This is a genomic window from Clostridium sp. CTA-5, from assembly GCF_054768135.1.
Window position 1 is genome coordinate 115,343 of sequence record NZ_BAAAAT010000003.1, and the last position, 115,343, is coordinate 230,685.

Consider the following 115,343-nt stretch of genomic DNA (forward strand, 5'->3'; position numbering starts at 1 on the left):
AATCAGCAGGAATAGCTGTTACATTATCTTATTTATCAATATATATAGGAATAATATTTTTAATAACATCAGCGGCTGTTTTAGCTCTTCAACAATTATCTGAATGTGATAATAATATAGAAAGATATAAACTTCTTACTAAAATAGGCGTAGATGAGAATATGATAAATAAATCTTTATTAGTTCAAATAGGAATATATTTCATGGTGCCTTTATCACTTGCAATTATTCATTCGATTGTAGGTATAAAATTGGCATCTCAAATGGTAACAATATTGGTGGGTGTAGGCATTGTTAATAATGTAATATTTACAGCTATATTATTAGTAGTTATATATGGTGGATATTTTATGTCTACATATTTAGGAACCAAGAAAATGATAAAACAATATATTTAATTAGAACATATATATAAATATCTCTAAATAATTTAAAGTGTTATTTAGAGATATTTTTTTATTCTTTAGAAAATTATATATTTTAAAATCTGTAGATAACTTCTAGAATATCTTGTTTTAGAGGTATTATAAGTATCATCTAAAACCGCACCATTATTCCTGCACTACGTTTGGAACGGGTACATGGCTAAAAAAAATCGACGTTCCACAGTCGCTTAGCGATTTTTTTATTTAATTTATTAAAATAAGTAAATAATATATTAATACTGTATTAGGAATTTTACATATAAACAAAAAAACAGTATTTATCACTAAAATTTAATAAAATAATAATTTTTAATAGCAATATCATACGTTTTTTATAAAAACACAATTTATCATACGATTATTTTAATTAAAATGTAATTTGTTAAAAAAAGACACATATGTATAGGGAGAGGAGTGAATAAAATAAGATAGGGGGAATCAAAAAATGAAAGTCATAAGACTAAAAAAACTTTTAGCTGGATTAGTTGTAACTACAATGTCATTATCCTTTTTAGGAGTACCAGCACATGCAAAAACAATTACAAATAAAGATCAAAAAAAAGTGGTAAGACAAAGTAGTAAGAAAGATTTAAAGAGAAAGATAATAGGATATTTTCCGGAGTGGGCTTATAAAAGTGAAGTTCAGGGATATTTTAATGCAACTAATTTACAATGGGATTCATTAACCCATATTCAATACTCATTTGGATTAGTAGATCCATATACTAATAAAATAAAGTTAGGTGATAAACATGCAGCATTAGAAGAAGATTTTGCTGATTATGATTTATCTTATAAAGGGAAAAAAATAGAGCTTGATCCTACACTACCATATAAAGGTCATTTTAATGTATTACAAACTATGAAAAAAAATTATCCTAATGTTAAATTGTTAATGTCTGTAGGTGGATGGGCAGGATCACGTGGCTTTTATACTATGCTAGATACAGATGAAGGAATAGATACTTTTGCAGATTCATGTGTTGATTTTATAAGAAAATATAATTTTGATGGAATAGATATTGACTTCGAATATCCATCATCTACAAGTCAATCAGGAAATCCAGCAGATTTTGACTTATCAGAACCTAGAAGAGCTAAATTAAATGAAAGATATAATATATTAATGAAAATATTAAGAGAAAAAATAGATGAAGCATCTGAAAAATATAATAAAGATTATATTTTATCAGCAGCTGTTACTGCATCTCCTTGGGTTCTTGGAGGAGTTAATGATAACACATATGCTCAATATTTAGATTTTCTAAGTGTAATGTCTTATGATTATCATGGAGGATGGAATGAATATGTTGAAAACTTAGCAGGTATTTATCCAGATTCAGCAGATAGAGAGACAGCATCACAAATAATGCCTACACTTTGCATGGATTGGGCATATAGATTCTATAGAGGAGTATTACCATCTGAAAAAATAATAATGGGTATTCCATATTATACAAGAGGATGGGAAAACGTTCAAGGTGGAGAAAATGGACTTCATGGTTCAAGTAGAACACCGGCATCAGGAAAATATAATATTTGGGGTGATGATTTAGACAATGATGGAGAATTAGAACCAGCAGGTGCTAATCCATTATGGCATGTGTTAAATCTTATGGAAAAGGATCCTAATTTAAAACTATATTGGGATGATGTTGAAAAGGTACCACATGTTTGGCAAAGTAAAGAAAGAGTTTTTTTATCTTTTGAAAATGAAAAATCTATTGATGAAAGAGTTAAGTATATAAAAAATAAAAATCTTGGTGGAGCTTTAATTTGGGTAATGAATGGTGATTATGGATTAAATCCTAATTATGTAGAAGGATCTGATAAGATAAATGAAGGTAAATATACATTTGGAGATACATTAACTAAAAAGTTAAGCAATGGATTAAAAAATATTGGAAGTTGTAAAGAGACAAATGATGATAGCACTAGTTCATTAGAACCAGTAAATGTTGAGGTAAGTTTAGGTGGAAAATATGATCATCCTAATTATACTTATGATATAAAAATAAAAAATTGTACTGATAAAAAAATAGATGGCGGATGGAATGTATCATTTGATTTACCTAAATCAGCGTTATATAAATCTTCATGGGGAGGAACATATTCTTTAAAGGATAATGGAGATTTTAAAACAGTTACAATAAAATCAGGTAATTGGCAAAGTATTGAACCAGGTGCAACTGTTACAATTCAAGGAATGATTGGATTATGCTTCTCAGGAGTTAGAAATATAACATTTAATGGTATGAATCCAATAGGACCTAGCATTGATAAAGTTAAAGAAATAGAAATTGATGAATTAAGAGATATAATTGAAGAAGTACCAAATGAAACAATAGAAGAAGGCTCAAAAGAAATAACTGAAGAATTACCAAAAGAAATAACATCAAATGAACCAACAATAAAAGAAGAAATAAAAGAAATGGAGGATGATAAGTTAAAAGAAAAAACAATAGATAATACAGAAGAATTGCAAAAAGAAACAAAAGTGGATGAAGAAGTAATAGAAGATAATTTAAAAGATGAATCTATAGATAATTCTGAAAAAGAAATAAAAAATAATTCAAGAGAAGTAATAGAAAATAATTAAATTTAGAATTAAGATTGTGCCAACATTTTGCTAATAATAGCCCGAAATGTTGGCATTTTTATAATTGCCTATGTTTTAAGTGAATGTTGATATTGTAGTATAAACAAAGTTCTTAGTCTCAGTGAAACTTGCTTTTAACTGAGAGTTAGAAATTGTTATCCAGGAGCGTGTAGCTGTTATGAAGTTACATATACTAGCTATCGGATAAAGCTCATGAATAGAATTGAAATAGGAAACTTGACGATTTAGAAAACTAATTTCAACATATATAAATAAAAACATTACAAGTATAAAGATCGACGACTAGTGACAATAGTTATCGGAAATTTTTGTTTAATTTATCATTTTAATAAATGAAATAATACATAGTAAGTTGTAATCATGATATTGAAAATAAAAAAAGACATTATCAAAATGAGAAAAAAGGTTATCAAAATGATAATGATTAGAGTTTTAATGATATATAAAATGAGTTTAATTATTAGAAAGTTGAAAAAAGTTAGCAAAAACAAGGTTTTTAATTGGCACAAGTATTGCGTAATAATATTTATGAGAATTATTGTAAACGTATAACTATGATTCTGGTATAAGGGGGAGGTTTTTATGGAGTTAAATGAGAAGTCTTTGCTTTTTCAATTTGAAGGTAGACCAGAGTTGAAAGAAATAGTCCCATTAGGATTACAACATGTTGTAGCTATGATTATTGGATGTGTTACTCCAGCTATAATAGTGGCAGGTATATCTGGATTAAATCCAGAAGATAAAATTTTACTTGTTCAATCATCATTATTTTTTGCTGGTATAGCAACTTTAATTCAACTTTTTCCTATATTTAGAGTAATAGGATCAAGATTGCCTATAATTATAGGGACAAGTTTTGCATATGTACCAACGTTAATAGCTATAGCTGATGAATTTAATATTGCAACAATTTTTGGAGCGCAAGTAATTGGAGGAGTAGTAGCTATTATTTTTGGAATATTTGTTAAAAAGTTAATTAAGTTTTTTCCATTAATAGTAACAGGAACTGTTATATTCTCAATAGGTTTATCATTATATTCAGTTGCTATTAGGTATATAGCTGGTGGAGCTGGAAGTCCAACTTTTGGTTCACCTAAAAATTGGGGAGTAGCACTTATAACTTTATGTGTAGTAATCTTTCTAAATTATTTTACTAAAGGCTCATTAAAACTTGCATCTGTATTAGTAGGAATTGTTGTAGGATATATTGTTGCTTTATGTTTAGGAATGGTTTCTTTTACAGATCTTCAATCAGCAGGGTGGGTACAAATACCTAAATTCATGCATTTTGGTATGAGTTTTAATGCTACAGCAATTATATCCATGGTTATAATGCATATTGTAAATTCAGTTCAAGCAATAGGAGATTTTTCTGCTACTACTGGAGGCGGAATGAATAGAGTTCCTACAGATCAAGAACTTTCAGGAGGAATAATTGGTAATGGTATTAGTAGTATTGTGGGAGCATTTTTTGGAGGTATGCCTACTGCAACATTTAGTCAAAATGTTGGAATAGTAACTATGAATAAAGTTATAAATAGAAGTGTATTTGTATTTGCTTCAATAGTTATTATAATATCAGGGATAGTACCTAAATTTGCATCAATATTAACAAGTATTCCACAATGTGTACTTGGAGGAGCTACATTATCAGTTTTTGCAACTATTACAATGACTGGAGTTAAGATGATTTCATCAATTAAACTTACAGCTAGGAATACTGCTATTGTAGGCTTATCAATTGCTTTAGGTGTTGGTATAGTTCAAGTTCCAGATGCTTTAGCTTTATTCCCAGGTTGGTTTATATCAATCTTTGGAAAATCTTCAATAGTTGTAACTACATTAGTAGCAATAGCTTTAAATTTAATTTTACCTAAAGATGAGATAAATGAAAAAAGTGTTAATGAATAATAGAATATAAATAATAAAGATAGCGGGAAAGAGCTAATAGATTTGAAATATAATTTTTAAAATCTATTAGCTCTTTTTTTATGCGTAGGAACGTATAGAATTTTTGAAGCCTGAAAGGCTGATAAAATCTAAGATAAATGATATATTTTGCAGAAATCCTGTGGCTTTCAACCACAATTGTTCATTTAAATATAGCGTAGCCACTTTATTATTGTACATAAAATTATAATTAACAAAGTAAGACTAAAGTTATTCTTATATTATTTTAGTATAAATAATGAATACTATATATAAGTTTAAATAAAGTTTGTTCATTAATATAAATCTTAGAATATTTATAAATGGTATGATTAACTAGTTTAGTAAGGAACTTATATAGAAAAATTTATGATATATATGCTTCTAACTAGATATTATTAATTAAAGATATAATTTTCTATAAAAGTTGTATAAAGATTACAAATGTAATAACTTAATTAGAACATATATATTAAAGATAAAAAACAGATTGATATGCTTAGAGTTATCATGGTACTATATGGTATAATAGTAAAGTATTTAAAAATAAAAACGATAAGAAAAACAACAAATTAAAAACAAATATTAGAATATAATAGGTGGGTTCAGAAATGAAGATAAATTTAATAGATATAAAAGAAATAATAAATAAATATTCTGTATTACTATCAAATCTATTAACAATAGATGTTGAGATAGTTGATGATAAATTAATAAGAGTTGCTGCAACAGGAATATATGAAAATAGAATCGGAGAAAACATAAGAGATCAAGGATATGTATATAGTAAAGCTTTGGATACTGGTAAAACGCTAGTGATAGAAAATCCAGGTAAAGATAAATTATGTGATGAATGTAAGAAAAAGGGCAATTGCAATGAATTTATGGAAATATGTGTACCTATTAAATATGAAGAAAGTACATTTGGAGTAATCGGTTTAGTATGTTCTAATCAAGATCAAAAAGAAAAATTAAAAAGTAATTTAACTATTATGATTAAATTCTTAGAGCAGATAGCTGAGTTCATTTCAATTAAAGTAATAGAACAAAATCAAATACTAGAAAATGAAAACAGTATCAAATTTTTAAAGGAAATAATAAATTCTGTAGATGATGGAATTATAACTGTAGATATAAAAGATGAAATAATAATAGCAAATAATAATGCATTAAAGATATTAAAAGTTAAGCCAAATATAATAGGCAAAAAAATAACAATAGAAGAAACTGATGAATACACTCCTAAAGGAGGTATTTATAATTTTAATATTGAAAATGAAAAATTTAAAATTATAGGGAAAGTAGTAAACAACTATATAAATAATAAAGATTGTAATAAAATAATTGTTTTTAAAGAATTAATTACTATTGAAGAAGAAATAAAAAAGAATAGTATAAATTGTGATTCAATAGTTGGACAAGCAAACAATATAATAGAACTTAAAAAGAAAATAAAAAAAGTGTCATATACTGATGCTACAATATTAATCACAGGAGAAAGTGGTACAGGAAAAGAATTGGTAGCTAGGGCAGTACATTCAGAGGGGAATAGAAAAAACATGCCATTTATAGCAATAAATTGTGGTGCTATTCCAGAAAATTTATTAGAAAGTGAACTTTTTGGATATGTTAAGGGTGCATTTTCAGGAGCAAGTTCTTCTGGTAGAATAGGTAAGTTTGAGCTTGCTAATAATGGAACAATTTTCTTAGATGAAATAGGTGATATGCCATTATATCTACAAGTAAAAATTTTAAGAGTATTACAAGAAAAAACAATTGTAAAAATAGGTTCTAATAAGTTAATAAAATTAAATATAAGAGTAATAGCAGCTACAAATAAAAATTTAAAAAAATTAGTTGATGAAGGTAAATTTAGAGCAGATTTGTATTATAGGTTAAATATAATTCCTATTGAAGTACCAAGTTTAAGGGATAGAGAAGATGATGTTTTATTAATAACAAAAATGTTAGTTGAAAAATATAATGTAAGATGCAACAAGTATATACATACTATAGATAAAGAAATAATAAAAATCTTTAAGGATTATAGTTGGCCAGGGAATATAAGAGAATTAGAAAATATAGTAGAGTTTATGGTAAGCTTATCAGGAGAAAATGGCATACTTGAAAAGTCTATGTTACCAACATCATTTGTACAAAGTTATAATGAAGAACTTAAAAATAGAAATGATGAAATATGTATGGATGATGACATAATGAAATTAAAAGACATTGAAAGAATATACATTAAAAAAGCTTTGGATAAGTATGGAAATTCGACTAAAAGTAAAATGAAAGTAGCAAAAAAATTAGGTATAGGAATAGCCACTTTATATAGAAAAATAGAGGAATAAAATATAATTTATCATTATGATAAAATATATTTTATTATGTTAAATTTAGTAGAATAAAGTAAGTTTTAAACTAGGAATATAAGAGAAATTAACAGACTAAGTATATAGGTGTAATGGTCTGTTATTTTTTTATTTGTCTTATTATTTTGATAAAAATAATTATCAAAATGATAATTATTTACTTTAAAATCAAAATAAGTGATTAAAATAATGTGATTAAGTAAGGTATAAGGGGGATTTTCTATAAAAATTAAAGAAAATATTTCAGAATTTTGGCAAGGTAATTGCTACAGTAATAGTTAGTGGTGATACATAAATAAAATCACTACAAAAACAGTGACATAAAATAATATTTTTTATAAAAGGCGGGGGAATAAATATGGATTTTGAAAACATTAAGTTAAAAGCAAAAGCTTACGAAGCAGATATGACAAAATTTTTAAGGGATTTAATTTCTATCCCAGGAGAAAGTGCTAATGAAGAGTTAGTGATAAAGAGAATATCACAAGAAATGGAAAAGCTTGGCTTTGATAAAGTTGAAATCGATAATATGGGAAATGTTTTAGGATATATGGGAACTGGTAAAACCCTAATTGCTTATGATGCGCATATAGATACTGTTGGAATAGGTGAAATAAGTAATTGGAAGTTTGATCCTTACAAAGGATATGAAAATGAAGAAGAAATAGGTGGTCGTGGAGCTTCAGATCAATTAGGTGGAATAGTTTCTGCAACTTATGGAGCAAAAATAATGAAAGATTTAAATCTTTTATCTGATAAGTATACAGTATTAGTAACTGGTACAGTACAAGAAGAAGATTGTGATGGATTATGTTGGCAATATATTCATAATGAAGATAAAGTAAAACCAGAATTTGTTGTAATAACTGAACCAACTAATGGAAATATTTATAGAGGTCAACGTGGCCGTATGGAAATAAGAGTTGAAGTTAAGGGTATATCTTGTCATGGATCTGCTCCAGAACGTGGAGATAATGCAATTTATAAAATGGCTGATATATTACAAGAAGTTAGAGTATTAAATGATAACTTACATTATGATGAATTCTTAGGAAAAGGAACTGTAACAGTTTCAGAAATATTCTTTAATTCACCATCACGTTGTGCAGTAGCAGATATGTGTGCAGTTTCTTTAGATCGTAGATTAACTGATGGAGAGACTTTTGAATCAGCATTAGAAGAAGTAAGAAATCTTCCATTTGTTAAAAAATATAATGCAGAAGTAACTATGTATAAATATGAAAGACCAAGTTGGACAAACCTTGTATATCCAACAGACTGTTATTTCCCAACTTGGGTAATACCTGAAGATGCACCAGCAACTAAAGCTATGGTTGAAGCTTATGAAGGAATGTATGGAAAACCATTAGTAGATAAATGGACATTCTCAACTAACGGAGTATCAATAATGGGTAGATATGGAATCCCATGTATAGGATTTGGACCAGGAAAAGAAGAAGAAGCACATGCTCCAAATGAAAAGACTTGGAAAGCTGATTTAGTAAGATGTGCTGCTGTATATGCTGCAGTACCAACAATTTATTGTAGCAATAAATAAAGATAAATAAGACTATGTTTTAAGAGTAACATTATTAAAAATATAATCATTAATAAAAAATAAATAAAGAAGAAATATTGGAGGAATTACGATGAGTATAATAGATAAATATATTGAAAAATTAAATACATTAGATTTTAAGGACATGTATAATAATGATTTTATGTTAACTTGGGATAAAACTGATGATGAGCTTCAAGCTGTTTTTACAATAGCAGAAACTTTAAGAAAGTTAAGAGAAAATAATGTATCTCCAAAGATATTTGATAGTGGACTTGGAATTTCACTATTTAGAGATAATTCAACAAGAACAAGATTTAGTTTTGCATCTGCATGTAATCTTTTAGGTCTTGAAGTACAAGATTTAGATGAAGGTAAATCACAAGTAGCTCATGGAGAAACAGTAAAAGAAACTGCTAATATGATTTCATTCATGGCTGATGTTATTGGTATTCGTGATGATATGTTTATTGGAAAAGGACATACTTACATGAAAAATGTTTCAGAATATGTTCAAGAAGGTAATGAAAATGGAACATTAGAACAAAGACCAACTCTTGTTAATTTACAATGTGATATAGATCATCCAACACAAGTAATGGCAGATACACTTCATTTAATAAATGAACTTGGTGGTGTTGAAAATCTAAAAGGTAAAAAGGTTGCTATGACTTGGGCTTATTCACCATCATATGGTAAACCACTTTCAGTTCCACAAGGTGTTATCGGACTATTAACTAGATTTGGAATGGAGGTTGTGTTAGCTCATCCAGAAGGCTATGAAGTTATGGGTGAAGTTGAAGAAGTTGCAAAGAAAAATGCAGAAAAATCAGGTGGATCATTTACAAAAACAAATTCTATGGAAGAAGCATTTAAGGATGCTGATATAGTATATCCAAAGAGCTGGGCTCCTTATATTGCAATGGAAAAAAGAACAGATTTATATGCAAAAGGAGATCAAGCTGGTATTGATGAATTAGAAAAAGAATTACTAAAACAAAATGAAGAGCACATTGATTGGCAATGTACTGAAGAATTAATGAAGCTTACTAAAGATGGTAAGGCTATCTACATGCATTGCTTACCAGCTGATATCACAGGAGTAAGCTGTGAAACAGGAGAAGTTGATGCTAGTGTATTTGATAGATATAGAAAATCTTTATATAAAGAAGCAAGCTTTAAACCATACATTATAGCAGCTATGATTTTCTTAAGTAAGGTTAAAAATCCTCAAGAGACTTTAAAGAAATTAGTTGAAAAAAATAAACCACGTCACTTTGAATAAGCTCACAATTTTATATTTGTTTAAGTAAAATTATTTATGAAAACGTATTTGATTAGGAGTTTCTTTTTAGAAATAAATTAATTTATTATTTGTTTCAGAATTAATAAGGCTCTTTTGGAAAATCCATAAGAGCCTGTATTTAACCCTAATATTAGGATTTTAAAACATAAATAGTGAGGTGGGAAATATGAAAAAAAAGATTGTAATTGCATTAGGTGGAAATGCATTAGGCAATACATTAGAAGAACAGATGAATGCTGTAAGAACTACTGCTAAAGCAATAGTTGATTTGATTGAAGATGGAAATGAAGTTGTTATTTCTCATGGAAATGGCCCTCAAGTTGGAATGATAAATGTAGCTATGAGTGAGCTTCATAAATTAGATCATAAATATTCTATTTGTCCTATGTCAGTCTGTGTAGCTATGAGTCAAGGATATATAGGATATGACTTACAAAATCAAATTAGAGAAGAGTTATTAAATAGAAATATAAATAAGGATGTTTCAACTATTATTACACAAGTTGAAGTAAATCCAGAAGATGAGGCTTTTAAAAATCCAACTAAGCCAATTGGTAGTTTCATGACAAAGGAAGAAGCTGAAATTGCCATTAAAAAGGGAGACAAAGTAATTGAAGATGCTGGTAGGGGATATAGAAGAGTTGTTGCATCACCAAAACCAGTAGGTATTGTAGAGATAGGAACAATTAAAAATTTAATTAAAGATGGTCAAGTTGTAATTGCTTGTGGTGGGGGTGGAATCCCTGTTATAAAGGAAGGAAATCATTTAAAAGGCGTAGGAGCTGTAATTGATAAAGATTTTGCTAGTTGTACACTTGCAAAAGAACTTGATGCAGATTGTTTAATTATTTTAACTGCTGTTGAAAAAGCTGCTATAAATTTTGGCAAAGAAAATGAACAATGGTTAGCTGATGTCAATGTAACTGATATGAAAAAGTATGTAGAAGAAGGTCATTTTGCACCAGGTTCAATGAAACCAAAGGTAGAAGCGGGAATAGATTTTGCTTCTTCAAAAGAAGGTAGATATTCATTAATTACTCTTCTTGAGAAAGCAAAGGATGGAATAAATGGTAAGACTGGTACTAGAATAAAGGGTTAGAAAGTTTTAACTATAACGCTAATTGGAGGCGAGATTATGGAAAATATATTATGGAAAAAAAATACACTACCTAAAATTAATAATGAGAACTTATTAGATTTTTTAAGCAAAGAGGAAATAACTAAAGCTAGAGAGTTTCATAAAAGTTTCCCTCAATATGAAGAAACACCATTAGTTAATTTAGAAAATTTAAGTAAGGACATAGGATTAGGTGGAATTTATATAAAAGATGAGTCATATAGATTTGGATTAAATGCATTTAAGGTATTAGGTGGATCTTTTGCTATGGCAAAGTATATGGCACAAAAATTAAATAAAGATATATCTGAATTACCTTATGAAAAATTAATTTCACCAGAGTTAAGAGAAGAACTTGGAGAAATTACATTTGTAACTGCTACAGATGGTAATCATGGAAGAGGCGTTGCTTGGACTGCAAATAAATTAAAGCAAAAATCAGTAGTTTATATGCCAAAAGGATCATCAAAAACAAGATTAGAGAATATCAGAAAAGAAGGTGCAGAGGCTTCTATAACTGACATGAACTATGATGATGCAGTAAGACTTGCAGCAAAATATGCAAGTGAAAATAATGGTATAGTTATACAAGATACTGCATGGGAAGGTTATGAAGAAATTCCAGCATGGATAATGCAAGGTTATGGAACTATGGGACTTGAAGCATTAAACCAATTAGTTGAATATGGAGTTGAAAGACCAACTCATATATTTATACAAGCTGGTGTAGGTTCTTTAGCAGGTGCAATTCAAGGATTCTTTGCTTCTGTATTTAATGGAAATTGTCCAAAGACAGTAATAGTAGAATCAAATTTAGCAGATTGTTTATATAAATCAGCAATGGCTAATGATGGATCTTTAAAAGCAGTAGGCGGAGATATGCAAACAATAATGGCTGGTTTAGCTTGTGGAGAAGCAAATACAATTGGTTGGAAAGTTTTAAAGGAATATTCTGATACATTTGTTTCATCTCCAGATTATGTTGCAGCAAATGGTATGAGAATACTTGGTAACCCATTAAGAGGAGATAAAAAAGTTACTTCAGGTGAATCAGGTGCTGTTACTTTAGGATTACTTTATGAGATAATGAAGAATGATAAATATAAAGATTTAAAAGAGTCATTAGAATTAGATGAAAATTCAAAAGTATTATTATTTAGTACAGAGGGAGATACAGATCCAAATAAATATAAAGATATAGTTTGGAAAGGTGAACATAATAAATAAAAATTATAGTTAAAGAGGGTGGCATGATGCTATTAGTTGGAAATGGAAGGGTAATAACTCAAGATTATAAAAAGCCCTATTTAGAAGATGGTTGTATTGCAATAGAAGATAATATTATTCTAGAAGTTGGCAATACAAATGAGCTTAAAAGAAAGTATAAAGATTATGAGTTTATAGATGCAGAAGGAAAAGTTATAATGCCTGGATTAATAAATACTCATCATCATATATATAGCGCATTTGCAAGGGGATTAATATTAAATAATCCTCCATCAAAAAATCTAATTGATATTCTTGAAAATGTTTGGTGGAAAATAGATAAGAAATTAACTTTAGAAGATGTTAAATACAGTGCTTATACAACTTTAATTGATTGTGTAAAAAATGGAGTTACTACAGTATTTGATCATCATGCTAGCCCTATGTCAGCAAGTAGAAGTTTGTTTACTATAGCAGATGCAGCTACTCATTTAGGTATTAGAGGGGTTTATGCTTATGAAGTTTCCGATAGAGATGGCGAAGAAATTTTAAATAATGGTATAGAAGAAAACGTTAACTTTATTAAAGCTTCAAGTAAAAGAGCTGATGATATGGTAAAAGGTATGTTTGGAATGCATGCATCATTTACCCTTAGTGATGAAAGTTTAAGAAAATGTGTGGATAGCATGAAAGGTCTTGATGCAGGATATCATATTCATGCAGCAGAAGGAATTGAAGATTTAAATGATTCCTTGAAAAATAATAGTAAGAGAGTAATTGAAAGATTAAATGATTTTGGAATTTTAGGAGAAAAAACAATAGCAGCACATTGTATTCACATTAATAAAAGAGAGATTGATATTTTAAAAGAAACAAATACTAATGTAGTTAATAGTCCAGAGTCTAATATGGGAAATGCTGTTGGCTGTGCACCAGTAATAGAAATGATTAAAAATGCAGTAGTAGTTGGTCTTGGAACTGATGGATATACATCAGATATGCTTGAATCAATGAAGGTTGAAAATATAATCCATAAACATAATTTATGTGACTCCAATGTAGGATTTGTAGAAAGTAGCAAAATGTTATTTGAAAATAATAGAGATATAGCATCTAAATATTTTAATAAACCACTTGGAATATTAAGAGAGGGTGCATATGCGGATTTAATAATTGTTGATTATAATCCATTAACACCAATGAGTGAACAAAATTTAAATGGACATATATTATTTGGAATGAGTGGAAGATGTGTAGATACAACAATTATTAATGGTAAAGTTATAATGCAAAATAGAAGAATTATGACATTAAATGAAAATAAAATATTTGAGCAGTCAAGAGAAATTTCTGGAAAATTATGGAGGTCTATTAATTAAAAGGAGATTTTGATGAAAACAAAAATTGGATTGAAACAATGGTTAGTAAAAATGTCAGTAGATATACTAGGATTATTTTTGTGTGCAGCAGGAATTGTATTAGCAATACAAAGTAATCTTGGACCAAGTCCGTGGGATGTTTTACAGGTAGGATTGTCAATTCAGTTACCAATTTCAATAGGACAAGCATCTCAACTTGTCTCAATAACGATATTAGCTTTTACATGGTATAAAGGTATAATACCAGGAGTTGGTACTTTGGCTGAAGCCTTTTTTATAGGATTCTTTATTGACTTAATTTATAAGTATATTCCAATTAATACACCAGAAGAAATTCTATTTAGAATACTAATGCTAATAATTGGAGTAGCAATGCTTGCTTTTGGAATAGTTACAGCGCTAAAAGCAGGATTGGGAGTAGGTTCGAGGGATCAATTAATGGAGTATTTAATAGGGAAAACTGGTAAAAGCGTTGAAAAAGTGAGACCAGTTATGGAATTAACAGCCTTAGTAATAGGAGCGGTTTTGAAAGGACCTATTGGAATTGGATCAATTTTTGTAGCAACATTTATTGGATATTTAATACGTTTTTCAGCAAAAATATTACATTATAATTTTGATGCATATAGTCATTATACTTTGTTGGATATGTGGGATAATAGTAATTTTAGTAAAAATAAAAATATTGTAAATAAAAATGTATAGCGATTATAAATAAAATAATATTTATTAAATTAATATAAGAAAAGTACAAGATTTAAAAAGCACAATAGACAAGATTAATTTTATATAAGGTTTTATAGGGGGAACAGTATTATGGCAAAGTTAAAAGTTAATATACTTGGAATGGAATTTAATAACCCAATATTTACAGCAGCAGGACCTGGTGCAAAAGATGGGGAACTATGTGTTTCAGCGGTTAAAGGAGGTGCTGGTGGATTAGTTACAAAAACAATATCTGAAAAGCCAGCAGCAGTTCCAAGACCTTGTATGGCAAAAACAAATGCAGGTTTTTTAAATACAGAACTTTGGTCAGAGCTTCCAAAGGAACAATGGGTAGAAAAAGAATATAAAAGAGCAAAGGAAGCAGGAGTACCAATGATAGTAAGCATGGGATACACTGCAGATCAAATAAAAAAAGTTGCACCTTTAGTAAGACCATATGCAGATGCAGTTGAATTATCAACTCATTATGTTGGAACTGATATTGCTCCAATAGTTGAAGCAATGAAGGCAGCTAAAGCAGCACTTGATTGTCCTGTATTTATGAAAATGAGTCCTCATACAGATATTCAAAAAATAGCTAAAGCATTAGAAGAAGCAGGAGCAGATGGACTTGTAATGATAAATTCAGTAGGACCATGTATGGCTATTGATATAGAAACAGGATATCCAATCATGGGAAGTGAAAAGGGATATGGATGGTTATCAGGATCAGCAGTAAAGCCGGTAGCTATTAGAAATATTTATGATGCTTCTAAGGTAATAAAGATACCAATAATAGGTGTTGGAGGAATTACTTCTGGTAAGGATGCAGCAGAAATGTTAATGGCAGGTGCACAATCTGTTCAAGTTTGTACAGAAGCTATTTTAAAAGGACCAAGCGTTTATGGAAAAATTGCTAAGGAATTAAATGATTTCTTAGATAGTCATGGATACAAGGACGTAAATGAAATAATAGGACTTGCTCATAAAAAATCTGAAGAGAGAAAGTTTAGAGCAGAATCAATACCACCTACTGTAAAACAAGATCTTTGTATAAAATGTGGAACTTGTAAAACAAGCTGTGTATATGAAGCAATAGAAGTTGGAGAAGAATTAATCATCGATAGTAATAAATGTTTTGGATGTGGATTATGTGTAACTAGATGTCCAAAGAATGCATTATCAATGCAATATAATTAAAATGAAAATTAACATATCTGGCTATGTTTTAAAACTGTGTTGACATTGTAATATAAAGCTCATGGACAGAATTGGAACAGGAAACTTGACTCATATACATTCGTCCAGTAAGTTCGAGAAACAAAATATAAAATTTTGACTCTCACTTAAGAACACTAAAATAAAGCTTAGTCCAATTAATGCATGTTCCCAATCAAAGATTGTTGACAAGCAATTAATTGTACAAATCTTCATTAAAAGTTCTAAAAAGCAAATTCCAATGCCAGTTCGCTCTTATATTAACAATATCAACATTCATTTAAAAGCCGTTAAAATAAACAAATCCTAAGAATGCAGAAGAGTAATTTGAAAGTGGAGTTATTATGCCATGTGCCTAACATCCACTAAAAATACATTTTATAAAATTATAAAAAACCGGAAAGTAAAAGGAAAAGGAGAATTTATTATGAAGAAAATAATTAATACACCAAATGCACCAGAAGCAATAGGACCATATTCACAAGGAGTAATTATAGATAAGTTAGTATATACATCTGGACAATTACCTATAAATCCAAATACAAAGGTTATGGCAACAGAGATAAAAGAAGCAACTAAGCAAAGTATAGAAAATTGTAAGGCTATTTTAGAAAATGCAGGTACAACTCTTGAAAATGTAATTAAAACTACAGTTTTTGTAAAAGATTTAAATGATTTTTCAGCAGTAAATGAAGTATATGCACAATATTTCACACAAAATTTTCCTGCAAGAAGTTGTGTACAAGTAGCTAAATTACCAATGGATGCGCCGGTAGAGGTAGAGGTTATTGCTACATTAATATAATTAATATGATTAATATGATGAGGTAGAAATCTACCTCATCATATTAATTATATTCTGTTTTTTTATTATTTAGAAATTTATATTTTTAAATAATATGTGGATAATTCAGCTTATATTTTGTTTAATGTTTAAGAAATAAACCTAAAGAATAAAAACTAATCATAAAAGGGAATTTATTTATGTATAAAAATATATTTATTACAGGTAAAATACAATGTGGAAAAAGTACATTAATTAATAAAATGCTAGATGAATTAAAAATTGCTTATTCAGGCTATAGAACATTACCTTATTATATAAAAGAAGAAAAAAGTGGTTACTATATAGAAGGTATTAATTTAAAGCGTAAATTAAAAGATAAAATTTCAATAAATACATCATCACAAAAATGTACTGCTCTTGTTAAAGGGTTTAATATTACTGGTGTAGAGATTTTAAGGAATAGTATGGAAGATAAAGTTTCTAAAATAATTTTATTAGATGAGGTTGGGATTTTAGAAAAATGTTCTCCACAATTCATAGAAGAAATTAATAACTGTTTAAATAATGAAAAGTTAGTAATTGGAGTTTTAAAGAAGAAAGACGATGAGTTCTTAAATGGAATAAGTGAGAGAAATGACACTTTAATAATAGATATAGAAGAAATTACAAATAAAGAAAGAGAAATTATTAAAAAACAAATTATTGAATATATAAAAAATATATTTAAATAAAGTAAAATTTTATGACAACTGAGTTAATTGGAAGTTAAAAATAATTTTTTAAAACATTTTATAAAACGAGGTGGTAATAATGTCTTTATTAATAAAAAATGGGACTGTAGTAACTGCCAGTAATACTTATAATGGAAATATTTATATTGAAGATGGCCTTATAAAAGAGATTGGAATCAATCTTATAAAAAAGGCAGATGAGATAATAGATGCTAAAGGTAAATATGTTATTCCAGGTGGAGTAGATATTCATACTCATTTAAATTTAGATAAATCAATTTCTGTTGCAAATGATGATTTTTATACAGGAACAGTGGCAGCAGCTTGTGGAGGAACAACTACTGTTGTAGATCATATGGGATTTGGGCCAAAAGGTTGTAATTTAAAACATCAAGTAGATGCTTATCATAAATATGCTGATGATAAATGTGTAATAGACTATAGCTTTCATGGGGTTATTCAACATGTAGATAACAGTATAATTTGTGAGATGAAAAAAATCGTTGAAGAAGAAGGAATATCTAGCTTTAAGCTTTATTTAACTTATAATTACATGATTGATGATGAAGGTGTACTTAGAGTATTAAATAAGTTAAAACAATTAAAAGGTATCATGGCTGTACATTGTGAAAATGATGGAAGCATAAGATTTCTAAAAGAAAGTTATATGGTAAAAGGATTGACTAGTCCATTATATCATTATTTAAGTAGGCCAGTTGAAAGCGAAGCAGAAGCGGTTAATAGAATGATAAATATGGCATCGATAGTAAAAGATGCACCACTTTATATAGTTCATCTTTCATCATCATTAGGATTAGATTATATAAAAATGGCTAAAGAAAGAGGACAAAAAGTATATGTAGAAACATGTCCACAATATTTAGTATTAGATGAAAGTAAATATAAACTTCCAAATGATGAAGCATTAAAATATATAATTAGTCCTCCATTAAGATCTAAAAGAGATATAGAAAAGTTATGGAAAGGAATTAATGATGGATATATACAAACTATAGGATCAGATCATTGTCCATTCTCTTTTAGTGAAGATAAGCAAAAGTGGAAAGATGACTTTACTAAATGCCCAAATGGGAATCCTGGAATTGAGGAAAGAATTCCAATTATATTTTCAGAAGGTGTTAATAAAGGTAGGATTAGCTTAAATAAATTCGTAGATTTATGCTGTACAAAGCCAGCTAAAATATTTGGACTATACCCTAAAAAAGGAACTATACAAGTTGGTTCAGATGGAGATATAGTAATAATTGATCCAGAAAAGGAAGTTACTATAAAAAACTCTAATCTGCATTCAAATGCAGACTATTCGCCATATGAGGGGATAAAGGTAAAAGGATACCCAATAATAACTATTTCACGTGGTAAAGTAATAGTTAAAGATAATAAATTTATAGGTCAAAAGGGATATGGTAAGTTTATTAAAAGATCCAAGGTAGATTTGAAGAGTATATAAGTTCCAATAAAGTTTGTTCATTAATATAAATATTAAGATATTTATAAATGATATTACTGGTAATTATAGTAAGGAACTTATATAGAAAATTTATTATATATATAATTATTTTTAAAAATTTACACTTATGAAATAATAAAGAGACTAAAAAATATTAGGCACATGAAAGATAATAAGTCAAAGATAATATTAAAATGACTTATTTTATCTTTTATGTGCCTTAATTATTGGATAAAGCTTATGAATAAAAGAATTTATTTTTATAGTTTTTTTACATAAATTTTTTTATAAAACTGAAATTATCAAAATGATAAATAAATTTATCTTTTTGATAATTCTAATAGATAGCTTATAGAATAATATGTAATTTAATGATTTTAAATTACCAAAATGATAAAAAATATATATGTTTAAAATTAAAATTAAAATTAAAAATGTAAACAATTACTTGGTTTTTTGAAATTTTTTAATATATAAGAAAAATATATTTAGATTAATTAATAAATAATAGAAAATTAGGACAAAAATGCGAAAAAACTCAGATTTTATTTTGGCATGAAATATGCTACTTACTAGTAATAAAATAAAATATTATTTGCTACATAATAAAACATTTTCACGGAAGAAAAAATAGCTTATGAGATACTAACTAAATATAAAAAATTTAGTAATGGATTATAGGAGAGAATTAGCGAAGGGATTTGAGGATTATGAGACAAAAAGATGGGGATAATTTAATACCTGCAGTTGATGAAAAAATACCTTTCTCAAAAGCAGGGATATTTTCACTTCAACATGTTATGTCAATGTGTGCGGGTGCAGTAGCTGTTCCACTTATGATTGGTGGTGCAGCTGGTCTAGATCATTTGGAAATAGTTTTTCTTATAAGTGCAGGATTATTTATGGCTGGAATAGGTACTTTAATTCAAGGGTGTGGGGTGAAAAATTTTGTAGGAGCTAAAATTCCAGTAATAGAAGGTACAAGCTTTGCAGCAGTATCTGGAATTCTTTCAATTATTGCAGGAGCTCATGGTGATAAGCATTTGGCAATGACAACTGTTTTTGGAGCGGTAATTATATCAGGATTATTCTGCTTTATTATATCACCTGTATTTGGAAAACTAATAAAGTTCTTCCCAAAGGTGGTTACAGGAACCATTGTGTTAGTAATAGGTATTTCTATAATGCCAGTAGGAATAAAGTGGATAACTGGAGGGGTAGCAAAACCAGCGAGCATACAAGAAGTAGAATTATCACTGGCAGTTTTAGTAATAACATTACTATTATTCAAGTATATAAAGGGCATTTGGAACAGTGCAGCAATCCTTTTTTCTATAATAATAGGAACTGTATTATCTATGGCTTTAGGTATTGCTGATTTCAGTCAAGTTAAAGATGTAGGATGGTTTAGCTTAAATGTACCGTTAAAATTTGGGATGCCTACATTTAATGTTTCAGCCATAATTTCTATGATTTTAATAATGCTTGTTTTAATGACTGAATCAGTTGGAAACATGATAGCAATACATGAAATAACAGATAAAGAGGTTACTGAAGAAAATATAAGAAGAGGTTTAGCTGGAGATGGTATTTCAACATTTCTAGCAGGTATATTTAACACTTTTCCAATTACACCATTTGCTCAAAATACAGGACTTGTTGGATTAACAAATATAAAATCAAGATTTGTAGGTATTTATGCAGGAATAATTCTTTTAATTTTAAGCTTTACACCAAAGTTTGCAGCAGTAATGGGTGCTATACCAAAGTCAGTACTTGGTGGTGTTGGATTTGCAATGTTTGGGATGGTGTTAGTTGGAGGAATTAAAACATTATCAAAAGTTAATTTTGATGGAACTAAAAACTCAGTAATAGTTGCTGTAAGTGTAGGGCTTTCAATGATACCATTGGCTAATGTAACATTTTATGAAAACTTTCCAACATGGGTGCAAACAATTTTTCATAGTGGAATAACTATAGGAAGTATATCCGCAGTTTTATTAAATATATTTTTTAATGTTTTAGGAAATAAGAATATGGAGAAAAAAGTATTAATTAATGAAAGTAAAGAAATATATGTAAGTGATGAGATTTTAGAAGTAAATAATTAAAAATCAATATAGTATTTAAATGAAAATTAAATATCAAAGAAAATATTTTTATAATGCAAGCAAGTTATAAATTTATGTAATTATTTAGATGAAAAGTAAAAAGGGAAATATTTAAAAAGAGAAAATTGGGATTATGAGGAGTGATAGGATTTGTTTAAATTCATTCTTAATGGACAAGAAAAAAATGTTAGTGAAAATAAAAAGCTTTTAAAATATTTGAGAGATGATTGTAATATAACATCTGTAAAAAATGGGTGTTCAGAAGGTGCATGTGGAACATGTATGGTTATAGTTGATGGAAAAGCTATAAAGGCTTGTATTCTTACTACTGAGAAGGTAAATGGTAAGGAAATAACAACAATAGAGGGATTCACTGAGAGAGAAAGAGAGGTATTTGCCTATGCTTTTACTGAAGCAGGTGCGGTTCAATGTGGATTTTGTATACCAGGAATGGTTATTAGTGCAAAGGCTTTATTTAATAGAACTTTAGAGCCAACAATCGAAGAGGTTAAGAAGGCTTTAATTGGTAATATATGCAGATGTACAGGATATGTAAAAATAGAAAAAGCTATTATGATGGCTGCTGAAATATTTAGAGAAAATAAAGAAGTTCCAAAGGTTACGTGTAAAGGTTTAATAGGGGAGCCTATGGCAAGAGTTGACGCTAAAGATAAAGCTTTAGGAGTAGGAGAATATACTGATGATATAAGAATTGATGGAATGATTTATGGTGCAGCCTTAAGAAGTAAATATCCTAGGGCATTAGTAAAAAGTATAGATGTATCAGAAGCAGAAAATATTGAAGGGGTAATTAAAATTGTAACAGCAGAAGATATTCCAGGGAAAAGATATTTAGGTCATCTTAAAAAGGACACTCCAGCTTTAATAAAGGTGGGAGAAGAAACAAGATATCTTGGAGATGCAGTAGCTTTAGTTGCAGCAGAAACTGAGGAAATTGCAAAAGAAGCCTTAAAATATATAAAAGTAGATTTTGAGGAGTTAAAACCTATATCATCTCCAAGGGAGGCTTTAAAAGATGATGCTCCAAAGATACATGAAAGTGGAAATATTCTAGTTCATGAACATTTAGTAAGAGGAAATGCTGATGAGGCTATAAAGAATTCTAAATATGTTGTTACTAATAAATATAAGGTTCCATTTACTGAACATGCCTTTTTAGAACCAGAAGCAGCAGTTGCAGTTCCAGATGGAGAAGATGGATTAATAGTTTATACAGGAACTCAAAGTATATATGATGATTTTAGGGAAATAGGCTCATTATTAAATTTAGGAGAAGATAAGTTAAGGATTATTTCAAAATATGTAGGTGGAGGATTTGGCGGTAAGGAAGATATGAGCTGTCAACATCATACTGCACTACTTGCATATCTTACTAAAAAACCAGTAAAAATGTGTCTTACAAGACAAGAAAGTATTATAGTTGATACTAAAAGACATGCTATGGAAATGGAATTTACAACAGCATGTGATAAAAATGGAAAATTAACTGCAATGAAAGCAGAAATAATAGCAGATACAGGAGCATATGCTTCTCTTGGAGGACCAGTTCTTCAAAGAGCATGTACTCATGCAGCAGGTCCATATAATTATCAAAATATGGTTGTAGATGGAATAGCAGTTTATACAAATAATACTCCAGGAGGAGCATTTAGAGGTTTTGGAGTAACACAATCAGCATTTGCAACTGAATGTAACTTAAATCAGTTAGCAGAAATGGTAGGTATAGATCCTTTTGAAATTAGAATGTTAAATGCAATAAAACCTGGTGAAGTATTAGCAAATGGTCAAATTGCAGATGAAGGTACTGCTTTAATAGAAACACTAGAGGCTGTTAAAGATTTTTATTACAGCAATAAATATGCTGGAATAGCATGTGCATTTAAAAATGCTGGTGTTGGTGTAGGAATACCTGATACAGGAAGATGTAAGGTCAAGGTAATAGACGGGAAAGTTCATATAAGAACATCTGCAGCTTGTATTGGACAAGGAATAGGAACAGTAGTTGTTCAAATTGTCGGTGAAGTTTTAAGAATACCTGCTTCACAAATAGTTTATGAAACTCCTGATACTCAAATAACTCCAGATTCAGGAACAACAACAGCATCAAGACAAACTGTATTCACAGGAGAAGCCACAAGAATTGCATCATTAAAGTTAAAAGAAGCCTTAAAGAATAAATCATTTGAGGAATTAGAAGGAGTAGAATTCTTTGGAGAGTATTTAGGAGTTACAGATAAAATGGGTAGCCCTAAAGAAAATCCAGTAAGTCATGTTGCTTATGGATTTGCAACTCAAGTTGTTGTTATTGATGAACAAGGAAAACTTAAAAAAGTAGTTGCAGCTCATGACGTAGGAAAGGCAATAAATCCTAAGAATGTAGAAGGACAAATTGAAGGCGGAGTTGTAATGGGATTGGGCTATGGATTAACAGAGGATTATACAATAGAAAATTCAGTTCCTAAGGTTAAATTTGGAACATTAGGACTTTTAAGAGCAACTCAAGTGCCAGAAATTACTCCTATTATAATAGAAAAAAATACACAAGAGTTATCTTTTGGAGCAAAGGGGGTTGGGGAAATTACTTGTATTCCAACAGCGCCAGCAGCACAAGGAGCTTATTATAAATTAGATGGAATATTTAGAACAGAACTACCACTAAAAAATACATTTTATAAGAAAGCAAAAAAGTAATATAAATGTATCATTAAACTAATATAGGGGTGGATAAATATGAATAGATTTCAAAGTAATAATGGTGAAATAGTTAACTTGACATCTATCGGAATAGCAGAAATAGGGAAATATAAAACAGTTTATACTAATGATACAAGGCCAATAAATATAGAAGAGAGGGATTGGTCGGCTTGGAATATAATGACACTTTGGATAGGTATTATGGTTTCAATACCAGTTTATATGCTAGCTAGTGGACTTATTGCTTCTGGAATGAATTGGTGGCAAGCTCTTTTTACAATAGTATTAGGACATACTATTGTTATAGTACCAGCAACACTATTAGGACATGCAGGTACTAAGTATGGTATAAGCTATCCATTACTTTCTAAATTAGTTTTTGGACCTAATGGTAATGTATTTCCAACTATGGTTAGAGCATTACTAGGATGTTTTTGGTTTGGAATACAATGTTGGATAGGTGGTACCGCAATAAATTCCCTAATTGGAGCAATTATACCATCATGGAATAATTGGGCCCCACATTTATTTATATGTTACTTCATTTTTTTAATATTGAATCTTTATATAGGTGCTACAGGTTCAAAAGCAGTTAAATTTATGGAAGATTATTCAGCACCTATTTTAGTATTAATGGGTATTGCAGTTATAGTATGGGCATATAAGATATCTGGAGGATTTAATCTATTACTAACCCATAATGTAGCACAAGGAAATGGAGGCAGTTTTTTAAAATCATTTTTCCCAGCATTAACAGCTATGATTGCATTTGATGGAACTATAGCTTTAAATATCTCAGATTTTACTAGACATGCAAAATCACAAAAAGCACAAATAACAGGTCAATTTATTGGAGCACCAATAATGACAGCTTTTATAGTTTTTGTTGGTATATGTGGAACTGTTGCATCTGCTATTGCATTTGGTGAACCAATTTGGAACCCAGCAGATTTAGTTTCAAAGTTTAATAATCCGATTGTTGTAGTAATGTTTTCTATTTTTATTATGTTAGCTACATTAACAACAAATGTGGCAGCAAATTTAGTAGCACCAGGGATAATATTTTCTAATTTATTTTCTAAAAAGATAACTTATAAAAAAGCAATAATGCTTATAGGTGTAATAGCTGTTCTTGTTCAACCATGGAGGATATTAAATGATCCTAATAATTATATATTTGAAGTAAATGGTATATTAGCAACATTTTTAGGACCGATGGCTGGAATTTATTTAGCATCTTACTGGTTAGAACATAAGGCTAAGATAGAATTAGTAGATTTATATAGAACAGATGGAGGAGAATATTACTATAATAAAGGTTGGAATTACAAAGCTATAATAATTTTATTTACAATTACTGTTTTCCTATTATTAGGAAGATTCATTGCACCGCTTAAAGTTTTTTATGATAACTCATATGTTTTAGGTATGATAATAAGCATTGTAATTTACACTGTATATTTAATGAGAGCAAAGAAATATAATTGATATAGAGAGAAAAATTAAGTGAGGTGATTAATATGTCTTTATTAATAAAAAATGGAACTATAGCAACTGCTAGTGATATTTATAACGGGGATATTTATATTGAAGATGGCGTTATAAAAGAAATTGGCATTGATATAAAAAAAGAAGCAGATAAAATAATAGATGCTAAAGGGAAGTATGTTATTCCAGGTGGAGTAGATGTTCATACCCATTTAGATTTAGATGTTGGAATAGCTATTGCAAATGATGATTTTTATACTGGAACAGTAGCAGCAGCTTGTGGTGGAACAACAACTATCGTAGATCATATGGGTTTTGGGCCTAAAGGGTGCAATTTAAAACATCAAGTTGATGTTTATCATGGATATGCTGATGATAAAAGTGTAATAGATTATAGTTTTCATGGAGTTGTTCAACATGTAGATGATAATATAATTGATGAAATGAAAGAAATAGTTGAAGAGGAAGGAATACCTAGTTTTAAACTTTATTTAACTTATGATTATATGATTGATGATGAAGGTGTACTTAGAGTATTAAATAGATTAAAAGAATTGCAAGGTATTGCAACTATTCATTGTGAAAATCATGGAAGTATAAAACTTTTAAGAGAGAAGTACGTTAGTAATGGACTTAAGAGTGTTAAGTATCACCCTTTAACTAGACCAGCTGAAAGTGAAGCAGAAGCTATTAATAGAATGATAAATATGGCATCAATAGTAGAAGATGCACCACTTTATATAGTTCATTTATCATCAGGATTAGGATTAGATTATATAAAAATGGCAAGAGAAAGAGGAGAAAAAGTATATGCAGAAACATGTCCTCAATACTTACTATTAGATGAAAGCAAATATGAACTTCCAAACGAGGAAGCATTAAAATATACAATTAGTCCTCCATTAAGATCTAAAGATGATATAGAAAAATTATGGAAAGGAATTAATGATGGATATATACAAACAATAGCAACAGATCATTGTCCATTTTCTCTTAGTAAAGATAAACAAAAAGGAAAAGATGATTTTACGAAGTGTCCTAATGGGGCTCCGGGAATAGAAGAAAGAATTCCACTTATGTTTTCAGAAGGAGTTATGAAAGGGAGAATTAGCTTAAATAAATTTGTAGAGTTATGCTGTACAAATCCAGCTAAAATGTTTGGATTATATCCTAAAAAAGGAACTATACAGGCCGGTTCAGATGGGGATATAGTAATAATTGATCCAGAAAAGGAAGTTACCTTAACAAATTCTAAATTACATTCTAATGTAGATTACTCTGTATATGAGGGCATAAAGGTAAAAGGATATCCAATAATAACTATTTCACGTGGTAAAATAATAGTTAAAGATAATAAATTTATAGGGAAAAAAGGATATGGTAAGTTTATTAAAAGATCAAAAGTAGATTTAAATAATATTGGATTGATTTAAATTTATAGAGAAAAATGAGGATATACAAAAAAATTGTATATCCTCATTTTATGATTTAATGTTGATATTGAGTTTAATGGCAAAGTAGCATTATCAACTTTATATATAAATTTTTAAGGAGATCTTAATAACGTGTTTTATTTTGACTGTTTGTCCATATTTCAAATGCAGTCATGCAATTTGTTTTATCTATTTGTTCTAAATCTAAGACTTTTTTATCAGTACAGTCACCTTTTAAGAAATTTAATATATGTTCATCTCTAAATCCTATATCTGCTGCATCTTTAACAGTACAACCATAGTAAACTTTTGATATATTAGACCATATTATTGCTGACATACACATTGGACAAGGCTCAGATGTTGTATATAATTCACATCCACTCAAATCAAATGTAGAAAGTTTTTTACAAGCTTGTCTTATTGCATTCATTTCACCATGAGCTGTAGGATCATTATCTTTAATTACTGTATTATTAGCAAGAGCTACAATTTCTCCATCTTTTACAATAGCAGCACCAAAAGGCCCACCTTCTAAATTTGACATACCTTCTTTACATTGTTTAACACATAAATCCATTATATCTTTTTGTTGCATTTTAACATCCTCCATAATATCATCGAGTCTTTATATAAACTCTTTTATTGATTTAGATTTTTATTAATACTCATTTTTTATATAAAATAATTAATAAATTTTTGAGATTTTTTCTTGAGTTTAAAAGTTAAATACTATTATAAAAAATTGATTTTGTGAAAAGGATATGTGATTTTTGGAGTATATAAGTTCCAATAAAGTTTGTTTATTAATATAAATTTTAGAATATTTATAAATGATATGACTTACCAGTACAGTGAGGAACTTATATAGAAAATTTATGATATATATGCTTCTAACTAGAGATTATTAATTAAAGATATAACTTTCTATAAAAATTTTATAAAAGATTATAAATGTAATGACTTAAGTTTAGAACATATATATTAATAGTAATTATAATAGCAATTATTATGCCATAAATGTGTAAATTTGGTAAATAAAATTTTGATCTAATTTGTGCTTATGTTACTTAGAACTTATATATTTCGTTATTTTAAAAATTAAAAATGAATATAAAGTTTATATTTGTTACTTAAAATAACTTTGCAAAAGCTAGATTATCAAAATGATAAAAAAATTATCACTTTGATAATACCAATAAACAGCTTATAGCTAATAATATGTAATTTAATAATATTTAATTACCAAAATGATAAAAAAATTAGAGATTAAAAGTTATAAAATATAATTAGTATGTAAATGATTACTTAAATTATTGAAAATTTATTATTATAACAGTTAAATTAATTAATAAAGAATATGAAAATAGTAAAAAAATGAATAAAAGTATTATAAATTTAATTTTGGCATAAAATATGCTGAATATTAGTATTAATATGGAATATTACAAAAAAGATATTATGGTATTGAAATATATATAAAATAAGTACAACTTTTTTGTATTCATGCTAAAATATAACAATAAAATATAATTTTGTAAACTTAGAACTGTTAGAAAATCATAAATTTATTTTTGTAAGGGCAAATTTTGGGATTTTTAAAACTTCGCTATGTTTTAAAAGGTTGTTGATATTATTGTATAAGGGCGAACTGGCATTGGAATTTGCTTTTTAGAATTCTTAATGAAGATTTGTACAATTAATTGCTTGTCAACAATCTATGATTGGGAACATGCATTAATTGGACTAAGCTTTATTTTAGAGTTCTTAAAGTAAATTCCCCTGTCCATTAGCTTTATACTATAATATGAACATTTACTTAAAATTTAAAGTTATGTGATTTTGAATGTTCAATTGTTTATAAAATATGTGGTATATCCAGATATATGCTATTTTATGTGAATTTTATGGAGGTGTAATATGACAAAGAATATAGTGGGAAGTAGCGTAGTTAGATTTGATGCTACGTCTAAAGTTACTGGTAAAGCAAAATATGTAGATGATTTTTTTGTAAACGATATGTTAGTGGGTAAAGTTTTAAGAAGCCCTTATGCTCATGCTATAATAAAAAATATAGATACTAGTAAGGCAAAGGCATTAGAAGGTGTAGAAGCAGTTATTACGCATAAAGATCTACCTAATATTAAATTTGGGACTGCTGGGCATCCATGGTCATTAGATCCAGCACATAGAGATATAGAGGATAGATTAATTCTTACTAATAAAGCTAGATTTGTTGGAGATGCTATTGCTGCTGTTGTAGCAGTAGATGAAATAGTTGCATCAAAAGCTTTAGAACTTATAGATGTTGAATATGAAGTTTTAGAACCTATAGTAAAGAGTGAAGATGCGTTAAAAAAGGATGCACCAATAATCCATGAAGAAAGACCAAATAATATTTTAAGTTCCTTTGGATCAGAAATTGGAAATGTAGAAGAAGATTTTAAAAATGCTGATAGAATATTTGAAGATAGTTTTGAAACAAGTATAGTTCAGCATTGTCATATGGAAAATCATAGTACTTATGCTTATGTAGATGGTGAAGATCGTATTGTTATAGTTTCTTCAACTCAAATTCCGCACATTGTAAGAAGAGTTGTAGGACAAGCACTTGGAATAGCCTGGGGAAAAATAAAAGTTATTAAACCTTATGTTGGTGGTGGTTTTGGAAACAAACAAGACGTAGTTATTGAACCATTAACTGCTGCTATGTCACTTGCAGTTGATGGAAGACCAGTAAAATATACATTAGATAGAGAAGAGTGTTTTATTGACACTAGAACTAGGCATTCTATGAAAATTAAATTTAGAACAGCAGTATCAAAGGATGGAAAATTATTATCATTAGATATAAAAAATCTTGTGAATAATGGGGCTTATGCTTCTCATGGTCATTCTGTTGCTATGAGTGCTGGAGGAAAATTTAGAGGAGTATATGATTTTAATTCAATAAAATATAGTCCTACAACAGTGTACACAAATTTACCAGCAGCAGGTGCAATGAGAGGATATGGAGCTCCACAAATGTGCTATGCTTTGGAAAGTCACATAGAGGATATTTGTAGAGCACTTAATATGGACTCTATAGAATTTAGAGTTAAAAATTTTGTTACTGAAGGTTATGTTGAACCGCTTAGCAAAAATGTAGTTCGTGCATTTGCATTGCCAGAATGTATTGAAAAAGGAAAAGAATTAATTAAGTGGGATGAAAAAAAGAGATCATATAAGGAATATAACGCTAAAAATAAAGATAAAAAAAGAGGCGTAGGGATGGCTTGTTTTAGCTATTTTACTGGAACTCATCCTGTAGCATTAGAACCAGCTGGAGCAAGAATAGTAATGAATCAAGATGGTTCAGTACAATTACAAATTGGAGCAACTGAAATAGGACAAGGTAGTGATACTGTTTTTGGACAAATGGTAGCTGAAATTCTTGGATTAAAAATAGATATGGTTCATGTGATTTCTATGCAAGATACAGATGTAACTCCTTTTGATACGGGTTCTTATGCATCAAGACAAACATTTGTAAGTGGTGCTGCGGTTAAGAAATGTGCTTTAGAGGTTAGAGACAAAGTGCTAGCATTTGCAAGTAGTAAATGTGGATTAAATTCTAGTGAGTTAGATATTGTTGATTGTCAGGTTGTAGAAAAAAGATTAGGTAGAGTAATATGTCCACTTGAGGAAATTGCTATGGAATCATATTATGACAGAATTAAATGTTGTCCTATAACTAGTGATACATCCGTTAATGTTAGGATCAACGCAATAGCTTATGGTGCTACATTTGCAGCAGTAGAAGTTGATATTAAAACAGGTAAAATAGAAGTTTTAGAGATATATAATATTCATGATTCAGGCATGATTATGAATCCTATGTTAGCAGAAGGACAAGTACATGGTGGAGTAAGTATGGGACTTGGATATGCTTTATCAGAGCAAATGTTATTTGATGAAAAAACTGGTAAGCCACTGAATAATAATCTTTTAGATTATAAATTACAAACAATAATGGATACTCCAACTATTGGGTCAGCTTTTGTGGAGAAATATGATCCAGCAGGTGGATTTGGTCAAAAATCTATGGGAGAAAACACAACAGTTTCACCAGCACCAGCAGTTCGTAATGCTGTTTTAGATGCAACAGGAGTATCATTTAATAAGATACCTATGAATCCACAATCTGTTTTTGAAAAATTTAAGGAAGTTGGATTAGTGTAATTTAAGGAGGGCTTAGAATGTTTGATATTAAAGATATATTAGAACCAGAAACTTTAGAGGAAGCATTGGAATTATTGAATCAAAATTCTCAACTTAAAATAATAGCAGGAGGTACTGATGTTTTAATAAGATTACATCATAGGAATATTAAGGATATTGAATTATTAAGTATTAGAAAAATAAAAGGGCTTGATGAAATTAAAATGTTAGAAGATGGATCAATAGAAATAGGAGCAATGGCAACATTTGCACAAATATTTAGAAGTGATATTGTTGAAAAAAATATAAAAGTTTTAGGGGAAGGTGCAGTCTCTATGGGGGGACCACAGGTTAGGAATATGGCGACAATAGGTGGGAACGTTTGTAATGGAGCTGTATCAGCGGATAGTGCACCAGCATTATTTTCTCTTAATGCTAAATTAAAATTAAGAAGTAAAGATAATGAAAGAATTGTACCAATACAGGAATTTTATTTAGGACCAGGAAGAGTAGACATAAAAAGCAATGAAGTATTGCTTAGTTTAATAATTGAAAAGCAAAGTTATGAGAATACAAGAGGTCATTATATAAAATTTAGTAATAGAAAAGCTATGGATATAGCAATGGTTAGTGTAGCTGTTGTATCTTCAATTGAAAATAATAAATTTAAGGATTTAAGAATTGCATTAGGAGTATCAGCTCCAACTCCAATAAGATGTAGTGAAGCTGAAACTTATGCTAAAGGTATTGAAATAACTGATGAAAATATAAATAAAATTGCTGAACTTGCAGTAGGGTCATCCAAGTCAAGAAATTCATGGCGTGCATCTAAGGATTTTAGAGAGCATTTAATTAAAGAATTAACTAAAAGAGGAATAAAAAAGACTATAAAAATAGAAGGTGGAGAAGACTATGAGTAATACAAAAATGAAAAAAATATCAATGATAGTAAATGATAAACCTTATACATTAGAAGTTGATATAAGAGAATCTTTACTTGATGTTTTAAGAAATAAATTACATCTTACAGGGGTAAAGTGTGGATGTCATGTTGGAGAATGTGGAGCGTGTACTGTATTAATTGACGGAACACCTACTGATTCATGTATATATATGGCTGCTTGGGCAGATGGTAAAACTATTTTAACTATTGAAGGTGTTAAGAAAAATGGTAAATTATCGAAAGTCCAACAAGCATTTATTGATGAAGGTGCTGTTCAATGTGGTTTTTGTACTCCAGGATTAGTATTAACATCTACAGCTCTTGTTAATAGTGGAAAGAAATATACTGATGAAGAAATAAGAAGAGAAATTTCAGGGCATTTATGTCGTTGTACAGGCTATCAAAAAATATTTAATGCAACTAAAAAGGCATTAGAAAAATAATGATTTTAATGAAATGCTATTAATGAAAAACTACTAGAAATATATAGCTATAAAGAAATAATGAAAAGTTTAAGTTTATAGATAAGATTATATTTTGAGGTTTAAAAAATAGGGGATTTCTAATTTGAAAAATAGGTTATGTTTTAATTAACTGCTTATACTAAAACATCAATATTAGTTTAAAACATAACCTCAAAATAGATATGTTGGAGATAAAAAAGGGGTAAGTGCAATAATAATAACTTTTGGTGAAAGATGAATATAATCTTTGGGAGATTGATACTAAGGATGATTATTAGAAGTTACTTAGGTTACTCGTAAATAGCGAAGAGTGAGTTTATATTCTAAAACTATAGTAATTAAATATATGAAATAAATTTATAGGAGGTATTTTTAATGTCATCAAAAAATAACACCAAAACAGTTGACAAAGTAAATGAAATGTTACCTATTGGACAATTAGCAACCTTTGGTCTCCAACATGTTTTAGCTATGTATGCAGGAGCAGTTGCAGTTCCATTAATAATTGGAGCTGCTGTAGGTCTGACTCATGAACAATTATCTCTTTTAGTAGCTGCTGATCTTTTTACTTGTGGTATAGCAACTTTGCTCCAAGCTTTAGGTATTGGTAATTTTGCAGGTATTAAGTTACCAGTAATATTAGGTTGTACATTTGCTGCTGTAGGTCCATTAATTATTATTGGTAAAAGTCTTGGTATGGATTATGCGTATGGTTCAATAATAGCTGGAGCTATAGTTGTAATACTTATAGCTCCTCTATATGGTAAATTGCTTAAGTTCTTTCCTACTGTAGTAACTGGCTCTGTTGTAACAATTATTGGTTTGTCTTTAATTAATGTAGGAGTTACTAGTTGTGGTGGAGGTGCTGGTGCAGAAGATTTTGGTAATGTACGTAATATACTTCTTGCAATCTTTGTAATGTTGGTTATTTTAATATCTAATAAATATTTAAAAGGTTTCTTTCAAGCTATTGCTGTATTAAACGGTATTGTTCTTGGAACTATTGCAGGAGCATTTATGGGAATGGTAGATTTTTCAGTTGTTGCAGAAGCTAAATGGGTAAGTTTTGTTAAACCATTTACCTTTGGTATTCCTAAATTTGATATTGGTGCAATACTTATGATGACTTTAGTTATGATAACCGTTATGGTGGAATCAACAGGTACATTTTTAGGAGTTTCTAAACTTTGTGATAAGAAATTAACTGAAAAGGATATAGTTAAAGGCTTAAGAGCTGAGGGGCTTGCAACTATTTTAGGGGGGATATTTAATTCATTTCCGTATACAACATTTAATCAAAATTTAGGTTTACTATCATTAAGTAAAGTATTTAGTAGATTTGTAGTTGTTGCATCAGGTGTTATTCTTATTACTTTAGGACTTATACCTAAATTTGCAGCTTTAGCAACAATAATTCCTCAACCAGTAATTGGAGGGGCTACTACAATAATGTTTGGTACTGTTGCTGTTGCTGGTATTAAAATGTTACTTGATATAGATTTAGAAAAAACATCTAATGTTTTAATAATAGCTTGTTCTCTTGCAGTTGGCTTAGGAATAACTGCTGTACCAACTATATTATCTAAAACACCTCAGTTTATACAATCAATCTTTGGAAGTGGAATAGTTTCAGGTTCAATAGTTGCAATAGTTTTAAATGCATGGTTAAACCATGGTGAAACAGATTCTTCTAATAACTATTCTAATGATGATAATGACAGTGAGTTAATGAATAAAAAAGCTGATTACTGCGAAATAATTGAGAAATCAGAAATTTCCAGTTAAGTTCAATTATTATATACAATATTCAATTTTAAGTTATAAAAATTAAAAATTTTATATCAAACCTAGTAATTTATTTATACTAGGTTTGATTTTAACTAAAATATAAGAAAAATAAAAATATATTTAAAACATATATGGAAAATATATACTGGGAAATAAACAATTAATATGCAATAATGTAATTAAAATACATAATAAGAAAGGGGTACCATATGAGAAAAATAAAAAGAATTTGGTCCATTATATTAACATTTGTATTAATAACAACTTTTTTTGTTGGGTGTGGAAAAAGTAAAGAAGTAGTTAGTAATAATGTGGACAAAACTATTACTGTTGAAGATCAATTAGGAAGAAAAGTAGAAATAAAAGGGGAAGTAAATAAAATAGTTTCAAGTTATCCTATTACAACTTCACTTTTAGTAGCTTTAGGGCTTAAGGATAAACTTGCAGGTGTTGAAATGAAACCTAAAGATAGAGAACTTTATAAAAGGGTTGCACCAGAATTTTTTGATCTTCCACAAATAGGTTCAGCAAAAAGCATAAATGTGGAAGAGTGTGCAAAGATAAAACCAGATTTAGTTATAATTCCAACTAGAATTAAAGAAGTAATTCCACAATTTGAACAACTTAACATTCCAGTTATAGCTGTAGAACCAGAATCATTAGATTCATTTTTAGATTGTGTAAAACTTGTAGGAAAGTCTACTAATACAGAAAAAAGAGCTAATGAAATAGTAAAATACTATGAAGATAATCTAGAAAAAGTAAAGAAAATAAATGAAAACAATAATAATAAACCTAAGGTTTATTTATCAGGAAGTGCAAATGTTTTAAGAACATGTACATCAAAGATGTATCAAGATTACATGATAAAAGCTTCTGGTGGAAATAATGTGACTTCAGCTCTTGAAGATGGTTATTGGGTAGATATATCAGCTGAACAATTATTAGCTTATAATCCAGATATTATTTATATTGTGCAATATGCTAAATATAGTGTAGAAGATGTGTTTAATGATGAAAGATTAAAAGATGTAAATGCAGTAAAAAATAAGAAAGTTTTTGTTATACCATCTGTGATAGAACCTTGGGATTATCCAACACCATCATCAATTTTAGGTATTCTTTGGATGACAAATAATATTAATCCAGATAAATATTCAAAAGATGAATTTGAAAAGACAGCAAAAGATTTTTATAAGAAATTCTTTAATTTAGAAGTAGAAAATAAGGACATTGGAATATGAGATTAAGATATTCTAAAGTGATAAGTAGCATTATTTTATTGATATTAATAATTACATCTCTATTAATAGGAAGATATAATATTAAACCAATAGATATAATAAAAACTATGTTTTATGGACAATCTGATTCGTTAGAATTTAATCTGATTTGGAACATAAGATTTTCAAGAGTAGTATTAGTTTCAATAAGTGGGGCTGCATTATCACTATCAGGAATAGTTTTTCAAAGTATATTTCAAAATCCGATAGTATCTGCTGATGTACTTGGCGTAAGCTCAGGAGCTTCGCTAGGTGCAGCAATTGCTATAGTTTTTTTACCTTTTTCTCCAATAATAATTCAAGTAATGGCATTTGTCTTTGGAATAGGAGCTGTAATTTTTTCATTACTTTTATCTAGACAAATGAGAAGCAATAGAATATTAGCTCTTATTATATCTGGTATTGTAACTGGTGCAATATCATCATCTTTTTTAATGATTATAAAGTACTTGGCAGATCCATACAAAGAATTACCATCAATAGATTTTTGGTTAATGGGTGGATTTTATAATAGTACATGGAATAGTGTATTGTATGTATTTATATTAACAACTATATCAGCAGTAATATTATTTTTATTTAGATGGAGATTAAAAGTGCTTACGATGGGTGATGAACAGGCAAAACTTTTAGGAGTTAATGTTAAATTTATTAGAATAATCGCCATATTTTCATCAACTCTTTTAGTATCAGCAGTAGTTTCTGTGGCTGGAATTATAAGCTGGATAGGTTTATTAGCACCTCATATAGTAAAGTTTTATGCTAAAGATGATATATCAGAAGTTATGGGATTAACTATGATTGTTGGAGCAATAATTCTTATAATGGCAGACACCATTGCAAGAAGTTTAACTGCAACAGAAATTCCAGTTAGTATATTAACTTCATTAGTAGGTGCACCGTTTTTAGTTTATATTCTTAATCGAAAGGAAAATTTTATTAGATGAAAAGCGATTTAGAAATAAATAATTTAAGTGTCAGATATTCAAATAAAGCAGTACTAAAAAACATTAATCTAACACTTAAAAGAGGAGAAGTTACAATACTTTTAGGATTAAATGGAGCTGGAAAAACAACTTTATTAAAATCCATAACTGGACTTATGAAAAGTATTACTGGTGAAGTAATTTATGATAATAAGGATATATTAAAGCTTTCTAATAAAGAGAGAAGTAAATTAATATCTTATATCCCACAAAATTTACATACAAGTCAAAACTATAGTGTGCAAGATGTAATTCTTATGGGGATCACACCATACCTTGGAGTATTTGATATGCCAACTAAAGAGCATCATGAACTAGTCAAAGATATTTTAAAAAAATTAAATATAGAGTATTTAAAAGACAAGTATATAAGTGAAATTAGTGGTGGAGAAAGAAGGCTGGTTTATTTAGCAAGAATATTTATTCAAAATTCTAATATCATACTTTTAGATGAACCAAATACTTTTTTAGATTATGTAAAACAGCATGAGTTTTTTAAATTTATCAGTGATTTAATTAAAGAAAATAATCTAATTAATTTAATTACAGTACATGATATTAATTTAGCATTAAGATATGCAGACAAAATAGTGATCTTAAATGCAAATGAAATAGTTGATATTATTGATTGTAAAATAGAAGGTTATGAAAAAAAATTTATAAGTTTAATGGAAGAAATCTACAATAAAAAACTTGAAGTTTCTTATACAAAGTTTGGTCCTGTTATAGTTTGTTAATATAAAAGTTATTTTATTTTGAACTTAAATGTTCAATATAACAATATTTGATTTATTGAACAAGCCTTATTACAACATATATATAATTTAAAATTAAAAAGTTAATAAAGGAGATAAGTTAACATAATATGAAAATCTTTAAATGTGAGAATATGAGAGTGAGCAAAACAAAGTCATTAATACAAGCTCTAAATATAGATATTACTAAAAAATTAATAATCTCATTTGTAGGTGGTGGTGGTAAGACAAGCTTGATATATCAACTAGGTGATGAATTAAGCAAATTGGGTAAAAAAGTTATTATAACAACAACTACTCATATGCTTATGCCTGAAAGTAATGTAGTAGTTACAGGTAAAAAAGATGATATTACAAAATTTTTATATAACGAAAACATGGTTACAGTTGGGTTATTATGTGATGAAAAAAAATCTAATGCTAGAGATATTGAGTTGAAAAAAATAAAAGGTTTATCAAAAGAAACAGCTGAAAGTCTTATAGAACTAGCTGATTTTGTATTAGTTGAAGCTGATGGAGCAAAGAGATTACCATTAAAAATGCCTGCTGAACATGAACCAGTAATATTAGAGGGAAGCAATTTAGTTGTAGGGGTATGTGGTATTGATTCAGTAGGAAAAAGTATTAACGAAATATGTCATAGACCTAATTTGGTATCAAAATTTTTAAATACAGATGAACAGCATATTATTAATGAATGTGATATTGCTCAAATAGTACTAAGTGAAAAAGGACAAAAAAAGGATGTAAAGTGTGATTATAAAGTAGTTATAAATAAAGTGGATGATAGAAAAAAACTTGAAATAGCTAAAAATATTTTACATGAATTTTTAAAATTAGGAGCAAATGAATTAATATTAACAACGTTTAGAGAAAATATAGATTAACATTCACTTGAAATATAGAAATGTTGTAATATAAAAACATATTTTATATGCTTCTTAAGCAAGGGACGTGAAACTTATGATATTAATGAAGGGTGCAGGAGATTTAGCAACAGGAGTTGCTAATAGATTAAAAAAATGTGGATTTGATATAGTCATGACAGAAATTTCAAAACCAACTACAGTCAGAAGGACCGTAGCATTTTCACAAGCTGTGTATGATAAAGAGGTAGAAGTTGAAGGAGTAAAGGGTGTTTTAGCTTCTACAAAAGAAGATATTAATAAAATAATTTCAGATGGAAACATTGCGATTATAGTAGATGAGGAAGCTAAAATTGCAGATGAAATTAAGCCAGACATAATAATAGATGCTATAATAGCCAAAAAAAATTTAGGAACACATATTGATGATGCACCAATTGTAATTGCACTTGGACCAGGATTTACAGCTGGAGTTGATTGTGATTGTGTTATTGAAACAAAAAGAGGACATTATTTAGGAAAGACAATATATAGTGGAAGTGCTATTCCTAATACTGGAGTACCTGGAGATGTTGGAGGATTCACTAAGGAAAGAATAATTAGGGCCACAGAGGATGGTAAAATCTTACCAGTTTCTAAAATAGGGGATTATGTGAAAAAAGGTGACATTGTAGCATATGTTAATAAAACACCAATTTTTGCACAATTAGATGGAATAGTACGTGGAATGCTTCAAAAAGATGTCAGTGTATTCAAAGGAATGAAAAGTGGAGATATTGATCCAAGATGTGAAAAAAATCATTGTTTTACAATTTCAGATAAAGCTAGATCTATTGGAGGCGGAGTCTTAGAAGCGATTTTACACTTAAAACATAGTATTAAAAAATAGTGATTTAATAGAAAAATAGGGAGGGTATTAAATGAATAAGATAGTTGATGCAAAGGGTAAGAATTGTCCAATACCAGTAATAATGGCAAAGAAAGAGATTGATGGTGGAAATAATAACTTTTTAGTTGAGGTTGATAATAAAATAGCTGTACAAAATCTTCAAAAGTTAGCTAATAGTCAAGAATTTATATCATCTATAGAAGAAAACAATGGAGTATTTAAAGTACATTTTTCAAAGGATTCTGATAGTGATAATAAATCTGAAGAGTGTGAAGAATGTAATGAAATACTTGAAAAGATAGAAGGAAATAAAAGAGATATAGATACCTGGTCAGTATTTATAGGAAAAGAGATTATAGGCGGTGGAAGCGAAGATCTTGGTAAGACACTTATGCAAATGTATTTTTATACAATTTCTGAGTCTGATAAGTTACCAAAATCAATTTTATTTATGAATGCTGGAGTAAAAGTACCTACATTAAATGAACAAGCAATAGAAAATTTAAAAGTTTTAGAGGAAAAAGGTGTTGAGATATTAGTTTGTGGAACATGCCTTAACTTTTATGGACTAGAGAAAGAATTAAAGGTAGGAAAAGTAAGTAATATGTATGATATAACAAATGCTATGAAAGAGGCATCAAAAGTTATTACATTATAAAAATATTTTAGATATGTTTTAAGCAGTATTGATATTGTAGTATAAAGCTCATGGACAGGGGAAGTTACTTTAAGAACTCTAAAAATAAAGATTAGTCCAATTAATGCATGTTCCCAATCAAAGATTGTGACAAGCAAATAATTGGACAAATATTTATTAAGAGTTCTAAAAAGTAAATTCCAATGCCAGTTCGCCCTTATACTACAATATCAAAAGATATTTAAAACATATTGAATTTTTAAAACTGTTTAATAGGAGGATATGTTATATGTCAAAGGATATAAAACTTACTAGTTTAACTAAGAGTTCAGGATGTGCTGCTAAGATAGGTCCAGGCATTCTTCATAATGTTTTAAGTAGTCTACCTAAGTTTGAAGATAAAAATTTACTTGTGGGATTTGATAATAATGATGATGCATGTGTATATAAGGTAAGTGATGATAAGGTAGTAATTCAAACAGTAGATTTCTTTCCACCTATGGTAGATGATCCGTATACTTTTGGTCAAATTGCAGCTGCTAATGCTCTTAGTGATATTTATGCAATGGGTGGAAATCCAGCACTAGCTATGAATTTAATGTGTTTTCCTTCATGTATAGATATATCAATTATGCATGATATACTTGCTGGTGGATATGACAAGGTTAAGGAAGCTGGTGCAATAATTGCAGGGGGGCATACCATTGCAGATCCTATTCCTAAATATGGACTTTGTGTAAGTGGGTTTGCGCATCCAAGTGAAATTCTTTCAAATAGTAATGCAAAGACTGGAGATGTGCTTGTGCTTACAAAACCTTTAGGTATTGGAATAATGAATACTGCAACAAAAGCAGGATTGTTAAGTGAAACTAAAATTAAAGAAGTTGCATCGATTATGTCTACATTAAATAAGTATGCTAAAGAATGCATATCTGGATTAGATGTTCATTCATGTACTGATGTAACAGGATTTAGTTTAATTGGTCATAGCTATGAAATGGCAAGTGGTAGTAATAAAACTATAGAAATTTTTAGTGATTCTGTTCCAATTATAGATGAAGCATTAGAGTATGCCAAAATGGGAATCATACCTGAAGGAATGTATAATAACCTTGATTATTTAAAGGATAAGTTTACTTTAGGTTCAAATATTTCTCAAGAATTACAAGATGTATTGATAGATCCTCAAACATCAGGTGGATTATTACTTTCAATTTCAGAAAAAGACGTTAAGGAATTTTTATCAAGGACGGAAGCATTTACTTCTCATGCAAGAGTTATTGGACAAGTTGTTGATAAAGTAGATAAACACATAGTAATTAAATAGTTTAAACTGAAAATTATGTTTATGCTTGGGTTTTAATGTATAGGCATAGTTCACAAATTAAATATACATGATTAATTTTTTAGAAATGAAAGTTTAAATTATTTTTTATTCTTTAGAAAATTATATTTTTATAAATACAATATTATAGATAAATGGAGGGTATTATGGAATTACAAAAAAATTTACCAGAAATATTTGAAGAATTTGCTGAAGGAAGAAGAAATGCTTTTATTAAAGCTAAAGAGCTTAAAGATAAAAATATACCTCTAATTGGTGCATTTTGTACTTATTTTCCGCAAGAATTAGGATTAGCTATGGGAGCTGCTACTGTATCAGTATGTTCAACATCAGATGAAACTATTACTGATGCAGAACAAGATCTTCCACGTAATTTATGTCCTTTAATAAAGTCTAGTTATGGTTTTGCTAAAACTGATAAATGTCCTTTCTTTTTCTTTTCAAATTTAATCGTTGGGGAAACAACTTGCGATGGAAAAAAGAAAATGTATGAATATCTATCTGAGTTTAAACCAGTTCATGTTATGGAGCTTCCAAATTCTCAACGTGAAGATGGATTGAAATTATGGAAAAATGAAATTATCAGATTAAAATCAACTTTAGAAAAAATGTTTAATGTAGAGATAACAGAAGATGATATAAGAAAAGCAATTAAAATAAAAAATAATGAACGTAAAGCCTTAAAGAAGTTCTATGAATTAGGAAAAAGAGAACCAGTTGCTATGTTAGGACAAGACATGTTTAAGGTTATAAATGGAACAACATTTAGCTTTGAAAAGGAAAAGATTCCAGAACAAATAGAAGAAGTAATTCAAAAAATCAATTCTGAATATGAAGTTGAAAAGAAATATGAATCTAAACCTCGTATATTAATTACAGGTTGCCCTATTGGTGGTGCTACTGAAAAAGTTATTAAAGCAATTGAAGATAATGGTGCATATGTAGTTGCTTTTGAAAATTGTAGTGTTGCAAAAGCTGTTGATGAATTAGTAGATGAGGAAAATCCTGATGTTTATGATGCTCTTTCTCGTAAGTATTTATCTATAGGATGTTCTTGTATGACTCCTAATCCAAATAGAATTAAACTTCTTGATAAGATGATTGATGAATATAAAGTAGACGCTGTAGTTGATGTGATATTAACAGCTTGTCATACATACAGTGTGGAAACCTTATCAATTAAAAGATTTGTAAATAATGAGAAAAATAAACCTTATATGAGTGTTGAAACTGATTTTTCTCTTAATGATATTGGTCAGTTAAATACTAGAATGGCTGCATTTATAGAAATGCTTTAATTTATATGAATGTACAAATGTTAAGAATATGTGGAGCAAATAATTATGAGTAAATATACTTTAGGAATTGATTCAGGTTCAACAACTACAAAGGGGATATTATTTGACGGTCAAAAAGTCATTGAAAAAATGATTATAAAAACAGCAGCAAAACCAAAGGAAAGTATTTATAAAATTTATAATAAACTTTATTCTAATGATGTGGAATACACTGTATCTACAGGTTATGGTAGAAAATTATTAAAAGAAGCTGACAAAACTGTTACTGAAATAACTTGTCATGCTCAAGGAGCAGCTTTTTTAAATCCTAATATTAGGGGAGTTATAGATATAGGTGGACAAGATTCTAAAGTTATTTTGTTGGATAATTCATCAAATGTTGTAGATTTTCTAATGAATGATAAATGTGCTGCTGGAACTGGTAGATTTGTTGAAGTTATGATGAGAATTTTAGAAGAAGATATAATTAATATTGATGAGTTTGTAAAAAATAGAAAACCAGTAAGCATATCTAGTATGTGCACTGTTTTTGCGGAGAGTGAGATTATTAGTCTTCTTGCGAGAGATGTTCATAGAGGAGATATTGCCCTTGGAATTATTCATTCAATTTGTAGACGAACAGCTAATTTTGCTCAAAAATTAAATTTACAAGGGGAGATATTTTTTAGTGGTGGACTTGCATCTTCTGAAGTTTTTAGAGCCACTCTTGAAAGTTATCTTAATAAAAAAGTATCAATCAATGTTTTAAGTCAGTATGCAGGTGCAATTGGTGCAGCTACTATTGGATATAGAAAAATCAAATAATGCTATGTTTTAAAACTATGTTGATATTGTAGTATAAACAAAGTTCTTAGTCTCAGTGAAACTTGCTTTCAACTGAGAGTTAGAAATTGTTATCCAGGAGCGTGCAGATGTTATGAAGTTACAGATGCTAGCTATCGGATAAAGCAATTTCCAATGCCAGTTAGCACTTATATTAGATATCGACATTTATCTAAAATATAGCCTAAATAAGAATGATGAGGGAGATTATACAATAATTAATATAATGAAAATAAATTTAATTTTATTGGCATCAGGAAATAGCATAAGATTTAAAAGTAACAAATTATTAACTATAGTTAATAATAAGCCAATGTATATGAATGTAGTGGAAAAGGTTTTAAAAGTTGATTTTAATAAAATAATTTTAGTTACTCAATATGAAGAAATTAAGTTAGCTTTACCTAAACAGGATATTCAGGTTGTTATGAATAAAAATAGTGAATTAGGAATATCTCATTCCATTAAACTCGGCATACAAAATGATATGAATGCAGATGCTTATATGTTTATGGTATGTGATCAACCATTTATATCATTAAAAAGTATAAAAACATTAATTAATAGATTTATAAAGAGTGATAAGGGAATGGCTTGTGTTGAAAACAATGGTAAACTAGGTAATCCAACTATATTTTCTAAAAAGTATAGGGATGAATTATTGAGTTTAAAAGGTGATATTGGTGGAAAATTTGTTATGAAGAAGCATCTTGATGATTTAGAAAGAGTAATTATTATTAATGAAATAGAAATGATGGATATAGATACTAGAGAAGAATTAATTAATATATCCTACAATAATATATAATGAGGTAAAAGAATGATGAAGAAAAATTTTTATAAAGATCTTTTTGAAAAATTAAACTTAAATGAAGAAGTATTTATAGTGACTGTTGTAGAAGGAAAATATGATGGTAAAAATATAGCAGGACAAAAGTTATTTAAAAGTAAAGAAACTGTGGTTATAGAAAATGAAGATATTAAAAGTTTTTGGAATGAAATCTTAAGCAAAGTAGATTTTAATAAAGGCACATGTGTTTTAAAGTTAGATAATGATGTGAAATTATTTATAGAATATATTATAGGACAACCTAATTTAGTTATTTGTGGTGCTGGGCATGTTGCTTTACCTTTATGTCAAATGGCTAATTTATTAGAGTTTAATACTACAGTAATTGATAATAGAAAAGAATTTGCTAACAAAGAAAGATTTCCTATGGCAGATAATATCATATGCAAAGAGTTTAGTGAAGCATTTAATGAAGTTAAATTTAATAAAAATACTTATTTCGTTATAGTCACAAGAGGCCATAAAGATGATAAGACTTGCTTAGAAACAGTACTTAAAAATGACTTTTACTATGTTGGAATGATTGGAAGTAAAGGAAAAGTAAAATTTGTGACCAATAGTTTATTAGAAAAGGGATTTAAAAAAGAAGAAATTGATAAAGTCCATACCCCAATAGGTCTTAGCATAGGAGCTAAAACACCAGCAGAGGTAGCAATAAGTATTTTAGCTGAAATAGTTCAAGCTAAGAATGAAAAAATAATAAGTACTATATCAGATGATATTTCTAATGCTATATTAAATAGAAATGAACCAATGGTTTTAGCTACAATAGTTGAAAAACATGGATCAGGTCCTAGAGAAGCAGGAACTAAAATGCTTGTATATAAAACAGGAGAATTTGTAGGTACTATTGGTGGGGGAAGTGTAGAAAATTCTGCACATAAAAGAGCATTAAAATTATTTGAAGAAAAACAATCAACTTTAGAAGGATATGATTTATCAAATTCTGCATCTGCAAAACTTGGTATGGTATGTGGAGGAAATGTAAAAGTATTTTTTGAATATATTGAATAAAAATATATTACTTTAATACATGACTATGTTTTAAAATAACTTTGATATTTAATTAAAATATTAACTTACAGATAATATATAAATAAGTTTATAATTAAAAAAATATATACTAAAAAATCTAATTGATGAATTTTATGTTATCAATTAGATTTTTTTTTAATTAATTTAATTTTAGTAACATATGTTACAGAGAAACTTAAAATAATATAGTAAACTTTGAATTGTCAAAGCGAAGAAATAAAAAAGTAATTATTAAATTTTTATATACAAAAGAAATTAGGAGGAAATAATATGTCAATGTTTTGTTATCAATGTCAAGAAACAGCAGGATGTAAAGGCTGTACTAAAGTTGGGGTTTGTGGTAAAGACGAACATGTAGCAAAAGCTCAAGATTTATTAATATATGTAACTAAAGGACTAGCAATAGTAAGTAATGAAGGTAGAAAAGTTGGAATTGCAGATAGTAAAGTTGATAAATATATAGTAGAAAGTTTATTTACTACAATTACAAATGCTAATTTTGATAGAGATTCTATTTTAGATAGAGTAAGAGAAACTTTAAAATTAAGAGAAATGCTAAAAGCTAAAGTTGTTAAAGCTGGTGGAAAAGTTGGAGAAGTAAAAGTAAGTGGTGGTTTTTTCAAAAAAATATTTGGAATGCAAACTACAGAAATGATAATGCCAGATGCAACTACTTGGACAGCTGATAATATAATAGAATTTGATCAAAAAGCTGAAAAAGTTGGAGTACTTGCAACAGAAAATGAAGATATAAGAAGCTTAAGAGAGCTTATAACTTATGGATTAAAAGGACTATCTGCTTATATGAAGCATGCTATGAACTTAAAATATAATGATGAAGAAATTCATAAATTTATGGCAAAAGCATTGGCAGCTACATTAGATAATAGTTTAACTGTTGATGAATTAGTTGCTTTAGCATTAGAAGCTGGTAAATTTGGCGTAGATGGTATGGCATTACTTGATAAGGCTAATACTGAAAGCTACGGACATCCTGAAATAACAACAGTAGATATTGGGGTTAGAACTAATCCTGGAATATTAATTTCTGGTCATGATTTAAGAGATTTAGAAATGTTACTTGAACAAACAGAAGGAACTGGAGTGGATGTTTATACTCACGGAGAAATGCTTGCTGGACAATATTATCCAAAATTCAAGAAGTATAAACATTTTGCAGGAAACTATGGTAATGCATGGTGGAAACAAAAAGAAGAATTTGAAAAGTTTAATGGGCCAATACTTATGACTACAAACTGCGTAGTTATTCCAAAAGAGTCTTATAAGAATAGATTATTTACAACAGGCGCAACAGGAATGCCAGGATGCCCTCATATAGAAGCTGATTCAAAAGGAATAAAAGATTTTTCTAAAGTTATAGAAATGGCTAAAAAATGTAGTGCACCTACTGAAATAGAAAAAGGACAAATAGTTGGTGGTTTTGCTCATAATCAAGTTTTAGCTCTTGCAGATAAAGTTGTTGATGCTGTTAAAACTGGTGCTATAAAGAGATTCTTTGTAATGGCTGGTTGTGATGGAAGAGCTAAATCAAGAAATTATTATACTGATTTTGCAGAAAAATTACCTAAAGATACAGTGATATTAACTGCAGGATGTGCTAAATATAAATATAACAAATTAAACTTAGGTGATATTGGTGGAATTCCAAGAGTATTAGATGCAGGACAATGTAATGATTCATATTCATTAGTAGTTATAGCACTAAAGCTTAAAGAAGTATTTGAACTAGATGATGTAAATAAATTACCGATATCATATAACATAGCTTGGTATGAACAAAAAGCTGTAATAGTATTATTATCATTATTACACTTAGGTGTAAAAAACATTCATTTAGGACCAACACTTCCAGCATTCCTTTCACCAAATGTTGCTAAAGTATTAGTAGATAACTTTGGAATTGGTGGAATAACTAATGTGGAAGATGATATGAAGATGTTTATGGAAGGTTAATATCCGTATGCATTAGAAGCAACAGATAGATTTAAAATGATGTTAGTTGTAGTAAAAGGTTAGTTATAATTCAAAATAAATAATCTGCCAACATTTTGCTGAATGCAGTTTAAAATGTTGGCATTTTTTTATGTGTAAAATATTTTATTAACAGAACAACTGTAAATGATAATCATTGTCATATATAAGAGAAAGTGGTATATTATTATTGTAAATCAATTATTTTATTAAACTAATTATAAAAATAGCATACTGAATTTTTGACTAAAGAAATTAGTAAAGGAGATTTGGAATGGAATGTATATATAATGATTATGAATCAATTTGCCATGACCTTATTGAAAGTATTGTATTTGCACTAGATGCAAAGGATACTTATACAGCCAAACATTCAATTAGAGTAGGGGATATGGCATGTCAAGTTTGTGAGTTTTTAAATTTAAGTAATGAAGATAGAGAAACTATACATATTGCAGGACATGTCCATGATATAGGAAAAATAGGTATTCCAGATAAAATATTAAATAAGAAAAGTAAATTAAATGAAGAAGAATGGAATGTAATAAAACAACATCCAGCTATTGGGGCAAAGATATTAAGCAGTTCAAAAAAATTATCTAAAATAAGTGAAATTATATTATATCATCATGAACGCGTTGATGGTAATGGGTATCCAAGGGGATTAAAAGGACAAGAAATTCCTTTAGGATCAAGAATTATTGCTGTTTGTGATTCAATTGATGCAATGTTAAGTAAAAGAGCATATAGAAATAGTTTAGAGTTAAATACATGTAAATCAGAAATAGAAAAAAATATAGGTATAATGTATGACGAAGAAATTGCAGAATGTGTATTAAAAAATTGGGATTTCCTTAATGATAAAGTTAACGAATAGGTTAGGGACTATAAATCTATATTTTCAAAACTTTATTTTATAGAAATAGTAGAATGAAGTTTTAAAAATTTAATTGTTAATTAATATCTATTAAGATTTGAGGATGATAAACAATGAATAATATATGTATATTAAAAAATAATATAAATGGAATGTTGTATTATTTAGGAGATTTTATAAATAATCATAGAAAAATACTAATAATTATTTGCATTTTTATCTCACTTTCATTATTAGATGCTTTTTACTGTTTTTTAGTTAATGTTAAAGAACAAAGAAAATTTATGAAGGAATTAGAGCTAGAAAGGGAAAAGTATTTAATTGTAATTGAGCAATTAAATGATATTATATTTGATTTTGATTTGATTAATAAAAAAGTAATAAGTTCACCAAAGTTTAAAGAAAAATTTGGTTGGAAATTAACCTGTAGAGAATTAGATATAGATAATTTGAATAAGTCTAGTATTCATCCTGAAGATATAATCTTAATAAAAAATATTATAAAAAATCTTGATAATACAAAAAAGATGTCAATTATAAAACAAATCAGAATAAAAAAATATGATGGTAATTATTTATGGTGTGAATTAATATTAAATTATATACGTAGAAATAATAAGATCATACGGATAATTGGAAGAATTACAGACATTGATAATGCTGTAAAAGAAAAAGAGATTCTTAAAATAAAATCTGAACGTGATCAACTTACTGGATTGTATAATAAATTAACTTTTTTTAATAAAGTAGAGGAAAAAATAAAAAGTAATAAAAATAATGAAAGTATATTAATTTTTTTGGATCTTGATAATTTTAAAGCAATAAATGATTATTTAGGACATATGATTGGTGATGAAGTTCTAAAAGATACTGCACAAAAAATTAATAGTATTTTTAATGAAGGAAATACTATTAATTCTAGATTTGGAGGAGACGAATTTTGTATTTTTGAAGAAAATTCATCTATTTTAATGATTAAAGAAAAAATAAAAAAACTTTCTAAACTATTAGAAAAAGGTCATGTAGGAAAAAATAATGAACCAATTAGGATTTCAGCAAGTATAGGGATTGCTTCTTATCCTTATAATGGAACGAGTTTAAAAGAATTAATTGAAAAAGCAGATAGAGCATTATATAAATCAAAAGAGAATGGAAAAAATCAGATTACAATTTATAATGATACTATTGGGAAAATGTATAACTTTAATTAGAAAATATAAGATAATATGAATTGAAAAAATAAAACTTTAACTAAAAATACTGAAGTTAAAGTTTTATTTTTTGGCTATGTTTTAAGTGAATGTTGATATTGTAGTATAAAGCTCATGGACAGGGGAATTTGCTTTAAGAACTCTAAAATAAAGCTTAGTCCAATTAATGCATGCTCCTAATCAAAGATTGCTGACAAGCAATTAATTGTACAAATCTTCATTAAGAGTTCTAAAAAGTAAATTCCAATGCCAGTTCGCACTTATACTAGAATATCAACACTGTTTTAAAACATAGCGTATTTTTTTAATTTCTATTGATTATTATTTATATATAGTTGTATTTAATATAATCTCTTAAATTTAATTATTACCATTTAATCATTAATATTCAAATTTTATAATATTAAATTAGTTTAATATAAGTTCCAATAAAACTTGTTCATTAATATAAATCTTAGAAGATTTATAAATGATATTACTTCTAGTGATAGTGAAGAACTTATATAAAAAATCAATAATATATATGTTTCTAACTAGATATTGTTAATTAAAGATAGAATTTTCTATAAAAATTCTATAAAAGATTATAGATGTAATAACTTAATTAGAACATATATTAATTAAAGTAATAAGTAACTAGTATACTTTTATTTACTTTTTATATTTTTATCTGTATTTGATGAATCAGACGAATTATTTATCCAAATAATTCTTTCTTCAGAAAAATTTTTTGTATATTTAATAGTATCAATATTTTTTAAAACCCATTTTAATAAATCATTCATAATATCCCTCCATAATGTGAATAAATGGTTTAGAAATTATTATGTTATATACAACATATACAATTAAAAAATTGAGAATTTTTTATAGAATATAACATAATAATAAATGTTTACCAAATAGGTATAAAAAGATAAAGTTCAATTAAGAATGTTGTTCATTTAATTCTTTTATAATAGCTTCAGCATCTATTTTGTTTTCTTCAAGTTGTTTTATAAATTCTTGCATCATATTTATATCAAATTTACTTTTTTTTCCGCTCTTAAATTTTAAATGAATATCACCTTTAGGAGTACTTATATTAGTTTTACCAGTTAATAAATAATCAGTAGATGTATTAAAAATTTCACTAAGCTTAGTTATAACGTCTAGATTAGGTTCTCTATCTCCATTTTCATAATTTCCTATTGTTTTATATGTGACCTTTAATAACTCAGCTAAATCTTTTCTACTCATGTCATTAGCTTCTCTTAAATTTTTTATAGCCTCACCAATACACCACATTATTATACCTCCTCTTATTGAAAATATTTTACTATAATATACACAATTTTCAAAGAAAAATAGAACAATTTGGAGAAAAAGAGGTTGACATGGAACTAATTGTACTTTAATATAATATTTAATTGGAACAAATTGTTCAAAAAGTAAAAAATAAGGACAAGATGATTAATATGGTAATCAAAACTGAAATGAAAAAGGGGTATAAAAGATGAATGTAAAAATAAGGAGTATAGAAATTGAACATCCTCAGAATGTGGTAAAAAACGAATTTTATGTAAAGTTATTTAAGGAACAAGGAAAAGATATAAGAAGGATGTTAGAATGTTTTGGGAGAAGTGAAAGAAAAGTAGTAAATAATAATTCTGATACTACAGTTACATTAGGGGTAAAAGCTGCATTAAAGGCATTAGAAAGTGCTAATCTTACAGGAAAGGATATTGATGTAATTATATTTTCAAGTCAATTTCCAGAGTATACATGTCCAACTCAAGCATTAATAGTTCATGATGCTATAGATGGAAAAGAAGATGCTATGGTTATGGATTTAAATGTTAATTGTATTGGTATGCTTGTAGCACTTGATTCAGCTACAAGATATTTACTTCAAAATCATAATTTTAAAAGAGCATTAATAATAGGTGCTGATTATGCTACAATTCATGCAAAAAAAACTGATGAGTTTGTATACCCTATGTTTGGTGATTGTGGATGCGCAATTATTTTAGAAAAAACTGAGGAAGACTGTGGGATGCTTGATTCAACTTATTACACAGAAAGTCCCAAATACGATTCAGTAGTATATCCAAAATGTGGAGCATCTTCTTTTTATAAAAAGACTACATCGCATGAAGATATGAAATTAGGTTGGACAGAATGTGATGATAATGTTGTAGAGATTGCAAAAAATTCCATTAATAAATTATTAAAAAATAATAATTTAAAGGTATCAGATATTAAAGCATTTTGTTTTTCACAATTTGCTGGTTCTCTTGTGAATGGTTGTGCTGACGTACTTAGAATAGAGCCAGAAAAAGTAATATATGTTGGTGATACATATGGATATACAGGTACAAGCTCTCCGTTTATTGCTTTATATGAAGGTATAAAAAAAGGACAAATTAAAAGAGGAGATAAAATAATGTTTTGGTCTATTGCTGCAACTAGAACAGCTTGTGCGTTGTTATTTAAATATTAAATTTATTTCAATGTGCCAAAAGATATAACTTTCTATAAAAATTATATAAAAGATTGTAAATGTAATAACTTAATTAGAGCATATATATTAATATAGTATTAAATAAAATAAAAGCTGTTTCAAAAATATATTTATTATTTGAAACAGCTTTTGTTTAATATGTTTTAAGTAATTATTAATATTATAGTGTGATGATAAAATTATTTAGTTAATATTAATATTATTGTTTTTAAATGTAACATATTAATTAATTAATTTATTTATTTGATGGTTCCCATTTACAACGTATAGGTGATACAATAGCTTCTTCCTTTTTTAATTCTTTAAATGCCTTATCAATATCTTTACGATCTAATCCTGAAAGTTTTTCTACTTCTCCAGCACTTAATGGTTTACCAGCTTCTTTCATAGTATTTAATATTTTTTCTTTAATTTCCATTTTAATACCTCCCAAAAACTTTAGTTGTTAATTTAATCAGAACTTATATACTTAAAAGAGTCTTATTAAAAATTAAATAAGTTGTAAATTTTAGATAATATATTATGAATATTAGAATTTTATTATTACTTAATAATGATTATTATAACATAATAATTATAAAAGTAAAGTGATTAAACTTATATTAAATAAATATTTTCTAATATTTAAATAGGTATTATTAAAATAAATTTTATACTTATATATAAAAGAGGTGGATTCATTAATTCGAATACACCTCTTTTAATATAATAATATTTACATAAAAACATTATATATATTTATTTAAGGCACATTCAAAATAATAACAAGTCAATATGCTAGTCTATTTCGTGTCATGTTGCGTCAGCATAATGGCCTAATAGCTTGCTATTAAACCATTATGTTTCCTTGCCTGACGCAAAATATACATCGCATTTTGGACTTGTTATTTTCTTTCATGTGCCTAATAGATTTCCCAATTTATTTAGAAAATATTATAAAGAATGATTATTTTAAAACATAGCATAAAAAATACATTATTTAATTTCTAAAGGTCCATATTTATCCTTATCTAATATAATTAAGGCTCTAGTAAGTTCTTCAACATGTTCTTTTTCATCTCTAGTAATATCTTTTATAATATTAAATAGTTCATCATTTTTTATATTAGATAAAAAGTCTTCATACAATAGTATGGCTTCAAGTTCTCCTTTTATTGCTTCTCTAATATGAGTTAATAAGTACGCTTTACTTTCTTTTGTATTGCAGTATTCCTTATAAGTATTTTTATTAGTTATATTAGCATGTTCATTTACATCCTTATATAATTTAAATTGTTCTTTATCTATCATACGCAATGCCTCTAAAAACAGACCATAGTGTTCTTTTTCTTCTTCCATTATATGATGAAATATTTCTTTAACTTCTTTATTTTCAGTAACGCTTAAAAAACTACTATAGTCATTAATAGCAACAATTTCTGCTATTAAACCTTCTCTAAGAAATGTTTCATCATTTTTTAACTTTCCTTGAGGTTGTCTATTTGTAGTATAGCTCATAAAAAACTCCTTTATTATATTATTTATTAATTAATATATAATATAGATTAGAAAATATTCTAATAATATATATAATTTATACTATTAGAATATTTATGAAAATGTTCTAAATATCTATTTATATTGGTAAAATAATAAATTATGATATACTATATGTTATAAAAAGTTTAATTGTAAGGTGGAGAAATTGATGAATGTAATAAGTATTAAAAAATGTACAAAATTAATTTTGTTAATAATTTCTATAAGTTCATTATTATTAGTTGGTTGCGGTAATGTTAAAATGAATGATAAAAAAGAAAATGCTGATCCAACTACTACAACCGAAAATACTAATGGTGATTTACCAGAGTTAACTGAAAAGTTACCTTTAGCAACTATAAAAGTGAAAGATTATGGAGATATTGAAGCTGTCTTATATCCAGAAACTGCTCCTAATACAGTAAATAACTTTATATATTTGGCCAATAAGGGATTTTATAATAATCTTAAATTCCATAGAATAATTAAAGGGTTTATGATTCAAGGTGGAGATCCAAATGGAGACGGTACTGGAGGACCAGGTTACTCAATAGAAGGTGAATTTACTTCAAATGGTTTTCCTAATGGATTAAAACATACAAAGGGTGTATTATCAATGGCAAGAACACAAGATCCAAACAGTGCAGGAAGCCAATTTTTTATAATGTCTGGAGATGCACCACATCTTGATGGAGAATATGCTGCTTTTGGTAAGGTAATATCAGGTTTAGATATAGTAGAAAAAATTGAAAATGTAAAAATTAAATCAAATGATGCACCTAAAGAGGATGTAATTATTGAATCAATTACTGTTGATACTAAGGGAGTAGACTATAAGGAACCAAATAAAAAATAAAGATTTATTTATTAATATGTTATATCATCATTGCTTTTGCTTTGATGATATTTTTTCTTTTAGAAATTTAATGTTTTAACAAGAAAATTCATGTAAAAAATAGATAAGAATGTTTTCATAGGATGATTTTTAATAAATAGAAATTTAACAATTAGGATAGAACGTTGTAAAATTATTTAAATAAGGAAATTAATGATATAATAAAGGGTAAATAGTTATTCTTGGAAGGGGATATTTTGAATTGTTTACTAAAGATATAAATATTAATATGTCTAAAAATGGATATGCTAATACTTCAGAATCTGTACATTTGGGAATACTTTTAGCTATGGTAGGAGGATTTTTGGATGCATATACGTTTGTATGTAGGGGAGGGGTTTTTGCTAATGCAGAAACAGGTAATATTGTTTTAGTAGGAGTAGCAGCAACTAAGGGAAATTGGAAAGGTGCTATTATGGCATTCTTACCTATTTTAGCATTTATAATTGGTGTAATTGTAGCAGAGAGAATAAAAGAAATTAAAGAATCATCATATTTTATAAATGTGGATAGTGATCGTGCTATTTTAATTATTGAAATTATGGTACTTTTTATTATAGGATTTATACCTATTACTGCACCTGATATATTTGTAACTACAACAATATCATTCGTTTCATCTGTTCAGATTTCTTCATTTAGAAAACTGGTGGATTCTCCTTATAGCACAACAATGTGTACTGGAAACTTAAGAAGTGCATCACAAGCAGCTTATATGGCTTTTAGAAAAAAAGATAATACTTATGTTGTAAAATTAATTCGATATTGTATAATTCTATTTTCTTTTTTAACAGGGGCATGTTTAGGGGGAGTATCAACTATAAAAGTTGGCGCTAAATCAGTTTGGATTTCTGCATTTATATTAGTTTGTGCTGTTATATTATTTAGTATAGATGAATATAGACTGAAAACAGAATGTAAGTAATAATAAATAGAAGTGTAATAAAACTTATGCACTTCTATTTTATTTATTTTAAACAAAGTGTGTATTAAATATATAAAGAAAGTGTATTCACTTATAATATTTTCCTATATATATTTAAAAAGTAGGATTTGTAAAAAATCAATCTCTTCACAGTAGTTATAGGTACTTTTTTATTAAATTAGCATAAAAACTGTAATTAAATTCAATTAAATTCTATTAAAAGTAATTTTATTGAATTTAATTACAGCTACCAATAAAATGGAAAAAAAGTCATATAAATTGAGAAAAGATGGATTAAATTCATTTAATAAGATATTACAAAAATTACATCATTTTACTATTAAATAATTTAATTGTACAATCGATTGAGATTATCATGGTTATTTGGAGGGATAGTATAATGTTGTATTCGGATATAAATCTCCAACAGGAGGTTTATAGAGAAGATGTTTTTAATATTGCAAAATGGTTAAGTGATAAAGAAGTAACAAAATTTTTAAATGAAAGAAATGGAATAAATAATAGTTTAAATAAATTAGCTAATACTTCTACATTACCTATAATGACCCAATATTTTAATAATAATGGTCCATTTTATATAATAGAACACAAAGACAAATCTATTGGATATTTAAAGATTATTCCTAAAGGCAAAATTGCAGAGATGGTTATTGCTATAGGAGATAAGAAAAAATGGGGAAAAGGAATAGGAACTATAGCAGTTAAAAAAGGATTAAGTGAAGCATTTTTAAAATATAGACTTGATGAAGTTGTAGCAAAAGTTCACAAAGAAAATTATAGATCTAGTAAAGTAGTTAAAAAAGTAGGATTTATAGAAAAAAAATATTTAGAAAAAGAAACAAAGTACTCAATAACTTTTAATAAATATATTAGTCAATTTAATTGATATAAATAATTTTTTAGTGCTAGGAGATACTATTTAATATTAGATACATTGAAAAAATAATAGACTAGTATGTTAATATATTTTGTTTTATATATAATGAAAAAATATATTAACATCTTTAAGCTATTATTTTTTATATGTCTTAAATAGATAAGCAAGGAGGAATTAATATGAATTTTCCTAATTCATTTCTAGCACAACATCAAGATCATCAACCAGGATTTGAATATGAAATGAATCCAGCACCGATATATGATGATCCGAACTATAATAAAAAGGGTGAATTATTAAATAATAAAGTTGCAATAATTACTGGAGGAGATAGTGGAATAGGAAAAGCAGTAGCAGTAGCTTATGCTAACCAAGCTGCAGATATAGTAATTGTTTATCACAATGAAGAAAAAGATGCAGAAGAAACTAAAAAAATTATAGACCAAATAGGCAGAAAATGTACTCTTATAAAAGGGGATATTGGCAATGCTGATTTTTGTAAGGACGTAATTAAAAAAACTATTGATGAATATGGAAAAATAGATATATTAGTAAATAATTCAGCTGTCCAATATGAGTGTAAGGATATAAAAAAGCTATCAGATGAGCAATTTGATAAAACTTTTAAAGTAAATGTATATGGTACATTTTATATGACCAGAGCTGCAATGGAACATTTAAAAGCAGGAAGTTGCATAATAAATACAGCATCAGTTGTAGCCTTTAAAGGAAATGAAACTTTAATAGATTATTCAATGACAAAAGGAGCAATTACTGCATTTACAAGGTCTTTAGCACTTGCATTAGCAAAAGGAAAAACTGGAATAAGAGTAAATTCAGTTGCGCCAGGCCCTATATGGACACCACTGATACCAGCTAGCTTTGATGCAAATAAGGTTTCTCAATTTGGTTCAGACACTCCGATGGGAAGAGCAGGGCAACCAGTTGAATGTGCCGGAGCATATGTATTTTTAGCATCAGAATGTGCTTCATATATTACAGGTCAAACAATTCATATTAATGGTGGAGAAATAGTTAATTCATAATATAAAAAATTAAAATGAGCCTTAAATTTTAAGGCTCATTTTCGCATCTAATTATCTTTTAAAATTAGATTGAGAATTGTTTTTATTATACATATTATTTTGATTGATGTTATTCATTCTATTCATATTATTATTTTGATTCATCATACCATTCATTCTATTCATATTCATAAATGGATTAGGGACATTATTGTTTTGTCCTCGCATTAACATATTAATTAGAGAATTGATGTTCATGTTATTATTATTCATATTATTACCACTCATGGGATTTCTATTCATATTATTACCATTCATGTTATTACCATTCATGGAATTTCTGTTAGAATTAGCTGCCATCATATTCATCATATTAGGATTCATACCACCTAGAAGCATATTTAACAAAGGGTTTCCCATCATTTGGGACATTTGGGGTTGATTATTATTCATACCACCTAGCATGTTCATTAAGGGATTACCCCCCATCATTTGATTACCACCCATAGGATTCATCATACCACCTAGACCCATATTAGGAAAAAGAGCACTGAATAACATATTTAATAAGGGATTCATTTTTTCACCACCTAAAATATTTATTACTGTTTAATCTATCTTATTGCACTTAATGAAAAAACGATACATTAAATTATAATGGAAGTGATAATAAATAGAATTGCAAAATTATATAAAAATAAATCTACTTATGAATTAAAGTATATTATTAGGATAAAATAACACCATAATGTTATAGGAGGTGTGATTTTATGGACAATAAAAATGGAATGTTAGGTGGATTACCAATTAACATTAATAAAGAAGTACCTACACCTAATAGTAATGCACAGTCAATAGCAGCTCTAATAAAGCACTCTGGAGAAGTGACTGGATATGAACTTTCAAATGGTGAAAGAATATCTAAAGAAGATGGAGTAAGAATGGCTAAAGAAGGTAATATATCTGGAGTAGCTGTTGGAGTATCTAAAAAAGGCGAGGAATATTTAAGGAGTTTACCAGACCAAAATGAATCTAATAACTTAAGTTCTTTACCATCTATAACTGAATAAATTTAAGCCTAACCTTAAATTATCAAGTGATTAATTTAGGTTAGGCTTTTATATAATATTTATATTACTCTAAATTTAATTTATTCTTTACAATATAATTAGTTATGAAGAAATAGCAGATAAAGAAAATTAAGTTAACTGCAATAGCACCCCAAACAATTCCATGAAATAATCCTAATGAATTTTGATTTATAGTATTTGCATATATTTCTAATTTTCCAGAGAAAGTTATTCCAAGAACAGAAGTAATTGTGTTCATAATAATATTTAATACAATAAAAGCACCAAATGAAGAAAGAAGTTTTCTTTTATTAAATAAATGACCTATTGAAATAGAAGCATAAATCATAATTATACCCATTGCCATTTGTATAAATACAGCTAATATAAATTCTAAAAATAGCATGAATCCACTTATTCCTACTTCTTTGTATATTTCAGAAAATACTTTACCAAGTTCATTAAAGAAATTAAAATCAAAATTACTAAAACTAAATGCTAAAATAAATATAGAAAGTATAGCTACAATACCACTTATTACAGTCCAAAAAACTCCTATTAAAAGTTTACTTGAAATATTCTTCCATGTACTTACAGGAAGTGTATGCATTAAATAACCTTCATCTCCAAGAAGATTTTTATAAAAGCGTTGTATTATTATAAAGAAAGTTACTATAAAAATTGCAGCCATAGTAACACCATAAGCAAATATACTAAGAACAGCAGGAATTCCACCTAAAGTACTAGTATCTAAGGTATTCCAATTATTCCTTATAAATAGTTTATTAATTAATGTAAATGCTAAAAGAACTCCATATAGTGGTAAAAGAATTCTTCCAGTTGCTTTTATTTCATATTTCATTAATTTTCCTAACATTTAAATACCTCCCTAAATAGAGCATCAACAGTTTTTCCGTGCTCTTCTCTTATTTCGTCAACACTTTTTGTTAAGAATATTTCCCCATAAGAGATAAATATTACATCATCAAGTACTTGCTCAATATCTGATATTAAATGTGTAGATATTATAACTGTAGCATTTTCATTATAATTATTAATTATTGTATTTAAAATATAATCCCTAGCAGCAGGGTCAACTCCGGCTATTGGTTCATCTAAGAAATAAAGTTCAGCCTCTCTACTCATTACTAAAATAAGTTGAACTTTTTCTTTAGTTCCTTTTGACATAGTTTTTAGTTTATCCTTAGGATTTATATTTAACTTTTGTAACATGTCATAAGCTTTTTCAGAATTAAAATCATCATAAAAATCGCTAAAGAAGTTTATGATATCAGAAACCTTCATCCAATCATTTAAATAAGTTCTTTCAGGTAAATAAGAAACTATCTTCTTAGTTTCAACTCCAGGTTTATTTCCAGCAATTAATATTTCACCGCTTGTTGGTGTTAATAGTGAATTTGCAAGTTTAATTAATGTACTTTTACCACTACCGTTTGGTCCAAGAAGTCCTACAATTCTACCTCTATTTATTTTTAAGTCTATTCCTTTTAAAGCTTCTTTTCCACCATAATGTTTAACTAAGTTTTTACATTCTAATATAGGATTATCCATTATTTCATCTCCTTTACTATTTGTTCGACGATTTCGATTGTTTCTTTAGGGGTATAACCAATTTTTTTCATATTTTCAAAGAAATCTTGAATTTGTTCTTTAGCTATATCATCTCTCATTTTTTTTATCATTTCCCCATCCTCCGTAATAAATCTACCACTTGTTCTTTGACTAAATACCAGACCCTTCCGTTCTAATTCTGTAAGTGCTTTTTGCATTGTATTTGGATTTACTGACGCTTCGCTTGCTAAATCCCTTACAGATGGAAGTTTTTCGCCTATGCCATACACACCAGATACTATTCTAAGTTGTATTTGTTCTACTAACTGTATATATATTGGACGTTCATCCTTGAATTCCCATATCATAGTTTCATCTCCTTTGTACTATTGTACTGTTGTATTAATTGCTTAATACAATAATATAATAATACACATATTTTGTCAATAACATTTTGCAAATATTATATCTTTGATTTAATTATAAAAAATAAATTTAATTATTATAGAAAAAGCAGTGCAGTAAAAACATATAATAATATATATCTTTGAATTTTAATACGAATTAACTATTAAAGCTATATATAAGTAATTTATAAGGAGGAAAAATGTATGATTATCAGTAAACTAACTTCCTCAATAGATACTATAGTTATTGTTTTGATTATAGCTGGATTGTCGCTTATAGGTATGATAATTTTTTATTTTATTGCAGAATTACAAGAATCATTATATGAGAATAAAAAGAAAAATATATTATCAAAAGAAATCAATAATAGTTTAGAAGCTAAAAAGAAAATACAATGTAAACTTAGCAAATAATAGGTTAAAAAATATTAGTGCAATAAAAGAATAGTATAGTTTTTTTATAAAATAAATTATAAACTAAAAAGACACACTAAAATTATAGTGTGTCTTTTTTATGGTTGCGGAGGCAGGACTTGAACCTACGACCTTCGGGTTATGAGCCCGACGAGCTACCAGCTGCTCCACCCCGCGATATTAACTTTGCTATGTATATAGTATACTTCACTTCATTACATAAGTCAACCATAATAAAGTAAACTTTAGTATTTAAGGAATAAATTTGTATGCTTACTATAATAAAATTTATTTATCAAGAAATAGTAATAAGTTTTTTGTAGATACATGATATAATTAATAAAAAAATAGACTTAAAATTAAAAGGGGAGAAGACAATGAGTAAGACAACTACTTCATTAGAAAGGGCTAATAAACTTAATTTAAGAATACTATTAGTACTATGCACTATGCTGGCATTGCAATCGTTTATTTTATATGGTCTTAAAAGAGGGATGACAGCATTAATTAGTTGTACATTAGTAATGGTAATAACTTATATTCTAAATTTAAAGTCTAATAATTTGGTTGTATGTGGTATAGGAATACCACTAACTACAATGTTAGCGGAAATGTTATTTTCAATAAGAGTAGGTGGAGTAAGTTATGCATTAATTTTGTTTTTATCAACAGTAGTAATGAGTGCCTTGTACTTTGATGAAAAATTATTGATAAGATATTCAATTATAATTGATGTAATTATATTTTTTGTACAATTTATAGTAGGGTTTAATTTATTAGGAGAGGGTCAAGGTATAAATATATTTGTCACACAATGTACAGCTTTAATAATATCTGAAGTGATTTTGTATTTTATGGTAAAGTGGAGTAAGGAAGCTTTAAATAATTCAATTAAAGCTAATCAAGAAATACAAGATACTATGCTAACTATACAAAATACAAATAGTGTAATTAATGAAGGGATTTCTATTTTAAATAATGCAACTTTAAATACAAGACATCAATCTCAAAGTATAACTAAGGCCATGGAAGAAATAAATAATGGAATAGAAATACAAGTTAATAATATGACTGATATTACAAGTTCAGTAAATAATATAAAAGAAGAAGTTAGTTCAACAAGAAAAATATCTAATTCCATTGAAAATTTATCTAAAGATTTAAATTTAAGTACAGATATGAATTTAAAAGAAATAAATAAAGTTAGTAATCATATTAACATAATAAGAAGTGCAGTTAAGGAAACTAATGTAACTGTAAAAGAATTTAATGAGAATATGAAGCAAGTAATAGATGTCTTAAGAGGGATTAAAGAAATTTCAGAACAAACAAATTTGTTAGCATTAAATGCATCTATAGAAGCAGCAAGAGCAGGAGAAGCAGGAAAAGGATTTGCAGTAGTTGCTGAAGAAGTTAGGTTGTTATCAGAACAAACAAAAGATACTACAGATAAAATAGAATCATTAATTTTACAAGTACAAAATAGAATTAACAAAGTAACGGAATCAGTTGACAATGGTGATAAGGCAGCTGAAGAAGGACAAAATATTATAGATGCTACCCTTATTAGTTTTAAGAATATGCAACAATTATTTGAAAATATAAAGGATCATATTTATAAAGAATATGAATTAGTAGAGAAAATAGATTCATTAGTAGAAAATGTACAGGCTAATGTGGAAAGTACAACTGCGCTTACCGAGGAGTATGTTGCAAATGCAGAAGAAGTAACTACATTACAACAAGAGCAGGATGAACAAATTAATAACATACAAAATAGTGTAGAAACGATACAATATCAAAGTAAAGAACTTGAAAAATTATTTAATAAGTAGTATATATTAGAAATTAGGTGAAATATTAAAAACGTACATTTATATTTGATAAATGTGCGTTTTTTGTAAGAATGAGTTGATTATAATCACCCAAGTTTATATTGAATCATAAGAAAATTTATTATAAAATTAACTAGAAATAAAAAAACATAGGAGGATAAAAATGATAAAAAAGATTATCTGTATAATATTTCCTATAATTATAGCATGTATAACATTTATTTCTTTAAATACATTTTTAGATAAAGAAATAAACAAAATGTTAACAAATAAAGATTTAACCGAGATAAATACAGAATATGGAAGTATATATAAGGATAAAGGGGTAGTATATAATGAATATATTAACCAAAATAATAAGTTAGTATTACAAGGATCATCTGAATTAGCATCTCCAGTTTCACAATTACCTACAAAATTTTTCCCAATTGAAGGATTAGATACAATTGTTACAAACGGAAGAGCCTATTCTCAAAATTTACATCAGGTATCTATATTAGGAAGCCAAAATGGAGATATGAAAGAAAAAAAACTTGCATTAGTACTTTCACTTCAATGGTTTTTAAATCAAGATGGAATTGATACCAATGCTTTTCAAGCCAATTTTTCACCAGTACAGTTTTATAAGTTTTTAGAAAATGAAAAAATAAGTCAAGAACATAAATTTGAATATGCTAGTAGAGTAAGTAATTTATTATTAGGAAGTACTCAATTTTTGCCTGAGAGAATTTATGCAAAGAGTTATGTTAATAATAGTACTAGATATAAAATAGCTAATATAATATTTAAACCGTACTTTATTGCTAGAGAAAAGGTTATTGAACTTAAGGATAAAGGATTATTATATAAGAAATTGAAAAAGCTACCTGAGAAAAAGGAGATTCAAAGTGAAGCAGTTAACTGGGAAGATGAATATAAAAAGGCTGAAGAAGATGGAAAATCTCAAGTAACTAATAATGATTTTATGGTATATGATAGTTACTATGATAAGAATTTAAAGTCTAATGTAGGTGCACAGAAAGATTCAAATAAAGGAATAGATTTAATGATATCACAGGAATTTAAAGATTATGAACTATATCTAGATACTTGCGTTGATTTAGGAGTAAAACCATACATAATTTTAATGCCAACTAATGGATTATGGTATGATCATACTGGATTAACAAAAGAAACAAGGCATAATTTTTATGCTAGGGTTCAGAAAATAGCTGAAGATAGAGGATTTGATGTTTTAAATTTAGAAGATGAAGAATATACACCTTATTTTATGTGTGATGTAATGCATTTAGGATGGAAAGGATGGCTTAAAGTAGATGAAGAACTTTATAAGCGTTTTAAAAACTGATAAATATTTGAGTTTTGCAATAATAAGTTCCATTGTAGTAGTTTTAGCTATTTTTATATTAGCATTTGAACCATTTAATGAAATACCATTTATATATAATCAATTCTAAAGGGGGAATTTTAAAAATGAAGATTTTAGATGGAATAAAGAAATATTCAGAGAGTGATAGAATTGCATTAACTTGTGATGGTGTATCTATGACATATAGAGAATTAGATAATGTATCTGAGTGTGTGGCGGGATTTTTATTAAAGGAATTAGGTGATGATAGAACACCTATTATTATTTATGGAAATAAAGAAAATTTAATGATGTCAGTTATGATGGCAGCACTAAAGTCCGGACGAGCTTATATACCAATAGATATAAGTTATCCTAAAGAAAGAGTAGATGCAATTATCAGTGAAGTCAAGCCTAAAATACTTATAGATTTTAGTGCAGGAAATGAATTTGATAATATAAGAGTTTTAAATGAAGAGAAAATTCAAGAAATAGTACGTGAGTATACTAATATAAAAGTTGATAGAAATAATTGGGTTAAAGAAGATGAAAATGCATATATTTTATTCACTTCTGGTAGCACAGGAAAGCCAAAGGGAGTGCAAATAAGCAGTAACAATTTAGATAATTTTGTTGAATGGATAGCAGAATACTTAAACTTAGATGAAAAAGAAGAAGTATTTATGAATCAAGCAGCATATTCTTTTGATTTATCTGTAACTTCAATTTATCCAGGATTATGTTACGGAAAAACTCTACATGGATTTTCAAAGAAAACTCTTTCAAATTTAAAACAAATGTTTAATGATATTGAACAATCAGGAATTAATATATGGGTATCCACTCCATCATTTGCAGGGATGTGTGTAACTGAAACAGCATTTGATTCACATATGTTACCTGATTTAAAAGCTATGGTATTTGTAGGAGAAGTACTTCCAAAACCATTGTGCGAAGAACTTTTAAATAGATTTCCAAATACAAGAATAATAAATGGATACGGTCCTACAGAGGCAACAGTGGCAGTAAGTGTAAATGACATGAATAAAGAGGTTTTATCACAAGAAGGAAGTTTACCTATTGGATATCCTATGAAAACTTCAGTTGTTAAAGTTGTTGATGAAGATGGAAATATTGTAAAAGACGGAGAAAAGGGAGAAATTATAATAGTAGGTCCTAGTGTAAGTAAGGGGTATTTCAATAATGAAGAAATGACAAAAAAGGCATTTTTCTATGACGATTATAATGGAGAAATGTGCAGAGCTTATAGAACTGGAGATTTAGGATATTATATTGATGGAAATTTATATTATTGTGGAAGAAAGGATTTCCAAATAAAACTTAATGGATATAGAATTGAGATAGAAGATATAGAAAATAATTTGGTGAAAGTTAGCAATGTAAAAAATGCAGCAGTTGTTCCAGTAAATAAGGATGGAAAGATTGCATATTTAACTGCTTTTATTGAATTAAAAGAAGATAATGGGTTAAGTGGATTAAAAAATGGAATAATGATAAAAAAAGAATTAGGAGAGTTAATACCATCATATATGGTTCCTAGAAATATAAAAATAGTTAAAGAGTTTCCAACCAATATAAATGGAAAGATTGATAGGAAAAAATTAGCGGAGGATTTATAATGAAATTAACGCAGTACGGAGATTACTTTTACTTATATTTATTATGTTTAACATTTATTCCTGCAATAATATTAGCATTTAATGGTATCACGACTAAGTACTATGGAATAATTGCATCAATAGGTATGATTTTATTAATAATGGGTAAAACTTTAGGACTAAAGTTGTTTTTAATATTTTTAATTTTAGAAATAATTTTAGTTTATATGTTCTTATTTATAAGAAAGAAAACAGACAATAAGTATGTATATTGGTTATTTTTATTTCTTTCTATGATTCCAGTTATTTCTACTAAAATAGCTGGAATTACACAATATGCTTCATATGTTGGATTTATTGGATTATCATATTTGAATTTTAAGGTAATCCAAATGATAATTGAAATTTATGATGGAAGAATTACAGAAATAAAATTTAGGTCATTTATGTATTTTATTATATTTTTTCCAACATTAAGTTCAGGGCCTATTGATAGATGGAAAAGATTTGAGGATAATTTAAATACCAAAATAGAAAAAGATGTATATATAAATGAATATTTAATACCAGGATTAAAGAAAATATTTATAGCAATAGCTTATAAATTTATTTTAGCATATTTAATAGACACTTATTGGTTGTTAAAAATACCTGATAATGTTACTATATTGAATAGTATAAACTATATGTATGCTTATACATTATATCTATTCTTTGATTTTGCAGGTTACAGTTTGTTTGCAATTGGAACAAGTTATATATTTGGAATAAAGACTCCAGAAAATTTCAATAAACCTTTCTTAAGTAAAGATATGAAAGAGTTTTGGACTAGATGGCACATATCATTATCAAGATGGTTTGGAGATTATATCTTTTCAAGATTTGTATTAAACTCAATGAGAAAGAAAAGATTTAAAAATAGATTTATAGCTTCACATGTTGCACAAATCATAACAATGTTTGTAATGGGATTATGGCATGGACTTACTGCATATTACATAATTTATGGATTGTATCAAGGTTCGGCATTAGTTTTAACTGATATATATCAAAGAAAATCAACTTATTATAAAAAACATAAAAAAGAAAAGTGGTTTCAAATGACACAGAGAGTAATAACATTCCATATAGTATGTTTTGGTATGCTAATATTCTCAGGATATTTATTTAAATAAAGACTATGTTTTGAATTAACGTTGATATTTTTAGTATAAAGCTCATGGACAGAGAAATTTACTTTAAGAACTCTAAAAATATCAATATTTGTTAATTAAAACATGAATAAAAGAAATAAAGTGTAGTTAACTCTATGCAATATATATAAAGGAGTGTAAATTATGAAAGATAAAGTATTAGAAATATTTATTGAGGTTACTGGTAATGATGAAATTGCAGAGGATTTAGATTTAGATCTTTTTGAAGCTGGATTATTAGATTCATTAGCAATTATAGAAGTTTTACTTCAAATAGAAGAAAAGTTAGGAATAAAATTACAACCAACAGATTTAGAAAGAGAAGATATGTCAACTGTAAATAAGTTAACTGCATTCTTAGAAAATAGATAAATATTATAATGGTTATCTTTTAAATATAAATGTTGATATTATAGTATAAAGCTTATGGACAGAGGAATTTATACTTATAATATCAACATTTATGAAAAGATAATCGGAATGTTGGGTATATAACTAAAAAAATCTCTTTTGTGATGTAATAATTCACAAAAGAGATTTTTTGTTTTTTAGGAATTTATAATAATTTAAAATATAGGGATAATGAATATTCATATAAAAAGTTGACAATTCTACAGTAGTATTGATGAGTTTTTATTCTATTATTTCACCATTTGTTGAGATAGTAACGATTTGCCACGGAATCATTTTTCCACTTGCAATAAGTGCATTTTTTACTGCATTAACAATTCCTCCACAGCAAGGAACTTCCATACGTACAACAGTAAGGCTTTTTATATCATTATATTTTAGTATTTCAGTTAGTTTTTCAGAATAATCACCTTCATCAAGTTTAGGACATCCAATTAAGGTAATTCTATTTTTTATAAATCGATTATGAAAGTCTCCATAAGCATAAGCAGTACAATCTGCAGCAATTAAAAGGTTGGAATTTTGCAGATACCCTGCATTAGGAGACACAAGTTTAATTTGAACTGGCCACTGATTTAATTGAGAAGAAACTTTCTCATTATTACATTCATTAGAAACAACTTTATGCTTAAAAGTTTTTTCTTGTGATCCTGGACATCCACAAGGTAATTTTAGAGCTTTCTTTTCAGCCTCTCTTTTTTGCATATTGATTTTTACTGCTTCTTCATCATATTTTAAAGCTTCTCTTTCTTCAAAAGAAATTGCACCAGTTGGGCAAGAGGGTAAACAGTCACCTAATCCATCACAATAATCATCACGTAATAATTTTGCTTTACCATTAACTAATCCAATTGCTCCTTCATGGCAAGCATCAACACAAAGATTACAACCAGTACATTTATTTTCATCAATTTTAATTATTCTTCTAATCATAATTAAATTCTCCCTCATATATTTATAATTTTGCTATGTTTTAAACAGTATTGATGTTGTAGTATAAAGCTCATGGACAGAGGAATTTACTTTAAGAACTCTAAAATAAAGCTTAGTCCAATTAATGCATGTTCCCAATGAAAAAATGTGACAAGCAGTTAATTGTACAAATCTTCATTAAGAGTTCTAAAAAGCAAATTCCAATGCCAGTTCGCTCTTATACTACAATATCAATTTTTTACTTAAAATACAGTATATAATTTTTATTAGTATTCTTAATTTGTTTTTTAAAATTTTCATTTGATAAGTAGAGTATAATATAATGTTAAGAAAAATTCTGTATCATTTGATACAAATATAAAATTAAATTTGTAAATTTTTAGATAAAATTAAAATTTTAGTTACATTAAGAATTAATACTTATTTAAAATATATAATAGATATTAAAAAATTTTTAAAATTTAATTTAATAAAAAGAATATTGAAACTATAAAGTATAAATATATAGGAAATATAGAAATAAAATTAAAGTAATAAATAATTATAAAGAATATTTTGTATTAATTGTTTTAATATGATATTTGACATACTATTTTTAATGCTATATAATTTAGGAACAGACAACAAAATTGAATATGTAAGTTTACAAACATCTTATGAACATGGGGGCGTTTTGGCTTCGACGGGGGTAAGAGGGGTTTGTTAAGCGAGTCGAGGGAAGCATGTGTCCTCGTTAATAAAGTATGCATTAAATGTAAACGCAGAAGACAATTTTGCATTAGCAGCTTAATATAAGCTACTCATCAGCCCAGGTTGCCTACGGCTTGGATAACTGGTGTAATTGAGTGGGACACGAAGTTTAGCAAAGCTTTGAGCTAAAGGGGTATTTATGAAGCTACCAAAAGGTGAAGCCTGTCTATGGGCGTCATCTGGCGGGAATTTTAAAATATAGACTGCACTCGGAGAAATTCAAATTCAACTACTTTCGGACAGGGGTTCGATACCCCTCGCCTCCACCATGAAACCCACGAAAATCTAATTTTTGGATTTTCGTGGGTCTTTTATTTTATAGAAATTAAATTCAGTAACAGCAAATTTAATATTGTGCTTATATAAGCATTTTAACTATAGAGTATAATTCGTGTATAACAAAAATTAATAGTACTATTATTAATATCTATATATAATATAAATATTGAAAGTAGAATTAATAAGGTAGGTGACCATAAATTTGAATCGAAGACATCGAGATATTTTAAATTTAATTTTAAATACAGAAGAATGCATTACAGGTGGTGAATTAGCGAGACTTTGTAATGTAACAATTCGGACAATAAGAAAAGATATTAAAGAAATTAACAATTTATTAAAAGAATACGATACGGAAATAGAGTCTAGTATAAAAAAAGGTTACTTCCTCAATAAAAGAAATAAAGTGATTTTAAAGAAAAATAATGTTATAAGGAAAGTGTTAGATTATGAGTATATAATAGAAACACCAAGTTTGCCCATAGACAGACAAATGTACATATTATTAAAATTAACGACTAAAAAATATATTTCTGTAGAAGAATTGGAAGAAGTTTTATATGTATCTGCAGCTACTGTAAATAATGATGTTGTTTTTGTTAATAAGTGGTTAAAAAAAGAGTTGAAATTGGGAATAAGTTATTCTTTAAATGAAGGAATTATACTTAAAGCAGATGAAAGGGAAAAAAGAAATATTATTAGTTGGGTTTTAGCTAAACGTATTAATATAAGTACTGTTACAAAGTATTGGAATTATTTATTTGAACAGAAAGATGTTATTTCATTAGCCAGAGATATTTATCATATGGTAAGTGCTGAAACTAAAAAGTATAATTATTATTTATCAGGGCATAGCTCCCAACTTTTATGTTATGAAATATTAGTTGCAGTTAATCGTCAGAAATTAGGATTTAATTTAAATGATTCAGATGACATAAAAGGTGAACTTATGCCAATTATGATTGCTATACAAGAAAAAATAGAAAGTAGATTGGAGGAAAAATTATCAGAAACAGAATGGCTTAATTTACAACAGTATTTTAAATCAAAGCAATTCCTTCAAGGAACAGACATTAAAAATATTCAGACAGAAGAAGCTATTTGTATAGTAGACGAGTTTTTCAAAACTTTATATAAAAAGTTTAAGATAGACTTAAGTGTTAATCCAGATAATAAATATAAGTTGATTTTATATGTAGCTCCAATGATAAATCGTTTGAAATATAGGCATTGTATATCAAATAAGATAGACGAAAAAGTTGTTAAAACCTATAAAACAGAATTTAAAATGGCTGCTGAAATTATACATATTATTAAGAAGAAACTAAATTTGAATATAGAGTTGATTGATTTAGCTTATATAACTATTCATTTAGTAACCATGTGTGGGATTGGGAGATATAAGTTAAATACTGTAATTGTTTGTGATTATGATGAGTCTATAGTAAGTTTTATTAAGGATAAAATTAAAAATTGTTTTGGAGAAAAAATAGAGGTATGTAGGTTTTATGATTATCAAGAATTTATGTATGAAAATGAGGAAAATCTTAAAAAGGTAGATTTTGTGATTACGACTTCAACAATAGCAGATATTACTAATATTCCTTTTATTAGAATAAATCCTGAAATTGAACCAAATGATATTGATATGATAGCAGAATATCTTGATGGTTATAAAAGTGAATTATTATAAATTAATCCTATAGTTCAAAGTATAGATAAGATCTATATTTTAAACTATAGGATTATGCATTATTAAAGAATAAAAATGCTAACATAAAGTATTTCACCATTTGAGGTGAAATACTTTAGTTTGTGTAAAGAATTTGGAATGATTATAATAAAACCAAAGCTTAGTGATGATTATACGACTATGGAGGTGGAAGCATAAGTTTATAGCTACACACATGGACGAAACACTTTTGATAGAAGATAAAACAATTTCATCAAATGAAACAACATTATATTTTAAGGAGGTAACTATGCTTACAATTGGTTATATTGGAAATGGTAAAAGTACTAACAGATATCATATCCCATTTGTTTTACAAAGAAAAAATATTAAGGTGAAAACAATTTATCAAAGAAATCCTAAAAATGAAAAATGGAATAGAATTGAAGGGGTGAATTATACTTCTGACATAGATGAATTGTTAAACGATAAAGAAATACAACTGATTGTTATATGTACAATGCATAATAGTCATTATGAATATGCAAAAATGGTATTAGAACATAATAAACATTGTCTAGTTGAAAAACCATTTATGGAGAATTCTAAGCAAGCAAAAGAAATCTTTGCTTTGGCAAAAGAAAAAGGATTGATAGTTCAGCCTTATCAAAATAGACGCTTTGATAGTGATTTTTTAACAGTTCAAAAAGTTATCAAAGAGGGAAAATTAGGTGAATTAATAGAATTAGAAATGCATTTTGATTATTATAGACCAGAAGTACCCGAATCTAGCACTAGTTTTAATCCTCACTCATCATATTTATATGGCCATGGGTGTCATACCTTGGATCAAGTAATTAGTTATTTTGGTAAACCGGATAATATCCATTATGATGTAAGGCAATTATTAGGGCCAGGTAAAATGAATGATTACTTTGATTTGGATTTATATTATGGAAAATTAAAAGTATCCGTAAAATCTAGTTACTTTAGAATCAAGGAACGACCAAGTTTTGTTGTATATGGTAGAAAAGGATGCTTTGTAAAAGAAACAAAGGATCGTCAAGAAGAACATTTAAAATTATTCTATATGCCTGAAAACAAGGAATTTGGTATTGATACATTTGATCATTATGGTGTACTTACATATATGGATGAAGAAGGGGATATACACGAAGAAAAGGTGAAATCTGCCTCTGGTGATTATGGCCGTGTATATGATGATTTATATGAAGCAATTATAAATGGTAAAAGTAAAACCATAACTGATGAACAAGTATTATTGCAAATGGAAATATTAGAAACTGGAATAAAAGATTTAAAATAAGTAGCTAATATGGAGGAATGATATAGGGTGAATGAAGAGAATTTAAGAAGATTATGTGCTGAGAAAGCTATGGAGTATATAAAAAATAATACTGTAATTGGTTTAGGGGCAGGAAGAAATATTGCTTGTTTAATTGAACTCATAAGTAAAGCAATACATGACAATTTGAAAATTAAAATTGTAACTCCATCTGATAATACAAAAAGCCTGTGTATTAAATATGGAATAGAAGTAATTCCAACATGTTTTATAGATGAAGTTGATGTTGCTTTTGATGGATGTGGTGAGGTAGATGAAAATTTTTATGCTTCCAAAGGTGGTGGAGGTGTATTCACCAAGGAAAAAATAATTGGGTCAATGGCTAATGATTATATCTTGCTTATAGATGAGCAAAAATTAACTAAAGAATTAAGCTGCAAGATTCCTATATCGTTAGAAATAGTTAAGGATTCATTAGCTCATGTAATCAAAATAGTTAAAAATTTAGGAGGTAATCCTGTAGTTAGAATTAGTAATAATAAAGATGGATATTTAATTACTGATGATGGCAATTTTTTGTTAGATGTAAAATTTGAGAATGTAAGTGATTTTAAAAAATTAAATGATGATTTAAATGATATTGCAGGAATAATTGAAACTTCTATATTCACTAAAGAGGTTACCAGGATAATAGTAGCAGGAGAAAATGGAGTAAGAGTTATTTCAAAGTGATAGTGTTCTAAATTATAGTTAAGTTATTTTTATATACAATGGAGGTATAAACATGAAATTTGGTATTATTGGAGCTGGAATGATTGTTAAAGAGTTTTTAATAGTTACTTCATATTTAAAGGATATAGAATTAACAGCTATTTATGGAAGAAAAAGTTCTGAAGAAAAAATGAATGAATTCAAGAATAAATATAAAATTAAGAATATTTATTATGAATATGATGAATTGTTAAATAGTGATGTAGATACTGTGTATATTGCATTGCCTAATAATCTGCATTTTGAATTTGCTAAAAAGGCATTAGTAGCGAATAAAAATGTTATTATTGAAAAACCTATAACATCAACGTATAAAGAAGCATTAATGTTAAATGATTTAGCTAGAGAAAGAAACTTATTTATATTTGAAGCAATTACTAATCAGTATCTGCCTAATTATAAAAAGATTAAAGAATTACTTCCGAATTTAGGAAATATAAGAATTGTTCAATGTAATTATTCACAATATTCTAGTAGATATAATAGTTTTAAGGAAGGCAATGTACTGCCTGCATTTGATCCAAATTTTTCTGGTGGGGCTTTAATGGATCTGAATATTTATAACATCCATTATTTAGTTGGCTTATTTGGAAAACCTAAAAATGTTGAATATTATCCTAATATTGAAAGAGGAATAGATACATCTGGAGTATTAATATTAGATTATGAAACATTTAAAGGTGTTTGTATTGGAGCAAAAGATTGTAACGCGCCTATTGCAAATAATATTCAAGGGGATAAGGGATGCATATATCAAGATACTCCAGCTAATGCTTGTGAAAGATTTGAATTATTAATGAATGATGGAACTAGTTTTTTAATTAATGAAAACAATTATGATCATCGTATGGTTAATGAATTCATTGAATTTATAGATATGATTAAAAATAATGACTTGGAAAAGTGTTATAAAATGTTAGAACACAGCTTAATAGTAAGTGAGGTTCAAACAATTGCAAGAAATAAAGGTGGAATTATATTTCCTGAAGATAGTAATCTAAAATAATGTAGATAATTTGGTGGGTTTTAAAGGTGACGCTTCGCCTCCACCATGAAATCCACGGCCATTTGTATGTGACTTAAATAGCTACTTACAAGTGGTCGTGTTTTTACTTATGTGGGGAGCTCCACTCAAGATGCACCATAATCAAAATAAATTAAGATTCCATCTTCTTGAGCCACTAATTAATACATTATCAAGATTTATTTGTTGTTCTAGCTGGATTACAAATCCCTGATATTGGCTTGTTAACCACTCTTCTTGCAAGACCTGCTATAGGATTAAAGCTATAAATAACAATGCCTGGCTTTAACATAAACAATATTCTTCTTTTGTTATTAAATAATATTAATTTGACTTTATTAGAGTAATGTTTGGGAATATTGAGAATTGAGAATATGAGAAATGGCAAAGTTAATGATGATGGATATAAAGGAATACATATATTTTAACAAGATAAGAAATAGTGGAAATACTATTTTAATCATAGGTATATTAGCTAATTTCATAAAATAATTTTATTAAATTTATATTTTTGTGTCAGAAAATGATATGTAAAAGCGAATATTATATTGAGTGAATAATAACTAAATATTTATATACAAGGGGGAATAACAAATGAAGAAAAAAATAGCTTTAATAGTACTAGTAGCTGCCTTAACTGGGGGGACTAATATGGCATATGCAAATACAGAGGATGCCATAAATACAAGTCAAACAAGTGAAATTACATCTCAGCCTGCAGTAGAAGAAAGTGGAACTACAACGGAGGATACAACAGATAATGAAAGTGAAATCAAACAAGAAGATATAAGTAATTCAGCAGGTATATTACCTAATTCACATTTTTACAAAATAGAACGTGGAATAGAAAAACTTCAGCTTTCAATAACAAAGAATGAAGAAGAAATAGCAGCACTTAAGGCAAAGTTTGCTACAGAGAGAGCAGCAGAAGCGGTTGTTATGACAAATCAGGGTGAAGATGGACTTGCAAGTAAGGCACTGGACAATTATATAGAGTTACTGTCTTCTGCTACGGAACATATAAATAATGCAATTGAGACTAAAGATAAAGCTGTACAAAAACTTGAAGATCTTAACGAAGCATACCAAAAAAGTGAAGATATATTAAAGACTATACTTGAAAAAGCTCCAGAAGACTCTAAACTGGCTATCGAAAATGCATTAAATGAGCAGGATAAAGCCATTGCTGCTGTTAATGGATTTTATGCAGCTAAAAATGCTTTCTTCTCAGCAAAAGAACAACTTGAAGAAGCAAAGAAACAGCTTGAAGAAGCAAAGAAAAGCGGTGATGTAGCTTTAATTTCAAGCGCTGAAGAAAAGGTAAAAGAAGCTGAGGCCTTAAAGGACGAGCTTGAGGGGTTAAAGGATGCAGCAAATTCTTCAAAGGAAGAAATAAAGAAGCTTTCTAAGCAAGCTGAAAAAGAAATTAAAGATGGTATGAAGGAAATTAAAAAGGCAAATGATAAGATTGAAAAAGTAGAGGGAAAAGAAAGTGACAAAAAAGAAAAAGCTATAGAAGGAACTAAACAAACAGAAGAAAAAGCTAAAAAAGAAGAAGAAAAATTAAGAGAAGCAAATAAGAAGGCAGAAGAGAAAGCTAGAGAAGATGCCAGAAAATTGCAAGAAAAGGTAAAAGAGGAAGTAAAGAAGACTGAGGAAAAAGTTAAAAAAGAAGGAGAAAAATTAAAGGGAGAAGCCCAAAAGACTGAAGAACAAAAAAATTATTAGTATAAATGTAAAGTTTATTTTAAAAACAAAGTTGTTAATATGAACTATATTTGAAATTAAAATGAGATAAAATTTGTAGTGAATTTCAAAAGGGGGATTGCCTCCACCATAAAACCCACGAAAATCTAAAATTTGGATTTTCGTGGGTTATTTTATTTTAGGATACTTTTGCAAAAACATTAATTCAAAGCGTATATATAATAATTTAATTTTGAATATTGGAAAGTAAGTGTTTGATAGAGATAATATTAATAAAAATGGTATTTTTAGTAAAGTTTTCAAAAAATGTTACGATAATATTATAGATGTATTTTTTATAATAAGAGATACTGATAAGGTAAAAAAAATTAATAAAATATTAAAGATAATTAATTTGATCTTACATATTGATATATATTTCTAAATATAACATATGTAAAGAAAATAAACATAGAGATAAAAAGTGCAGTTCAAGTAGTAGTTACTACTTATTAATATATGCTAAATTTTACTATGATTTTAAATAATCTTATTATATAAGGAGGTAAGAACGCTGAAAGAAATGCTTTCATTACATTTTGTGCCTCAAGAAAGGAATGATTATAATTATGAATATTGGCAGTGCAACAAATTCAACAGAAATGAAGCTTTATACAGGCCAAGGTTTATGGAATAAAGATCCTGATATTAAGGAAATGAAGTTTGATACAAGCCAAGCTTTAGAAAACAAAAATTATAATCTTAAGGAAGAAGATAGAGCAGCAGCTGAAATTACATTTATACCATCAGAAGATATGGACTACGAAAAATGTATAGGGAAAGATGGAAAGGAATTTGCTGTAACTAGTTATTGTAAGGTTAAAGGAGAAACTTTAAACAAAGACTACTTAGATGTATTCACTTCTAAAGCTCACGGAAAAGAGGTAAAGTGCTATGATTATTATGTAAAGAATTTTGTAGCAAAAATATCTCAGAATTTTAGCGATAGCAACAGTTTAAAAGATGATGAAAACTCAATAGAAAAGGGGATAGATGATCTTGTTAATGAGATGAAAGAAAATATTTCAGAAGGTATTTCTAATAATATAGAAAATTTAAATACTAAGTTTAATGTAAATGGAGTTGATTTTACTTTAAAAGAATTAGTTGATTCTTCAAAAGTTATGGATTATGCAGGCTCTATTGTAAATACTTTAAGTGGTATGGATTATATTCATTATGCAGAAATGGGAGTAGCTAAAGGTAAGGTAAGTTCTTATACAGAAAAAAATCTAAATACAGATCAGCAAAAATTACTTAATTCCACTATGTCAGCAAGAATACAAAAGGTTATAGATTCAGTGCCAGAAATATCAACTGTAATTGAAAACCTCAAACGTGTAAACATCAAAATTGACATGGTTACAGATAAAAATAGTAAATATTATGCTGTGAAAAGTGTGGAACGCGCCACTAATAAGGAATATGCACAAAAAGTTATGGATACTTTTGCAAATGTAGATTATTCAAATCCAGAAAGTTTTGATAAAGCTATAGAAGAATACAAAATTATAATAAAACCTACATTAGAAGAGGAAGGCATTATAAATATGGGCAAAAACCACGCTTTAGATGATACAATTAATTATGAAGCAAATAAACTTAAAACTTTATTTGATAAAAATTATAAAAGGGTTATTTCGTCAAGTGTTCAACTTAAAAGTGTGTATGGATATTCTTTAGATGTTTATAGATAAATTTTAATAAGGTCTTAATTCTAATTTATTATAGGATACTTGTAAAAAAGAAGTATGGTTTTAAGGTAATAGATTTTTTTATATTAAATTATGTTTAATATTAGTATTTCACAAGTTTTAAAAAATATACATTCGATTATAAAGAATAATTCTTTTTATTTTACAAAAAATATTATATGGTGATAATATGCCAAAATATATTCAAGATGATTCATATTTTTAAAAAATAGATAATGAAAGAAAGGCATATTGTTAGGAGTTTTATATGCAGATAGATGTGTATTAAAAAAACTGAAAAAATAAAATTTTAGTAATGGGAAAAATAATTCTTTTAAGAGATATAGTTTAGAATTAAATTTATTTTAATAAAATAAATTTAAAAATTATATTGCATAATAGAAAAAAAAGTGTTATCATGTAAACGTAGTCAAAAAAGATTTAGGAGAGTTCTTAAGTAGATTACAATAAAATAAAAATATTTAGCGTGTTACTGATTCGATCAGGCATAAGCGTATGGAAATAAAAAATGCAATAGGATAAATGTAATATTTGTTTTTTGTATCACATGTTTTGTATAGTTTTATAAGGTATTATAATATTTTTTTATGATTCAATTTAGTATACAAGAGGTGTGACAAATTCTTAACATATATTGCTTTATTTTATTTCCAAATGCTTATGCTTTTTTTGTTTTTGTAACAAATAAAAAAATAGGAGGTATAAAAATGGTAGGAATTATTCTTGCTAGTCACGGAGAATTTGCTAAAGGCATCATGCAATCTGGTAAAATGATTTTTGGAGAACAAGAAAACGTAAAAGCTGTTACGTTGATGCCTAGTGAAGGACCTGATGATCTTAAAGCAAAAATGAAAGACGCAATTGCATCCTTTGACAATCAAGATGAAGTCTTATTCTTAGTTGATCTTTGGGGTGGTACACCATTCAATCAAGCAAATGGTTTATTTGAAGAACACAAAGATAAATGGGCAATAGTAGCTGGTTTAAATTTACCAATGCTTATTGAAGCTTATGGTGCACGTCTTTCTATGGAATCTGCACAAGAAATTGCATCTTATATTGTAACATCAGCTAAAGACGGAGTTAAGGTTAAGCCAGAAGAATTAGAACCAGAAGATACTAGTAAGGCTATTAACGCTTCAGCTCAACAATCTAATGCAGGTGCACCAGGATCATTTGAATATGTTTTAGCGCGTATTGATTCTCGTTTACTTCATGGTCAAGTAGCAACTGCTTGGACAAAAACTGTTCAACCTACAAGAATTATTGTAGTTTCAGATGCAGTAGCTAAAGATCAACTTCGTAAGAAATTAATACAACAAGCTGCTCCTCCAGGAGTTAAAGCACATGTTATTCCAGTTGATCATATGATTAAGCTTGCAAAAGATGATCAACATTTTGGGGGTCAACGTGCATTACTTCTTTTTGAAAATCCAGAAGATGTACTTAGAGCGGTAGAAGGCGGAGTGCCATTAAAGACAATAAATGTTGGTTCTATGGCTCATTCTATAGGTAAGGTTCAACCTAATAAAGTACTTGCTTTTAATCAAAAAGATATCGATACATTTAATAAGTTAAAACAAGCTGGACTTAATTTTGATGTTCGTAAAGTACCAAATGACGCAAAGGGAAATATGGATGAAATACTTAAAAAAGCACAACAAGAATTAAATAAATTAAAATAATCTAATTATTTAAATAAAAAAGGAGGATTAGTAATCATGACTTTAAATATACTTCAAATTGTATTAGTCATTATTATAGCATTTCTAGCTGGTGTAGAAGGTATATTGGATGAATTCCAGTTCCATCAACCATTAGTTGCATGTACATTAATTGGATTGGTTACAGGTAATTTATTACCATGCTTAATCTTAGGTGGTACTCTTCAAATGATGGCCTTAGGTTGGGCAAATATAGGTGCGGCAGTAGCACCAGATGCAGCATTAGCATCTGTTGCATCAGCAATCATTTTAGTTCTTGGAGGACAAAGCGGTAAAGAAGCAATTACTGCGGCAATCGCTATTGCTGTTCCTTTAGCAGTTGCAGGACTATTATTAACAATTATTTGTCGTACAATTGCTACAGCATTCGTACATTTTATGGATGCAGCAGCTAAAGAAGGAAATTTAAGAGCTATTGAAATGTGGCAAATTGCTGCTATTTGTTTACAAGGTATACGTATTGCAATTCCAGCAGCATTAATTTTAATAATTGGCGCCGGTCCAATATCTGGATTACTTGCAGCTATGCCAGCTTGGTTAACAGATGGTTTAGCAATCGGTGGAGGAATGGTTGTAGCTGTTGGTTACGCAATGGTAATCAATATGATGGCTACAAAAGAAGTTTGGCCATTCTTTGCAATTGGTTTCGTATTAGCAACTATCTCACAAATTACACTTATAGGACTTGGAGCAATAGGTGTAGCTTTAGCTCTTATTTACTTAACACTTAGCAAACAAGGTGGAGTAGGTAATGGTGGAAGTTCAAATACTGGTGATCCTTTAGGGGATATCATTGATAGATACTAAGAAGGGAGAGGAAACGAAAATGTCAAAACAATTAAAATTAACAAAAAAAGATCGTATTTCTGTTTGGTTCCGTTCATTTTTCCTTCAAGGTTCTTGGAACTATGAAAGAATGCAAAACGGTGGTTGGGCATATGCAATGATTCCAGCAATTAAGAGATTATATAAGACTAAAGAGGAACAATCAGAGGCATTAAAACGTCATTTAGAATTCTTTAACACTCACCCATATGTAGCTTCACCAGTTCTTGGAGTAACATTAGCTTTAGAAGAAGAACGTGCAAATGGTGCACCTGTAGATGATGCAACCATTCAAGGTGTTAAAGTTGGTATGATGGGACCTTTAGCAGGTATCGGAGACCCAGTTTTTTGGTTTACTGTTAGACCAATCTTAGGAGCATTAGGTGCTACTCTTGCTATGAGTGGTAATATACTTGGACCAATAATATTCTTCCTTGCTTGGAATATTATTCGTATGGCATTCATGTGGTATACACAAGAATTTGGTTATAGAGCAGGATCTCGTATTAGCGATGATTTATCAGGTAGTTTATTACAAGATGTTACAAAAGGAGCATCTATACTAGGTATGTTCATTTTGGGATCATTAGTTAATAGGTGGGTATCTGTTAAATTTGCACCAGTAGTATCATCAGTTAAGTTAAGTAATGGTGCATATATTGATTGGAGTGCTCTTCCACAAGGGGCAGAAGGTATAAAAACAGCTTTAATGCAACAAGGAGCAGGTATGTCATTAACACCTGAAAAAGTTACAACATTACAAAATAACTTAGATTCATTAATTCCTGGTCTTGCAGGATTAATAATTACATTTATTTGTATGTGGTTGCTTAAGAAGAAAGTATCTCCAATTGTAATTATTCTTGGACTATTCGTAATCGGTATCGTTTTCCATTTGATTGGTTTAATGTAATATTTTTACTTAGCCTAGGCCTTGAGCCTGGGCTTTTGTTAACATATAAAGTAGTTAAAGTAAGAAAAAGAACTTTTACAATACAATTTAAACAAATTATTGAAATATGTATATTTTTATAGACTTTTAAACGATTGATAGAAATATATAAAGAATATATAATAAAAATAAATGTATATATAAGTAGAAAAGGGGTAACTTAGATGGTTCAATCACTCAATACAAAGGTGGATTTAGTAATTGATGCAACAGCTTTTACTGGACTTGCAGATTATGGTAAAATAATGATAGGTGATAAAGGTTTTGAGTTCTATAATTCTCGTGATTCTCATAAATATATTCAAATTCCTTGGGAAGAAGTTGAATATGTCATTGCATCTGTATTGTTTAAAGGAAAGTGGATTCCACGATATGCAATCCAAACAAAGAAAAATGGTACCTATACGTTTTCCTCTAAAGAAGCAAAAAAAGTGCTTCGTGCTGTTCGAAATTATGTTAATCCAGATCATATGGTTTCTTCGTTAAGTTTTTTTGATGTCGTAAAAAGAGCTATGAAATCTATATTTAAGAAGAGTTGATTAACCTTAACCTTCACTAATGAAATCCACGACAGAGATGGAGTGTTTACAACTTATAATATAGATTAAATTTTTAATACAGGTTCAAAAGTGGAAACGTTGACAAATAGAAAAATATATGTTAAGATGACAATATATTAAGAGGAACAGGGTAGTAATTGTTTAAGTGCAAGCTAAGCCTATTCATTAATATGCAGGGGAGGATTATATTCTCTTTTGCATTATAATGAATGGGCTTTTTCATTTTTAGATAAAATTTAATTTATATAACTAAATTAAGCAAAACATCCTTGAAAGGGAGGAAAAGCTATGGTTATTAATAGACTTTTGAATAATAATGTTGTAATTACAGTAGATTCTAATGGTGAAGAAATAATTGTTATGGGAAAAGGAATAGGATATCAAAAGTCCAAAGGTGATGCTATTGATGAAGAGAAGATAAATAAGGTATTTAGAATATCTAATAAAGAAATCTCAAATAAGTTTGAAGAGTTACTTAATAGCATACCAATACAATATATGAAGTTATGTGATGAAATTATTGAATATGCTCAAGATAAGTTAAATAAAAAATTGAATGAAAGAATTTATATTTCATTAAGTGATCATATATATACTGCAATTCAAAGAACTAAAAATGGGATTATAGTGAGAAATGCTCTTCTTTGGGAGATAAAACGTTTTTACATAGATGAATTTGAAATTGGAATGAAAGCAATAGATATTATAAGAGAAAAGACAAAAGTCAAACTTCCAGATGATGAAGCAGGATTTATTGCTTTTCATATTGTAAGTGCACAGTTAAATGAAGAACAGCCTATGGTTCAAGGGATTACAAAGTTAATAAATGAAATACTTACTATAGTGAGAATTCATTTTGGAGTTCAATTTAAAGAGGAATCAGTATTTTATTATAGATTTATTACACATTTAAAGTTTTTTGCTCAACGTTTATTTTCAGATAGCACCTATAATGGAGATACAGATGAAGAACTTTTAAGCATAATAAAGAAAAAATATTCTAAGGAATTTGAATGTATCATTAAGATTAGAACTTTTATTCATAAAAAATATAATTATAATTTAACAGTTGATGAAATGATATATTTAACTATACATATTGCAAAGGTAATACAAGATTTAAAATTAAAAATATAGATATTTATTATATAGTTTTGAAAGGATGTGGTATTTGTACAAATTATCTTTTAAGTTGGATAGTAACATTAAGTTGGCTAAACCTTCAAATTTCAATTAATAATTTTAAAAGAAAGATGGAGGAGTAAAAAGATGAAAAAATATAATCAATTAGCAAAAGAGATTGTAAAAAATGTTGGTGGAAAAGAAAACATTATTGGTTTAACACATTGCATTACTAGATTACGTTTTAAATTAAAAGATGATAATGTAGCAAATGATGATGTATTAAAAAATATGGAAGGTATTGTTACAGTTATGAAAAGTGCTGGACAGTATCAAGTAGTTATAGGAAATCATGTTCCAGATGTATATTCAGAGGTATGTGAATTAATAGATATAGACAACTTTGATAAAGGTCTGGATGAAAAAAAATCAGGCAGTTTACTTGATAAGGGAATTGATATTGTATCAGGAATCTTTCAACCTATATTAGGTATTATGGCAGCTTGTGGTATGATAAAGGGATTAAATGCATTATTTGTAGCAATAGGATTATATACAAATACTTGTGGTGGATATTTAACAATAAATGCGATTGGAGATGCATTGTTTACATTCCTTCCTTTATTTCTAGGATATACTTCAGCTAAGAAATTTGGTTTAAAACCAATGCTTGGATTGGTTATTGGAGCAACTATGTGTTATCCAGGTATTCAGTCAAGTGCTCTATCAGCAGGAATGAAGCCATTATATACTTTATTTAATGGAACAATATTTTCTTCACCAATTTATATTGATTTCTTTGGTATACCAATAATTTCAATAGATTATACAGGAACAGTTATTCCAATTATACTGGCAGTATATTTTGCGGCAAAATGTGAAAAATTCTTTAGTAAATTTATACCGGACTTAGTTAAATTCTTCTTTGTACCAATGTTAACTTTATTAGTGGCATTACCAATTGTATTTATAGTTATTGGACCAATAGCAACTTTCGGATCAAAAATTATTTCTGAGTTTGTATTTTCAGTAAGAGATTTTAATCCATTATTAGCAGGAGCAATAGTAGGGTTTACTTGGCAAATACTAGTTATTTTTGGATTGCATTGGGGATTTATCCCAGTATATATAAATAATATTATGACATTAGGATATGATAATGTTATGATGCCTTTCTTTGCATGTACATTTGCAACATCAGCAGTTGTATTAGCAATATTCTTTAAGACAAAGGATAAAAAGATTAAGGAAATGGCACTTCCAAACTTTATATCAGGAATATTTGGAGTAACTGAACCTGCTATATATAGTATTTTATTACCATTAAAGAAACCTTTTATAATTAGTTGTGTTTCTGGGGGTATTGGAGGAGCATTTTATGGATTCTTTAATTTGAGAAAATTTATGGCAGGTGGAATGGGAATATTTGAGTTACCAGCTATGATTGAACCAGATGGATCTATGGGAAATTTAATAGTAGCTTTAATAGGTATTGTTATTTCAATGGTTGTAGGGTTTATATTAACAATGATTCTATATAAAGATAAAACGGAAACAGTAAAGGAAGAAAAAACTACAGAAGTTAAATCTAATAAGTTAGGAAAAGTAGTAATAGGTAGTCCATTAAAAGGAGAGGCTGTTAAATTAAACAATATAGAAGATGAAGCCTTTTCATCAGGAGTATTAGGTCATGGAATTGCAATTATTCCTAGTGAAGGAAAAGTAGTAGCTCCAATAGCTGGAGAAGTTACAACTTTATTTCCAAGTTTACATGCTATAGGGATTACTGCTGAAAGTGGTGTAGAAATTCTTATTCATATAGGATTAGATACTGTGCAACTAGAAGGTAAAGGATTTAAGGCTCATGTCAAGCAAGGGGATAAGATTACTAAAGGACAACCTTTAGTAGATTTTGATATAGATTTAATAAAAGAGGCTGGGTATAGTGTAGTTACTCCTATAGTTGTCACTAATATGTCAGAGTATTTAGAAGTAATAGAGACTGAAAATAAAAATATAGAAAGAGGAAGTAATTTAATAACTGTTATACTTTAATTATTGGATAAGGCATTAGCGTAAGTTAATGCTTTATCTAACTAGGAGGAGAAAAATATGAAATTTAGAGAAGGGTTTTTATGGGGTGGAGCTACTGCTGCCAATCAATGTGAAGGTGGATATAATGAAGATGGTAGAGGATTAGCTAATGTTGATTTATGTCCTATAGGTAAAGACAGATCATTAGTTATTAAGGGTAAATTAAAAATGTATAACTTTGATGAAGAACATTATTATCCAGCTAAAATAGCAATTGATATGTATCATAATTTTAAGGAAGATATAAAATTGTTTGCACAAATGGGGTTTAAAGTGTATAGAATGAGCATTGCTTGGAGCAGAATCTTTCCAAATGGAGATGAAGATACTCCAAATGAAAAAGGACTTCAATTTTACGAAGATATATTTAAAGAATGTCATAAATATGGTATAGAACCATTAGTTACAATTACACACTTTGATTGTCCTATGCACTTAATAGAAAAGTATGGTTCTTGGCGTAATCGTAAAATGATAAGTTTCTATGAAAAATTATGTAACGTTATTTTTAGAAGATATAAAGGTTTAGTTAAATATTGGCTTACTTTTAATGAAATAAACATGATTTTACATGCTCCTTTTATGAGTGCAGGAATTTGTTTTGAAGAAGGAGAAAATGAAGAAAAGATAAAATATCAAGCTGCCCATCATCAACTGCTGGCTAGTGCTATTGCAACAAAGATTGCACATGAAATAGATGAGAATAATTTAGTTGGATGTATGTTTGCAGCTGGAAGTGTATATCCGTATAGTTGTAATCCTAAAGATGTTTTAGAAGCTATAAAGGTTGATCGTGAGAATTATTTTTTTGTAGATGTGCAAGCAAAAGGTAAATATCCTAATTATGCAATTAAAGAACTGGAGCGTAAAGGTATTATGCCTATAATGGAGAATAATGACAAAGAATTATTAGAAAAGTATACAGTGGATTTTGTTTCATTCTCATACTATAACAGCCGTTGCGTAAGAACTGATGATAATAAAGAGGATACAGCAGAAGGTAATTTATTTGTATCAGCTAAAAATCCATATCTTAAATATAGTGAATGGGGATGGCCTATAGATCCAATAGGATTAAGAATTACGTTAAATCATATATATGATAGGTATGAAAAGCCTTTATTTATTGTAGAAAATGGGCTAGGTGCAAGAGATACAGTAGATAAAAATGGATATGTAGAAGACGATTATAGAATAGATTATTTAAGAGAACATATTAAAGCAATGAGGGATGCAGTAAATATTGATGGAGTAGATTTAATTGGGTATACATCTTGGGGACCTATAGATTTAGTAAGTGCTGGTTCAGGAGAAATGGAAAAACGTTACGGATTTATATATGTAGATAGAGATAATAAAGGAAATGGAACTTTAAAGAGAAGTAAGAAAAAAAGTTTCTATTGGTATAAAAAAGTAATACAATCAAATGGTGAAAATTTATCTTAAATGATAGAATAATTTAAATTGATAGATTTCAAAGAGCTCGTTTCGCCTGAACCATAGAAAAAACTGTACATTTTTTTGTACAGTTTTTCATTTTATAGAAATAAATTTATTATAGAAATTTTTTAAAACTTTAAATTCTAATAGGGATAGAAATAACAAATAAAATATTTTCAAATTTGGTAGAAGTTAGATTTATAGTTCCACCATGTTTTTCTATGATTTTTTTTGTTATAGCTAAGCCAAGGCCACTTCCACTGGAGTTACTATTTTCTGATTTTACAAAAGGTTCAAATATAGTTTCACTTAGTGACGTATCAATGATTCTACCATTGCTGCCAATTTCTAAAATTACATTATTATCTTTTAAATAAGATTGAATATTTAAGCTTGTATAATTTTCATTATGACTTAAAGCATTGTTAAAAATATTAGAAATTGCTCTTTTCATAAGTTTTTTGTCAAAACTAAATATAATGGAATATTCACTAATATTAAGTGATAATTCAAAATGCTTATTTTGAAACTCTTCATAATATTCTACAATAAGACGCCTTAGCCATTCATTAAAATCAAGTTTTACTAATGATAATTTATATTCTGAATCTTCTAGTTTTGAAAGTGCAAATAAATCTTCAATAAGTATTGCTGAATATGCTGATTTGTTATAAATTATTTTTAAAAACCTATCTCTTTCTTCAGATGTTATATTTTCTTCTAATAAAAGTTTTGAAAAACCTTGAATAGAAGTTATTGGGGTTTTTAAATCATGGGATATATCTACTAAAAGCCTTTTTTTACTTTCATCCATTTTTTTATTTTCTTCCTTAACATTTTCAAGTTCTATCACCATTTCATTAAATTCATTCTGTACATCTTGAAGTTCTTTTAAACCCTTTATATTAGCTATAGTTCCATAATCAAGCTTTTTAAAATTTTTTATACTATTTACAAAAGTTTTAAGAGGAGTTGTTATAAATTTTGAACTTATAATACTGTAAATGTATATACTTATTATTAATAGAAGAGTTTGAATTAAATACAATGTACCATATGCTTTTAAAGAAAGGAGGCTATTCGATTTATTAGAAAAATTAGGTTTGTACATGAATGAATGTTCAATATTTCGTCGATCAATTTTACAAAGAAAAATATAGTCTTCTCCATTTTTCCCTTTTACTGAAAATATCTCTCCGATATAAGGATTTTTAGGTGAATACTTTGAGGAAGAAGCTAATTCAAATAGTTGTTTTTCAGTATATTGCATAATATCATCTTTCTTTTCACCTTTTACATAAATCACATTTTTATTTTCATCTAGAACTTCTTCCCAAGCACCCATTTCAGATAAAAATCCAAGTTTTATTTTATCAAAATCTTTATTATAGTATGAAACCATTGATGTAACTCTAATTTGTTCATCTTTAAAGATAAACTTTTCTAAAATAAAAGTTGAAGATTTATATGATAACTGAACGAGTATATATAATATTAAAAAGGTTATTAAATAATTTAGAATAAGAAAGCCTTTTACATCTAATTTTTTATTACCGATCTTAAAATTTATCTTCATAATTTTATTTACCTTCAAACATATAACCAAGACCTCTTATGGTTTTAATAAACTTAGGGTCTTTAGGATTATCTTCTATTTTATCTCTTAACTTACTTATATAAACCATTATAATTTTTTCATCTCCAAGATAAGATTGATCCCACACCTTTTCATACAATTGGCCTTTAGTAAAAACTTTATTTTTATTTTTCATAAGAAAGCATACAAGCTTATATTCAAATGAAGTTAGTTGAAGTTCTTCATTATTTTTATATAATTTGCAAGTTTTTTCATCTAATTTTAAATATTGATTAATGATTATGCTTGTACTTTCTTGTGGATGATTATTTAAAATAGTAGTTCTTCTTAAAAGGGCTTTAACCCTTGCAATGAGTTCTATAGGATTAAAGGGCTTAGCAAGATAATCATCTGCTCCGAGAAATAATCCATCAATTTTATCTATATCCTCACCTTTGGCAGATAAGAATATTATAGGGGTATTATTTTCCTCTCTAATTTTTCTTAAAACTTCTTTTCCATCAATCTTAGGCATCATTATATCTAATATTATTATGTCTATTTGCTCTCTTTCGAAGATCTCTAATGCTTCTTTACCATTGAATGCTCTAAATGTATTATATTCATTATTTTTTAAATAGAAATCTATTAGCTCAACAATTTCTTTTTCATCATCAACAATCAAAACTGAATTCAATTTTTTCACCTCTTAATTGATATATTTGTATTTTATTATAATGCTTACCAATAAATAAACTACCATAGTTTAATAGCTAATTCAAATTAATTATTAAAAGCCAGATTTAAGTTTTATGTTTCATTAAGCTTACATTAATCAGACATTAATTTTAGTGATATATACTTTGGTTAATAAAGAAAATTTATAGAACATGAAATAAGACCTGTCAAGATTATAATGGATATTTGAAATTTAGGAGGTAAAGCTATGATAAAAAAAATGTTACAAATTTTATTAGTATTTATGGTGGTTATTATATTGGTAGGAGTAGGGAGTGTTTATTTTTTACCAGCTAAAACAATTAATGAAGAAAAAATTTTTACTTCACAGGAGATATCAAATTTACAGAAAATATCATTAAATGGAAATTTTGATATTAATATTACAGATTCTGATTCAGAGGATATAAAATGTAGTTTTTCTAAAACACAAAAGGGGTATGTAGCTAATGGCTATGAAATAGAAAGTAAAATTGAAAATAATGTTTTATATGTTACGACAAATAATCAAAAAGAATCATCAGTTGTTTTAGGTGGTGAGACTTTAAAAGTAAATATTGATATTCCCAAAAGTTATAAAAATAAATTATCAATAAAATCTAAACTAACTCCAATAAACATATCAAATTCGAATTCTGAAGATATAGAGTGTAGTACAACAGATGGTAAAATCGAAATTTCTTTAGATAAAATATGCGGTAATATTTCTGTAAATACACACTTGGGAGATATAGATTTAAAATTACCTAAAGATGAAAAATTTAATTTATCTGCTAGTTCAAGAATAGGAAAAGTAATTAATAACCTTGAGCCCAATGTAGATTCTTCTATAAGTGATAAGAATATTAATCTTTCAGCTTCAGATGGGACAATAACTATAAGTGGAAAATAATTTTAGGAGGAAATATTATGCTTTCAATAAAAAATGTTTCAAAAAAATATTCAAATGATTTTACAGCTCTTTCAAATTTTAATTTGAAACTAGATGGGGGAGTAATAGGTCTTTTAGGTGCAAATGGTGCTGGAAAATCAACATTAATGAAGATGATAGCAACAGTTTCAAAACCAAGTGAAGGTATTATTGCTTGGAAGGGACACGATATTCATAAAAATGGAGATGAACTTAGACATGATTTGGGATATTTGCCACAAAGTTTTGGAGTATTTCCTAATTTAACGGCTGTTGAATTTTTAAAGTACATGGCAGCTTTAAAAGGGCTCAATATGAAAAAAGCAACAACCAGGATAAGTGAACTTATTGATTTATTAAACCTTAATGAAGTAGCAAATAGAAGAATAGGAAATTATTCGGGTGGTATGAAGCAGAGAATAGGAATTGCACAAGCACTTTTAAATGATCCTAAAATTATTATATTTGACGAGCCTACTGTTGGATTAGATCCAAATGAAAGAATGAATTTTAGAAATTTAATTAATAGTTTATCTAAAGATAAACTAATTATATTATCTACTCATATAGTGTCTGATGTAGAGTCTTCTGCTGAAAAAATTGTTCTTATGAACAAAGGCAAACTTATATGTTTCTGTAAGAATGAAGAACTTTTAAATTCATTAGAAGGAAATGTGTGGGAGTATTTAACTCAGAAAAGTGAACTTGAGGATATAAAAAATAAATATATAACAGGAAACATCATAAGAAGAAATGAAGGAATGGTAGTAAGAATAATATCAGAAACTAAGCCAAAATCAGATGCCGTGAATGTGCAGCCTACTCTTGAAGATGCTTATATTTATTATACTTCTGGAAAGAGAGGGAGAAATATTGAATAAGTTATGCCAAATTTATTACATAGGAATATCTGATTTTTTAGATAGAATAAGAAATAAAAGTATATTTATTATTACCCTTTTAATGATGTATATATCCTATTTATTCTTTCCACAAAATAATAGTAGTTTTTATTATACATTGAATTACAATTTTGAAGGATTTTTTTATAGAGGAATTTATAATTCTGTATGGCTTGGTTGGGTTGCTACAATAGCATTTATTAGTCTTATAACCTTAATTGGTTTTTATTTTGTTAGAAATTCTATAAAAAGAGAAAGAGAACTTTTTATAGGTGAAATAACTGCTTCTATGGAGACAAAGTCTTGGGTTTTTATATTTGGAAAAATATTTGGTAATTTATTATTTCTATTATTGCAAATGGTTATAGTTATTTTTATTACAATCATAATGCAGTTTATACGAGGAGAAAGTTATTCTTTTGAAGTAATTAAACTTTTAACACCATTTTTTATATTAGCAGTACCAACTTGTTTTATCGTAGCAGTTATAGCTATAATTTTTGAGGTTATTCCTATACTTAGAAATTCTTTTGGGAATGTGGCATATTTTTTTGCTTGGTCTGGTATATGTGTAGCATCTCTTGGAAAGTCAAAATCTTATTTAGTAGATGTTTTTGGAATGAACACTACAGCTAGAATAATTTTAGAACAATTTAAGAATAACTTCGATGAGTTTAAAGATATTGATAGTTTTAGTCTTGGAACAAATGGTCCACTTCATGATAATATTAAGACTTTTAGAATGGACAACGTTAATATTGATATAACTGTATTTAGTGGGAGATTATTTTGGATTGCTATAGGAATTTTAGTGCTTTGTTTAATTTCTATGTTTTTTAAAAGAAGTTCTCTTATAAGAACAAAAGTATCTAGAAAGATAAAAAAGGGTATGGATATTAAACAAAAGGAATTTAATACTGAAAAAAGAATAGTTTTAAGTGAAATCTTCGAAAATAAAACTTATTCTAATAATTTTAACATAATATTAAGTGAGATTAAGATTATGTTTTCCTCATGTAATTTGTGGTGGTATTCAGCAATAATTTTATTTTCAATAGGAGTATTTTTTGCAAAAGGCGAAACTTTATATAGATTTTTAATTCCTATAATGTGGATTTTACCTATTTTTATATGGTCTAAGTTGGGGACTATTTATACGAATTTTAATATGGAAGATTATCTTTTTACTTATAAAAACTATAGAAAGTTTCAACTTTATAATTCAGTTATTGCCGGAATTTTATTTACTATAATGATAAACATAAGTATAATAATAAAATTTATTTTATTAAAAAATTTTTTAGGAGTTATTTATATTTTAATTGGGATCTTCTTTGTAAATACATTTGGAATGCTAATGGGGAATATTACGAAAAATTCTACTGCTTTTGAAATAATTTATATAATTTTATGGTATGTAGGGATGTTAAATGGTTTGACAAGTTTAGATTTTCTTGGTCTTACTAAAATAGCTGTAAGTAAACACATTCCAATTATGTATTTAGTAGTTGGAATTATATTGCTAATAACATCAATTATAATTAAGAATAATAGGATTAATAATTTAAAAAGTTAGATGTTTAGAAAAGCAGCATAGAAAACTCTGATAATGAGATTTTTAAATAAAGTTGATAAAGTATAGAGTTTGCTATATAATACCTAATATATAGGTAGATTTCAAAAAAGAGAGGTAATTTTGTGAGTGTTTAGTATCTAAAATAGGTAACTTAATATTAATTCTAAAATTGAGGGTGTAATACCTTTAATTGTTATGGAGTTAATTACTATTTATAGATACGAGTCCACGAAACTACTTTTGGGGGTATTACCCTTTATTAAGAAAGCAATTAAAGCTGTGGAGTATCCATAGCTTTTTTTATTTATAAGCAATATTATAAATAAAAATGAAATCTATCTAGGGTTTCGTCGACTTGAATAAAGTTGAGGAAGGAATTTTAAAATGGATAATACAACCTTAGAAAAATTACATTATTATGAATTGAAGGAAATGATAAAAGGATATTGTGCAAGTGGCTTAGGAAAAGCCCTAATAGATAAATTAGAACCGAGTACAAATATAAAGGTAGTAAATAGAAGATTAAATGAAACTTCGGAAGGAAGAGCACTTTTAGATGCTTCTTATCATATACCTTTTGAGGGAATATTTAATGTGAGCCCACTTATAGAAAAAATGGAAAAGGGTGCGTCATTAGCAGCAGAAGATTTAAGCATGATAGAAGACTTTTTAAGGGGTTGTAGGAAACTTAAATTATTTATGAAGGATAAAGAGGGGTATGCTCCTACTTTGAGTGCTTATAGTCTAAATATAACAGATTTAAGTTATATAGAAGAGGAAATAGATGCATCAATATCAGGAAATAGAATAGATTCAAATGCTTCAAAGGAGCTTAAAAAAATAAGAAAGCATATTGATATATGTGACGGTCAAATAAGAGGAAGACTTGAAAAATTCCTAAAAAATACTGCAAATAAAGATTATATACAAGAATTTTTTATAAGCCAAAGAAATGGAAAATATACTATTCCTATAAAAGCCACCTTTAAAAATCAAGTTCAGGGTGAAATTGTTGAAACCTCGTTAAAGGGCAGTACCGTATTTATAGAACCAAATGTAATAGTTAAATATACTTCTGAATTATCAACACTAAAAGTTGAAGAGGCTATGGAGGAATATAAAATATTAGCCACTTTAACAGAGATGTTATATGAAAGAATAAAAGAAATTAAAATGAATATTGATGTAATATCTGAATATGATATGATTTGGGCAAAAGCAAAATACAGTAGAGATATAGAAGGAATAAAGCCTAAACTAAATGAGCATGGTTATATAAAAATAGTTAAAGGAGGCTATCCATTAATTAAAAATGGAGTACCTTTAGATTTTGAAATAGGAAAGGATTATAGATCATTAATAATCACAGGACCTAATGCAGGAGGAAAAACAATAGTATTAAAAACACTAGGAATGTTAACTCTTGCAACTCAATCAGGATTTCATATAAAGGCTAAAGAAGGTACAGAAATAGCTATATTTAATAAGATATTTGTAGATATAGGAGATAATCAAAGTGTAGAAAATGCTTTAAGTACTTTTTCATCTCATGTGAAAAACTTAGCATATATAATAAAAGAAAGTAATAAATCAACATTATTATTGTTTGATGAAATTGGTAGTGGAACAGAACCAAATGAAGGTGCAGCTTTAGCTATAGCTATTTTAGAGGAAGCGTATCATAAGGGTTGCATAACAATAGCAACAACACATTATGGAGAGATTAAAAACTTTTCAGAGCAACATCCAGATTTTGAAAATGCAGCTATGGAGTTTAAAAAGGATACTTTAGAACCATTATATAAGCTTAATATAGGAAAGACAGGAGATAGTAATGCTCTTTATATATCAAAGAAAATGGGTATTTCAGATAATATAATTGAAAGAACTAGAAGGTATATAGAAAATAAGTATTATAATTATGAACTAATAAAGGATAGCAAGGTTAATAAGAAAAAAGATATTCAAGAGGATAAAGAGGAAATATATGAATTTGTTGTAGGGGATAAGGTTCTTTGGCTGGATAAGAATGAAAGTGCCATTGTTTACAAAGAAAAGGATATATATAATAATGTAATTATTTTATTTGATAAAGAGTTTGTTAACGTAAATTATAAGAGATTAAAATTAGAACTCAAGGCTTCAGAGTTGTATCCAGAAGGATATGACTTAAATCAATTATTTGTTAGTTTTAAGGAAAGAAAGCTTGAAAGGGATATAGAAAGAGGCTCTAAGAAAGTTTTAAAGGAACTTAAAAAAAATCATTTAAAATAAAGGAGCATTAAAAAATGTGTCTGAAAATATAGTGTATACAAAAGAATTTTTTTGGGAGTAATAATACAGATGCTTCAGAAGTTACTATTAAAAGTAATAAGTGAATTAAAAAAAGTATAGTATGATTTAATAAAATATATGGAAAAAAGAGTTAGATTACAATTGTGTGATTTAGCTCTTTTTATTATTGTATTTAAAATACTAATGGTTATACTGGTGGTTTAGGGAAGTTTCTAGCTACTATTAGGTAAAATATCCCTTTGCAAAAGTTAAATGTGAGGAAATAGTTTATTTCATTGCATATTTAGAAGATGCACAGGTAAAATAACCTTCTAGGGAGAAGATAGTTCTTATAGCAAACGTTTTTTTTATAGATAATTATTACAGTAAAGTAAATAAAAACTTTTAATGTATTTAAGTAGATGATAAAATATAATCTGGAATTAAACAATAGGAAAAGAATTAGGGGGAAACAATAATGAAGAAAAAAAGAATAATTAGCTTTTTTACATTAATAGTTTTATGTTTTTTATTTAGCGGATGTTTTGATAGCAATGCAGCTAAAACTTCAGCTGAAAGATACTGTTCATTAATTTTCAAATCAGATGTAGAGAATACTAAAAAATTAGGAATATCTGATTCAGAAAAAGATGACTTGGTAAATAAATTTAAAGATAAGATAAAGGAAGAACTTAAACATAATCTTCTTTTGATGGGATATTCAGCTTCAGATGATCAATTAAATTTAGTATGTGATGGATATAAAGAAGCTCTTTCTCAAATTACATATGAGGTAAAACAAATTTCAAAATCAGGAGATGAAGCTGAAGTTGAAATTTCAACTAATCATTTTGATATTAAAGAAATTGATGAAAAAGCAACAATGGATGCACTAGATGAAACTGATAATATGAAATTTACTAGTGTTTATGAAGAAAATAAAAAGTTTAGTGAGATTTATTTAAATAAACTTGCAGAGCGACTAAAAAATGTAGAGGTAAGCTCTGAAAAATCTAAAAATACATTTAAATTTAAAAAAGATAATAAGTACTGGGTGGCAGATGATTCAGCGAATTTCGGATATAAATTAGTTAAATTAGCAACAAATAACAAAAATCCAGATTTAAATATTAATGAAGAAAGCATTTCTCCAGAAGAAAGTGCTAAAGTATTTTGGGATTTAGTAATTAAATCTGATAGTGCTTCTGTGGAGAAAATTGGATACAGCAAAGCGCTTGGAGAAAGAATAATAAAGACTATGAATAGATCAGAATTAGAAAGTCTAAAAAAAGAGTTTAATCAATCAGATGTTTCACTATCAGATGATCAAATACAAGGAATAATAGATGCTTTAAGAACTGCAATAAGTAAAAATTCAGTTAATTTTGAAGTAGTATCTAAAACAGATACTACAGCAGAAGTTAAAATATCAGCAACATCAATAAATTTAAATTCAATAGTTAATGATGTATCAAATGAAACTAGAAATCAAATAATATCAAATAGAATCACAGATAAGCAGAAAGCTATAGAGTTATATTGTAGAAATCTTGTAGATTCAATAAAAAATGTACAGGTAGGATCAACAAAGAATGAACATACATTTAGTTTTTCTAAAATAGCAGACATGTGGATTCCAACAAATGTAGAGAAATTTTTTGAAAGTATTGGAGATATGAATATAGAATAAAATTTAGAAAAGTTATTTATAAGTGAGCAGAGTATAATTAAAAGATAATATTTTGACTTCATCAAAGAAAAAACTGTACATTTTTTGTACAGTTTTTATTTGATAGACATAAATTTATTATAAAATTTTTATTTAAGTTAATTAGATTTTTTTATATCATCAGCTAGATATTCTTCACTTAATCCATATTTTGCAAGAATCTTTTTAATAGTCTTATCTTTTTTCATGTCATCAATTTTTTTATTCATTGCATTTAATAAAGTAACATCACTTTTTTTGACTGCTATTCCTACAATTCCAGGATATTCTGGTGTATAAGGTTGTAGTATTTTTAAATAGAGATTTCCTTTAAATAACAGATATTGTCCGATTATTGAGTCCATTATACCAGCATCTATTTTCTTTAAGCTTATTGCTGATAATAATTCAGGTATATCGTCAAAAACAATTATATCTTTTACCTTACCTTCTTTTTTCCACTTTTCTGCTAAATCTAGATACACTGACCCTTTTTGTGCTCCAACAACAGCATCTTTTAAATCTTCTATAAAATTGATTTTTGAAACTTTTGGCACAATAATAGCTTCTGACTGTTTATACAATGGTTCGGTAAAATTTACCAACTCTTTACGTTTATCTGTAATAATAATTCCACTAGCTGCTACATATGTACTATCATCACTATTTAGTTTTTCAAATAAATCTGAAAAAGGAACTATTTTCATGTCTACTTTATTAAAGCCTAGTTCTTTTGCAATTTCATTCATTATATCTATATCTATTCCAGTGGGTTCATTTGTTTTAGGATCTATAAAAGAAAATGGAGCAAGATTAGATGTTAAAACAGTAAATACTTTATTTTCTTTAATTTTATCATTACTTTCTGTATTATTTGGAGTTAAAGTATTAGTAGTTTTTGCACTACATACTTTAGAGAATCCAATGCAATTTATAAATAAAAGAAATAAAATTATAATTTTTTTATAATTTTTTTTCATAAATAATATCCTCCTTAGAAATCATTACTTTATTAAAAACGTATTATAAAATTTATCTTACTTAATTGTTTGTATATAAGTGTATTGAAATTCTGTTATTTATGTATACATAATTTCATAATGAAACAATATCAGAAAAAGTAGTCCCAAAGAACTACTTTTTCATTAAAAAATTTATTTGTTGTCATTTTGCTTATTTTGATGAATAAATTTTGTTGGCTTAGAAAAAGCTTATTTGTAATATATTTATTTTACTTTATTATTGCCTTTATCTTCATTATTTTTATTCTTATTTTTATCAGTATTACTCTTATCATTCTTGTTCTTGTTATATTGACATTTACCCATTAATATCACCACCTTATCTTACTTTTTATTATTCTCGGAAGAACTTTACGCTATTCATATTTGTAAATAAATTTTTAATATAAGTATTTATAACTATTAAAGAACTATAAAAATATAAAAAATTAAATTTTTATAGAAATTACTAAAGTAATTAAGTAATTATTTCGATAATATAAATATTGGTAATATAGTATTATTTATACAAATAAATTACATGGGGGCATTAAAATGATTATTAATCATAATATTGGTGCTATGATGGCATGTAGATATATGAATATAAATTTAGCTCTTGCAAATAAGGCTATGCAAAGGATAGCATCAGGTAGGAGAATAAATAGTGCTGCAGATGATCCAGCAGGACTTGCTATTTCAGAAAGTATGAAGGCACAAATTAGAGGACTTGAGCAAGCTTCAAGAAATGCACAAGATGGTATATCTATGCTTCAAGTTGCTGATGGGGCATTAAATGAAACTCACTCAATGCTTCAAAGACTTAAGGAATTAGCAACTCAAGCAGCTAATGGTACTTTATCTTCACAAGATCGAAAAAATATACAACTAGAAATTGATCAATTAACTTCAGGGATTAATAGAATTGCTACAGATACAGAATTTAATACAATAAAAATATTGGATTCTAGTACAGGAGGTGCTGGAGTTAGCTCACAATTTAAGCTTCAGATTGGCGCAAATTCAGGTCAGGTTATGGATATTTCAATTCAAGATATGAAATCAAATTCACTAAATATAAGTGGTACAGCAGGTGGGATGGTAACATCTAAGGATGGAAGTGTTAAAGCTAAATTTTCTACGACTAAGTGCAGTGATGCATCAAGTTATGCATTAGATGTTTCTACACCTGAAAATGCATCTGCTGCAATAAAAATTTATGATGATGCTATAAATCAAGTATCATCCTCAAGAGCTAGTTTAGGAGCTTTGCAAAATACGTTAGAACATAGAATAAATTATCTTGATAATACCGCAGAAAATTTAACTGCTGCAGAATCTAGAATAGTAGATGCGGATATTGCAAAGGAAATGTTGGAGTATTCAAAACATAATATGCTTTATCAAGCTTGTCAGGCAATGTTTAGTCAAGCAAATCAGCAGGCAAAAAATGTACTTGAACTTTTAAAAACTTTGTAAAATATTATCTAATATATAGTGGTTTAACTTTATAATGAGGAATAATCTTATTTTTCCTAACAATATTTCTAATTGTTTTACAATGATATGAAAAGGAGGAGACAATTTAGTTAGGCAACTAGAGTTCTACAATTTATATGTAAGTAAATCTAAGCAATTGAAATATAATAGAAGAATATAAGAAAAAGTAGTCTAAGAGGGCTACTTTTTTATTGCACAGGAAATTATAGAATTTTTTAGGACTGAAAGTTTGATTTTATCTAATGTTAGGACTACCTGAGTATAAAAAATAGAAGGTTATAATGTTTGGAAAATCATCTAAAAAGGAGCAGGACACAGATATTTTTGTTAAAAAGTGGTAATAGAGAATTTTGATGAGGATAATCTAAGGAGAGAAAATATGAAAAAATTATGAAGAATTAGTAATATTGCAAATGTTTTCGTATACATGACAATTATCGTACATTTTCCTCAATATATTTAATAATTATAATATTGTTCTTAATGTCATTATTAATATACAATAGTTTTCGTAATATAATACAGGGGGACAACAAATTAAATGCTTACAAAATTTTTAGATTTTATATTGGGAGAACCTTTAGCTAATGAGCAAGGTAATCAAGAAAAGTATAATATTATTTTTGGACTGGCAATTATGGCTAGTGATGCAATATCATCTGTGGCTTATGCTGCACAGGAAATTCTTTTTGTTTTAATAGTTCTAGGATCATTAGCGTATCAATGGTTAACATGGACTTCTTTTATGATTATAGGTCTATTGATAATATTAACAATTTCGTATATTCAAATCATTAAGGCTTATCCTCAAGGAGGAGGGGCTTACAAAGTCGCTAAAGAAAATATAGGTACCAAGGCTGGTTTGGCAGCTGGTGCAGGATTAATAATGAGTTATATACTTACTGTTGCAGTTAGTGCTAGTGCTGGAGCAGATGCAATTATTTCTGCATTTAGCAGCTTATCAGAATATAAAGTTCTATTTGTTATAACTATAATTATAGTTTTAACTATTTTAAATTTAAGAGGGATAAGTGAATCTTCAAAAATTTTTGCTATACCTACTTATATTTTTATTTTTAGTATGGTTTTTATGATTTTATATGGTTTATTTAAATATTTTATATTAGGTGTTCATCCAGAACCTATGTATTCTGTTCCAACAAAGGTTACAGAAGGTGTATCAATATTTCTTATTTTAAGAGCATTTTCTTCTGGATGCTCTGCTTTAACAGGTGTAGAAGCAGTAAGTAATTCTGTTCCAAATTTTAAGGAACCAAGTCAAAAAAGTGCAAAGATTGTTATGATATTACTAGCAGCTTTAATATTTTTTATATTTGGAGGTACTTCAGTACTTGCTATATTCTATACAGCTGTACCAGTTGTAAATGGACCTACTGTTATTTCACAAATAGCATCTGGTGTTTTTAATAATGGAATGATGTACTATATAATACAATTTAGTACAGCTATAATTTTACTTATGGCATGTAATACATCCTACACAGGGTTTCCAATGCTTATGTATATAGAAGGAAAGGATGGATTTGTTCCTAGACAATTTACTATTAGAGGTAAAAGACTAAGTTTCTCTTTTGGAATTATTGCTTTATCATTTATAGCTTGTGTTTTAGTTATTATATTTAAAGCAGACACACATAGTTTAATTCCTTTATATGCAGTTGGAGTATTTACATCATTTACTTTAGGTCAATTTGGTATGGTAAATCATTGGAGAAAAGAACAAGGTAAAGGTTGGATAAAACGTGCTTTTGTAAATGGCTTTGGTGCTTTGGTTACATTATTAACAACAATAATAATTTTAGTTGAAAAGTTTAGTGAGGGTGCATTTATAGTTGCAATTATAATTCCAATTATAATTTTAATTCAATTAAGAATTAAAGCTCACTATAATAAGGTTGCTTCAGGGTTAAGTGTTAGTAACTTAAATTTAAAGAAGCTAGATTTAAGAATAAAATATAACCATGTTGTAATAGTTCCAATAGCTAGTTTAAACAAGGCAACTATAGGTGCACTTCAATATGCTCAAAGTATAAGTGAGACTGTTATTGCTATTAATATTTCAACAGATATGGAAGCGATGGAAAGGTTAAAACAAAGATGGAGTGAATTAGATACAGATATAATACTTGTTACAAAATACTCACCTTTTAGAGCTGTAATTACTCCTCTAATAAAAAACATAGAGATAATTGCAAATGCAACAGTTAATAATGAAAAAGTAACAGTAATTTTACCACAATTTATTATTAATAGTTATAGTGGAGAGGTATTACATAATCATACAAGTTTCTTTATTAGAGAAACGTTATTAAAAAATAATAACATAATAGTATCTAATTTCCCTTATCATTTAGTAAATGAAAATTTTTGTTAAATAGATAATTAAGTTTATATATACATTTTTGCGGATATTCAAGAAAATGTTCAGTTTTTAAAATGAAACCCAAGACAATCAAAATGTTAGATTGTCTTGGGTTTTAATATTGTTCTTAATAAATTTGCTAGCATAAAATTATATGTATTTATTAACTAGTTGATTATAGAGAGATTTATACACTTTTTGCTTGAAAACCGAGGATAATAACTTCAAGATATTCTGCAAAACGCGTGACAAAATCAGGTCGTTTTTTATAGAGAAGTGCAACGGTTTGAAATTCTTGTTTTTGGTCTTTAGCACATATAGTTGAAGGATACAAACTAACAGCATAATAAATTTGATATTCGTTAAAAAGTTTAAGTTGGTCAGTTGACAAATTAGGAATAAACTTTTTAGTAATTAAATTCACTTTGCTAAAGCTACTAGATAAATCTTGTTTAAATGTTTCTAATGATTTTGTTGTTACATTATTTTTAAGCACTAAACCTAGAATAGAGAATAGTTTTAGAAGTCGTTTATTTTGATATATCTGTTCTGCCCATAAGTGGCAAAATGTTTTTAAGTCTAATTTATCATATTTCTCAAATCTTTGATAAATTTGTTCTACCCATTTTTCTAAATCAGAAGTTAGTATCCATAAGAAAATTTCTTCTTTTGTAGTGACATATTTATATAAGTTTGCTCTAGAAAAATTAAGTTCACGAGCAATGGAAGCGAGTGTGATTTTTTCTAATGGATCTTTCTCATAAAGTTTTATAGTAGCCTCAATGATTTGCTCACGTCTAATATTTTTTTGTTCTTTACTACGAGCACGCTGAAATTCCATCTTATCACCCCCTTGTTAATTAACATATATATAATAGCAGATGAATTATTAACTTACAAGTTATGTATACTAAGTGAAAAAATTCATTGACAAGTTACACGGTGTAACTTATACTTAAGAAATAAATTTCAGTGTGTAATTTATTTTGTTCAGGTTGAGATTATATTTATTTAATAAAATATCTAATAAAGTAAAGAAAAATATAATAGAAATTTATTAATAAATTTTATAGAAGTACATAAAAAGTTAAATTTAATCAATTAAGAAAATGTGAAAAATTTATTATAAATAGATAATTTACATGCAACTATATTTGTAAAAATAACTACATATGGAGGGATAATATGAAAAAAGTTACTTTAGTTTGTTTAATTCTAGCAATGATGTTAAATGGTTGTAGTGTAATTAACAGTACGAACATGGACAGTAAGGAGGAATTTACTGAAAGTACTCAACAGGAAACTAAAAATAAATACATAATGGCGGGAAAAATTGATGCTAATGATCAAGTAAATATAGCTTCAAAAATTTCAGCAAGAGTTTCTGAAGTGCTAGTTGATATTGGTTCAAAAGTAAATGCTGGAGATCCAGTAATAAAATTAGATATACAAGATTTACAGGCACAAGTGGAACAAGCCAAGGCAGCAGTAAATACTGCTAATGCAAATTTAGCTAATGCAATGAATAGTACACGTCCTGAACAAATTGCTCAAGCTCAAGCAGCACTAGATAGTGCAACTGAAAGTTATAATGTTTCAAATAAAAATTATGAACGTACAAAAACTTTAGCTGATGCTGGTGCAAATACACAACAGCAATTAGAAGTTGCGCATCAACAACTTACAGCAGCAGAAGCACAAAAAAAATCAGCAGAAGAACAGTTAAATATGCTTAAAAATGGTGCTACAGAAACTACAATAGATATTTACAAAGCGCAAGTAGAGCAAGCTGAGGCTGCTTTAAAAACAGCACAAACAACATTAAATAATGGAACTATTACATCGCCAATTTCAGGAGTAGTAAATGTTAAAAATATTAATGTTGGCGAAATGGCTTCTCCAGGTGCAATTCTTGCTTCAATATCTAATCCTAATGCTTTAGTTGTAAATGCATATGCACCTTTAGATATTGTAGGTCAACTTCAAGAGGGACAAGATGTTGTTGTTAAAGTATCAGAAGTAGAAAATGCTAATTTTGAAGGAAAAATAATTGTTATAAATTCAAAATTAAGTTCTCAAAGTAGAAATGTTTTGGTAAAAGTAAGTTTATTTGATCCAAACTCAGAGTTAAAACCTGGTATGTTTGCTGAAGTTGGTTTAAAGGAATAGGAGAAGAGGTGATTTTAATATGAAGGAAAAACGAAAATTATTAATCATAGGAATATTAATAGCAATGGTGATGGCATTAGGAGGAATCGTGTTTTACTATTGGTATGAGAATACATATTATGTTTCAACTGAAGATGCAAGAGTTAGTGGGGATTTAGTTAATGTAACACCACAAATTACAGGTAAATTATTAGAACTTAATGTGGCAGAAGGTGATACAGTCACAAAAAATGAAATATTAGCTCGTCAAGACATGAATGGACTTCCAGATACAAGTGTTGAACAATCTTTGATGAGGTCACCTATTAATGGTGTGGTAGTAAAAAAACAAGGAAGTGTAGGAGAATTTTTAGGAGCAGGTCAAAGTGTAATCACATTAATAGATCCTAGTAAATTATACATAACTACCAATATTGAGGAAACAAAACTTGGAAAAATAAAAATTGGACAACCAGTTGAAATTACTATAGATCAATATGATTCTAAAAAATTTACTGGAAAAGTTAGATCAATAGGAGAAGTTGCCAATTCAGCTTTATCAATATTACCATCATCAACTAGTGGTACATTTACAAAAGTAGTTCAAAGAGTTGCAGTAAAAATTGAACTTGATGATTTTGACAGCAAAATCCTTCCTGGAACCAATGCAGTTGTTAAGATCCATGTGAAGTAATGGGGTGATAGCATGGAAGGCAAGAATAAGGGATTGTTAAATAGTTGGTTAGCTTTAGGCGTAGTTGTAATAGGGACTTTTATGTCTATATTAGACAGTAGTATAGTTAATATTGCGCTTCCTAAGATGATGTCTGTTTTCGGTATGCCAGTAGATGATGCAAAGTGGATAATAACAGCTTATTCATTAACATTAGGAGCTATTATACCATTAACAGGGTATCTTCAGGATACTTTTGGATCAAAAAAAATATATATGTTTGCTTTAGGTATGTTTTCAGTTGGTTCATTATTATGTGGGTTCGCATGGAGTGGTGGAACTATGATAATCTTTCGTATAATTCAAGCTCTTGGTGGCGGTATGATAATGCCAGTAGGAATGTCAATAATATACGGAGTGTTTCCTAAAGAAAAGATAGGATTAGCACTTGGATTCTGGGGAATAGCTTCTATGGCTGCACCTGCAATAGGACCAACACTAGGTGGATTTATTATTGAAAAAATGGATTGGAGAATGATTTTTAATGTTAATGTTCCAATAGGGGTAGTTGGTGTAATACTAGCTGGGATTTTATTAAAAGATTCAGATAAAAAACCAGTTAAAGCTTTTGATATAATAGGGTTTTTATCCTCTACAATTGGACTAGTGAGTGTATTATATGTACTTGGAGAAGGATCTACAATTGATTGGAGTAATGTAGAGAATCCAATATTAATGACCCTAGGTGTTTTAAGTCTTATATTATTTGTCGTAAATGAGCTTACGCATCCAAATCCATTATTAGATTTAAGGGTACTTAAGCTATTTGATTTTAGTATAAGTATGATTATAAGTAGTGTTTTAACATTGGCACTTATGGGAGCAGCGTATATATTACCAATGTTTTTACAAAGTATAAGAGGTTATACTGCTATGGAAGCAGGTCTTATAATGTTACCATCTGCTTTGGTAATGGGAGTTTTGATGCCTGTTAGTGGTAATTTATTTGATAAGTTTGGTGCAAAACCACTTGTAATACTAGGACTTATAATATTGGGCATTAGTTCGTATGAACTTGCAAATGCGATAAATATGAATTCAAGTAAATCATATATAATACTAATTACCTGTATTCGGGGAATTGGATTAGGACTTGCGATGATGCCTATTAGTACTGCAGGAATGAATGCTGTAAAGAAAGAATTAGTTTCACGGGCATCGGCTCTTAATAATACTATAAGACAAGTTGCAGGTGCACTTAGTGTAACTATAATGTCTACACTTATGCAAAGTAGAACAAATTATAATTATGCTAAATTATCAGAACAAATAAATATATATAATAAACCTTCAAACGATATGTTAAGTGCATTAACAAAAGCATATATGCATTCAGGAATGTCACAAAGTATGGCAAAAGTTTCAGCAGTATCTAAATTAACGCAAATAGTACAAGGCCAAGCAGTTATAGATGGTATGGCATATGCTGTTACAGTAACAGTTGGTGCAGTAGCAATAGCTTTGATTTTGACTTTTTTTATGAAAACTAAAAAGAAAGTTAAAAATTCTAATCAAGAAGGTCAAGTTTCTGAATTTTAAGCAAGATTTATTTAATAAGGATAATTAATTAGTTTAAAAGCAATCAAAGAGTATACGGATATATTAATAATGAAGAGAGGAATATATATGAGAAAGAATTTAAATAAGATTGTTTCATTGACAATTGGGATTAGTGTTTTGAGTGGAAGTATTGTACCAGTATTTGCTACAGATATTACACATAGTACTTATGTTAATAATATGCAAAAGCCTGTTCTTACTTTAGATGATGTTATAAAGGCAACTATTAATAATAGTGATAAATTAGCATTAAAACAAAAAGAATTACATATGTATGATGATAAAGAAGATGTTCAAGATAAAAAAGATGATTTTTATGATGAGAATAATTTAAAAACAGGTAATGATACAATAGATGATTTTTTATATGATAAGCTTGGACTTCAACAAAAACAAACTGAGCAATCAAAAAGCTTTCTAAAAGATCAAATAGCAAATGACATTACTAAGAAATACAATAACATTATTTTAAAGCAAATAGATATAAATAAATTAAAAACTAGTTTAGAAATTAAAACTAATGATTTTAATAATTTACAAACAAAAGTATCAATTGGAATGGCAACAGCTAATCAATTAGAGGATAAGCAAATTGAAATTAAATCATTACAGAATGATATACAATCAAAAGAAAATTCACTAAAGAATAATATAGATTATTTAGGAGTATTAACAAATCTAAATTTATCAAATTATACTTTAGATTCAAGCATTGATTATAATATATTTAAGATTGATGGTTCAATAGATGAATATTTAGATGATAAAATAGATACATATTTTAAATATAATAATGAAATGATTGATCTAACCAAAGATTATCTTAAGGAATTAAAAAGTGAAGATATAAAAGATATAATTGATGAGGATATTCCGAGTATTCCAGATAAGTCTTTATATATAAAAACTGATGAGACTGGTATTAGTACACTTGATTCAGGTTCTTATGCATTAGCACTCATTGGATATCAACAAAAAGTAGAAAGTTTTACAAAAAGACTTACAGCTTATGAATCTTATTTAGACGCTAAGTATAGTATGGATGAAGCAAAAGTTAAGTTAGATGATTCTAAAAAAAGCTTAAAAAATGGATTAAAGGAAAGTTATTCAACATTACTTGATTTGGAGAATAAGATAAATAGATTAAAAGAACAAATTAGTTCAACAAATACAAAACTTAAATACGCAAAAGCCCAGGTAGATATGGGAATGATGACTGAAAATGATTATAAAGCTGAGATTTTAAAAAGTCAAAATCTGGATACTTCGTTAAGAAACTTAATTAATACTTATAACAACTTAGAAAATAGCATTGAAAAACCTTGGATACTTAGTAGCAATTAAGCAATAGATATTTTACATTAATAAAGATGTAGTACGTATAACAGGTTTTAAATATTATGACTTTCATTTATAACTCAAATCCACAATGATTTAAATATAAATCGTTGTGGATTTTTTTAGTCTTAAATAAAATTAGTGACAAGAATTAAATAAGTATAAATTGAAAAAAATTACATATATTGTATAATGAAATAATAGGATTTAATTTTGTGATAATATGGGGGATAAATTTTAAGATTAAAAAAACAAAAAATATCTAAAGGTATTAGTACTAAATTATTAGGGGGGATTAAATCATGGAAAAAGAAGCTAAAAGGTATGATGCAATAAATATTTTAAGAATTGTATGTGCTTATTTAGTAATTGTAATTCACTTAATGGCATTTCAATCATTAGGTGATAGAGCGACATACGTTACAAGTGATTTTATTTGTAGAATTTCAGTTCCATTTTTCTTTATAACATCAGGTTACTTTTTTTATTTAAAAGTAAATAAAGAAGGTTATCTTAAAAAATATGTAATGAAATTAATTAAAATTTATGTTATTGCAACTATTGTTTATTTAATAGTCTTTATACCTCTTATACCATTTATGTATCAAATGTTTGTCCAAGGAGGAATAGGATTTACATTAAAACTATTTTTAATAAACAGTATTTCTGGTGCTATGTGGTATTTTCCTGCACTTATTATTTCTATCTGCGTAGTATATTTTTTTCTTAAGAAAGACTTAATTAAGCCTTTAATTGTGACAAGCATTATTTTATTACTAATAGGACTTATGGGAGACAGTTATTATGGATTGATTAAAGATACTCCAATTATACATATTATAAATGGTTATAATTTTATCTTTGATAACACAAGAAATGGTATTACATTTGGTGTTCCTTTTATTACAATAGGTGTTTTAATTAATAAATATAAAATAAATGAAAAAGTTAAAAAGCCATTAATTTTTCTAACCTCATTTTTTATAATTTATGGAATGGAAGTATATTTTTTAATTCATAATGGAATAGCACAAGATTACAATATTTATTTTTCAGAAGCACTGGTTGTTCCTATAATATTTATTATAGCATTAAATTCAAATATTAAAATAAGTGATAAAGCATCTAGCTATATGAGAGAAATGTCTGTATGGATTTATGTTTTTCATTCATTAATACCAACTATTTTATATTTTTGCAGAATAGAAATATTAAATAGTATTGCAAGATATTTAGTAGTTTGTGTTATAGTAACTTTAATAGCTTATATAATTACAAAAATTAAATTTAGAAAAAAAGATTTCACTAAAATAGTTGATAATAAAAATATATAAAAGTACTAGTTATTTTAATATAAATATTGAAAATACATTAAAATCATTAGTGAATTAAAAGATTAGTTTTGTGTTTACTGCATAAAAAATCGTATAACTTAAGTTATACGATTTTTTATTTTATAGATGTAAATTTATCATAAATTATAGTTTTTAAAAAATTAAGTTACTAATAAAAATTAATACAAATTTAAATAGGATTTAATAGAATATATAATATTATTTGGATTTTATAACTCTTTTTTTAGTTATATCAATGAGTTTGACTATTAGAGTTAATACATAAAAATAATTCAATATGGAGAAAGTACTATTGTTGTAATCGAAATACAACAATATAAAAATATGAAAAAAGATTTAACAAATTTAGAATAAGGAGGAGAAAAATGAAGTCAAGCGTAAAATCAATAAAAAAATTAACCTTGATACCTTTGATATTAATGATTTTTACATCTGTTTATGGATTCAACAATATTCCAAGATCATTTTACAAGATGGGTTATGCAGCTATCCCTTGGTATATTTTTTCAGGAATAACCTTCTTCGTTCCATTTGCATTAATGGTAGCTGAATTTGGTTCTGCTTTTAAGGACGAGAAAGGTGGAATATATTCATGGATGGAGAAATCTATAGGACCAAGGTTTGCATTTATAGGGACATTCATGTGGTATTTTTCTTATATAACTTGGATGGTTAATGTTGCATCTGGTATGTGGGTTCCAGTATCAAATGCTATATTTGGAAAAGATACAACACAAAGCTGGGCTTTATTTGGCCTTCAAGGACCACAAGTTTTAGGTGTCTTAGGAATTATATGGATAATATTAGTTACATATATATCAACTAAAGGAATAGAACAAATAAAGAAAGTAACATCATTAGGAGGAACTGCAGTTTTATTATTGAATGTATTTCTTTGGATTGGTGCTATAGCAGTATTTTTAGGGAATCATGGGAATTTGGCTCAACCAATTGAAGGATTAAAGTCATTTACACAAACACCAAATCCTAAATATATTGGAAACATAATTGTTTCATTAGCCTTTGTAGTATATGCTCTATTTGCTTATGGAGGAATAGAGGCTGTGGGTGGATTAGTTGATCAAACTGAAAATCCAGAAAAGATTTTTCCAAAAGGAATCCTTATTTCAGCAGCTATAATATCTGTTGGATATTCGATAGGAATATTTTTTATTGGTATATTTACTAATTGGGAGACTGTAATGGGAATTAAAGAAGTTAATTTAGGAAATGCAAGTTATATAGTTATGTCTAATTTAGGATATTCACTTGGTACAGCTTTTGGGGTAACTGAGAGTACAGCTATAGTTTTAGGTAAAGGTGTCGCAAGATTTGTTGGGCTTTCAATGTTCTTAGCACTATCTGGTGCATTCTTTACACTTATGTATTCACCATTAAAGCAGATAATTGAAGGTACACCAACTAAATTATGGCCAGGAAAAATTGGTGAAACTAAAGATGGATTGCCTATAAATGCTATGTGGATTCAAGCTACTATAGTTTGTATAATGATAGCGTTGGTAGCTTTTGGAGGAAGTTCAATGGCTGCATTTTTTAATATACTTGTTTCAATGACTAATGTGGCTATGACACTACCATATGTGTTTATAGCTCTTGCATTCCCGTATTTTAAGAAGAAAAAAGAAATAAAGAAACCATTCGTAGTATTCAAAACTCAAGGGATTGCAAATTTTTGGACTTGGATAGTTGTTTTAACAGTAGGACTCGCTAATATATTTTGTATAATACAGCCAGCCATAGAAGGAGATATGCAAACAACAATATGGAGTGTAGCTGGCCCAATGATATTTTCAATAGTGGCATGGTTGATGTATGGAAGCTATGAAAAGAACAATGAAAGGTAATTTTTTTGTAGTAGGATTTTAGTATTTTGAACCTGAAAATAATTTAGGCACATGAAATAAAATAATATATCAAAGAGGCGTTGTATATTTTGTGTCAGACAAGGAAGTAAATTTAGTTAATAGCAAGCTATTAGAGAAATTTGTTGACGAAGTATCACGCAAAATAGACGAGAATACTGGTCTATTATTTTTTTGAATGTGCCTTAGTAGAATTGAGTAAAAGAAATATAATTAAAATGAGAAAATTGATTATTTTGATTATATCCTCAAATTTTTTATATTAATGATAGTCATTGCAATCTTAAAATGTCAAGAGATATTTATTCAAATCCCCCACAACAATACATAAAAATTTTGTTGTGGGGATTTCAATTTATATAAAAAAAGTTAGATTTATAATAACTGTGTTTTAGCCTTTTGGTTTAAATACCATGGCAGAAATAAACCCAAAGATTATTGCAGCAGAAACACCAGCACTTACTGCTTTTAAAACACCAGTAAATATTCCTATAAAACCTGTTTGTTCAGCATCGGTTAGAGCTGCTGTTACAAGGGTATTTCCAAAACTACTTATAGGTATAAATGCACCTGCACCAGCAAATTTCACCAATGGATCATATAAATCTAATCCTCCTAAAATTGCACCAATAACAACTAATGTGCAAGTTGTATGTGCAGGAGTAATCTTTAAAGTATCCATCAAAAGTTGCCCAATAACACAAATCAAACCACCTATTATAAAGGCAAAAATAAATTTTTCCATAGCTTAATTTACACCTTCTTTTTTACATTTCTATAGACACAGCGTGTGCAACGCTAGGTATGCTTTCCTTTTGTTGAAAGGAGATAGGAGACATTAAAGCACCAGTTGCAACAATTAATATTTTCTTTAATTCTCCTTTTCTCATACGATTAAGTAAATGTCCATAAGTTACAACAGCAGAACATCCACAACCACTGCCACCAGAAAAACTTGGTTGCTCTTTTTTATATATTAAAAGTCCACAATCTGTAAATATATCTGTTGGCATGTTTATTCCATGCTTTTCTAGTAAAGCATTAGCAAGTTCATGACCAACTTTTCCTAAATCACCAGTAGCAATAAGATCATAATGAGAAGCATCAATATTTAAATCTCTAAAATGGGCCTCAATTGTATCTACAGCAGCTGGTGCCATTGCAGCTCCAACATTATAAGGATCTGAAATTCCCATATCTACAACTCTTCCTATTGTAGCAGAAGTTATTTTTGGTCCATTTCCACTTTGTCCAAGAACTACTGCACCAGCTCCAGTTACTGTCCACTGAGCTGTAGGTGGCCTTTGTACACCATAATCAGTAGGATATCTAAATTGTTTTTCAGCAGCTGCATTATGACTACTTGCAGCAGCTAAAACATATTTAGCTGTTTTACTTTCTATTAATTGAGCTGCTAATGATAGACCTTCCATAGAGCTAGAGCAAGCACCGAAGATTCCTAAAAAAGGTATTCCTAAAGTTCTTGCAGTAAAGCTACTAGAAATGATTTGATTCATTAAATCTCCACTTAAAAAAAAGTTAATATCTTCTTTTGGAATTTTTGATTTTTGTATTGCTCTTTCACAAGCATGCTCAAGTAAAGCTTTTTCTGCTTTTTCATAGCTATCTTGACCAAGCCATAAATCTTCACAAATTATATCAAAGTCATCAGCTAAAGCACCATTACCTTCAAAAGGACCACCGACGGCGGAAGAAGCTAATATTGTAGGCTTAGAATTAAAAATCCAAGATTGATGTCCTTTAAGCATTTACATCGCCCCCAACCATGTTATTGTCATTTTTATTGTAGCAACGATAAAAGCAGCAAAAACTCCATAAACAATAACTGCTCCTGCAAGACTGAACATATTTCCAGCTACTCCAAGTACAAATCCTTCAGTTTTATGTTCAATTGAAGCAGAAGCTATAGAATTAGCAAAGCCTGTAATAGGAACGGCAGTTCCACATCCAGCCCATTGACTAAGATGATCATAAACTCCAAGTCCAGTAAATAAAACTGCGAAAAAGATTAAAACTAGGGTAGTAGGTCCTGCTGATGTTTTTTCATCGAAATTAAAGTAGTTAATAAAAATCCATTGTAATCCTTGACCAATGGTACATATTGTACCCCCTACTAGAAAAGCTCTAATACAATTATTTAAAATAGGTCTTTTAGGTTCTATACTAGTTACTAATGCATCATATTGTTGTTGAGCAGGGGTCATTTTTTTCTTTTTCATATTTGACATTTATTTCACCTTCTAACGTAATAAATATGGTTCTAGTTTTTTTATGACTTTTTCTAAATTTTCAGCATTTTTAGAGTACATAGTTTTTGCATCATCATTGTCACAATCTAAAGAAAATGACATAAGATCTGCCAGACTTTTTTGAATACTAGCATATAACATTTCTTTAATTTGTGTCTTAGGAACCTGTATCATATCATCAAAAAGATCCACATATAAATCTCCAGAAGAATCTACTTGACCAAGAAAGACATTTTCAAGGGTAACACCTTTAATTTCAAGTTGGGTTGTAAGCCAACCGTGATTTAATCCAGCATTAGTAAGACCTTCATTTAATATATTTCCATCTAAAATAACTGTTTGTGGTTCAGTATTAGATGCTACTTTTTGTCCTAAATCATGTGGGGTAACAGGTTTCTTATCAGCTTTTAAACTAACATTTATATCACCAGTTGTTTCCATTACAGCAAATTCAACATCTGCTAAGTTAAATGCTTTTTTTGAACGCATTGTTTCTAGAAATTCTTGTCCTGTAATTCTCTCTTTAGATAAGTTATCTTCCATGATTTTCCCGTTTTTAACCAATACTCTTTCTTTACCATGTATTAAGTTATAAATCAATTTACTTCTCATGGAAGCATAATCTAGAATGATAGGCATCAAGGCCCAAACGGCCAATGTAATTAGTCCAAAGTAAATATTATCAACTATATTTAAAGAAACTAAAGTAATTATAATAGCAATGACAGCATAAGAAATAAAATCAAAGGGAGTAGCCCTAGATAAGGACTTCTTCTTCATATATTTTGTTATAACAAATGTTAAAAAAAATAAAATTATTGAATTTAATAAAAGTATTAACCAAGAATCCATATGCCACCTCACTTAGTTACCTTTGTATTGGGGTTCCTCAAACTCCATAAATCCTATTCTTTTCTCTAAATCTGTTTTAATTTTATTTATTTCTTCAGATGCCTGACTATAAGTATCTCTAGATTCTTTATCACGTTCTTGTAATGAGTACATTCTTAAAGTAGCCTCAACCCCCTTTAGTGTAGCTAATGTTTGTTTTACTTTTGAAATTGCAGTCATATAAAAGTCTCCTTTATAGTTATTAAATTGTTTACTAACTTACTTTAACCAATAGGATTCATTTTAATTCATCTTTTAAGATAGAGATATTTATTTTAGATATTAAAGATAATTTATTAAAGATTAATAAATATAAACTAAGTTTAAAAAGGAATATATTTCATTATGAATAAATAGAATATTTAAATTAATTATGAACAAAATATAGTTGCAATAAAAAATATAAAGGAGGAATTTTTATGCCAACAGGAACAAAACTTGAAACAGCACTAGCTAGTGCTAAGGGGTTAGCTGCAGATATGAAGACATTTTCTTTAGATACAGATAATCAAGAAGCAAAACAAATGTTTAATCAACTTGCAAATACAATGGAAAATGTAGAACAAACAATTCAATCAAGACTTGATTTTGTAAAGCAAGAAGAACCTCAATACAATAAATAATAATTGAAATACTCTCATATCTAGTTAAATTTATATTTTATAGATATGAGAGTATATTAATATATTTTTGAATTCTTTTAGAATTATTAAAATATAAATTAATTACACAAATAAATTCTTAATTATAAAAATATATTTATATAAAGAAAGAATTAGTTACACCTCAAATATTAGAAATAAATTTAATATTTGGGGTGATTTTTCATTAAAAATCTTTGATAGAATTAAATTTAAAGATATTAAAGCATTATTTATTTGAAAAGTATTATTTTAAGATATTATTAAAAAATATTTTACCAATAAATTATAGACATAAAAGAGAGCTTATAAGATTGTCAATATAATTCAATTTGAATATAAAATTTAAGAGTGAGATATTTCTGTTATTTTTTATATTCTTTATAGGGAAACCTAATTACAACGCCAGTATCATCAAATTTGTAATTTGTATTTTCAAGAGGCGGTTTTTTATAAGCTAGATTCATTCCAATGTTATAAAGAGCTTCGGCATTAGCATGAGCATCTTGGATAACAGTGCCTGTCATATATCCTTTATTAACTAAATCAATAGCTTCTGGTATTCCATCAATTCCAACAACTGGAATAGTCATTGATTTATTACCTTTGTTATATCCATATTTCTGTAAGGATTCAATAGCACCTATTGCCATAGCATCATTATTTGAAATTATAGCTTCAATCTTATTGCCGTATTTTAAAAATAGAGATTCAATAGCCTCTTTAGCTAAATCTTTACTCCATTCGCCATTGACTGATGTGAGTTCTTCTGTTTTTATTCCAGCTTCATTAAGTGCTGAAATGGCATACTTTGTTCTTTGAGCTACTATTGGATCACCAATTCTGCCTTTTAACATAATATATTGTAATATGTTATCATGATTTTTATCTATAAATTCTTTATTAGTGTTCCATTCATTAGCAAGAATTTTTCCTTCTATAATACCAGAATCTTTCCCATAACTTGCTATAAAAACACCATAACGTCCAACAAACTTTATTAAATTTTCATCTGGTTCTCCCAATAAGATTAGAGGAATATTTTTTTTTATTATTTTATTTAAAATATTGCCTACCTCATCTAGCTTTAGAGTATGTAAATTTACAATTAAAACATCAAAATTTTCTGTAAGAGCTTTATCAATACTTTCATTTTGTATAGTCTGATTTTCTTTTGCATTAAAGAAAGTAAATTCAACTTTAGCAGGATTCTCTTTTTGAATAGTTTCCAAATTTTGTTTTACAAGAGAAAGGTAGTCATCATAACTATGTAAGAACACAGCCATTTTAATAGGAGCTTTTTTATTAAAATTTGAATTAGCACATACATTGTTTTTAGAAATTTGTATTGGTAAAATCATTATAATAACTAGAATCATAATAAATATTAATAATTTTTTTAAAATTTTCATTTAAATCCTCCATAATGTTTCTTTAGTTTATAACTAATTTTATAATGTGTTTTTAATAAAAAAATATACTAGTCGAATTCATTTAAAAACTTATAATAAAAGATGCTACAAAAATTAAATTTTCATTTTTTTTATTACACAATATATACAAATTTAAGTGCAAACTAATAAGGATTGAATCCTACTTAATAAAGGATTCAATCCTTATTAGTTATATAATATTTTTATCTTAAATTTGTAGGACATTTCATTTATGAAGCTTACAGAAAAGAAAGTGCATTAATGAATAGATGTAAGCTAGATAGTTTATATAATATGAAAATATAATAAAAATTAATAATGAAGAATATTAAAATTTAATATTTATTTGCCTAACCCATCCCAATGGTCATAAGCTTCTTTTAATTGAATAAGTGAGGAAGATTTATCTTTTGCCATTATGGCACCATCAAGGCGTGCTATACTAGATTGAAAAGAATTTATTTCATCTCTTTCTGAACTAAATTGAATTCTTTTAACTATTTTTCCCCAAGTTTTTGCTAGCTCTTCTGTTTTATCATTAGCGCCTTCCCAGTTATCTGATTCTACATCTTGAATAATTAATTGTATTGATTCAGGAATACTAACCTCGTTTTTTAATGATTTCTTTAAAATACTACTACTAAGCATAATTACTACAAAAAGAATCAATGTTACTATAGGGGTAGTTATGACTAAAAATTTTCTCACAATAGCTTTCCTCCTTTAATATGGTCCTTTATAATCACCAATATCAATTATTTTTACCATATGATCATCATATTTATCTATATACAAAGAACCAGACGGAGTCAGTGTTGCAAGAAAAACTTCTGAAATATCTTTGATTTGATACATTTTTAACTGATCCATGAGCCATTTTTCAGTTTTATTAAGTTGTTTTAAATTTTGATGCATAAGAATTCCATCATAAATAAGTTCTGTACTTATACCTGATGGTGCTTTAGTAATATTCATATCTTTAGCTGTCAAAGGTTCATATTGAGGTTTCTTAAGTACTGATAATTGTCCATTTGGTTCAATAATTGCAAAATCTACTTGTGATAAATCAAAAACATCTTTATTTCTTAATAGTCCCATGATATCAGAAACTTTATATTTCATTTTGCGAAGTGCATTCTCCATTATTTTGCCATTCATAATT

98 protein-coding genes, 1 tRNA gene and 1 other RNA gene (2 of these 100 running past the window's edge) are annotated in these 115,343 nt (G+C 27.8%); 77 read left to right on the plus strand and 23 right to left on the minus strand.

Going from position 1 to position 115,343, the window contains the following annotated elements:
- From ACYUET_RS08590 to hydA (ACYUET_RS08675), 18 genes are all read left to right on the plus strand, one after another.
- Positions 1-398 carry the end of an ABC transporter permease gene (locus tag ACYUET_RS08590; RefSeq protein ID WP_460278904.1) on the plus strand. 1,591 nt of this gene lie to the left of the window's left edge, so 398 of the gene's 1,989 nt are visible here — the last part of the coding sequence; its start codon lies beyond the left edge, outside the window; it ends in the stop codon at positions 396-398.
- A 472-nt stretch (positions 399-870) separates the two neighbouring features.
- A complete protein-coding gene (locus tag ACYUET_RS08595; RefSeq protein WP_460278905.1) occupies positions 871-3,024 on the plus strand; it encodes a glycosyl hydrolase family 18 protein in 2,154 nt (717 codons plus the stop codon).
- Positions 3,025-3,627: 603 nt separating this feature from the next.
- Entirely contained in the window at positions 3,628-4,956 is a 1,329-nt protein-coding gene (locus ACYUET_RS08600; protein WP_460278906.1) for a uracil-xanthine permease family protein, read from the plus strand.
- 629 nt (positions 4,957-5,585) lie between these two features.
- Positions 5,586-7,328 carry a sigma-54-dependent Fis family transcriptional regulator gene (locus ACYUET_RS08605; protein WP_460278907.1) on the plus strand — a complete coding sequence of 581 codons (1,743 nt, stop codon included), beginning with the start codon at positions 5,586-5,588 and terminating at the stop codon, positions 7,326-7,328.
- Between the two features lie 379 nt (positions 7,329-7,707).
- Complete coding sequence (locus tag ACYUET_RS08610; RefSeq protein ID WP_460278908.1) at positions 7,708-8,907, plus strand: YgeY family selenium metabolism-linked hydrolase; 1,200 nt, start codon at positions 7,708-7,710, stop codon at positions 8,905-8,907.
- A gap of 91 nt (positions 8,908-8,998) precedes the next feature.
- The gene (gene ygeW, locus ACYUET_RS08615) at positions 8,999-10,192 is read left to right on the plus strand and encodes a knotted carbamoyltransferase YgeW (protein WP_460278909.1); all 1,194 of its coding nucleotides are present in this window, start codon (positions 8,999-9,001) and stop codon (positions 10,190-10,192) included.
- 187 nt (positions 10,193-10,379) lie between these two features.
- Positions 10,380-11,312, plus strand: coding sequence for a carbamate kinase (gene arcC / locus ACYUET_RS08620; RefSeq protein ID WP_460278910.1), 933 nt, complete (start codon positions 10,380-10,382; stop codon positions 11,310-11,312).
- Between the two features lie 36 nt (positions 11,313-11,348).
- Complete coding sequence (gene dpaL, locus ACYUET_RS08625) at positions 11,349-12,557, plus strand: diaminopropionate ammonia-lyase (RefSeq protein WP_460278911.1); 1,209 nt, start codon at positions 11,349-11,351, stop codon at positions 12,555-12,557.
- A 26-nt stretch (positions 12,558-12,583) separates the two neighbouring features.
- Entirely contained in the window at positions 12,584-13,915 is a 1,332-nt protein-coding gene (ssnA, locus tag ACYUET_RS08630) for a putative aminohydrolase SsnA (RefSeq protein WP_460279131.1), read from the plus strand.
- A gap of 12 nt (positions 13,916-13,927) precedes the next feature.
- The gene (locus ACYUET_RS08635; RefSeq protein ID WP_460278912.1) at positions 13,928-14,620 is read left to right on the plus strand and encodes a YczE/YyaS/YitT family protein; all 693 of its coding nucleotides are present in this window, start codon (positions 13,928-13,930) and stop codon (positions 14,618-14,620) included.
- A 111-nt stretch (positions 14,621-14,731) separates the two neighbouring features.
- A complete protein-coding gene (locus ACYUET_RS08640; protein WP_460278913.1) occupies positions 14,732-15,820 on the plus strand; it encodes a 4Fe-4S binding protein in 1,089 nt (362 codons plus the stop codon).
- A gap of 445 nt (positions 15,821-16,265) precedes the next feature.
- On the plus strand, positions 16,266-16,643 hold the full coding sequence (locus ACYUET_RS08645) for a RidA family protein (RefSeq protein WP_460278914.1): 378 nt from the start codon (positions 16,266-16,268) through the stop codon (positions 16,641-16,643).
- A gap of 179 nt (positions 16,644-16,822) precedes the next feature.
- Positions 16,823-17,356: a nucleoside-triphosphatase gene (locus ACYUET_RS08650; protein WP_460278915.1), complete on the plus strand. Its 534-nt coding sequence runs from the start codon at positions 16,823-16,825 to the stop codon at positions 17,354-17,356.
- A gap of 79 nt (positions 17,357-17,435) precedes the next feature.
- Positions 17,436-18,827, plus strand: a complete 1,392-nt coding sequence (gene hydA / locus ACYUET_RS08655; RefSeq protein ID WP_460278916.1) for a dihydropyrimidinase — start codon at positions 17,436-17,438, stop codon at positions 18,825-18,827.
- Positions 18,828-19,537: 710 nt separating this feature from the next.
- Positions 19,538-20,938, plus strand: a complete 1,401-nt coding sequence (locus ACYUET_RS08660; RefSeq protein WP_460278917.1) for a nucleobase:cation symporter-2 family protein — start codon at positions 19,538-19,540, stop codon at positions 20,936-20,938.
- A gap of 150 nt (positions 20,939-21,088) precedes the next feature.
- The gene (gene xdh, locus ACYUET_RS08665; protein ID WP_460278918.1) at positions 21,089-23,650 is read left to right on the plus strand and encodes a selenium-dependent xanthine dehydrogenase; all 2,562 of its coding nucleotides are present in this window, start codon (positions 21,089-21,091) and stop codon (positions 23,648-23,650) included.
- Between the two features lie 39 nt (positions 23,651-23,689).
- Complete coding sequence (locus ACYUET_RS08670; protein ID WP_460278919.1) at positions 23,690-25,141, plus strand: NCS1 family nucleobase:cation symporter-1; 1,452 nt, start codon at positions 23,690-23,692, stop codon at positions 25,139-25,141.
- Between the two features lie 32 nt (positions 25,142-25,173).
- Positions 25,174-26,574: a dihydropyrimidinase gene (hydA, locus tag ACYUET_RS08675; protein WP_460278920.1), complete on the plus strand. Its 1,401-nt coding sequence runs from the start codon at positions 25,174-25,176 to the stop codon at positions 26,572-26,574.
- A gap of 124 nt (positions 26,575-26,698) precedes the next feature.
- On the opposite strand, the gene ACYUET_RS08680 is transcribed toward hydA (ACYUET_RS08675), so the two are convergent.
- Complete coding sequence (locus ACYUET_RS08680) at positions 26,699-27,172, minus strand: nucleoside deaminase (RefSeq protein ID WP_460278921.1); 474 nt, start codon at positions 27,170-27,172, stop codon at positions 26,699-26,701.
- Positions 27,173-28,494: 1,322 nt separating this feature from the next.
- Between ACYUET_RS08680 and xdhA the strand changes: the two genes are divergently transcribed.
- The 18 genes from xdhA to ACYUET_RS08770 all read left to right on the plus strand — a co-directional run bounded on the left by xdhA (position 28,495) and on the right by ACYUET_RS08770 (position 48,815).
- The gene (gene xdhA / locus ACYUET_RS08685; protein WP_460278922.1) at positions 28,495-30,795 is read left to right on the plus strand and encodes a xanthine dehydrogenase molybdenum-binding subunit XdhA; all 2,301 of its coding nucleotides are present in this window, start codon (positions 28,495-28,497) and stop codon (positions 30,793-30,795) included.
- Between the two features lie 17 nt (positions 30,796-30,812).
- Positions 30,813-31,694, plus strand: coding sequence for a xanthine dehydrogenase FAD-binding subunit XdhB (gene xdhB / locus ACYUET_RS08690; protein ID WP_460278923.1), 882 nt, complete (start codon positions 30,813-30,815; stop codon positions 31,692-31,694).
- Entirely contained in the window at positions 31,687-32,160 is a 474-nt protein-coding gene (xdhC, locus tag ACYUET_RS08695; protein ID WP_460278924.1) for a xanthine dehydrogenase subunit XdhC, read from the plus strand. The genes xdhB and xdhC overlap by 8 nt, the downstream gene beginning before the upstream one ends.
- 396 nt (positions 32,161-32,556) lie before the next feature.
- Positions 32,557-33,966: a nucleobase:cation symporter-2 family protein gene (locus tag ACYUET_RS08700; RefSeq protein ID WP_460278925.1), complete on the plus strand. Its 1,410-nt coding sequence runs from the start codon at positions 32,557-32,559 to the stop codon at positions 33,964-33,966.
- Positions 33,967-34,178: 212 nt separating this feature from the next.
- Positions 34,179-35,213 (plus strand): ABC transporter substrate-binding protein, encoded by a 1,035-nt coding sequence (locus ACYUET_RS08705; RefSeq protein WP_460278926.1) that lies wholly within the window; start codon positions 34,179-34,181, stop codon positions 35,211-35,213.
- On the plus strand, positions 35,210-36,199 hold the full coding sequence (locus ACYUET_RS08710; RefSeq protein WP_460278927.1) for a FecCD family ABC transporter permease: 990 nt from the start codon (positions 35,210-35,212) through the stop codon (positions 36,197-36,199). Before ACYUET_RS08705 ends, ACYUET_RS08710 begins: the two co-directional genes overlap by 4 nt.
- Complete coding sequence (locus ACYUET_RS08715) at positions 36,196-36,975, plus strand: ABC transporter ATP-binding protein (RefSeq protein ID WP_460278928.1); 780 nt, start codon at positions 36,196-36,198, stop codon at positions 36,973-36,975. Before ACYUET_RS08710 ends, ACYUET_RS08715 begins: the two co-directional genes overlap by 4 nt.
- A gap of 128 nt (positions 36,976-37,103) precedes the next feature.
- Positions 37,104-37,880 (plus strand): selenium cofactor biosynthesis protein YqeC, encoded by a 777-nt coding sequence (yqeC, locus tag ACYUET_RS08720; protein ID WP_460278929.1) that lies wholly within the window; start codon positions 37,104-37,106, stop codon positions 37,878-37,880.
- A 76-nt stretch (positions 37,881-37,956) separates the two neighbouring features.
- Entirely contained in the window at positions 37,957-38,748 is a 792-nt protein-coding gene (yqeB, locus tag ACYUET_RS08725) for a selenium-dependent molybdenum cofactor biosynthesis protein YqeB (RefSeq protein WP_460278930.1), read from the plus strand.
- Between the two features lie 31 nt (positions 38,749-38,779).
- Entirely contained in the window at positions 38,780-39,406 is a 627-nt protein-coding gene (gene yedF, locus ACYUET_RS08730; protein WP_460278931.1) for a sulfurtransferase-like selenium metabolism protein YedF, read from the plus strand.
- A gap of 268 nt (positions 39,407-39,674) precedes the next feature.
- Positions 39,675-40,712 carry a selenide, water dikinase SelD gene (gene selD, locus ACYUET_RS08735; protein WP_460278932.1) on the plus strand — a complete coding sequence of 346 codons (1,038 nt, stop codon included), beginning with the start codon at positions 39,675-39,677 and terminating at the stop codon, positions 40,710-40,712.
- A gap of 164 nt (positions 40,713-40,876) precedes the next feature.
- A complete protein-coding gene (locus tag ACYUET_RS08740; RefSeq protein ID WP_460278933.1) occupies positions 40,877-42,028 on the plus strand; it encodes a double-cubane-cluster-containing anaerobic reductase in 1,152 nt (383 codons plus the stop codon).
- Between the two features lie 45 nt (positions 42,029-42,073).
- On the plus strand, positions 42,074-42,832 hold the full coding sequence (locus ACYUET_RS08745; protein WP_460278934.1) for an acyl-CoA dehydratase activase: 759 nt from the start codon (positions 42,074-42,076) through the stop codon (positions 42,830-42,832).
- A 241-nt stretch (positions 42,833-43,073) separates the two neighbouring features.
- Positions 43,074-43,658 carry a nucleotidyltransferase family protein gene (locus ACYUET_RS08750; protein ID WP_460279133.1) on the plus strand — a complete coding sequence of 195 codons (585 nt, stop codon included), beginning with the start codon at positions 43,074-43,076 and terminating at the stop codon, positions 43,656-43,658.
- Between the two features lie 12 nt (positions 43,659-43,670).
- A complete protein-coding gene (locus tag ACYUET_RS08755; RefSeq protein WP_460278935.1) occupies positions 43,671-44,714 on the plus strand; it encodes an XdhC family protein in 1,044 nt (347 codons plus the stop codon).
- 291 nt (positions 44,715-45,005) lie between these two features.
- A complete protein-coding gene (gene hcp, locus ACYUET_RS08760) occupies positions 45,006-46,709 on the plus strand; it encodes a hydroxylamine reductase (protein WP_460278936.1) in 1,704 nt (567 codons plus the stop codon).
- Positions 46,710-47,001: 292 nt separating this feature from the next.
- Positions 47,002-47,604, plus strand: coding sequence for an HD-GYP domain-containing protein (locus ACYUET_RS08765; protein ID WP_460278937.1), 603 nt, complete (start codon positions 47,002-47,004; stop codon positions 47,602-47,604).
- A gap of 113 nt (positions 47,605-47,717) precedes the next feature.
- Positions 47,718-48,815 carry a sensor domain-containing diguanylate cyclase gene (locus tag ACYUET_RS08770; RefSeq protein WP_460278938.1) on the plus strand — a complete coding sequence of 366 codons (1,098 nt, stop codon included), beginning with the start codon at positions 47,718-47,720 and terminating at the stop codon, positions 48,813-48,815.
- A gap of 647 nt (positions 48,816-49,462) precedes the next feature.
- Here the strand turns inward: ACYUET_RS08770 and ACYUET_RS08775 are convergent.
- Both ACYUET_RS08775 and ACYUET_RS08780 read right to left on the minus strand, forming a co-directional pair.
- On the minus strand, positions 49,463-49,600 hold the full coding sequence (locus ACYUET_RS08775; protein WP_460278939.1) for a hypothetical protein: 138 nt from the start codon (positions 49,598-49,600) through the stop codon (positions 49,463-49,465).
- Between the two features lie 142 nt (positions 49,601-49,742).
- Entirely contained in the window at positions 49,743-50,102 is a 360-nt protein-coding gene (locus ACYUET_RS08780) for a helix-turn-helix domain-containing protein (protein ID WP_460278940.1), read from the minus strand.
- A 208-nt stretch (positions 50,103-50,310) separates the two neighbouring features.
- Between ACYUET_RS08780 and ACYUET_RS08785 the strand changes: the two genes are divergently transcribed.
- Positions 50,311-51,297 (plus strand): 3-oxoacyl-[acyl-carrier-protein] synthase III C-terminal domain-containing protein, encoded by a 987-nt coding sequence (locus tag ACYUET_RS08785; RefSeq protein ID WP_460278941.1) that lies wholly within the window; start codon positions 50,311-50,313, stop codon positions 51,295-51,297.
- A 256-nt stretch (positions 51,298-51,553) separates the two neighbouring features.
- Here ACYUET_RS08785 and ACYUET_RS08790 read toward each other — a convergent pair whose 3' ends face one another.
- Together ACYUET_RS08790 and ACYUET_RS08795 are read right to left on the minus strand one after the other, a co-directional pair.
- Positions 51,554-51,736, minus strand: coding sequence for a transcriptional regulator (locus ACYUET_RS08790; RefSeq protein WP_460278942.1), 183 nt, complete (start codon positions 51,734-51,736; stop codon positions 51,554-51,556).
- Positions 51,737-52,293: 557 nt separating this feature from the next.
- Positions 52,294-52,815 (minus strand): ferritin family protein, encoded by a 522-nt coding sequence (locus tag ACYUET_RS08795; RefSeq protein ID WP_460278943.1) that lies wholly within the window; start codon positions 52,813-52,815, stop codon positions 52,294-52,296.
- A gap of 190 nt (positions 52,816-53,005) precedes the next feature.
- On the opposite strand from ACYUET_RS08795, the gene ACYUET_RS08800 reads away from it, so the two are divergent.
- The 4 genes from ACYUET_RS08800 to ACYUET_RS08815 all read left to right on the plus strand — a co-directional run bounded on the left by ACYUET_RS08800 (position 53,006) and on the right by ACYUET_RS08815 (position 56,600).
- Positions 53,006-53,692 carry a peptidylprolyl isomerase gene (locus ACYUET_RS08800; protein WP_460278944.1) on the plus strand — a complete coding sequence of 229 codons (687 nt, stop codon included), beginning with the start codon at positions 53,006-53,008 and terminating at the stop codon, positions 53,690-53,692.
- Positions 53,693-53,933: 241 nt separating this feature from the next.
- Positions 53,934-54,656, plus strand: a complete 723-nt coding sequence (locus ACYUET_RS08805) for a YoaK family protein (RefSeq protein WP_460278945.1) — start codon at positions 53,934-53,936, stop codon at positions 54,654-54,656.
- Positions 54,657-55,056: 400 nt separating this feature from the next.
- The gene (locus ACYUET_RS08810; protein WP_460278946.1) at positions 55,057-55,563 is read left to right on the plus strand and encodes a GNAT family N-acetyltransferase; all 507 of its coding nucleotides are present in this window, start codon (positions 55,057-55,059) and stop codon (positions 55,561-55,563) included.
- A 170-nt stretch (positions 55,564-55,733) separates the two neighbouring features.
- Entirely contained in the window at positions 55,734-56,600 is an 867-nt protein-coding gene (locus ACYUET_RS08815) for an SDR family oxidoreductase (protein ID WP_460278947.1), read from the plus strand.
- A 51-nt stretch (positions 56,601-56,651) separates the two neighbouring features.
- Here the strand turns inward: ACYUET_RS08815 and ACYUET_RS08820 are convergent, their stop codons facing one another.
- Positions 56,652-57,158 (minus strand): hypothetical protein, encoded by a 507-nt coding sequence (locus tag ACYUET_RS08820; RefSeq protein ID WP_460278948.1) that lies wholly within the window; start codon positions 57,156-57,158, stop codon positions 56,652-56,654.
- A 191-nt stretch (positions 57,159-57,349) separates the two neighbouring features.
- Here ACYUET_RS08820 and ACYUET_RS08825 point away from each other — a divergent pair, with 191 nt between their 5' ends.
- Entirely contained in the window at positions 57,350-57,649 is a 300-nt protein-coding gene (locus ACYUET_RS08825) for a DUF3892 domain-containing protein (protein WP_460278949.1), read from the plus strand.
- A gap of 64 nt (positions 57,650-57,713) precedes the next feature.
- On the opposite strand, the gene ACYUET_RS08830 is transcribed toward ACYUET_RS08825, so the two are convergent.
- The 3 genes from ACYUET_RS08830 to ACYUET_RS08840 are packed head-to-tail and all read right to left on the minus strand — an operon-like array spanning position 57,714 to position 59,589.
- Positions 57,714-58,526, minus strand: coding sequence for an ABC transporter permease (locus ACYUET_RS08830; RefSeq protein WP_460278950.1), 813 nt, complete (start codon positions 58,524-58,526; stop codon positions 57,714-57,716).
- Positions 58,520-59,221 carry an ABC transporter ATP-binding protein gene (locus tag ACYUET_RS08835; RefSeq protein WP_460278951.1) on the minus strand — a complete coding sequence of 234 codons (702 nt, stop codon included), beginning with the start codon at positions 59,219-59,221 and terminating at the stop codon, positions 58,520-58,522. Before ACYUET_RS08835 ends, ACYUET_RS08830 begins: the two co-directional genes overlap by 7 nt.
- On the minus strand, positions 59,221-59,589 hold the full coding sequence (locus tag ACYUET_RS08840; RefSeq protein ID WP_219777770.1) for a GntR family transcriptional regulator: 369 nt from the start codon (positions 59,587-59,589) through the stop codon (positions 59,221-59,223). Before ACYUET_RS08840 ends, ACYUET_RS08835 begins: the two co-directional genes overlap by 1 nt.
- A 243-nt stretch (positions 59,590-59,832) precedes the next feature.
- On the opposite strand from ACYUET_RS08840, the gene ACYUET_RS08845 reads away from it, so the two are divergent.
- Positions 59,833-60,042 (plus strand): hypothetical protein, encoded by a 210-nt coding sequence (locus ACYUET_RS08845; protein ID WP_460278952.1) that lies wholly within the window; start codon positions 59,833-59,835, stop codon positions 60,040-60,042.
- A 101-nt stretch (positions 60,043-60,143) separates the two neighbouring features.
- Here the strand turns inward: ACYUET_RS08845 and ACYUET_RS08850 are convergent.
- Positions 60,144-60,219 (minus strand) — tRNA-Met (locus ACYUET_RS08850).
- A 200-nt stretch (positions 60,220-60,419) separates the two neighbouring features.
- Between ACYUET_RS08850 and ACYUET_RS08855 the strand changes: the two genes are divergently transcribed.
- From ACYUET_RS08855 to dltC, 6 genes are all read left to right on the plus strand, one after another.
- Positions 60,420-61,877, plus strand: coding sequence for a methyl-accepting chemotaxis protein (locus ACYUET_RS08855; protein WP_460278953.1), 1,458 nt, complete (start codon positions 60,420-60,422; stop codon positions 61,875-61,877).
- 163 nt (positions 61,878-62,040) lie between these two features.
- Complete coding sequence (gene dltD / locus ACYUET_RS08860; RefSeq protein WP_460278954.1) at positions 62,041-63,225, plus strand: D-alanyl-lipoteichoic acid biosynthesis protein DltD; 1,185 nt, start codon at positions 62,041-62,043, stop codon at positions 63,223-63,225.
- The gene (locus ACYUET_RS08865) at positions 63,194-63,334 is read left to right on the plus strand and encodes a hypothetical protein (protein WP_460278955.1); all 141 of its coding nucleotides are present in this window, start codon (positions 63,194-63,196) and stop codon (positions 63,332-63,334) included. The genes dltD and ACYUET_RS08865 overlap by 32 nt, the downstream gene beginning before the upstream one ends.
- Before the next feature lie 16 nt (positions 63,335-63,350).
- Positions 63,351-64,865, plus strand: a complete 1,515-nt coding sequence (dltA, locus tag ACYUET_RS08870; protein WP_460278956.1) for a D-alanine--poly(phosphoribitol) ligase subunit DltA — start codon at positions 63,351-63,353, stop codon at positions 64,863-64,865.
- Positions 64,865-66,019, plus strand: coding sequence for a D-alanyl-lipoteichoic acid biosynthesis protein DltB (gene dltB / locus ACYUET_RS08875; RefSeq protein ID WP_460278957.1), 1,155 nt, complete (start codon positions 64,865-64,867; stop codon positions 66,017-66,019). The genes dltA and dltB overlap by 1 nt, the downstream gene beginning before the upstream one ends.
- A gap of 162 nt (positions 66,020-66,181) precedes the next feature.
- Positions 66,182-66,409 (plus strand): D-alanine--poly(phosphoribitol) ligase subunit DltC, encoded by a 228-nt coding sequence (gene dltC, locus ACYUET_RS08880; RefSeq protein ID WP_460278958.1) that lies wholly within the window; start codon positions 66,182-66,184, stop codon positions 66,407-66,409.
- A 261-nt stretch (positions 66,410-66,670) separates the two neighbouring features.
- Here dltC and ACYUET_RS08885 read toward each other — a convergent pair whose 3' ends face one another.
- Positions 66,671-67,381 (minus strand): ATP-binding protein, encoded by a 711-nt coding sequence (locus tag ACYUET_RS08885; RefSeq protein WP_460278959.1) that lies wholly within the window; start codon positions 67,379-67,381, stop codon positions 66,671-66,673.
- Positions 67,382-68,045: 664 nt separating this feature from the next.
- Between ACYUET_RS08885 and ssrA the strand changes: the two genes are divergently transcribed.
- The 14 genes from ssrA (at position 68,046) to ACYUET_RS08955 (ending at position 85,367) form a co-directional block, all read left to right on the plus strand.
- Positions 68,046-68,400: a transfer-messenger RNA gene (gene ssrA, locus ACYUET_RS08890) on the plus strand.
- Positions 68,401-68,612: 212 nt separating this feature from the next.
- Positions 68,613-70,103 carry a BglG family transcription antiterminator gene (locus ACYUET_RS08895; protein WP_460278960.1) on the plus strand — a complete coding sequence of 497 codons (1,491 nt, stop codon included), beginning with the start codon at positions 68,613-68,615 and terminating at the stop codon, positions 70,101-70,103.
- Between the two features lie 289 nt (positions 70,104-70,392).
- Positions 70,393-71,409, plus strand: a complete 1,017-nt coding sequence (locus ACYUET_RS08900; RefSeq protein WP_460279134.1) for an oxidoreductase — start codon at positions 70,393-70,395, stop codon at positions 71,407-71,409.
- Between the two features lie 27 nt (positions 71,410-71,436).
- A complete protein-coding gene (gene rpiA / locus ACYUET_RS08905) occupies positions 71,437-72,120 on the plus strand; it encodes a ribose 5-phosphate isomerase A (RefSeq protein ID WP_460278961.1) in 684 nt (227 codons plus the stop codon).
- A gap of 52 nt (positions 72,121-72,172) precedes the next feature.
- Entirely contained in the window at positions 72,173-73,165 is a 993-nt protein-coding gene (locus tag ACYUET_RS08910) for a Gfo/Idh/MocA family protein (protein WP_460278962.1), read from the plus strand.
- A gap of 612 nt (positions 73,166-73,777) precedes the next feature.
- The gene (locus ACYUET_RS08915) at positions 73,778-74,911 is read left to right on the plus strand and encodes a DUF5667 domain-containing protein (protein ID WP_460278963.1); all 1,134 of its coding nucleotides are present in this window, start codon (positions 73,778-73,780) and stop codon (positions 74,909-74,911) included.
- 587 nt (positions 74,912-75,498) lie between these two features.
- Positions 75,499-76,626: a hypothetical protein gene (locus ACYUET_RS08920; protein WP_460278964.1), complete on the plus strand. Its 1,128-nt coding sequence runs from the start codon at positions 75,499-75,501 to the stop codon at positions 76,624-76,626.
- Between the two features lie 725 nt (positions 76,627-77,351).
- Entirely contained in the window at positions 77,352-78,329 is a 978-nt protein-coding gene (locus tag ACYUET_RS08925) for a mannose/fructose/sorbose PTS transporter subunit IIA (RefSeq protein ID WP_460278965.1), read from the plus strand.
- A 36-nt stretch (positions 78,330-78,365) separates the two neighbouring features.
- A complete protein-coding gene (locus tag ACYUET_RS08930) occupies positions 78,366-79,175 on the plus strand; it encodes a PTS mannose/fructose/sorbose transporter subunit IIC (protein ID WP_460278966.1) in 810 nt (269 codons plus the stop codon).
- Positions 79,176-79,194: 19 nt separating this feature from the next.
- Complete coding sequence (locus tag ACYUET_RS08935) at positions 79,195-80,106, plus strand: PTS system mannose/fructose/sorbose family transporter subunit IID (RefSeq protein ID WP_460278967.1); 912 nt, start codon at positions 79,195-79,197, stop codon at positions 80,104-80,106.
- Positions 80,107-80,309: 203 nt separating this feature from the next.
- On the plus strand, positions 80,310-80,684 hold the full coding sequence (locus ACYUET_RS08940) for a DUF956 family protein (protein WP_460278968.1): 375 nt from the start codon (positions 80,310-80,312) through the stop codon (positions 80,682-80,684).
- 309 nt (positions 80,685-80,993) lie between these two features.
- Positions 80,994-81,842: a BglG family transcription antiterminator LicT gene (gene licT, locus ACYUET_RS08945; protein ID WP_460278969.1), complete on the plus strand. Its 849-nt coding sequence runs from the start codon at positions 80,994-80,996 to the stop codon at positions 81,840-81,842.
- Positions 81,843-81,974: 132 nt separating this feature from the next.
- Positions 81,975-83,882 carry a beta-glucoside-specific PTS transporter subunit IIABC gene (locus ACYUET_RS08950; RefSeq protein WP_460278970.1) on the plus strand — a complete coding sequence of 636 codons (1,908 nt, stop codon included), beginning with the start codon at positions 81,975-81,977 and terminating at the stop codon, positions 83,880-83,882.
- 57 nt (positions 83,883-83,939) lie between these two features.
- On the plus strand, positions 83,940-85,367 hold the full coding sequence (locus ACYUET_RS08955) for a 6-phospho-beta-glucosidase (protein WP_460278971.1): 1,428 nt from the start codon (positions 83,940-83,942) through the stop codon (positions 85,365-85,367).
- A 130-nt stretch (positions 85,368-85,497) separates the two neighbouring features.
- On the opposite strand, the gene ACYUET_RS08960 is transcribed toward ACYUET_RS08955, so the two are convergent.
- Positions 85,498-86,937 carry a sensor histidine kinase gene (locus ACYUET_RS08960; RefSeq protein ID WP_460278972.1) on the minus strand — a complete coding sequence of 480 codons (1,440 nt, stop codon included), beginning with the start codon at positions 86,935-86,937 and terminating at the stop codon, positions 85,498-85,500.
- 4 nt (positions 86,938-86,941) lie between these two features.
- Complete coding sequence (locus ACYUET_RS08965; protein ID WP_460278973.1) at positions 86,942-87,643, minus strand: response regulator transcription factor; 702 nt, start codon at positions 87,641-87,643, stop codon at positions 86,942-86,944.
- A 240-nt stretch (positions 87,644-87,883) separates the two neighbouring features.
- On the opposite strand from ACYUET_RS08965, the gene ACYUET_RS08970 reads away from it, so the two are divergent.
- From ACYUET_RS08970 to ACYUET_RS08990, 5 genes are all read left to right on the plus strand, one after another.
- Positions 87,884-88,567, plus strand: a complete 684-nt coding sequence (locus ACYUET_RS08970) for a DUF4097 family beta strand repeat-containing protein (RefSeq protein WP_460278974.1) — start codon at positions 87,884-87,886, stop codon at positions 88,565-88,567.
- Between the two features lie 17 nt (positions 88,568-88,584).
- Positions 88,585-89,466 carry an ABC transporter ATP-binding protein gene (locus tag ACYUET_RS08975; protein ID WP_460278975.1) on the plus strand — a complete coding sequence of 294 codons (882 nt, stop codon included), beginning with the start codon at positions 88,585-88,587 and terminating at the stop codon, positions 89,464-89,466.
- The gene (locus ACYUET_RS08980; RefSeq protein WP_460278976.1) at positions 89,459-91,063 is read left to right on the plus strand and encodes a hypothetical protein; all 1,605 of its coding nucleotides are present in this window, start codon (positions 89,459-89,461) and stop codon (positions 91,061-91,063) included. Before ACYUET_RS08975 ends, ACYUET_RS08980 begins: the two co-directional genes overlap by 8 nt.
- 384 nt (positions 91,064-91,447) lie before the next feature.
- On the plus strand, positions 91,448-93,337 hold the full coding sequence (locus ACYUET_RS08985) for an endonuclease MutS2 (protein ID WP_460278977.1): 1,890 nt from the start codon (positions 91,448-91,450) through the stop codon (positions 93,335-93,337).
- A 478-nt stretch (positions 93,338-93,815) separates the two neighbouring features.
- Entirely contained in the window at positions 93,816-95,027 is a 1,212-nt protein-coding gene (locus ACYUET_RS08990; protein ID WP_460278978.1) for a DUF5105 domain-containing protein, read from the plus strand.
- A gap of 137 nt (positions 95,028-95,164) precedes the next feature.
- Here ACYUET_RS08990 and ACYUET_RS08995 read toward each other — a convergent pair whose 3' ends face one another.
- Positions 95,165-96,025 carry an ABC transporter substrate-binding protein gene (locus ACYUET_RS08995; protein ID WP_460278979.1) on the minus strand — a complete coding sequence of 287 codons (861 nt, stop codon included), beginning with the start codon at positions 96,023-96,025 and terminating at the stop codon, positions 95,165-95,167.
- Positions 96,026-96,601: 576 nt separating this feature from the next.
- Between ACYUET_RS08995 and ACYUET_RS09000 the strand changes: the two genes are divergently transcribed.
- Complete coding sequence (locus ACYUET_RS09000) at positions 96,602-97,525, plus strand: flagellin N-terminal helical domain-containing protein (RefSeq protein WP_460278980.1); 924 nt, start codon at positions 96,602-96,604, stop codon at positions 97,523-97,525.
- 562 nt (positions 97,526-98,087) lie between these two features.
- Positions 98,088-99,941 (plus strand): APC family permease, encoded by a 1,854-nt coding sequence (locus tag ACYUET_RS09005; RefSeq protein ID WP_460278981.1) that lies wholly within the window; start codon positions 98,088-98,090, stop codon positions 99,939-99,941.
- A gap of 175 nt (positions 99,942-100,116) precedes the next feature.
- Here the strand turns inward: ACYUET_RS09005 and ACYUET_RS09010 are convergent, their stop codons facing one another.
- Positions 100,117-100,770 carry a TetR family transcriptional regulator gene (locus tag ACYUET_RS09010; RefSeq protein ID WP_460278982.1) on the minus strand — a complete coding sequence of 218 codons (654 nt, stop codon included), beginning with the start codon at positions 100,768-100,770 and terminating at the stop codon, positions 100,117-100,119.
- A gap of 344 nt (positions 100,771-101,114) precedes the next feature.
- On the opposite strand from ACYUET_RS09010, the gene ACYUET_RS09015 reads away from it, so the two are divergent.
- The 6 genes from ACYUET_RS09015 (at position 101,115) to yjeM (ending at position 108,928) form a co-directional block, all read left to right on the plus strand.
- Positions 101,115-102,098, plus strand: a complete 984-nt coding sequence (locus tag ACYUET_RS09015) for an HlyD family secretion protein (protein ID WP_460278983.1) — start codon at positions 101,115-101,117, stop codon at positions 102,096-102,098.
- A gap of 19 nt (positions 102,099-102,117) precedes the next feature.
- On the plus strand, positions 102,118-102,771 hold the full coding sequence (locus tag ACYUET_RS09020) for an HlyD family secretion protein (RefSeq protein ID WP_460278984.1): 654 nt from the start codon (positions 102,118-102,120) through the stop codon (positions 102,769-102,771).
- A 12-nt stretch (positions 102,772-102,783) separates the two neighbouring features.
- Positions 102,784-104,349 (plus strand): DHA2 family efflux MFS transporter permease subunit, encoded by a 1,566-nt coding sequence (locus ACYUET_RS09025; RefSeq protein WP_460278985.1) that lies wholly within the window; start codon positions 102,784-102,786, stop codon positions 104,347-104,349.
- An 87-nt stretch (positions 104,350-104,436) separates the two neighbouring features.
- Positions 104,437-105,714: a hypothetical protein gene (locus tag ACYUET_RS09030; protein ID WP_460278986.1), complete on the plus strand. Its 1,278-nt coding sequence runs from the start codon at positions 104,437-104,439 to the stop codon at positions 105,712-105,714.
- 296 nt (positions 105,715-106,010) lie between these two features.
- On the plus strand, positions 106,011-107,042 hold the full coding sequence (locus ACYUET_RS09035) for an acyltransferase family protein (protein WP_460278987.1): 1,032 nt from the start codon (positions 106,011-106,013) through the stop codon (positions 107,040-107,042).
- A 386-nt stretch (positions 107,043-107,428) separates the two neighbouring features.
- Positions 107,429-108,928: a glutamate/gamma-aminobutyrate family transporter YjeM gene (gene yjeM / locus ACYUET_RS09040; protein WP_460278988.1), complete on the plus strand. Its 1,500-nt coding sequence runs from the start codon at positions 107,429-107,431 to the stop codon at positions 108,926-108,928.
- Between the two features lie 409 nt (positions 108,929-109,337).
- Here the strand turns inward: yjeM and spoVAE are convergent, their stop codons facing one another.
- The 5 genes from spoVAE to ACYUET_RS09065 are packed head-to-tail and all read right to left on the minus strand — an operon-like array spanning position 109,338 to position 112,287.
- Positions 109,338-109,691, minus strand: a complete 354-nt coding sequence (gene spoVAE / locus ACYUET_RS09045) for a stage V sporulation protein AE (RefSeq protein ID WP_460278989.1) — start codon at positions 109,689-109,691, stop codon at positions 109,338-109,340.
- 22 nt (positions 109,692-109,713) lie between these two features.
- Entirely contained in the window at positions 109,714-110,715 is a 1,002-nt protein-coding gene (gene spoVAD / locus ACYUET_RS09050) for a stage V sporulation protein AD (protein ID WP_460278990.1), read from the minus strand.
- The gene (gene spoVAC, locus ACYUET_RS09055) at positions 110,716-111,195 is read right to left on the minus strand and encodes a stage V sporulation protein AC (RefSeq protein ID WP_460278991.1); all 480 of its coding nucleotides are present in this window, start codon (positions 111,193-111,195) and stop codon (positions 110,716-110,718) included.
- A gap of 12 nt (positions 111,196-111,207) precedes the next feature.
- Entirely contained in the window at positions 111,208-112,068 is an 861-nt protein-coding gene (locus ACYUET_RS09060; protein ID WP_460278992.1) for a DUF421 domain-containing protein, read from the minus strand.
- 12 nt (positions 112,069-112,080) lie between these two features.
- Complete coding sequence (locus ACYUET_RS09065) at positions 112,081-112,287, minus strand: DUF1657 domain-containing protein (protein WP_460278993.1); 207 nt, start codon at positions 112,285-112,287, stop codon at positions 112,081-112,083.
- Positions 112,288-112,526: 239 nt separating this feature from the next.
- On the opposite strand from ACYUET_RS09065, the gene ACYUET_RS09070 reads away from it, so the two are divergent.
- Positions 112,527-112,730, plus strand: a complete 204-nt coding sequence (locus ACYUET_RS09070) for a DUF1657 domain-containing protein (protein ID WP_460278994.1) — start codon at positions 112,527-112,529, stop codon at positions 112,728-112,730.
- A 383-nt stretch (positions 112,731-113,113) separates the two neighbouring features.
- Here the strand turns inward: ACYUET_RS09070 and ACYUET_RS09075 are convergent, their stop codons facing one another.
- The 3 genes from ACYUET_RS09075 to ACYUET_RS09085 form a co-directional block, all read right to left on the minus strand.
- Positions 113,114-114,160: a galactose ABC transporter substrate-binding protein gene (locus ACYUET_RS09075; protein WP_460278995.1), complete on the minus strand. Its 1,047-nt coding sequence runs from the start codon at positions 114,158-114,160 to the stop codon at positions 113,114-113,116.
- Positions 114,161-114,523: 363 nt separating this feature from the next.
- Complete coding sequence (locus ACYUET_RS09080) at positions 114,524-114,889, minus strand: DUF4363 family protein (RefSeq protein ID WP_460278996.1); 366 nt, start codon at positions 114,887-114,889, stop codon at positions 114,524-114,526.
- A 15-nt stretch (positions 114,890-114,904) separates the two neighbouring features.
- Positions 114,905-115,343, minus strand: the 3' portion of a protein-coding gene (locus ACYUET_RS09085; protein WP_460278997.1) for a DUF421 domain-containing protein. 290 nt of this gene lie beyond the right edge of the window; only the last 439 of its 729 coding nucleotides appear in the window; the start codon falls outside the window, past its right edge; the stop codon is at positions 114,905-114,907.

What these genes read in the sequence shown, in the direction of transcription:
- ACYUET_RS08595 (WP_460278905.1), top strand. Translation starts at nt 871, where the DNA reads ATGAAAGTCATAAGACTAAAAAAACTTTTAGCTGGATTAGTTGTAACT.
- ACYUET_RS08600 (WP_460278906.1), top strand. Translation starts at nt 3,628, where the DNA reads ATGGAGTTAAATGAGAAGTCTTTGCTTTTTCAATTTGAAGGTAGACCA.
- ACYUET_RS08605 (WP_460278907.1), top strand. Translation starts at nt 5,586, where the DNA reads ATGAAGATAAATTTAATAGATATAAAAGAAATAATAAATAAATATTCT.
- ACYUET_RS08610 (WP_460278908.1), top strand. Translation starts at nt 7,708, where the DNA reads ATGGATTTTGAAAACATTAAGTTAAAAGCAAAAGCTTACGAAGCAGAT.
- ygeW (WP_460278909.1), top strand. Translation starts at nt 8,999, where the DNA reads ATGAGTATAATAGATAAATATATTGAAAAATTAAATACATTAGATTTT.
- arcC (WP_460278910.1), top strand. Translation starts at nt 10,380, where the DNA reads ATGAAAAAAAAGATTGTAATTGCATTAGGTGGAAATGCATTAGGCAAT.
- dpaL (WP_460278911.1), top strand. Translation starts at nt 11,349, where the DNA reads ATGGAAAATATATTATGGAAAAAAAATACACTACCTAAAATTAATAAT.
- ssnA (WP_460279131.1), top strand. Translation starts at nt 12,584, where the DNA reads ATGCTATTAGTTGGAAATGGAAGGGTAATAACTCAAGATTATAAAAAG.
- ACYUET_RS08635 (WP_460278912.1), top strand. Translation starts at nt 13,928, where the DNA reads ATGAAAACAAAAATTGGATTGAAACAATGGTTAGTAAAAATGTCAGTA.
- ACYUET_RS08640 (WP_460278913.1), top strand. Translation starts at nt 14,732, where the DNA reads ATGGCAAAGTTAAAAGTTAATATACTTGGAATGGAATTTAATAACCCA.
- ACYUET_RS08645 (WP_460278914.1), top strand. Translation starts at nt 16,266, where the DNA reads ATGAAGAAAATAATTAATACACCAAATGCACCAGAAGCAATAGGACCA.
- ACYUET_RS08650 (WP_460278915.1), top strand. Translation starts at nt 16,823, where the DNA reads ATGTATAAAAATATATTTATTACAGGTAAAATACAATGTGGAAAAAGT.
- hydA (WP_460278916.1), top strand. Translation starts at nt 17,436, where the DNA reads ATGTCTTTATTAATAAAAAATGGGACTGTAGTAACTGCCAGTAATACT.
- ACYUET_RS08660 (WP_460278917.1), top strand. Translation starts at nt 19,538, where the DNA reads ATGAGACAAAAAGATGGGGATAATTTAATACCTGCAGTTGATGAAAAA.
- ACYUET_RS08670 (WP_460278919.1), top strand. Translation starts at nt 23,690, where the DNA reads ATGAATAGATTTCAAAGTAATAATGGTGAAATAGTTAACTTGACATCT.
- hydA (WP_460278920.1), top strand. Translation starts at nt 25,174, where the DNA reads ATGTCTTTATTAATAAAAAATGGAACTATAGCAACTGCTAGTGATATT.
- ACYUET_RS08680 (WP_460278921.1), bottom strand. Translation starts at nt 27,172, where the DNA reads ATGCAACAAAAAGATATAATGGATTTATGTGTTAAACAATGTAAAGAA.
- xdhA (WP_460278922.1), top strand. Translation starts at nt 28,495, where the DNA reads ATGACAAAGAATATAGTGGGAAGTAGCGTAGTTAGATTTGATGCTACG.
- xdhB (WP_460278923.1), top strand. Translation starts at nt 30,813, where the DNA reads ATGTTTGATATTAAAGATATATTAGAACCAGAAACTTTAGAGGAAGCA.
- xdhC (WP_460278924.1), top strand. Translation starts at nt 31,687, where the DNA reads ATGAGTAATACAAAAATGAAAAAAATATCAATGATAGTAAATGATAAA.
- ACYUET_RS08700 (WP_460278925.1), top strand. Translation starts at nt 32,557, where the DNA reads ATGTCATCAAAAAATAACACCAAAACAGTTGACAAAGTAAATGAAATG.
- ACYUET_RS08705 (WP_460278926.1), top strand. Translation starts at nt 34,179, where the DNA reads ATGAGAAAAATAAAAAGAATTTGGTCCATTATATTAACATTTGTATTA.
- ACYUET_RS08710 (WP_460278927.1), top strand. Translation starts at nt 35,210, where the DNA reads ATGAGATTAAGATATTCTAAAGTGATAAGTAGCATTATTTTATTGATA.
- ACYUET_RS08715 (WP_460278928.1), top strand. Translation starts at nt 36,196, where the DNA reads ATGAAAAGCGATTTAGAAATAAATAATTTAAGTGTCAGATATTCAAAT.
- yqeC (WP_460278929.1), top strand. Translation starts at nt 37,104, where the DNA reads ATGAAAATCTTTAAATGTGAGAATATGAGAGTGAGCAAAACAAAGTCA.
- yqeB (WP_460278930.1), top strand. Translation starts at nt 37,957, where the DNA reads ATGATATTAATGAAGGGTGCAGGAGATTTAGCAACAGGAGTTGCTAAT.
- yedF (WP_460278931.1), top strand. Translation starts at nt 38,780, where the DNA reads ATGAATAAGATAGTTGATGCAAAGGGTAAGAATTGTCCAATACCAGTA.
- selD (WP_460278932.1), top strand. Translation starts at nt 39,675, where the DNA reads ATGTCAAAGGATATAAAACTTACTAGTTTAACTAAGAGTTCAGGATGT.
- ACYUET_RS08740 (WP_460278933.1), top strand. Translation starts at nt 40,877, where the DNA reads ATGGAATTACAAAAAAATTTACCAGAAATATTTGAAGAATTTGCTGAA.
- ACYUET_RS08745 (WP_460278934.1), top strand. Translation starts at nt 42,074, where the DNA reads ATGAGTAAATATACTTTAGGAATTGATTCAGGTTCAACAACTACAAAG.
- ACYUET_RS08755 (WP_460278935.1), top strand. Translation starts at nt 43,671, where the DNA reads ATGATGAAGAAAAATTTTTATAAAGATCTTTTTGAAAAATTAAACTTA.
- hcp (WP_460278936.1), top strand. Translation starts at nt 45,006, where the DNA reads ATGTCAATGTTTTGTTATCAATGTCAAGAAACAGCAGGATGTAAAGGC.
- ACYUET_RS08765 (WP_460278937.1), top strand. Translation starts at nt 47,002, where the DNA reads ATGGAATGTATATATAATGATTATGAATCAATTTGCCATGACCTTATT.
- ACYUET_RS08770 (WP_460278938.1), top strand. Translation starts at nt 47,718, where the DNA reads ATGAATAATATATGTATATTAAAAAATAATATAAATGGAATGTTGTAT.
- ACYUET_RS08775 (WP_460278939.1), bottom strand. Translation starts at nt 49,600, where the DNA reads ATGAATGATTTATTAAAATGGGTTTTAAAAAATATTGATACTATTAAA.
- ACYUET_RS08780 (WP_460278940.1), bottom strand. Translation starts at nt 50,102, where the DNA reads ATGTGGTGTATTGGTGAGGCTATAAAAAATTTAAGAGAAGCTAATGAC.
- ACYUET_RS08785 (WP_460278941.1), top strand. Translation starts at nt 50,311, where the DNA reads ATGAATGTAAAAATAAGGAGTATAGAAATTGAACATCCTCAGAATGTG.
- ACYUET_RS08790 (WP_460278942.1), bottom strand. Translation starts at nt 51,736, where the DNA reads ATGGAAATTAAAGAAAAAATATTAAATACTATGAAAGAAGCTGGTAAA.
- ACYUET_RS08795 (WP_460278943.1), bottom strand. Translation starts at nt 52,815, where the DNA reads ATGAGCTATACTACAAATAGACAACCTCAAGGAAAGTTAAAAAATGAT.
- ACYUET_RS08800 (WP_460278944.1), top strand. Translation starts at nt 53,006, where the DNA reads ATGAATGTAATAAGTATTAAAAAATGTACAAAATTAATTTTGTTAATA.
- ACYUET_RS08810 (WP_460278946.1), top strand. Translation starts at nt 55,057, where the DNA reads ATGTTGTATTCGGATATAAATCTCCAACAGGAGGTTTATAGAGAAGAT.
- ACYUET_RS08815 (WP_460278947.1), top strand. Translation starts at nt 55,734, where the DNA reads ATGAATTTTCCTAATTCATTTCTAGCACAACATCAAGATCATCAACCA.
- ACYUET_RS08820 (WP_460278948.1), bottom strand. Translation starts at nt 57,158, where the DNA reads ATGAATCCCTTATTAAATATGTTATTCAGTGCTCTTTTTCCTAATATG.
- ACYUET_RS08825 (WP_460278949.1), top strand. Translation starts at nt 57,350, where the DNA reads ATGGACAATAAAAATGGAATGTTAGGTGGATTACCAATTAACATTAAT.
- ACYUET_RS08830 (WP_460278950.1), bottom strand. Translation starts at nt 58,526, where the DNA reads ATGTTAGGAAAATTAATGAAATATGAAATAAAAGCAACTGGAAGAATT.
- ACYUET_RS08835 (WP_460278951.1), bottom strand. Translation starts at nt 59,221, where the DNA reads ATGGATAATCCTATATTAGAATGTAAAAACTTAGTTAAACATTATGGT.
- ACYUET_RS08840 (WP_219777770.1), bottom strand. Translation starts at nt 59,589, where the DNA reads ATGATATGGGAATTCAAGGATGAACGTCCAATATATATACAGTTAGTA.
- ACYUET_RS08845 (WP_460278952.1), top strand. Translation starts at nt 59,833, where the DNA reads ATGATTATCAGTAAACTAACTTCCTCAATAGATACTATAGTTATTGTT.
- ACYUET_RS08855 (WP_460278953.1), top strand. Translation starts at nt 60,420, where the DNA reads ATGAGTAAGACAACTACTTCATTAGAAAGGGCTAATAAACTTAATTTA.
- dltD (WP_460278954.1), top strand. Translation starts at nt 62,041, where the DNA reads ATGATAAAAAAGATTATCTGTATAATATTTCCTATAATTATAGCATGT.
- ACYUET_RS08865 (WP_460278955.1), top strand. Translation starts at nt 63,194, where the DNA reads ATGAAGAACTTTATAAGCGTTTTAAAAACTGATAAATATTTGAGTTTT.
- dltA (WP_460278956.1), top strand. Translation starts at nt 63,351, where the DNA reads ATGAAGATTTTAGATGGAATAAAGAAATATTCAGAGAGTGATAGAATT.
- dltB (WP_460278957.1), top strand. Translation starts at nt 64,865, where the DNA reads ATGAAATTAACGCAGTACGGAGATTACTTTTACTTATATTTATTATGT.
- dltC (WP_460278958.1), top strand. Translation starts at nt 66,182, where the DNA reads ATGAAAGATAAAGTATTAGAAATATTTATTGAGGTTACTGGTAATGAT.
- ACYUET_RS08885 (WP_460278959.1), bottom strand. Translation starts at nt 67,381, where the DNA reads ATGATTAGAAGAATAATTAAAATTGATGAAAATAAATGTACTGGTTGT.
- ACYUET_RS08900 (WP_460279134.1), top strand. Translation starts at nt 70,393, where the DNA reads ATGCTTACAATTGGTTATATTGGAAATGGTAAAAGTACTAACAGATAT.
- ACYUET_RS08910 (WP_460278962.1), top strand. Translation starts at nt 72,173, where the DNA reads ATGAAATTTGGTATTATTGGAGCTGGAATGATTGTTAAAGAGTTTTTA.
- ACYUET_RS08915 (WP_460278963.1), top strand. Translation starts at nt 73,778, where the DNA reads ATGAAGAAAAAAATAGCTTTAATAGTACTAGTAGCTGCCTTAACTGGG.
- ACYUET_RS08920 (WP_460278964.1), top strand. Translation starts at nt 75,499, where the DNA reads ATGAATATTGGCAGTGCAACAAATTCAACAGAAATGAAGCTTTATACA.
- ACYUET_RS08925 (WP_460278965.1), top strand. Translation starts at nt 77,352, where the DNA reads ATGGTAGGAATTATTCTTGCTAGTCACGGAGAATTTGCTAAAGGCATC.
- ACYUET_RS08930 (WP_460278966.1), top strand. Translation starts at nt 78,366, where the DNA reads ATGACTTTAAATATACTTCAAATTGTATTAGTCATTATTATAGCATTT.
- ACYUET_RS08935 (WP_460278967.1), top strand. Translation starts at nt 79,195, where the DNA reads ATGTCAAAACAATTAAAATTAACAAAAAAAGATCGTATTTCTGTTTGG.
- ACYUET_RS08940 (WP_460278968.1), top strand. Translation starts at nt 80,310, where the DNA reads ATGGTTCAATCACTCAATACAAAGGTGGATTTAGTAATTGATGCAACA.
- licT (WP_460278969.1), top strand. Translation starts at nt 80,994, where the DNA reads ATGGTTATTAATAGACTTTTGAATAATAATGTTGTAATTACAGTAGAT.
- ACYUET_RS08950 (WP_460278970.1), top strand. Translation starts at nt 81,975, where the DNA reads ATGAAAAAATATAATCAATTAGCAAAAGAGATTGTAAAAAATGTTGGT.
- ACYUET_RS08955 (WP_460278971.1), top strand. Translation starts at nt 83,940, where the DNA reads ATGAAATTTAGAGAAGGGTTTTTATGGGGTGGAGCTACTGCTGCCAAT.
- ACYUET_RS08960 (WP_460278972.1), bottom strand. Translation starts at nt 86,937, where the DNA reads ATGAAGATAAATTTTAAGATCGGTAATAAAAAATTAGATGTAAAAGGC.
- ACYUET_RS08970 (WP_460278974.1), top strand. Translation starts at nt 87,884, where the DNA reads ATGATAAAAAAAATGTTACAAATTTTATTAGTATTTATGGTGGTTATT.
- ACYUET_RS08975 (WP_460278975.1), top strand. Translation starts at nt 88,585, where the DNA reads ATGCTTTCAATAAAAAATGTTTCAAAAAAATATTCAAATGATTTTACA.
- ACYUET_RS08985 (WP_460278977.1), top strand. Translation starts at nt 91,448, where the DNA reads ATGGATAATACAACCTTAGAAAAATTACATTATTATGAATTGAAGGAA.
- ACYUET_RS08990 (WP_460278978.1), top strand. Translation starts at nt 93,816, where the DNA reads ATGAAGAAAAAAAGAATAATTAGCTTTTTTACATTAATAGTTTTATGT.
- ACYUET_RS08995 (WP_460278979.1), bottom strand. Translation starts at nt 96,025, where the DNA reads ATGAAAAAAAATTATAAAAAAATTATAATTTTATTTCTTTTATTTATA.
- ACYUET_RS09000 (WP_460278980.1), top strand. Translation starts at nt 96,602, where the DNA reads ATGATTATTAATCATAATATTGGTGCTATGATGGCATGTAGATATATG.
- ACYUET_RS09005 (WP_460278981.1), top strand. Translation starts at nt 98,088, where the DNA reads ATGCTTACAAAATTTTTAGATTTTATATTGGGAGAACCTTTAGCTAAT.
- ACYUET_RS09010 (WP_460278982.1), bottom strand. Translation starts at nt 100,770, where the DNA reads ATGGAATTTCAGCGTGCTCGTAGTAAAGAACAAAAAAATATTAGACGT.
- ACYUET_RS09015 (WP_460278983.1), top strand. Translation starts at nt 101,115, where the DNA reads ATGAAAAAAGTTACTTTAGTTTGTTTAATTCTAGCAATGATGTTAAAT.
- ACYUET_RS09020 (WP_460278984.1), top strand. Translation starts at nt 102,118, where the DNA reads ATGAAGGAAAAACGAAAATTATTAATCATAGGAATATTAATAGCAATG.
- ACYUET_RS09025 (WP_460278985.1), top strand. Translation starts at nt 102,784, where the DNA reads ATGGAAGGCAAGAATAAGGGATTGTTAAATAGTTGGTTAGCTTTAGGC.
- ACYUET_RS09030 (WP_460278986.1), top strand. Translation starts at nt 104,437, where the DNA reads ATGAGAAAGAATTTAAATAAGATTGTTTCATTGACAATTGGGATTAGT.
- ACYUET_RS09035 (WP_460278987.1), top strand. Translation starts at nt 106,011, where the DNA reads ATGGAAAAAGAAGCTAAAAGGTATGATGCAATAAATATTTTAAGAATT.
- yjeM (WP_460278988.1), top strand. Translation starts at nt 107,429, where the DNA reads ATGAAGTCAAGCGTAAAATCAATAAAAAAATTAACCTTGATACCTTTG.
- spoVAE (WP_460278989.1), bottom strand. Translation starts at nt 109,691, where the DNA reads ATGGAAAAATTTATTTTTGCCTTTATAATAGGTGGTTTGATTTGTGTT.
- spoVAD (WP_460278990.1), bottom strand. Translation starts at nt 110,715, where the DNA reads ATGCTTAAAGGACATCAATCTTGGATTTTTAATTCTAAGCCTACAATA.
- spoVAC (WP_460278991.1), bottom strand. Translation starts at nt 111,195, where the DNA reads ATGTCAAATATGAAAAAGAAAAAAATGACCCCTGCTCAACAACAATAT.
- ACYUET_RS09060 (WP_460278992.1), bottom strand. Translation starts at nt 112,068, where the DNA reads ATGGATTCTTGGTTAATACTTTTATTAAATTCAATAATTTTATTTTTT.
- ACYUET_RS09065 (WP_460278993.1), bottom strand. Translation starts at nt 112,287, where the DNA reads ATGACTGCAATTTCAAAAGTAAAACAAACATTAGCTACACTAAAGGGG.
- ACYUET_RS09070 (WP_460278994.1), top strand. Translation starts at nt 112,527, where the DNA reads ATGCCAACAGGAACAAAACTTGAAACAGCACTAGCTAGTGCTAAGGGG.
- ACYUET_RS09075 (WP_460278995.1), bottom strand. Translation starts at nt 114,160, where the DNA reads ATGAAAATTTTAAAAAAATTATTAATATTTATTATGATTCTAGTTATT.